Source organism: Salipiger sp. ABF4_146 (assembly GCF_056161345.1).
This window is the reverse complement of sequence record NZ_JBSWYX010000012.1, coordinates 57,672-168,512: the sequence shown is the minus strand read 5'-3', so window position 1 is coordinate 168,512 and position 110,841 is coordinate 57,672. Positions and strand designations below refer to the sequence as shown.

The 110,841-nt window shown below is 66.2% G+C and carries 104 protein-coding genes and 3 tRNA genes (2 of these 107 running past the window's edge); 61 read left to right on the top strand and 46 right to left on the bottom strand.

What is annotated here, in order from left to right:
- Positions 1 to 842: the 3' portion of an NAD(P)/FAD-dependent oxidoreductase gene (locus ACXAJT_RS18165; RefSeq protein WP_475237453.1), read on the top strand. The gene continues 475 nt to the left of window position 1, outside the view; 842 of the gene's 1,317 nt are visible here — the last part of the coding sequence; the start codon falls outside the window, past its left edge; it ends in the stop codon at positions 840 to 842.
- 85 nt (positions 843 to 927) lie between these two features.
- Here the strand turns inward: ACXAJT_RS18165 and ACXAJT_RS18160 are convergent, their stop codons facing one another.
- The 5 genes from ACXAJT_RS18160 to ACXAJT_RS18140 form a co-directional block, all read right to left on the bottom strand.
- Positions 928 to 1,437: a CarD family transcriptional regulator gene (locus tag ACXAJT_RS18160; protein ID WP_066105780.1), complete on the bottom strand. Its 510-nt coding sequence runs from the start codon at positions 1,435 to 1,437 to the stop codon at positions 928 to 930.
- Between the two features lie 307 nt (positions 1,438 to 1,744).
- Positions 1,745 to 2,083, bottom strand: a complete 339-nt coding sequence (fdxA, locus tag ACXAJT_RS18155) for a ferredoxin FdxA (protein ID WP_475237452.1) — start codon at positions 2,081 to 2,083, stop codon at positions 1,745 to 1,747.
- Between the two features lie 49 nt (positions 2,084 to 2,132).
- Positions 2,133 to 2,516 carry an RNA-binding S4 domain-containing protein gene (locus ACXAJT_RS18150; protein ID WP_475237451.1) on the bottom strand — a complete coding sequence of 128 codons (384 nt, stop codon included), beginning with the start codon at positions 2,514 to 2,516 and terminating at the stop codon, positions 2,133 to 2,135.
- 20 nt (positions 2,517 to 2,536) lie between these two features.
- Entirely contained in the window at positions 2,537 to 5,500 is a 2,964-nt protein-coding gene (locus ACXAJT_RS18145; RefSeq protein WP_475237450.1) for a helicase-related protein, read from the bottom strand.
- Between the two features lie 55 nt (positions 5,501 to 5,555).
- Complete coding sequence (locus ACXAJT_RS18140) at positions 5,556 to 6,173, bottom strand: tetratricopeptide repeat protein (protein ID WP_475237473.1); 618 nt, start codon at positions 6,171 to 6,173, stop codon at positions 5,556 to 5,558.
- A 71-nt stretch (positions 6,174 to 6,244) separates the two neighbouring features.
- Between ACXAJT_RS18140 and ACXAJT_RS18135 the strand changes: the two genes are divergently transcribed.
- The 7 genes from ACXAJT_RS18135 (at position 6,245) to ACXAJT_RS18105 (ending at position 15,058) form a co-directional block, all read left to right on the top strand.
- Positions 6,245 to 6,550 carry an SCP2 sterol-binding domain-containing protein gene (locus ACXAJT_RS18135; RefSeq protein WP_475237449.1) on the top strand — a complete coding sequence of 102 codons (306 nt, stop codon included), beginning with the start codon at positions 6,245 to 6,247 and terminating at the stop codon, positions 6,548 to 6,550.
- Complete coding sequence (locus ACXAJT_RS18130; protein ID WP_475237448.1) at positions 6,547 to 7,515, top strand: alpha/beta fold hydrolase; 969 nt, start codon at positions 6,547 to 6,549, stop codon at positions 7,513 to 7,515. Before ACXAJT_RS18135 ends, ACXAJT_RS18130 begins: the two co-directional genes overlap by 4 nt.
- Before the next feature lie 75 nt (positions 7,516 to 7,590).
- Positions 7,591 to 8,607 (top strand): ligase-associated DNA damage response exonuclease, encoded by a 1,017-nt coding sequence (locus tag ACXAJT_RS18125; protein ID WP_475237447.1) that lies wholly within the window; start codon positions 7,591 to 7,593, stop codon positions 8,605 to 8,607.
- Positions 8,604 to 10,196: an ATP-dependent DNA ligase gene (locus ACXAJT_RS18120; RefSeq protein ID WP_475237446.1), complete on the top strand. Its 1,593-nt coding sequence runs from the start codon at positions 8,604 to 8,606 to the stop codon at positions 10,194 to 10,196. The genes ACXAJT_RS18125 and ACXAJT_RS18120 overlap by 4 nt, the downstream gene beginning before the upstream one ends.
- 180 nt (positions 10,197 to 10,376) lie before the next feature.
- Positions 10,377 to 12,671: an Orn/Lys/Arg family decarboxylase gene (locus ACXAJT_RS18115; protein WP_475237445.1), complete on the top strand. Its 2,295-nt coding sequence runs from the start codon at positions 10,377 to 10,379 to the stop codon at positions 12,669 to 12,671.
- 167 nt (positions 12,672 to 12,838) lie between these two features.
- Complete coding sequence (locus ACXAJT_RS18110; protein WP_475237444.1) at positions 12,839 to 14,653, top strand: M3 family oligoendopeptidase; 1,815 nt, start codon at positions 12,839 to 12,841, stop codon at positions 14,651 to 14,653.
- Between the two features lie 90 nt (positions 14,654 to 14,743).
- On the top strand, positions 14,744 to 15,058 hold the full coding sequence (locus tag ACXAJT_RS18105; protein WP_475237443.1) for a hypothetical protein: 315 nt from the start codon (positions 14,744 to 14,746) through the stop codon (positions 15,056 to 15,058).
- On the opposite strand, the gene ACXAJT_RS18100 is transcribed toward ACXAJT_RS18105, so the two are convergent.
- Positions 15,051 to 15,320 carry a DksA/TraR family C4-type zinc finger protein gene (locus ACXAJT_RS18100; RefSeq protein ID WP_475237442.1) on the bottom strand — a complete coding sequence of 90 codons (270 nt, stop codon included), beginning with the start codon at positions 15,318 to 15,320 and terminating at the stop codon, positions 15,051 to 15,053. The two genes, ACXAJT_RS18105 and ACXAJT_RS18100, sit on opposite strands and share 8 nt — an antisense overlap.
- A 163-nt stretch (positions 15,321 to 15,483) precedes the next feature.
- On the opposite strand from ACXAJT_RS18100, the gene ACXAJT_RS18095 reads away from it, so the two are divergent.
- Positions 15,484 to 16,011 (top strand): glutathione peroxidase, encoded by a 528-nt coding sequence (locus tag ACXAJT_RS18095; RefSeq protein ID WP_475237441.1) that lies wholly within the window; start codon positions 15,484 to 15,486, stop codon positions 16,009 to 16,011.
- Positions 16,012 to 16,023: 12 nt separating this feature from the next.
- On the opposite strand, the gene ACXAJT_RS18090 is transcribed toward ACXAJT_RS18095, so the two are convergent.
- From ACXAJT_RS18090 to ACXAJT_RS18070, 5 genes are all read right to left on the bottom strand, one after another.
- A complete protein-coding gene (locus ACXAJT_RS18090; protein WP_475237440.1) occupies positions 16,024 to 16,275 on the bottom strand; it encodes an HP1242/YdcH family protein in 252 nt (83 codons plus the stop codon).
- Positions 16,276 to 16,373: 98 nt separating this feature from the next.
- The gene (locus tag ACXAJT_RS18085; RefSeq protein ID WP_475237439.1) at positions 16,374 to 17,066 is read right to left on the bottom strand and encodes a thermonuclease family protein; all 693 of its coding nucleotides are present in this window, start codon (positions 17,064 to 17,066) and stop codon (positions 16,374 to 16,376) included.
- A gap of 104 nt (positions 17,067 to 17,170) precedes the next feature.
- Positions 17,171 to 17,368: a hypothetical protein gene (locus ACXAJT_RS18080; RefSeq protein ID WP_475237438.1), complete on the bottom strand. Its 198-nt coding sequence runs from the start codon at positions 17,366 to 17,368 to the stop codon at positions 17,171 to 17,173.
- A 122-nt stretch (positions 17,369 to 17,490) separates the two neighbouring features.
- Positions 17,491 to 18,390: a DMT family transporter gene (locus ACXAJT_RS18075; RefSeq protein WP_475237437.1), complete on the bottom strand. Its 900-nt coding sequence runs from the start codon at positions 18,388 to 18,390 to the stop codon at positions 17,491 to 17,493.
- 43 nt (positions 18,391 to 18,433) lie between these two features.
- Positions 18,434 to 19,033, bottom strand: a complete 600-nt coding sequence (locus ACXAJT_RS18070; RefSeq protein ID WP_475237436.1) for a LysE/ArgO family amino acid transporter — start codon at positions 19,031 to 19,033, stop codon at positions 18,434 to 18,436.
- A gap of 92 nt (positions 19,034 to 19,125) precedes the next feature.
- On the opposite strand from ACXAJT_RS18070, the gene ACXAJT_RS18065 reads away from it, so the two are divergent.
- Positions 19,126 to 20,013: a LysR family transcriptional regulator ArgP gene (locus tag ACXAJT_RS18065; protein WP_475237435.1), complete on the top strand. Its 888-nt coding sequence runs from the start codon at positions 19,126 to 19,128 to the stop codon at positions 20,011 to 20,013.
- On the opposite strand, the gene ACXAJT_RS18060 is transcribed toward ACXAJT_RS18065, so the two are convergent.
- Both ACXAJT_RS18060 and ACXAJT_RS18055 read right to left on the bottom strand, forming a co-directional pair.
- Complete coding sequence (locus tag ACXAJT_RS18060; protein WP_475237434.1) at positions 19,992 to 21,266, bottom strand: MFS transporter; 1,275 nt, start codon at positions 21,264 to 21,266, stop codon at positions 19,992 to 19,994. The two genes, ACXAJT_RS18065 and ACXAJT_RS18060, sit on opposite strands and share 22 nt — an antisense overlap.
- Before the next feature lie 93 nt (positions 21,267 to 21,359).
- Positions 21,360 to 22,028 (bottom strand): DNA-3-methyladenine glycosylase I, encoded by a 669-nt coding sequence (locus ACXAJT_RS18055; protein ID WP_475237433.1) that lies wholly within the window; start codon positions 22,026 to 22,028, stop codon positions 21,360 to 21,362.
- A 349-nt stretch (positions 22,029 to 22,377) separates the two neighbouring features.
- Here ACXAJT_RS18055 and thrS point away from each other — a divergent pair, with 349 nt between their 5' ends.
- Positions 22,378 to 24,324 (top strand): threonine--tRNA ligase, encoded by a 1,947-nt coding sequence (gene thrS / locus ACXAJT_RS18050; RefSeq protein WP_475237432.1) that lies wholly within the window; start codon positions 22,378 to 22,380, stop codon positions 24,322 to 24,324.
- A 74-nt stretch (positions 24,325 to 24,398) separates the two neighbouring features.
- Here the strand turns inward: thrS and ACXAJT_RS18045 are convergent, their stop codons facing one another.
- Complete coding sequence (locus ACXAJT_RS18045) at positions 24,399 to 24,713, bottom strand: arsenate reductase family protein (RefSeq protein WP_475237431.1); 315 nt, start codon at positions 24,711 to 24,713, stop codon at positions 24,399 to 24,401.
- Positions 24,714 to 24,942: 229 nt separating this feature from the next.
- Here ACXAJT_RS18045 and ACXAJT_RS18040 point away from each other — a divergent pair, with 229 nt between their 5' ends.
- Entirely contained in the window at positions 24,943 to 25,149 is a 207-nt protein-coding gene (locus tag ACXAJT_RS18040; protein WP_008885598.1) for a cold-shock protein, read from the top strand.
- Positions 25,150 to 25,270: 121 nt separating this feature from the next.
- On the opposite strand, the gene ACXAJT_RS18035 is transcribed toward ACXAJT_RS18040, so the two are convergent.
- Entirely contained in the window at positions 25,271 to 26,176 is a 906-nt protein-coding gene (locus tag ACXAJT_RS18035) for a LysR family transcriptional regulator (protein ID WP_475237430.1), read from the bottom strand.
- Positions 26,177 to 26,273: 97 nt separating this feature from the next.
- Between ACXAJT_RS18035 and metF the strand changes: the two genes are divergently transcribed.
- The 4 genes from metF (at position 26,274) to ACXAJT_RS18015 (ending at position 30,993) form a co-directional block, all read left to right on the top strand.
- Positions 26,274 to 27,140, top strand: coding sequence for a methylenetetrahydrofolate reductase [NAD(P)H] (metF, locus tag ACXAJT_RS18030; protein ID WP_475237429.1), 867 nt, complete (start codon positions 26,274 to 26,276; stop codon positions 27,138 to 27,140).
- Between the two features lie 286 nt (positions 27,141 to 27,426).
- A complete protein-coding gene (locus ACXAJT_RS18025) occupies positions 27,427 to 28,191 on the top strand; it encodes an HAD-IIB family hydrolase (protein WP_475237428.1) in 765 nt (254 codons plus the stop codon).
- A 12-nt stretch (positions 28,192 to 28,203) separates the two neighbouring features.
- Complete coding sequence (locus tag ACXAJT_RS18020) at positions 28,204 to 29,424, top strand: glycosyltransferase family protein (protein ID WP_475237427.1); 1,221 nt, start codon at positions 28,204 to 28,206, stop codon at positions 29,422 to 29,424.
- Between the two features lie 183 nt (positions 29,425 to 29,607).
- On the top strand, positions 29,608 to 30,993 hold the full coding sequence (locus tag ACXAJT_RS18015) for a GntP family permease (RefSeq protein ID WP_475237426.1): 1,386 nt from the start codon (positions 29,608 to 29,610) through the stop codon (positions 30,991 to 30,993).
- 48 nt (positions 30,994 to 31,041) lie between these two features.
- Here ACXAJT_RS18015 and ACXAJT_RS18010 read toward each other — a convergent pair whose 3' ends face one another.
- Positions 31,042 to 31,668, bottom strand: coding sequence for a DedA family protein (locus ACXAJT_RS18010; protein WP_475237425.1), 627 nt, complete (start codon positions 31,666 to 31,668; stop codon positions 31,042 to 31,044).
- Positions 31,669 to 31,818: 150 nt separating this feature from the next.
- Positions 31,819 to 33,552, bottom strand: coding sequence for an alpha-amylase family glycosyl hydrolase (locus ACXAJT_RS18005; protein ID WP_475237424.1), 1,734 nt, complete (start codon positions 33,550 to 33,552; stop codon positions 31,819 to 31,821).
- Between the two features lie 401 nt (positions 33,553 to 33,953).
- Here ACXAJT_RS18005 and purU point away from each other — a divergent pair, with 401 nt between their 5' ends.
- Positions 33,954 to 34,841: a formyltetrahydrofolate deformylase gene (gene purU, locus ACXAJT_RS18000; protein ID WP_475237423.1), complete on the top strand. Its 888-nt coding sequence runs from the start codon at positions 33,954 to 33,956 to the stop codon at positions 34,839 to 34,841.
- 180 nt (positions 34,842 to 35,021) lie between these two features.
- On the opposite strand, the gene mfd is transcribed toward purU, so the two are convergent.
- Both mfd and ACXAJT_RS17990 read right to left on the bottom strand, forming a co-directional pair.
- On the bottom strand, positions 35,022 to 38,519 hold the full coding sequence (mfd, locus tag ACXAJT_RS17995) for a transcription-repair coupling factor (protein WP_475237422.1): 3,498 nt from the start codon (positions 38,517 to 38,519) through the stop codon (positions 35,022 to 35,024).
- 31 nt (positions 38,520 to 38,550) lie between these two features.
- Positions 38,551 to 39,075, bottom strand: coding sequence for a component of SufBCD complex (locus ACXAJT_RS17990; protein ID WP_475237421.1), 525 nt, complete (start codon positions 39,073 to 39,075; stop codon positions 38,551 to 38,553).
- A 215-nt stretch (positions 39,076 to 39,290) separates the two neighbouring features.
- Here ACXAJT_RS17990 and hemB point away from each other — a divergent pair, with 215 nt between their 5' ends.
- Positions 39,291 to 40,301 (top strand): porphobilinogen synthase, encoded by a 1,011-nt coding sequence (hemB, locus tag ACXAJT_RS17985; RefSeq protein WP_475237420.1) that lies wholly within the window; start codon positions 39,291 to 39,293, stop codon positions 40,299 to 40,301.
- Positions 40,302 to 40,442: 141 nt separating this feature from the next.
- Entirely contained in the window at positions 40,443 to 40,997 is a 555-nt protein-coding gene (locus ACXAJT_RS17980) for a lipid-binding SYLF domain-containing protein (RefSeq protein WP_475237419.1), read from the top strand.
- A 176-nt stretch (positions 40,998 to 41,173) separates the two neighbouring features.
- On the opposite strand, the gene ACXAJT_RS17975 is transcribed toward ACXAJT_RS17980, so the two are convergent.
- On the bottom strand, positions 41,174 to 41,443 hold the full coding sequence (locus ACXAJT_RS17975; RefSeq protein WP_475237418.1) for an usg protein: 270 nt from the start codon (positions 41,441 to 41,443) through the stop codon (positions 41,174 to 41,176).
- A 192-nt stretch (positions 41,444 to 41,635) separates the two neighbouring features.
- On the opposite strand from ACXAJT_RS17975, the gene gyrA reads away from it, so the two are divergent.
- Both gyrA and ACXAJT_RS17965 read left to right on the top strand, forming a co-directional pair.
- A complete protein-coding gene (gyrA, locus tag ACXAJT_RS17970; protein ID WP_475237417.1) occupies positions 41,636 to 44,413 on the top strand; it encodes a DNA gyrase subunit A in 2,778 nt (925 codons plus the stop codon).
- Positions 44,414 to 44,605: 192 nt separating this feature from the next.
- Positions 44,606 to 45,298, top strand: coding sequence for a M48 family metalloprotease (locus ACXAJT_RS17965; protein WP_475237416.1), 693 nt, complete (start codon positions 44,606 to 44,608; stop codon positions 45,296 to 45,298).
- Positions 45,299 to 45,353: 55 nt separating this feature from the next.
- Here ACXAJT_RS17965 and ACXAJT_RS17960 read toward each other — a convergent pair whose 3' ends face one another.
- The 4 genes from ACXAJT_RS17960 to ACXAJT_RS17945 all read right to left on the bottom strand — a co-directional run bounded on the left by ACXAJT_RS17960 (position 45,354) and on the right by ACXAJT_RS17945 (position 47,883).
- A complete protein-coding gene (locus ACXAJT_RS17960; RefSeq protein ID WP_475237415.1) occupies positions 45,354 to 45,917 on the bottom strand; it encodes a DoxX family membrane protein in 564 nt (187 codons plus the stop codon).
- Positions 45,914 to 46,648 carry an HvfC/BufC family peptide modification chaperone gene (locus ACXAJT_RS17955; protein WP_475237414.1) on the bottom strand — a complete coding sequence of 245 codons (735 nt, stop codon included), beginning with the start codon at positions 46,646 to 46,648 and terminating at the stop codon, positions 45,914 to 45,916. Before ACXAJT_RS17955 ends, ACXAJT_RS17960 begins: the two co-directional genes overlap by 4 nt.
- Entirely contained in the window at positions 46,645 to 47,502 is an 858-nt protein-coding gene (gene bufB / locus ACXAJT_RS17950; protein ID WP_475237413.1) for an MNIO family bufferin maturase, read from the bottom strand. Before bufB ends, ACXAJT_RS17955 begins: the two co-directional genes overlap by 4 nt.
- A gap of 75 nt (positions 47,503 to 47,577) precedes the next feature.
- A complete protein-coding gene (locus tag ACXAJT_RS17945) occupies positions 47,578 to 47,883 on the bottom strand; it encodes a BufA1 family periplasmic bufferin-type metallophore (RefSeq protein ID WP_475237412.1) in 306 nt (101 codons plus the stop codon).
- A gap of 190 nt (positions 47,884 to 48,073) precedes the next feature.
- Here ACXAJT_RS17945 and ACXAJT_RS17940 point away from each other — a divergent pair, with 190 nt between their 5' ends.
- From ACXAJT_RS17940 to ACXAJT_RS17925, 4 genes are all read left to right on the top strand, one after another.
- Positions 48,074 to 48,640: a sigma factor gene (locus ACXAJT_RS17940; protein ID WP_475237411.1), complete on the top strand. Its 567-nt coding sequence runs from the start codon at positions 48,074 to 48,076 to the stop codon at positions 48,638 to 48,640.
- A complete protein-coding gene (locus ACXAJT_RS17935; RefSeq protein ID WP_475237410.1) occupies positions 48,622 to 49,224 on the top strand; it encodes an NrsF family protein in 603 nt (200 codons plus the stop codon). The genes ACXAJT_RS17940 and ACXAJT_RS17935 overlap by 19 nt, the downstream gene beginning before the upstream one ends.
- A 256-nt stretch (positions 49,225 to 49,480) precedes the next feature.
- Positions 49,481 to 49,876 carry a hypothetical protein gene (locus ACXAJT_RS17930; protein ID WP_475237409.1) on the top strand — a complete coding sequence of 132 codons (396 nt, stop codon included), beginning with the start codon at positions 49,481 to 49,483 and terminating at the stop codon, positions 49,874 to 49,876.
- 141 nt (positions 49,877 to 50,017) lie between these two features.
- Positions 50,018 to 50,227 (top strand): hypothetical protein, encoded by a 210-nt coding sequence (locus ACXAJT_RS17925; protein ID WP_475237407.1) that lies wholly within the window; start codon positions 50,018 to 50,020, stop codon positions 50,225 to 50,227.
- Between the two features lie 226 nt (positions 50,228 to 50,453).
- On the opposite strand, the gene ACXAJT_RS17920 is transcribed toward ACXAJT_RS17925, so the two are convergent.
- Together ACXAJT_RS17920 and soxR are read right to left on the bottom strand one after the other, a co-directional pair.
- Positions 50,454 to 50,529 (bottom strand) — tRNA-Val (locus ACXAJT_RS17920).
- 34 nt (positions 50,530 to 50,563) lie between these two features.
- The gene (gene soxR, locus ACXAJT_RS17915) at positions 50,564 to 51,031 is read right to left on the bottom strand and encodes a redox-sensitive transcriptional activator SoxR (protein ID WP_475237405.1); all 468 of its coding nucleotides are present in this window, start codon (positions 51,029 to 51,031) and stop codon (positions 50,564 to 50,566) included.
- Between the two features lie 92 nt (positions 51,032 to 51,123).
- On the opposite strand from soxR, the gene ACXAJT_RS17910 reads away from it, so the two are divergent.
- Positions 51,124 to 51,339, top strand: coding sequence for a hypothetical protein (locus tag ACXAJT_RS17910; RefSeq protein ID WP_475237403.1), 216 nt, complete (start codon positions 51,124 to 51,126; stop codon positions 51,337 to 51,339).
- 65 nt (positions 51,340 to 51,404) lie between these two features.
- Here the strand turns inward: ACXAJT_RS17910 and ACXAJT_RS17905 are convergent.
- The 3 genes from ACXAJT_RS17905 to ACXAJT_RS17895 all read right to left on the bottom strand — a co-directional run bounded on the left by ACXAJT_RS17905 (position 51,405) and on the right by ACXAJT_RS17895 (position 55,568).
- Positions 51,405 to 51,479 (bottom strand) — tRNA-Val (locus tag ACXAJT_RS17905).
- 325 nt (positions 51,480 to 51,804) lie between these two features.
- Entirely contained in the window at positions 51,805 to 54,210 is a 2,406-nt protein-coding gene (lon, locus tag ACXAJT_RS17900; protein WP_475237402.1) for an endopeptidase La, read from the bottom strand.
- Between the two features lie 266 nt (positions 54,211 to 54,476).
- The gene (locus tag ACXAJT_RS17895) at positions 54,477 to 55,568 is read right to left on the bottom strand and encodes an alkene reductase (protein ID WP_475237401.1); all 1,092 of its coding nucleotides are present in this window, start codon (positions 55,566 to 55,568) and stop codon (positions 54,477 to 54,479) included.
- Between the two features lie 271 nt (positions 55,569 to 55,839).
- On the opposite strand from ACXAJT_RS17895, the gene ACXAJT_RS17890 reads away from it, so the two are divergent.
- The gene (locus ACXAJT_RS17890) at positions 55,840 to 56,736 is read left to right on the top strand and encodes a hypothetical protein (RefSeq protein WP_475237399.1); all 897 of its coding nucleotides are present in this window, start codon (positions 55,840 to 55,842) and stop codon (positions 56,734 to 56,736) included.
- Positions 56,729 to 56,908: a hypothetical protein gene (locus tag ACXAJT_RS17885; RefSeq protein ID WP_475237397.1), complete on the top strand. Its 180-nt coding sequence runs from the start codon at positions 56,729 to 56,731 to the stop codon at positions 56,906 to 56,908. Before ACXAJT_RS17890 ends, ACXAJT_RS17885 begins: the two co-directional genes overlap by 8 nt.
- A 6-nt stretch (positions 56,909 to 56,914) precedes the next feature.
- Here ACXAJT_RS17885 and tgt read toward each other — a convergent pair whose 3' ends face one another.
- Entirely contained in the window at positions 56,915 to 58,042 is a 1,128-nt protein-coding gene (gene tgt / locus ACXAJT_RS17880; protein WP_475237395.1) for a tRNA guanosine(34) transglycosylase Tgt, read from the bottom strand.
- A 190-nt stretch (positions 58,043 to 58,232) separates the two neighbouring features.
- Between tgt and ACXAJT_RS17875 the strand changes: the two genes are divergently transcribed.
- The gene (locus tag ACXAJT_RS17875) at positions 58,233 to 58,580 is read left to right on the top strand and encodes a hypothetical protein (protein ID WP_475237393.1); all 348 of its coding nucleotides are present in this window, start codon (positions 58,233 to 58,235) and stop codon (positions 58,578 to 58,580) included.
- Positions 58,581 to 58,610: 30 nt separating this feature from the next.
- Here ACXAJT_RS17875 and ACXAJT_RS17870 read toward each other — a convergent pair whose 3' ends face one another.
- Positions 58,611 to 59,753 carry a hypothetical protein gene (locus ACXAJT_RS17870; protein WP_475237392.1) on the bottom strand — a complete coding sequence of 381 codons (1,143 nt, stop codon included), beginning with the start codon at positions 59,751 to 59,753 and terminating at the stop codon, positions 58,611 to 58,613.
- A gap of 4 nt (positions 59,754 to 59,757) precedes the next feature.
- Positions 59,758 to 60,537 (bottom strand): SDR family oxidoreductase, encoded by a 780-nt coding sequence (locus tag ACXAJT_RS17865; RefSeq protein ID WP_475237391.1) that lies wholly within the window; start codon positions 60,535 to 60,537, stop codon positions 59,758 to 59,760.
- A 197-nt stretch (positions 60,538 to 60,734) separates the two neighbouring features.
- Between ACXAJT_RS17865 and ACXAJT_RS17860 the strand changes: the two genes are divergently transcribed.
- The gene (locus ACXAJT_RS17860; RefSeq protein ID WP_475237472.1) at positions 60,735 to 61,766 is read left to right on the top strand and encodes a Hint domain-containing protein; all 1,032 of its coding nucleotides are present in this window, start codon (positions 60,735 to 60,737) and stop codon (positions 61,764 to 61,766) included.
- A gap of 157 nt (positions 61,767 to 61,923) precedes the next feature.
- On the opposite strand, the gene ACXAJT_RS17855 is transcribed toward ACXAJT_RS17860, so the two are convergent.
- The gene (locus ACXAJT_RS17855; RefSeq protein WP_475237390.1) at positions 61,924 to 62,187 is read right to left on the bottom strand and encodes a DUF7218 family protein; all 264 of its coding nucleotides are present in this window, start codon (positions 62,185 to 62,187) and stop codon (positions 61,924 to 61,926) included.
- An 88-nt stretch (positions 62,188 to 62,275) separates the two neighbouring features.
- On the opposite strand from ACXAJT_RS17855, the gene ACXAJT_RS17850 reads away from it, so the two are divergent.
- From ACXAJT_RS17850 to ACXAJT_RS17830, 5 genes are all read left to right on the top strand, one after another.
- Positions 62,276 to 63,883, top strand: coding sequence for a peptide chain release factor 3 (locus tag ACXAJT_RS17850; protein ID WP_475237389.1), 1,608 nt, complete (start codon positions 62,276 to 62,278; stop codon positions 63,881 to 63,883).
- Positions 63,884 to 64,084: 201 nt separating this feature from the next.
- Complete coding sequence (locus ACXAJT_RS17845) at positions 64,085 to 64,537, top strand: N-acetyltransferase family protein (RefSeq protein ID WP_475237387.1); 453 nt, start codon at positions 64,085 to 64,087, stop codon at positions 64,535 to 64,537.
- 3 nt (positions 64,538 to 64,540) lie between these two features.
- The gene (locus ACXAJT_RS17840) at positions 64,541 to 65,917 is read left to right on the top strand and encodes a DUF2927 domain-containing protein (RefSeq protein WP_475237386.1); all 1,377 of its coding nucleotides are present in this window, start codon (positions 64,541 to 64,543) and stop codon (positions 65,915 to 65,917) included.
- Between the two features lie 9 nt (positions 65,918 to 65,926).
- The gene (locus tag ACXAJT_RS17835) at positions 65,927 to 66,094 is read left to right on the top strand and encodes an apolipoprotein acyltransferase (protein ID WP_475237384.1); all 168 of its coding nucleotides are present in this window, start codon (positions 65,927 to 65,929) and stop codon (positions 66,092 to 66,094) included.
- A 139-nt stretch (positions 66,095 to 66,233) separates the two neighbouring features.
- Positions 66,234 to 67,418 (top strand): vWA domain-containing protein, encoded by a 1,185-nt coding sequence (locus tag ACXAJT_RS17830; protein WP_475237383.1) that lies wholly within the window; start codon positions 66,234 to 66,236, stop codon positions 67,416 to 67,418.
- Here the strand turns inward: ACXAJT_RS17830 and ACXAJT_RS17825 are convergent.
- Complete coding sequence (locus ACXAJT_RS17825; protein WP_475237382.1) at positions 67,415 to 68,071, bottom strand: glutathione S-transferase family protein; 657 nt, start codon at positions 68,069 to 68,071, stop codon at positions 67,415 to 67,417. The genes ACXAJT_RS17830 and ACXAJT_RS17825 overlap by 4 nt on opposite strands.
- Positions 68,072 to 68,174: 103 nt before the next feature.
- Here ACXAJT_RS17825 and ACXAJT_RS17820 point away from each other — a divergent pair, with 103 nt between their 5' ends.
- From ACXAJT_RS17820 to ACXAJT_RS17800, 5 genes are all read left to right on the top strand, one after another.
- Positions 68,175 to 69,386 carry a polyhydroxyalkanoate depolymerase gene (locus ACXAJT_RS17820; protein ID WP_475237381.1) on the top strand — a complete coding sequence of 404 codons (1,212 nt, stop codon included), beginning with the start codon at positions 68,175 to 68,177 and terminating at the stop codon, positions 69,384 to 69,386.
- A 65-nt stretch (positions 69,387 to 69,451) separates the two neighbouring features.
- Positions 69,452 to 69,964 (top strand): GNAT family N-acetyltransferase, encoded by a 513-nt coding sequence (locus ACXAJT_RS17815; RefSeq protein ID WP_475237380.1) that lies wholly within the window; start codon positions 69,452 to 69,454, stop codon positions 69,962 to 69,964.
- A 104-nt stretch (positions 69,965 to 70,068) separates the two neighbouring features.
- A complete protein-coding gene (locus ACXAJT_RS17810) occupies positions 70,069 to 71,820 on the top strand; it encodes a glycosyltransferase family 2 protein (protein ID WP_475237379.1) in 1,752 nt (583 codons plus the stop codon).
- Positions 71,817 to 72,767: a glycosyltransferase family 2 protein gene (locus tag ACXAJT_RS17805; protein ID WP_475237378.1), complete on the top strand. Its 951-nt coding sequence runs from the start codon at positions 71,817 to 71,819 to the stop codon at positions 72,765 to 72,767. The genes ACXAJT_RS17810 and ACXAJT_RS17805 overlap by 4 nt, the downstream gene beginning before the upstream one ends.
- 60 nt (positions 72,768 to 72,827) lie before the next feature.
- Positions 72,828 to 73,730 carry an AEC family transporter gene (locus ACXAJT_RS17800; RefSeq protein ID WP_475237377.1) on the top strand — a complete coding sequence of 301 codons (903 nt, stop codon included), beginning with the start codon at positions 72,828 to 72,830 and terminating at the stop codon, positions 73,728 to 73,730.
- A 22-nt stretch (positions 73,731 to 73,752) separates the two neighbouring features.
- On the opposite strand, the gene ACXAJT_RS17795 is transcribed toward ACXAJT_RS17800, so the two are convergent.
- Positions 73,753 to 74,868, bottom strand: coding sequence for an ABC transporter ATP-binding protein (locus tag ACXAJT_RS17795; protein ID WP_475237376.1), 1,116 nt, complete (start codon positions 74,866 to 74,868; stop codon positions 73,753 to 73,755).
- A gap of 420 nt (positions 74,869 to 75,288) precedes the next feature.
- Here ACXAJT_RS17795 and ACXAJT_RS17790 point away from each other — a divergent pair, with 420 nt between their 5' ends.
- The 6 genes from ACXAJT_RS17790 to ACXAJT_RS17765 are packed head-to-tail and all read left to right on the top strand — an operon-like array spanning position 75,289 to position 81,419.
- Positions 75,289 to 78,144: a monovalent cation/H+ antiporter subunit A gene (locus ACXAJT_RS17790; protein ID WP_475237375.1), complete on the top strand. Its 2,856-nt coding sequence runs from the start codon at positions 75,289 to 75,291 to the stop codon at positions 78,142 to 78,144.
- Positions 78,145 to 78,147: 3 nt separating this feature from the next.
- A complete protein-coding gene (locus ACXAJT_RS17785) occupies positions 78,148 to 78,531 on the top strand; it encodes a Na+/H+ antiporter subunit C (RefSeq protein WP_475237374.1) in 384 nt (127 codons plus the stop codon).
- Entirely contained in the window at positions 78,528 to 80,267 is a 1,740-nt protein-coding gene (locus ACXAJT_RS17780) for a monovalent cation/H+ antiporter subunit D (RefSeq protein WP_475237373.1), read from the top strand. The genes ACXAJT_RS17785 and ACXAJT_RS17780 overlap by 4 nt, the downstream gene beginning before the upstream one ends.
- Positions 80,267 to 80,770 carry a Na+/H+ antiporter subunit E gene (locus ACXAJT_RS17775; RefSeq protein ID WP_475237372.1) on the top strand — a complete coding sequence of 168 codons (504 nt, stop codon included), beginning with the start codon at positions 80,267 to 80,269 and terminating at the stop codon, positions 80,768 to 80,770. Before ACXAJT_RS17780 ends, ACXAJT_RS17775 begins: the two co-directional genes overlap by 1 nt.
- Positions 80,767 to 81,039, top strand: a complete 273-nt coding sequence (locus tag ACXAJT_RS17770) for a K+/H+ antiporter subunit F (protein WP_203595389.1) — start codon at positions 80,767 to 80,769, stop codon at positions 81,037 to 81,039. Before ACXAJT_RS17775 ends, ACXAJT_RS17770 begins: the two co-directional genes overlap by 4 nt.
- The gene (locus ACXAJT_RS17765) at positions 81,036 to 81,419 is read left to right on the top strand and encodes a Na+/H+ antiporter subunit G (protein ID WP_475237370.1); all 384 of its coding nucleotides are present in this window, start codon (positions 81,036 to 81,038) and stop codon (positions 81,417 to 81,419) included. Before ACXAJT_RS17770 ends, ACXAJT_RS17765 begins: the two co-directional genes overlap by 4 nt.
- Before the next feature lie 98 nt (positions 81,420 to 81,517).
- On the opposite strand, the gene ACXAJT_RS17760 is transcribed toward ACXAJT_RS17765, so the two are convergent.
- Together ACXAJT_RS17760 and ACXAJT_RS17755 are read right to left on the bottom strand one after the other, a co-directional pair.
- A complete protein-coding gene (locus ACXAJT_RS17760; protein WP_475237369.1) occupies positions 81,518 to 82,066 on the bottom strand; it encodes an RSP_2648 family PIN domain-containing protein in 549 nt (182 codons plus the stop codon).
- Positions 82,063 to 83,259 carry an RSP_2647 family RNA methyltransferase gene (locus ACXAJT_RS17755; RefSeq protein WP_475237367.1) on the bottom strand — a complete coding sequence of 399 codons (1,197 nt, stop codon included), beginning with the start codon at positions 83,257 to 83,259 and terminating at the stop codon, positions 82,063 to 82,065. The genes ACXAJT_RS17760 and ACXAJT_RS17755 overlap by 4 nt, the downstream gene beginning before the upstream one ends.
- A 449-nt stretch (positions 83,260 to 83,708) precedes the next feature.
- On the opposite strand from ACXAJT_RS17755, the gene edd reads away from it, so the two are divergent.
- Together edd and eda are read left to right on the top strand one after the other, a co-directional pair.
- The gene (gene edd / locus ACXAJT_RS17750; RefSeq protein WP_475237366.1) at positions 83,709 to 85,514 is read left to right on the top strand and encodes a phosphogluconate dehydratase; all 1,806 of its coding nucleotides are present in this window, start codon (positions 83,709 to 83,711) and stop codon (positions 85,512 to 85,514) included.
- A 100-nt stretch (positions 85,515 to 85,614) separates the two neighbouring features.
- On the top strand, positions 85,615 to 86,256 hold the full coding sequence (eda, locus tag ACXAJT_RS17745) for a bifunctional 4-hydroxy-2-oxoglutarate aldolase/2-dehydro-3-deoxy-phosphogluconate aldolase (protein WP_475237364.1): 642 nt from the start codon (positions 85,615 to 85,617) through the stop codon (positions 86,254 to 86,256).
- 157 nt (positions 86,257 to 86,413) lie between these two features.
- On the opposite strand, the gene ACXAJT_RS17740 is transcribed toward eda, so the two are convergent.
- Together ACXAJT_RS17740 and ACXAJT_RS17735 are read right to left on the bottom strand one after the other, a co-directional pair.
- Complete coding sequence (locus ACXAJT_RS17740) at positions 86,414 to 86,674, bottom strand: hypothetical protein (RefSeq protein ID WP_475237362.1); 261 nt, start codon at positions 86,672 to 86,674, stop codon at positions 86,414 to 86,416.
- Positions 86,671 to 89,448: a [protein-PII] uridylyltransferase family protein gene (locus tag ACXAJT_RS17735; RefSeq protein ID WP_475237361.1), complete on the bottom strand. Its 2,778-nt coding sequence runs from the start codon at positions 89,446 to 89,448 to the stop codon at positions 86,671 to 86,673. Before ACXAJT_RS17735 ends, ACXAJT_RS17740 begins: the two co-directional genes overlap by 4 nt.
- Positions 89,449 to 89,575: 127 nt before the next feature.
- Between ACXAJT_RS17735 and ACXAJT_RS17730 the strand changes: the two genes are divergently transcribed.
- From ACXAJT_RS17730 to ACXAJT_RS17685, 10 genes are all read left to right on the top strand, one after another.
- Positions 89,576 to 90,043, top strand: a complete 468-nt coding sequence (locus ACXAJT_RS17730) for a YbaK/EbsC family protein (protein WP_475237360.1) — start codon at positions 89,576 to 89,578, stop codon at positions 90,041 to 90,043.
- Complete coding sequence (locus ACXAJT_RS17725) at positions 90,040 to 90,684, top strand: alpha/beta family hydrolase (RefSeq protein ID WP_475237359.1); 645 nt, start codon at positions 90,040 to 90,042, stop codon at positions 90,682 to 90,684. The genes ACXAJT_RS17730 and ACXAJT_RS17725 overlap by 4 nt, the downstream gene beginning before the upstream one ends.
- A 167-nt stretch (positions 90,685 to 90,851) precedes the next feature.
- On the top strand, positions 90,852 to 91,298 hold the full coding sequence (locus tag ACXAJT_RS17720) for a DUF2852 domain-containing protein (protein WP_475237358.1): 447 nt from the start codon (positions 90,852 to 90,854) through the stop codon (positions 91,296 to 91,298).
- A 126-nt stretch (positions 91,299 to 91,424) separates the two neighbouring features.
- Complete coding sequence (locus ACXAJT_RS17715) at positions 91,425 to 91,877, top strand: RDD family protein (RefSeq protein ID WP_475237356.1); 453 nt, start codon at positions 91,425 to 91,427, stop codon at positions 91,875 to 91,877.
- A 301-nt stretch (positions 91,878 to 92,178) separates the two neighbouring features.
- A complete protein-coding gene (gene lysM / locus ACXAJT_RS17710) occupies positions 92,179 to 92,613 on the top strand; it encodes a peptidoglycan-binding protein LysM (protein ID WP_475237354.1) in 435 nt (144 codons plus the stop codon).
- Between the two features lie 216 nt (positions 92,614 to 92,829).
- Positions 92,830 to 93,642, top strand: coding sequence for an arginyltransferase (locus ACXAJT_RS17705; protein WP_475237352.1), 813 nt, complete (start codon positions 92,830 to 92,832; stop codon positions 93,640 to 93,642).
- Between the two features lie 254 nt (positions 93,643 to 93,896).
- Positions 93,897 to 94,535, top strand: coding sequence for an ImuA family protein (locus tag ACXAJT_RS17700; RefSeq protein ID WP_475237351.1), 639 nt, complete (start codon positions 93,897 to 93,899; stop codon positions 94,533 to 94,535).
- Complete coding sequence (locus ACXAJT_RS17695; protein ID WP_475237350.1) at positions 94,474 to 96,012, top strand: Y-family DNA polymerase; 1,539 nt, start codon at positions 94,474 to 94,476, stop codon at positions 96,010 to 96,012. The genes ACXAJT_RS17700 and ACXAJT_RS17695 overlap by 62 nt, the downstream gene beginning before the upstream one ends.
- Positions 96,013 to 96,022: 10 nt before the next feature.
- On the top strand, positions 96,023 to 99,385 hold the full coding sequence (locus tag ACXAJT_RS17690; protein WP_475237348.1) for an error-prone DNA polymerase: 3,363 nt from the start codon (positions 96,023 to 96,025) through the stop codon (positions 99,383 to 99,385).
- 165 nt (positions 99,386 to 99,550) lie between these two features.
- Positions 99,551 to 100,195 carry a PAS domain-containing protein gene (locus tag ACXAJT_RS17685; RefSeq protein ID WP_475237346.1) on the top strand — a complete coding sequence of 215 codons (645 nt, stop codon included), beginning with the start codon at positions 99,551 to 99,553 and terminating at the stop codon, positions 100,193 to 100,195.
- Between the two features lie 97 nt (positions 100,196 to 100,292).
- On the opposite strand, the gene ACXAJT_RS17680 is transcribed toward ACXAJT_RS17685, so the two are convergent.
- Together ACXAJT_RS17680 and ACXAJT_RS17675 are read right to left on the bottom strand one after the other, a co-directional pair.
- On the bottom strand, positions 100,293 to 102,857 hold the full coding sequence (locus tag ACXAJT_RS17680) for an HWE histidine kinase domain-containing protein (RefSeq protein ID WP_475237344.1): 2,565 nt from the start codon (positions 102,855 to 102,857) through the stop codon (positions 100,293 to 100,295).
- Positions 102,854 to 103,423 (bottom strand): heme oxygenase-like domain-containing protein, encoded by a 570-nt coding sequence (locus tag ACXAJT_RS17675; RefSeq protein WP_475237343.1) that lies wholly within the window; start codon positions 103,421 to 103,423, stop codon positions 102,854 to 102,856. Before ACXAJT_RS17675 ends, ACXAJT_RS17680 begins: the two co-directional genes overlap by 4 nt.
- Before the next feature lie 294 nt (positions 103,424 to 103,717).
- On the opposite strand from ACXAJT_RS17675, the gene ACXAJT_RS17670 reads away from it, so the two are divergent.
- The 3 genes from ACXAJT_RS17670 to ACXAJT_RS17660 are packed head-to-tail and all read left to right on the top strand — an operon-like array spanning position 103,718 to position 106,053.
- Entirely contained in the window at positions 103,718 to 103,870 is a 153-nt protein-coding gene (locus ACXAJT_RS17670) for a hypothetical protein (RefSeq protein ID WP_475237341.1), read from the top strand.
- Between the two features lie 24 nt (positions 103,871 to 103,894).
- Positions 103,895 to 104,329: a hypothetical protein gene (locus ACXAJT_RS17665; protein ID WP_475237339.1), complete on the top strand. Its 435-nt coding sequence runs from the start codon at positions 103,895 to 103,897 to the stop codon at positions 104,327 to 104,329.
- The gene (locus ACXAJT_RS17660) at positions 104,311 to 106,053 is read left to right on the top strand and encodes a mechanosensitive ion channel domain-containing protein (protein WP_475237337.1); all 1,743 of its coding nucleotides are present in this window, start codon (positions 104,311 to 104,313) and stop codon (positions 106,051 to 106,053) included. Before ACXAJT_RS17665 ends, ACXAJT_RS17660 begins: the two co-directional genes overlap by 19 nt.
- A gap of 140 nt (positions 106,054 to 106,193) precedes the next feature.
- On the opposite strand, the gene ACXAJT_RS17655 is transcribed toward ACXAJT_RS17660, so the two are convergent.
- From ACXAJT_RS17655 to ACXAJT_RS17635, 5 genes are all read right to left on the bottom strand, one after another.
- A tRNA-Arg gene (locus ACXAJT_RS17655) sits at positions 106,194 to 106,270 on the bottom strand.
- A 222-nt stretch (positions 106,271 to 106,492) separates the two neighbouring features.
- Entirely contained in the window at positions 106,493 to 107,656 is a 1,164-nt protein-coding gene (locus ACXAJT_RS17650; RefSeq protein ID WP_475237335.1) for a M20 aminoacylase family protein, read from the bottom strand.
- 146 nt (positions 107,657 to 107,802) lie between these two features.
- Positions 107,803 to 109,152, bottom strand: coding sequence for an NAD(P)/FAD-dependent oxidoreductase (locus ACXAJT_RS17645; RefSeq protein ID WP_475237333.1), 1,350 nt, complete (start codon positions 109,150 to 109,152; stop codon positions 107,803 to 107,805).
- Positions 109,149 to 110,315 carry an acetylornithine deacetylase gene (gene argE / locus ACXAJT_RS17640; RefSeq protein ID WP_475237331.1) on the bottom strand — a complete coding sequence of 389 codons (1,167 nt, stop codon included), beginning with the start codon at positions 110,313 to 110,315 and terminating at the stop codon, positions 109,149 to 109,151. The genes ACXAJT_RS17645 and argE overlap by 4 nt, the downstream gene beginning before the upstream one ends.
- Before the next feature lie 116 nt (positions 110,316 to 110,431).
- On the bottom strand, positions 110,432 to 110,841 hold the end of the coding sequence (locus ACXAJT_RS17635) for an Hsp70 family protein (RefSeq protein ID WP_475237330.1). 892 nt of this gene lie beyond the right edge of the window; the window shows 410 of its 1,302 coding nt (coding positions 893–1,302); the start codon falls outside the window, past its right edge; its stop codon occupies positions 110,432 to 110,434.

Genomic DNA, 110,841 nt, shown 5'->3' with positions numbered 1-110,841 from the left:
TCCTGCGTTTCCAGACAGGTGCCCTGAGCACGCAGACCAACAAGCTGGAGCTGACCATTATCGGCGCCGGCGCCACCGGCGTCGAACTGGCCGCGGAATTGCGCGAGGCCGCGGGCCAGTTCGCCCGCAACGGCATCCACAAGGTGCGCCGCCCCGACGCCGTGACGATCCGTGTGCTCGAAGCCGCGCCGCGGGTGCTGGGTGCGCTGCCCGAAAATATCTCGATGAAAGTGGAACGGCACCTGCGCGAGTTGCACATCGACGTGCACTGCGGTGCCAAGGTGGCGCGGATCGAGCCGGGCGCCGTGCATCTGGCCGACGGCACCGAGTTCACCTCGAACATGACCGTCTGGGCCGCCGGTGTGCGTGCCCCCGAGGTGATCGGGCAGCTGCACGGGTTCGAGACCGGCGGCCTCGGGCGCCTCAAGGTGCGCCCCACCCTGCAGACACTCGCGGACGACACGATCTACGCGCTTGGCGACTGCGCCGATTGCCCTTGGCCCGCCAAGGAGACCTCGCTGCCGCCGCGCGCGCAGGTGGCGACGCAGCAGGCCGAGTTCATGGAGCGCCAGATCGCCGCACAGATGGCAGGCAAACCGTTGAAGCCCTTCTCCTACGCCGACCATGGCTCGCTGGTGGCGATCTCCAACGAGGGGGCCGTGGGCTCGCTGATGGGCAAGGCGATCGGCACGATCACCATCGAGGGCTGGCTGGCCCGCCGCGCCTATCGCTCGTTGCACTTCCTGCACCGCAAATCGGTGCTGGGCACATGGCGCGCCACGCTCAGTTCGCTGGTTGGCGGCGCCTCGAAGCGGATTCGCCCGAAGCTGAAACTGCACTGAGACACGCCACGGGGCAAACCACCAGCACAGCAGAAGGGCCGTCCCCGCGGGGACGGCCCTTTCAATTTTGGGAGAATGCGCCTTATCAGGCGGCGCGCAGCCCAAGCACCTCGTCGACCTGACGGGCGGCAGCCACCTCGTCGCCACCGCTGACAGCCGCGACTTCGCGGGTCAGGCGCTCGAGCGCGGCCTCATAAAGCTGACGCTCGGAGTAGCTCTGCTCGCGCTGGTCGTCGGCGCGGTGCAGGTCGCGCACCACTTCGGCGATGGCGATCAGGTCACCCGAGTTAATCTTCTGTTCGTATTCCTGAGCGCGGCGCGACCACATGGCGCGTTTCACCTTGGCCTTGCCCTTCAGGGTCTTCATCGCTTGGCTCACCACGTCGGGGGAGGACAGTGAACGCATGCCGATTTCGGTAGCCTTATGGGTGGGCACCCGCAGGGTCATCTTGTCCTTCTCGAAGGAGATCACAAACAGTTCCAGCTTGAGGCCGGCGATTTCCTGCTCCTCGATCGACATGATCTGACCCACGCCATGGGCGGGGTAGACCACGTAGTCGTTCGGGCGGAATTCGTTCTTCTTGGTCTTGGTCATCCAACAGCGTCCTTAGCAGCAAAACCTTGTGCACACGCGACAGAAAGGCGGACGGGATGCAGAGCATTCCGTTCGCCTGGTGTTAACGCGTCTCGCTTAACCCCCCGGGTGCAGACCGGCCCGGTCATGTGTGCATGGTTTCAACATGAGTGGCGCAGAATATAGCACAAAACGAACGTCTTTCCTAGGAGCGCCCGGCCCGGAAAGAAGTTTTTCTCTACCAATGCCTTACGGGGAAAACGCGCCCCCGTGTGCGGCTTTTGGCGTAGGGGGCACGAATCGCGCCCCGCGCCGAAGCCGATCCCGGTCAGTCGCCCTCGCCCGGCGCTTCCGAGAAATACTTGGTCATCTTGTCGGCCTCGCCGTCGCGCTCTTCGGCTTCGGGCAGCGGGTCCTTCTTGGTGATGATCACCGGCCAAAGCTCCGAGTACTTGCGGTTGAACTCCACCCATTTCTCCATGTCCGGCTCGGTGTCCGGACGGATCGCGTCAGCGGGGCATTCCGGCTCGCAGACGCCGCAGTCGATGCATTCATCGGGGTGGATCACCAGCGTATTCTCACCCTCGTAGAAACAGTCCACCGGGCAGACTTCGACGCAGTCGGTGTATTTGCAGGCGATACAATTTTCGGTGACGACGTAGGTCATTGCTGTCTCTCAAAGGCTGATGGGCGCTTAGCTAGACCAGCGCAGCGGATCATTCAAGCGTCCGCCCGCGATCAAGATCGAGTTTCCTGCGGTCACGCTTGGTGGGACGAGAATTGCCTTCGAGGCGCTTCACCGGTGGAACGTCGTCCTTCGATTTCGGCTGGGGCGGATCAAGGTCCTCGTAGAGCTGCTGCGCCTCGGGCGCCGGCCCCCGCCGCTCGCCAAGCGCCAACACCTTGATCACCCGCACCTGCCGCGCCTGAGAGAAGGTCAGCACATCCCCCGGCCCGACATTGAAGGCCGGTTTCGATACATTGGTCCCATTCACGCGAAGACCCGCCCCGATGGCCTTGGCCGACAGGCTCCGCGTCTTGAAGAAGCGGGCCTGCCAGAGCCATTTGTCGAGGCGGATCTTCTGAACCGGTTCGGTCACTGTGACGTGGCCCTAAGAGCTTAGGACTTGTCTTTGTTAAAGCCCATGAGCGCGGCCGCGAAGGGGTTGTCCGGATCAATCCGGTCCTTCTTCTCGGGGCGCGACTCAAAGGTCTTGGGCCCCTTGGGACCGCCTTTGCCGCCCTTCGGGCCGCCCTTGCCGCGCGGCTTGCCGCCGCCGCCCTTGGGTCCGCCCTTGCCACGTGCCTGACGGCCACCCTCGCGGGCGCCACCGTCGCGGGCACCCTGACGACCACCGCGACCGCGGTTGCCACCCCAGGTGAAGGTGTAGAACACTTCGGTCTCGGGGCCGGCCAGCGCCGCATCGGGGCTCTCGCCCGGCAGCACTTCGGTTTCCGACGCCTCGGGGATGTGATCGTCCGCTTCGACAGCTTCCGGCGTCTCCGGCGTTTCGGCGATCGGGGCGACGCCCTCGTCGTCGATGGCCTCGGAGCCAGTCACCACGTCCGCAGGTGCCGGTTCCGCAGTCGGATCGGCCAGCGCGGCGGGGGTCGCCTCTTCTTCCTGCGCGGCGTCGAACACCGGCTCGTCCTCGCCCGGCGTGCCGGTCGGTTCGGAGGTCTCGGTCAGCACCTTGTCAGCCGCCCGCACCTTGGTGCGCTCGCCCTTCTCGGCGCGGTAGCCGAGACCTTCCATCAGGTCGGCGAATTGCTCCAGCGTCATGCCGGTGATCGACAGCATGTCGGCCTTGGCCTCAAAGCCGCCGCGGCTGTCTTCGCTGCGCAGCATGTCGGCCAGACGCTCAAGCATGTCGATGCGGATCGCCCGCTCACCCGCCGGGCGGTAGCCCGACAGCGAATAATGCACCATCGGCACGTCGCGCATGTTGGGCACGGTCACCAGACCCGGCGGCGGCGCCTCGGGGAAGGTGTCCAGATCGCTCGACAGCGACCACAGCACCAGCCGCAGACGCGTCGGCGCGGGCTTGAGCAGCAGCGGCATGAAGATCGTGTACTGGCCGAACCGCACGCCATGCTTGCGCAGCGCGCCGCGGGCGTCCTGATCCAGTTGCTTGACCTCATCGGCCACTTGGCTGCGCGGGATGATGCCCATCGCCTCTATCAGGCGGAAGCCGAAGCCGCGCGCCAGACCGGTCAGCGTTTCGTCTTTTTGCAGGTTCACCAGCGGCTCGAAGAGCGCGGCGATCTTGCGGTCGATGAAATGCTGCAGACGGCGTTCCACTTTCTGCGCCACCTCGGGGCCCGCCTCGTCATCGACGAAGACCGAAACCCGCGGCTTCAGCGGGTCGTCGCCTTTCAGCAGCTTGCCGACCGCCTGCTCGCCCCACATCAGACCACCCTGTTCGGTGAAGTCGATCTCGGTATCGGGGGCATTGTAGAAGCGATCCGCCCGCAGGTGGAAATGCGGCGCCAGCGCCTGCAGCGACGCCGTCTTCAGCGTCTTGGCTTCCTGGCCCGTCGCGCCGGCATCCTGCCGGAACCGGAACCCCTCGAGCCGACCGACGAATTCGCCTTCGACGGTCACTTCTCCGTTGTCGTTCACCTCGGCCAAGAGGGCCTCCTTCTGCTTCAACCGCCGCAAGAGCACTGATGTGCGGCGATCAACAAATCTTTGAGTCAGACGCGCGTGCAGCGCATCGGACAGTGCGTCTTCTACCGCGCGGGTCGCCTCGCGCCAATGGCTTTCGTCATCCACCCAGCCTTTGCGTTGTGCCACGTAAGTCCATGTGCGAATGAATGCCAGCCGTTTCGACAACGCATCAATGTCGCCATCGGTTCGATCAATACGTTTCACCTGCCGCGCCATGAAATCGCGCGGAATGCTGCCACGCTCGTGCAGGTGCTGATAGATCACCTGCAGCATGGCCGCATGTTCATTATGACTGATCCCGCGGAAATCGGGAATACGGCAGACATCCCAAAGCAGCTTTACCGAGGCCGGGTCGGACGCGCGCGCGCGGACCTCTGCCTGAGAGTTGAGCGATTTCAGCGACATGAGGTCGTCTGCCTCGCGCGCTTTGATCAGGTTCTGATCCGGCGGCGCCTGTTCGAGCGAGTCGATCAGCGCCTCGGGCGAGCCGAATTTCAGCGAGGAATTCCGCCAGTTGAGCTTTTTCAGCGGGGTGAAGCTGTGGCTGGTGATCGCCTCCACCCACTCTTCGTCGATCTGCCCCGCATCGCCGGTGGTGCCGAACGAGCCATCGCGCATCCCCCTGCCCGCCCGACCGGCGATCTGCGCCAGTTCGTTCGGCTGCAACTCGCGCATGCGGCGCCCGTCGAACTTGCGCAGCGCCGAAAATGCCACGTGATCGACATCGAGGTTGAGCCCCATGCCGATGGCATCGGTGGCCACAAGATAATCGACATCGCCGTTCTGATAGAGATCGACCTGCGCGTTGCGCGTGCGCGGGCTGAGCGCGCCCATCACCACCGCGGCCCCGCCCTTGGTGCGGCGCAGAAGCTCGGCGATGGCGTAGACGTTGTCGACCGAAAAGCCGACGATGGCGCTGCGCGGCGGCATGCGGGAGATCTTGCGCGAGCCCGAGTAGAACAGCTGGCTCATGCGGTCGCGGCGCATGAACTCCACGCCCTTCACCAGTTGCGAGATCGGCCCGCGCATGGTGTCGGAGCCCAGAAACAGCGTCTCGTTCAGCCCGCGCATACGCAGCAGGCGGTCGGTGAACACATGGCCGCGCTCGGGGTCGGCGCAGAGCTGGATCTCGTCGATGGCGACGAAATCGCAGCCCATCCCCTCGGGCATCGCCTCAACCGTACAGATCCAGTATTGCGCGCGCGGGGGCACGATGCGCTCTTCGCCGGTGATCAGCGCCGCGACAGAGGGGCCGCGTGCGGCAACCACCTTGTCATAGACCTCACGCGCCAGCAGCCGCAGCGGAAGGCCGATCATGCCGGTCCTGTGCGCCAGCATCCGTTCGATGGCGTAGTGGGTCTTGCCTGTGTTGGTCGGGCCGAGGACGGCCGCGATCCGTGCGCGTTGGGCCATGAGAGGGGGGCCTTGTCTTTCGTCTTCAGCGAACCCGCTGGTCCGCCCGGAGCCTTCAGAGAGAAACGCCCTTTACCTGCGTCTCCAGCCGATCGATCGCCTCTGTGACAGTCTCGTCGTAAGGCCTCAGCTCCACTACCCGTGAATAGGCCCGATAGGCAAGATCAAGATCGCCCAGTTCCTCATGGATCGCGCCGACACCCTGCAGGGCACCAAAATGATTGGGATTGAGCGCCAGCGTATGTTCCAGCGCATCCATCGCAGGCCCGATGCGGCCATCGGCGTAATAAGCCAGCGCCAGCGTGCTCCAGCCTTCGGCGAAGGCGGGGGCGTGATCGGTCAGCGCCGTCAGATGGCCGATCGCCTTGTCCAGCTCGCCGACCTCCAGCGCATCGCGGCCACGCTTGAGCAGCAGATCCATCGCAGCTGAGCCGGATTTAGACCATTCGGCCCGCAGATCGCGCTCGGCACGGTCGGCAATTTCCGGGCTCGGTGCCTCGGCCAGTTCGGCCAGAAGCTCCGCCTCGCGGCTCTGCGACTCTTGCTGGGTCGGCGCCACGCTGTCTTCGGCGCTGCCTTGCGCCGCCTCCTGCCCGGATGCGAGACCGGGTAGGGAAAACGTGACTAGGGCCAGCGCAAGCGCCGTTCTAGGTTTGAATTCGCGCAACAGCATGCTCATAGAGTGAAGTGTAACCCAAGCCCGCTGGATTGCCAGCACAGGAATTCGTGAGGAGTGTCCGGATCATGAGCGAAACCGTCAAGGCAGCCGTCGCCGCGCTGAACGAGAAACTCGATGGCGAGGGATTCGCCGGAGTGGCGAAGTTCGTGATCGAAGGCAAAGGCGCGATCATCGTCGATGAGACCGGCGCCCGCGCCGCAATAGGCGCCAACGACCCGGACGCAGATGTCACGCTCACCGCCGACACCGAAACCTTCCGCGCCATTATCGACGGCGAGAAGAACCCGACCACCGCCTTTATGACCGGGGCGCTGCAGCTCGACGGTGACATGGGCGCGGCGATGCGGCTGGCCAAGACGCTGGCGGGATGAGCGCCGAGGTCCCCTTCCGCGCCGATCTGGCCGAGGGTCCCAAGGGGGCGCGTGCACTCTGGGTCCGCGCCGAAGACGGGCTGCGCCTGCGCCTTGCGCATTATCCCGGCCCCGAGCAGGCCGAGGGCACGGTTCTGCTGTTCCCCGGCCGTACCGAATACGTCGAGAAATACGGCCGCGTGGCGCTCGCCTTCGCGGCGCGCGGTCTGCACACGCTGACCATCGACTGGCGCGGTCAGGGGCTTGCCGACCGGATGCTCGAGGATGGGCGCACCGGCCATGTGCATCTGTTCGCCGATTACCAGCGCGACGTCGACGCCATGCTGGCTGCCGCGCGCGATCTTGGGCTGCCAGAGCCGTTCCATCTGCTTGGCCATTCCATGGGCGGCGCGATCGGCCTGCGGGCGCTGGTGCGCGGTCTTCCGGTCGCCGGAGCCGCCTTCACCGCGCCGATGTGGGGCATTCGCTTCTTCGGCCCGGTGCGGCAGGCGGCATGGGCGCTCAGCTGGTCCGGGGCGCGTTTCGGCATGGGGCATTTCTATGCCCCCTCCACCGGCCCCGGCAGCTATCTCACCCGCACGTCCTTTGCCGGCAACGTGCTGACCACCGACCGTGATGGCTGGGACTACATGCTGCGGCAGGTCACCGAGGTGCCGCAGTTGCAGCTTGGCGGCCCGTCTCTGCGCTGGCTGCACGAGGCGCTGGCCGAATGCCTTGCGCTGTCGCGGCTGCCCGCGCCGGAGGTGCCCTGCCTGACCTTCCTCGGCAGCAACGAGCGCGTGGTCGACGGCGCCCGCATCCGCAGCCGCATGGCGCGCTGGCCCGAGGGTCGGCTGGAGATGATTCAGGGCGGCGAACACGAGGTGCTGATGGAAGACGCGGTTACCCGTGAGCGCATCGTCTCGCAGCTTGCGGCGCATTTCCGGCAAGCCGCGCAGCAGGCCGGCGACCGGGTCCACGCCTGAGCGCAGCGCCGCCTGATCTGGCCGTGATCTGGCCCTGATCTGGCCCAAGCGCCGCACCGCGCTATCCTTCGGCGCATGACGGAACCGGTCCTCAGCTTCACCGAGCGCGGCATTTACTGCCCCGCGGCGGATATCTACATCGATCCATGGCGTCCCGTGCCCCGGGCGCTGATCACCCATGCCCATTCCGATCACGCGCGGCCCGGCCACGGCAGTTACCTCGCCACGCCGGTCACCGCCGCGATGATCCGGCACCGGCTGGGCGTCGACGTCGGCACGCTGAACTATGGCACGCCGCTGCGGATCGGCGGCGCCACCGTCAGCTTCCACCCCGCGGGCCACGTGCCCGGATCCGCACAGGTGCGCGTCGAAGTGGGCGGCGAGGTCTGGGTGGTGTCGGGCGACTACAAGCTCGAGCCCGACGGCCTCTGCGAGCCTTTCGAGCCGGTGCGCTGCCATGCCTTCATCACCGAATGCACCTTCGGCCTGCCGGTGTTCCGCTGGCAGCCGCAAGCCGAGATCGCCGCCGAGATCAACGCTTGGTGGCGCGGCAATCGCGCGGCGGGTCGCGCCTCGCTGCTGGGGGCCTACAGTCTGGGCAAGGCGCAGCGGCTGATCTCGATGCTCGACCCCGAGATCGGGCCGATCCTCACCCATGGCGCGGTGGAGGGCAGCAACGCCGTGTTGCGCGAGATCGGCGCTTTTGACCGCGACACCATTCCCGTGACGCCTGATTTTGACCGCAAGGCCTATCCCGCGCCGATGGTGGTGGCGCCCCCCTCGGCCTTCGGCACCGCATGGGCACGCAAGTTCGGTCCGGCGCAGACCGGCTTCGCCTCCGGCTGGATGCGGCTGCGCGGGGTGCGGCGGCGGCGCGGCGTGCAGCGCGGCTTCGTCATCTCCGATCACGCCGACTGGCCCGCGCTACTGCAGGCAATCAAGGACACCGGCGCAGAAAACATATATCCGACGCATGGTTACACGGATATCTTCGCACACTACTTACGCAGCGAAGGCTACAATGCCACCCCAGTGCCTACTGAGTTCGGCGGCGACGAAGACACCACAGAGACATCCGGAGACGCCGCATGAAGGACTTCGCGCGCCTCTTCACAAAACTCGACCAAACCACCAGAACTTCAGAGAAAACCGCGGCCCTGAGCAAATTCTTCCGCAGCGCGCCCGAGGCTGACCGACTGTGGGCCGTGGCGCTGTTTTCCGGGCGCCGTCCAAAGCGCGCGGTCACCACCACGCTGCTGCGCGAATGGGCTGCCGAGCGCGCCGGGATTCCGCTGTGGCTGTTCGAAGAGAGCTACCCCATCGTCGGCGATCTGGCCGAGACCATCGCGCTGATCCTGCCGCCCACCGAAGCACCCGAGGAGCGTGACCTTGCGCATTGGATTGGCGTGGTGAAAGGCCTGTCGGCGCTGGATGCGGACGCGCGCAAGGCTGCGGTGCGTGACGCGTGGCAGCATCTCGACGCGACGGAGCGTTTCTTGTTCAACAAGCTGATCACCGGCGGCTTTCGCATCGGCATCAGCCGCAAGCTGATGACCCGGGCACTGGCCGAGGCCACCGGCGTCGATGAGGCGGCGATGGCGCTGCGGCTGATGGGCAAGTGGCAGCCGGAAGACACAAGCTGGGCGCAACTCACCGCCGAGGAGGACGCGCGCGAGGACGAAAGCCGGCCCTACCCGTTCTGCCTCGCCTCGCCGCTCGAAGCCGATGCGGAGACGCTGGGCGACCCGGCGGACTGGCTGGCTGAATGGAAATGGGACGGCATCCGTGGCCAGCTCATCCTGCGCGGCGGGGTGCATCACCTCTGGTCGCGCGGCGAGGACCTGATCACCGACCGTTTCCCCGAATTCGCCCGCGCTCCGGATTTCCTGCCCCCCGGCACCGTGCTCGACGGTGAGATCCTCGCATGGAAGGAAGGCGCGCCGCTGCCCTTTGCACAGTTGCAGCCACGGATCGGGCGCAAGACCGTGCCGAAAAAGCTGCTCAGCGAGGCGCCCGTGCGCATGCTGGCCTATGACCTGCTGGAGCACGAGGGCGTGGACATCCGCGCCCTGCCCCTTTCGGAGCGCCGCGCCCGCCTCGAAACGCTGTTGTCCGACCTGCCGGAAGATGCCGCCGTGATGCCCTCGCCGCTGCTGTCGGACCGCGACTGGCCTGCGCTTGCCACGCGCCGCGAGACTGCCCGCGCGCATCGCTCGGAGGGGCTGATGCTGAAACACAAGGACTCGGCCTATCGCGACGGGCGCAAGCGCGGCGACTGGTGGAAGTGGAAACTCGACCCTCTTAGCGTGGATGCGGTGATGATCTATGCCCAGCAGGGCCATGGCCGCCGCGCCAATCTGTTCACCGACTTCACCTTCGCGGTGAAGGATGGCAACGGGCTCGTGCCATTCACCAAGGCCTACTCCGGCCTGACCGACGCCGAGTTCGACGAAATCACCCGCTGGGTGAAGCGCAACACCCAGCAACGCTTTGGCCCGGTGCGGCAGGTGACGCCGGAACTGGTCTTCGAGATCGCTTTCGAGGGCATTCAGGCCAGCCCGCGTCACAAATCCGGCATCGCGCTGCGCTTTCCGCGCATGGCGCGCTGGCGCCGCGACAAGCCGCTGGACGAGATCGACACGCTGGACGGGCTGAAATCGCTGCTGCAGGCCTATGGGTGAACCAGCGCCACCCCTGCCGGGCCTGCACAGGGCCCCTTGACGGGGGCGGGTTCAAAAGAAAGAAACATCCGATCATTATAGGGGCCTCGCAGCAGGCTCCGTCGACCCGCCCGGAACAGGGGCCCATGGCCTCGGCGACCGAAACCCTGCCCAACGAAAGACCCCCGGTTGGAGAAAAGAATGAAGTTCCGCTTCCCCATCGTGATCATCGACGAAGACTTCCGCTCCGAGAATTCCTCGGGCCTTGGCATTCGCGCGCTCGCCCAAGCCATCGAGGCAGAGGGCTTCGAGGTGCTCGGCGTCACCAGCTACGGCGACCTCTCGCAATTCGCGCAACAGCAGTCGCGCGCCAGTGCCTTCGTGCTGTCGATTGATGACGAGGAGTTCTCCCCCGGCCCCGAGCTCGACCCGGCGGTGCTCAACCTGCGCAACTTCATCGAAGAGCTGCGCTGGAAGAACGAGGACGTGCCGATCTACATCTACGGCGAGACCAAAACCTCGCGGCACCTGCCCAACGACATCCTGCGCGAGCTGCACGGCTTCATCCACATGTTCGAGGACACACCGGAGTTCGTCGCCAAGCACATCATCCGCGAGGCGCGCAGCTACCTCGAAGGCATCCAGCCACCGTTCTTCAAGGCGCTGCTCGATTACGCAGAGGATGGCTCCTACTCGTGGCACTGTCCCGGGCACTCCGGCGGCGTAGCCTTCCTGAAGTCCCCCATTGGCCAGATGTATCACCAGTTCTACGGCGAGAACATGCTGCGCGCCGACGTGTGCAACGCGGTCGAGGAACTAGGCCAGCTGCTCGACCACAACGGCGCCATCGGCGAGTCCGAGCGCAATGCCGCGCGCATCTTCAACGCCGATCACTGCTTTTTCGTGACCAATGGCACCTCGACCTCCAACAAGATGGTCTGGCACCACAGCGTGGCGCCGGGCGACGTGGTTGTGGTCGATCGCAACTGTCACAAGTCGATCCTGCACTCGATCATCATGACCGGGGCGATCCCGGTGTTCCTCAAGCCGACGCGCAACCATTGGGGCATCATCGGCCCGATCCAGCGCAGCGAGTTCGAGATCGACAGCATCAAGGCGAAGATCCGCAACAACCCGCTGCTCAAGGATGTGGACCCCGACACGGTCCAGCCGCGCATCCTGACGCTGACGCAATCGACCTACGACGGGGTTCTGTACAACACCGAAGAGATCAAGGGGCTGCTCGACGGCTACGTCGAGAACCTGCACTTCGACGAAGCGTGGCTGCCGCATGCCGCCTTCCACCCATTCTACGGCAGCTATCACTCCATGGGCCGAAAGCGCGCGCGCACCCGCAAATCGCTGACCTATGCGACCCAATCGGTGCACAAGCTGCTGGCGGGCATCAGCCAAGCCAGCCACGTGCTGGTGCAGGACAGCGAGGAGACCAAGCTTGACCGGCACCTGTTCAACGAAGCCTACCTGATGCACACCTCCACCAGTCCGCAGTACAGCATCATCGCGTCCTGCGACGTGGCGGCGGCGATGATGGAGCCGCCGGGCGGCACCGCGCTGGTCGAGGAAAGCATCGTCGAGGCGCTGGAATTCCGCCGCGCCATGCGCAAGGTCGACGAGGAATACGGCGCCGACGACTGGTGGTTTCAGGTCTGGGGGCCCGAGGATTTCGACCACAACAGCGACGGCATGGGCCGGACCCGCGACTGGGTGCTGAAGAAGACCGACGCCGAGGGCGTCGAGAGCAGCGGCACCGACAGCTGGCACGGCTTCGGCGACATGGCGCCGGGCTTCAACATGCTCGACCCGATCAAGGCGACGATCATCACGCCGGGCCTCGATCTCGACGGGCGCTTCGATGACTGGGGCATCCCCGCCTCGATCGTCACCAAATACCTCGCCGAGCATGGCGTGGTGGTGGAAAAGACCGGGCTCTACAGCTTCTTCATCATGTTCACCATCGGCATCACCAAGGGTCGCTGGAACACGCTGCTGACCGCGCTGCAGCAGTTCAAGGACGATTACGCCAAGAACCAGCCGATGTGGCGCTCGATGCCCGAGTTCTGCAAGAAGCACCGCCGGTATGAACGCATGGGGCTGAAGGATCTGTGCCAGCACGTGCACGCGCAATACGCGCAATACGATGTGGCGCGGCTGTCGACCGAGATCTACCTTTCCGACCTCGAACCGGCGATGAACCCCGGCGAAGCCTATGCCCATATCGCCCGCCGCACCACGCAGCGCGTGCCGATCGACGAGTTGGAAGGGCGGATCACCACCTCGCTGGTCACCCCCTACCCGCCGGGCATCCCGCTGCTGATCCCCGGCGAGGTATTCAACAAGCGCATCGTCGATTACCTGCGCTTCAACCGAGAGTTCGCCAGCGCCTGCCCCGGCTTTGAGACCGACATCCACGGGCTGGTGCAGGAGGTTATGCCGGACGGGTCGGTGGAGTATTTCGCCGATTGCGTCGCGCAATGATCTATGGCGCGCGGCACAGAGGGGCGCTGCCCCTCGGCGCTGCGCGCCTCACCCCGGGATATTTTTGTCTAGACGAAGCGGCAGAGCGCCCGGAGGCGCTTTGCCCTTGAACCTGCGGGGGCCGGGCTCTTACCTGTGTCCCAACCAAGAGAATAAGGAGAGACGCGATGACCGTTCGGCCCGTTTTTGATGCGCATGCTGCTGCCGGGGGTAAAGACCTCGGCGATCTGCCGGAATGGGATCTGACCGATCTCTACCCCGCGCCCGACGCGCCGGAGGTGAAGCGCGATCTGGACTGGCTGGAAGACGCCTGTTCGCGCTTTGCGCATGACTACGAGGGCAAGCTGGGCACGCTCGACGCCGCGGGCTTCCTCGAGATGATCCAGCGCCACGAGAAGATCGAAGCGGTGGCGGGGCGCATCATGTCCTTCGCGGGCCTGCGCTATTATCAGCTGACCATCGACGCCGAGCGCGCCAAGTTCCTGTCGGACTGTCAGGAGAAGATCACCCATTTCACCACGCCGCTGGTGTTCTTCACGCTCGAGCTGAACCGGCTCGACGATGACGTTCTCGACGGGCTATTTGCCGCCGATGCCGAGCTGGGCCGCTACAAGCCCGCCTTCGACCGCATCCGCGCGATGAAGCCGCACCAGCTGTCGGACGAAATGGAGCACTTCCTGCACGACATGGGTGTGGTCGGTGACGCATGGGAGCGGCTGTTCGACGAGACCATCGCCGGTCTCAGCTTCACCGTCGACGGCGAAGAGATGAGCATCGAGAGCACGCTCAACCTGCTGACCGAGCAGGACCGGTCCAAGCGCGAGGCCGCGGCGCGCGAACTGGCGCGGGTGTTTGGCCAGAACATCCGTACCTTCGCCCGCGTGCACAACACGCAGACCAAGGAAAAGGAGGTGATGGACCGCTGGCGCAAGATGCCCACCGCGCAGCACGCGCGTCACCTCGCCAACGACGTCGAGCCCGAGGTGGTCGAGGCGCTGCGCGATGCGGTTGTCGCTGCCTATCCACGGCTGTCGCACCGCTATTACGAGCTCAAGCGCAAGTGGCTGGGGCTCGACCGGATGCAGGTCTGGGACCGCAACGCGCCGCTGCCGATGGAGACCGACCGGATCGTCGGCTGGGACGAGGCCGAGACAACGGTGATGGAGGCTTATGCCGGTTTTGATCCGCGTATGGCCGAGATCGCCGAGCCGTTTTTCAAGAAGGGTTGGATCGACGCCGCCGCCAATCCCGGCAAGGCGCCGGGCGCTTTTGCCCACCCCACGGTGACCGACGCGCACCCCTACGTGCTGCTCAACTACCTGGGCAAGCCGCGCGACGTGATGACGCTGGCGCATGAACTGGGCCACGGCGTGCATCAGGTGCTGGCCGCCGGTCAGGGCGAAATGCTGGCCTCGACCCCGCTGACGCTGGCCGAGACCGCCTCGGTGTTTGGCGAAATGCTGACCTTCCGCCGCCTGCTCGATCAGGCCAAGGACAAGGCCGAGCGCAAGGTGCTGCTGGCCGGCAAGGTCGAGGACATGATCAACACGGTCGTGCGGCAGATCGCCTTTTATGACTTCGAGTGCAAACTGCACGCGGCGCGCCGCGGCGGCGAGCTGACGCCCGAGGATATCAACGCGCTGTGGATGTCGGTGCAGGCCGAGAGCCTTGGCGATGCCTTCGACTTCATGGACGGCTACGAGACCTTCTGGGCCTATATCCCGCACTTCGTGCACTCGCCGTTCTACGTCTATGCCTATGCCTTTGGCGACGGCTTGGTGAACGCGCTTTACGCCGAGTACGAGCAGAACCCCGAGGGCTTTCAGGACAAGTATTTCGAGATGCTGAAGGCGGGCGGTTCGAAACACCACAAGGCGCTGCTGGCGCCCTTCGGCCTCGACGCCACCGACCCCAAGTTCTGGGACAAAGGGCTGTCGATGATCGAGGGCTTCATCGACGAACTGGAAGCGATGGAAGACTGAACGCGTGGGGCGGGCGCCGAGGTGCCCGCCCCTTCTTATCGGCAATGACCGAGCCCTCGCGGTCACTGTCCCCCCGGAAGGATGCGCCTCATGACGTCGCGCGACGATGATCCTCACGGCACGGCGGGACACTCGTCCCGGTCGAAACGCAGCCTCAAGCGGCGGATGCAGCATTTTCTGGTGCATGTGCGGCGGCGTGTGCCGCCCGGCCTGCGGCTGGTGCTGGGCCTACTGCTGATCTGCGGCGGCATCTTGGGTTTCCTGCCGATCCTCGGGTTCTGGATGATCCCGCTGGGGTTTGCCGTGGCCATGCTGGACGTGATGCCGCTTTACCGGCGTGGATTGCGCCGCGGCGAAGCGCGCCGCGATGCCAAGGCCCGGCGCGACGACGACGATCTTACTTGAGCTGGCTGTCTTTCGAGCCGCGCCGGTTGATGCCGCTGCGCGCTTGATAGCTGCCGTCACGCTCCTGCTGGCATTCAATGCACAGTTTCACGCCCGGGATCGCGGTGCGGCGCTTTTCGGGGATCGGCTCTTCGCACTCGGCGCAATGGATCCGGCTTTCGCCCGTCGGCTGCCGCCGCGCCTGCATCCGCGCAAGCTCGTCCTTGATGCTGTCCTCGATCTGCTCTTGTACCGCTCCGTCGCGGCTCCAGCCTCCGGCCATGGCGTCACCTCCTGCAAAGAGAAGATAGGCGCCCCTCCGCCGTCCTCCAAACGATTTTCGGCAAATCCGCGGCGGCGCAGATCCGATCCGCCATCGCCTCCGTATTCATTTCATTGACTTCACGTGACCGAGACTATTTGTGAGCGCAAAGGAGATGTTCGAGATGCGTATTTTAGCCCTGGTGCTTGGCCTTATCGCGCTGCCCGCTGCGGCGCCGATCGCTCTGGCCTCCGAGACGACGGAATTTCAATCGATCGACGGCGGCACGCTCGACCTTGCGCAATGGCGCGGGCAGCCGGTGCTGGTGGTCAACACCGCGTCGCGCTGCGGCTTTGCCGGGCAATTCGACGGGCTGCAGGACCTTTATGACCGCTACCGCGCGCGCGGGCTGGTCGTCGTCGCCGTGCCCTCGGATGATTTCAAGCAGGAGCTGGACAGCGATGCAGCGGTGAAGGAGTACTGCGAACTGAACTTCGACATCGACCTGCCGATGACCACGATCACCCATGTCAAAGGCGAAGAGGCGCACCCGTTCTTTCGCCAGTTGGCAGAAGAGAACGGCTACGCCCCGTCGTGGAATTTCAACAAGGTCCTGATCGGCCCGGATGGCGAATATGTCGCGGGTTGGGGCAGCACCACGCTGCCCCTCTCGGCGCCGATCACCGGTCAGATCGAGCCGCTGCTCGACTGACCGAGCTTTCGCTCAAGCCTCTTCGGCGTCGGCCACGAGCAGCGCATAGATCTCGTCTTTCAGCGCCGCGCGGCGCTTGCGCAGATCGGCCTCGGCGAGCGTCTCCATCGGGGTGATGCCGCTTTCGGCCCCGTGCACCTCGCGGTTGACCTCATAATAGCGCTCGGCCAGCGTGGCGAAATGTCCGCCCTGCTGTTTCAGGACCGAGATGCGCTCGGCGAACTGCGGGAATTCTTCGGCGAGAGAATGCGGAACGTGGGACATGGGCCGGTGCCTCCTTTTCTTGTCTTCGCCCTGTTTTGGCACGTGGCAGCCCGGTTCACTTTGATGCGGATCAAGCTGCCCCAAGGTCACGGAAAAGGTCAGCGCCGCGCCGGGCGCCAGCCCGCTGCCTCGGCCTCGGCGGCCGAACAAAACCACCGCTCGCCCGCGCTTTCGTCGATCCGCGTCGGAGCGTAATGCTGCTGGCCGGGGCTGTGGTAGATGCGCGTGCCCTTCGACGAGATGTTGCCCTTTATCACGCAGCCCTCGGGCGCGTCTTCGAGCGCCGCCGCATTGGCGGCGCGGCGGCTCTCGGCCCGGTAGGCCGCCGGGCGCTGCACCTGCGCGCCATGCAGACCGACGCCGCGCACCGCCGCGCGTTTCTCGTCGAGATCATAGTCCATGGAATAGGCGCGATAGGCAAACAGCAGCCCGTCCGAGACCAGCGCCCGCGCCACATCCTCACCCTCCACGTGGCAGCGCGCCACGGCGCGACCGTAGCGATCTGTATCGAGGCGTTCGCAGCGGGCGCGCCGCCCCTCGTAGCGGGCGCGCACCTCGTCGCTGACCCAAGCGCCGCAGGCCCAGTCCGGCGCACCCTCTGCGCCGCAGGTCTGCCCCTGTTCCGGCGCGTCGACGCCGAACAGGCGGACGCGCACGTCGCCCACGTCGAAGGTATCGCCGTCTATCACGTGAACCGGGCCGGAGAAGCTGGATTGTGCCGCAAGCACAGGTGACGCAACGGCAAGACAAGAGGCCAAAGCGCTAACGAAGAGTGAACGGATACAGATCATCCGGCCAAAATCGCCGCGCGACGCGGGGAGTTCAACCGAATTTATTTACCTTCGTTAAGATACCGCTCAGGCGCCCTGCCCGTGCTCAGGCACCCTACCCGTGCTCAGGCGTCCAGCGTGCCCAGATGCCGGTTCTGCGGCAGGCGCGAGACCTCGACGCCGCGCGCGCTGCGGTGCAGCGCATAGCCGTAGCCTTTCACGCGAAAGCGCCACTCAGCTTCCGACAAGGACTTCTGCCGCTCACTCAGCAGAAAGGCGGTCACGGCGTCAAATTCTTCGGTCAGTCGATTTTCGGCAAACATGGATACACACCCAACAAAACTGTTTCTACAAAAGAAACCCTGTCGCCGGATTGGGGCCGAAATGCGATCTGCGCGAGGATTTTTCGTGATCTCGAAACGAACTGTTTCCCGTGCCGGTAAGGTCAGAACTTGGTATCGGGCCCCGACGGGGTGACGCGGCGCTTCAGCATCGCCTCGCGCAGAGTGATGAACAGCACCGAGCCGATGATCACCAGCCCGCCCGCGACCACGAAGGGATCGACCGGCTCGGCAAAGAACAGCGCGCCTATGGCGATCGACCAGACCAGTTGCAGGAAGGTAACCGGTTGGGTCACCGTCACCGGCGCGTTGGAGAAGGCCAGAACCATCGCGTAATGCCCGCCGGTGGCGAAGGCGGCGGTGGCAAAAAGGATCGCCAGATCGGTCCAGCTTGGCCAGACCCAGACCGCCAGAGCGAAGGGAAACAGCCCGATGGTCACCGAAATCGACAGCAGCGCCAGCGCCAACGCGGGTGATAGCTCGTCGGTGATGATCTTGGCGATCAGATAGGAGATGGCGAACATCATCGAGGTGCCGAGCATGGCGAAATGCCCCGGATCAAGCTCGCGGAAACCGGGGCGCAGGATCAGCAGCGCGCCGCCAAGCGCCGCGAGAATGGCCAGCATCCGCCGCAGCGCCAGCCGCTCGCCCAGCACGAAGACCGCCAGCACCGTCACGTAAATCGGGGTGAGGTAATTCATCGCCGTGACCTCGGCCAGCGGGATGCGCGACATGGCAAAGAACCAGCAGATCACTCCCAGCGTCTGGGCGCCGCCGCGCAGCGCCGACAGCCGCCACTGGCGCCCGGTCATCCGCAACTGGCCCAGCGAGCGCCAGAGCGGGATCAGGAAGACCAGACCCAGAAGGTAGCGCAGGAAGGCCGACTCCGCCGCAGGCACCCTGCCCTGCAGCAGTTTGACCGTCACCGTCACCGCCACAAAGCAAAGCCCCGTGACGACCATGAAGAGGATGCCCCGCACCGGGTTCGATTGCTTCGTGCTCATGCGCCTTTGGTAGCCCGCCCAGCGTCAGGCGCAAGAGCCCGCGCTATCCCAGCAGCAGCTTGAGGGCGATGGCCCACATGGTCAGCCCGATGACCAGATCGAGCACGCGCCATGCCGCGGGCCGGGCAAACACCGGCGCCAGCAGCCGCGCGCCAAAGCCCAACGCGAAGAAGAACACGAATGAGGCAGTCACCGCCCCCATCCCGAAGGCCAGCTTGTCGGCGTATTGCGCCGATACCGCACCGAGCAGCATCACCGTGTCGAGGTAGACATGCGGGTTGAGCCACGTCAGCGCGAGGCAGGTGATCACCGCGCGCCGCAGACTGCCCTTGCCCGCCGCCTGCTCGGTCCGCAAAGCCTCGCCGCCGCGCCACGCGGCGATCAGCGTGCGCGCGCCGTACCATGCAAGAAACGCCGCACCGAGCCAGCGCATGACCGCCTCCAGCCCCGGCAGTTTGGTCGTCAGCAGGCCGAACCCGGTGACGCCCGCGGCGATCAGCAGCGCATCCGAAAGCGCGCAGACCAGCACCACCGGCAGCACATGGTCCCGCCGCAGCCCCTGTCGCAGCACAAAGGCGTTCTGCGCGCCGATCGCCACGATAAGCGAAAGCCCAAGGGCAAAGCCCGCCGCTGCTGCCTGCATGAAAGGTCTCCGTCGTTCTGTTTGCAAGCGGGCTAGCATGTGGCGTCTCGGAAAGACTAGTTAAACAATTTTATCCTGATTAAGACTGGCTAATGACTTGCGATCCCTCTCAACTGGCCGCGCTCGAAGCGGTGCTGCGGCTTGGCAGTTTTGACGCCGCCGCGCGGCAGCTTTTGGTGACGCCCTCGGCGATCTCGCAGCGGATCAAGGCGCTGGAGGATCGCGCCGGCGTTGCGCTGGTGATCCGCGCCGCGCCCTGCACCGCCACGCCCGCCGGCGCGCGCCTTGCGCGGCACGCGTCGGAGGTTGCCCTGCTGGAGGCTGCGCTGGCCCGCGATCTCGGTCATGACGTGGCGCAGGCCTCTCCGCGCGCCCGGCTGCGGCTGGCTGTGAACGCCGACAGCCTTGGCACGTGGTTTCTGCCGGCGCTCGCCGGGATGGAGATGCTGTTCGAAATCGTCGTCGATGATCAGGCGTTTTCCGCAGATTGGCTGCGGCGCGGCGAGGTCTCTGCGGCGATCTGCGACCACGCGCGCCCGGTGCAGGGGTGCGATGCGCTGCCGCTGGGACGGATGCGCTATCTGGCCACCTGCTCGCCGGATTTTCAGACCCGCTATTTTTCGGAGGGCACGACGCCCGAGGCCTTCGCCCGCGCGCCGATGCTGCAATTCGATGGCAAGGACGCGCTGCAGCACGACTGGCTGCGCCGCGTCACCGGCAGCCCGCTGCTGCCACCGGCGCACCGCATTCCGTCCACGCAGGGCTTTGTCGAGGCGGCGCGCCTCGGGATCGGCTGGGGCCTGAACCCCGAGCCGCTGGCCGCCCCGCTGCTGGCGACCGGGGCGCTTGTCTCGCTTGCTCCTGAACACCCCGAAGAAGTGGCCCTGCACTGGCAGGTGAACCGGCTTGTCTCGAGCGCCTTGGCGCCGCTCACCCGCGCGGTGCGGGCGCAGGCGCGTCAGGCGCTCTTGTCGCCCTGAGCCGGTGTCTCGACCTCACGCAAGCCAAGCGCGATGATCCCGCCCAGCAGGCTGAGCGCGGCAAAGCCCGCCAGCGCCGCCACCGGACCCAGCACCGCAAGCCCGCCGCCAATGGCCCCGGTCAGCAACAGCAGCCCGCCGATCAGCGTGTTGGCCAGCGCGGCGTAGCTGGCGCGCCCGTCTTCCGGTGCCATGTCCACAAGGTAGGTCGAACGGCCCTGCCGCACCCCCTGATAGGAGATCAGCAGCGCAAAGAGCAGCGCTGGTGTCACCCAGACCGGCCCGGTCCAGCCCAGCATCGCCGCCACCACCGCCAGCGCCATGGCCGCCGCCCCGGCAACACCCGAAAGGATCAGCACCTTGCGCGACGAGCGATCGGCGAGCCGCCCCCAGACCCAGCTCGACACAAAGGCCGCCAGCGCCGAGGCCAGAACCATCGCGCCAAGCTTTTGCAGCGCGCCTTGGTGGTTCTCCAGCAGCACCAGATAGGGCGGCGCCAGCGAGGTGACGGTGAGCGCGCCGCGGCAGGCGATGAACCGGCGGAACTGCGGGTCTTCTTTCAGCGGTGTGAGGTCGATCGGCTCTGACTGGGTTTCGGGTTCGCTGTCGGTTTCCTCCAAAGTCGAGAAAAGGGCCGCGGCGGCGAGCCACAGCGCCGCCGCAATGCCGATCGCCACGGCCACGGGTGGCACGTCTTGCAGCAGGCCCGACATCAGAAGCAGCGCAAAGGCCACGACCCCCGCCGAGGCGACCGAGCCCGCGGTGCCGGTGATCGAACCACGGCGGGTCTTCGAGACGGTCTTGCCCAGCACGTCCTTGTAGCTGACCGACGCCGCGGCGCGCGAGAGCGCCAGCAGCCCCAGCAGCACGCACAGCGCGATCCCCGCCGCGACCCCTTGCAGCGTCAGCGCGACCACGACCATCGCCGCCGCCGCCAGCCCCTGCCCGACCGACCCCGCGACCCAGACCCATTTGCGCTGTTTCGAGCGTCGCACCACCCCCGCCAGCAACAGCTGTGGTAGCAGCGCTCCGGCCTCGCGGATCGGCACCAGCAGGCCGGTGATCGCCGCCGGCGCCCCCAGCGTCTGCGCCAGCCATGTGAGTACGAGCTTGGGATTGATCAGCCCGTCGGCGAGCTTGGTCATCGACAGCGAAGCGACATGACGCAGCCCGTTGCGGGCCTCGGAGGGCGGCGCGCCATCCTCGCCTTCGGTGAGGGTGTCGTAGATCCGCGTCTCGTCGAGTTGTGTCATACTATGTTTGCCTGCCGCTGTTGCCATGCCGGTGGGTCCGGCAGGTTAACGCCACAGCCGGTCGGCAGGTTCCCGCTGATCTGCGCGCCCGCCTCAACCTGCGCTGCGCGCCAGCACCCGGCTGATGGTGGTAAGCGGCAGCCCGCTCTGCTCGGCCCAGAGGTTGAACGCCCCCTGAACCGCAGCCATTGCCTTGCGCGAGGTCGGAGGCTTGTCGATCACCCCTTCGGCCACCAGCCGCGCCACCACGTCGCGGCTGAGCAGATAGCCGTCCTTGCCCATGGCCCGCAGCATATAGGCCCCAGTATTCCCGCCGAGCCGCGCGCCATTGCGCTTGAGCCAATCGAGCAGCGCGTCGAACTCGGGTGCCGGCCAATCCGCGATGCGCCGCGCAAAGCTGCCGTGCTCGGCGGCGGTGTCGAGAATGAATACGGCATTGTCGCGGATCGCGGTGATCTTCGGCCCGGAGCGGATCACTCGGCGGTCCGACAGGAGTGCATCCAGCGCCTCCCCCTCGATCATCGACACGCGCCCCGGCTCGAACCCATGGAAGGCCTCTTCGATGCCGGGCCATTTCGCGTCCACCACCTTCCAGCTGATCCCAGCCTGAAAGATGCCGCGCGCCATCGCCGCAAGGAAGCGCGCGTCAGGCTGCGCGGCGATCTCTTCGGGCGGCAGCGGCGCAGGGATGTCGGCAAGTGCCGCCGTGCGTCCGCCATGACGGTCCGCGGCAATGTCGAGGATCTCTTCGAATGTGCGCATGCCCGTGCTCCGTAGCTCGGGGCACAGCGTGGCGCATCGCGCCCCGCTTGCCCAGCCCTTGCCGTTTTTGGGCTGGCGGATCTGCTGGAGACTTCGCCTTCCATTCTTGCGGCGGCGCGGTCGCGCAGCCCCGCCCCCGGGTGGTGCGGGGGCGCAGCCGTTTCGCAAACATCGAGGGGTGAGGGGGCGCTGCCCCCGCCGCGGCTGCGCCGCGACTCCCCCGGCGTATTTGGAAAGAGAAGAAGGGCGCTGGCTTGACACCCCTATCTCCGAGCGCCACAAGGCGGCACGACACATAACCCGCAACCGGGCGTTCCGTGGGCGCCAGACCGACGAGGAGACTAGGCCGATGAGCCAGATTTCCCTGACATTTCCTGATGGTAACGCGCGCGAATTCGAGCAGGGCGTGACCCCTGCCGAGGTCGCTGCCGCCATCTCCAAGAGCCTTTCGAAGAAGGCCATCTCCGCCACCGTGAACGGCGCGCATTGGGACCTGCAATGGCCCATCGACGGCGACAGCACGATCGCGATCCACACGTTGCAGGACGAGGATCAGGCGCTCGAGTTGATCCGCCACGATCTGGCGCACGTCATGGCGCGCGCCGTGCAGGAGATCTGGCCCGACACCAAGGTCACCATCGGCCCGGTCACCGAGACCGGCTGGTTCTACGATTTCGACCGCGCCGAACCCTTCACCCCCGAAGACCTCGGACAGATCGAAGCGAAGATGAAAGAGATCATCAACGCCCGCGACGAAGTGAAAACCGAGATCTGGGATCGCGACCGCGCCCGCACGTTCTATGAGGACGGCGGCGAGCCCTACAAGGTGGAGCTTGTGGACCGTATCCCCGAGGGGGCGCCGATCCGCATGTACTGGCACGGCGAGTGGCAGGACCTCTGCCGCGGGCCGCACCTGCAGCACACCGGCCAGTTGCCATCGGATGCCTTCAAGCTGATGGGCGTCTCGGGCGCCTATTGGTTCGGCGACACCGATCGCCCGATGCTGCAGCGGATCACCGGCGTGGCCTTCCGCAACCGCGACGAGCTGAAGAAGTACCTCAACTTCCTTGAGGAAGCCGCGAAGCGCGATCACCGCAAGCTGGGCCGCGAGATGGACCTGTTCCACCTGCAGCCCGAAGCGCCGGGGCAGATCTTCTGGCACCCCAACGGCTGGAAAATCTACACCACGCTGCAGGATTACATGCGTCGCCGCCAAGAGCGCGACGGCTATGTCGAGGTGAACACGCCGCAGGTTGTGGACCGCAAGCTGTGGGAAGCGTCGGGCCACTGGGACAACTACCAAGAGAATATGTTCATCGTCGAAGTGGACGAGGAGCATGCCCGCGAGAAGGCCATCAACGCGCTGAAACCGATGAACTGCCCGTGCCACGTGCAGGTGTTCAATCAGGGCCTGAAGTCCTATCGCGACCTGCCGCTGCGCATGGCCGAGTTCGGCTCGTGCAACCGTTACGAGCCCTCGGGCGCGCTGCACGGCATCATGCGGGTGCGCGGCTTTACCCAAGACGACGCGCATATCTTCTGCACAGACGATGAGATCGAGGCGGAGACCAAGAAGTTCATCGAGTTCCTCGCCTCGATCTATTCCGATCTCGGCTTTGCGAACTGGACCATCAAGCTGTCGACCCGCCCTGAAAAGCGTATCGGCTCCGACGAGAGCTGGGACCGCACCGAGGCGGCGCTTGGCGATGCCTGCAAGGCCGCGGGGTACGATTTCGAGCTGCAGGAAGGCGAAGGCGCCTTCTACGGCCCGAAGCTGGAGTTCACCCTGACCGACGCGATCGGCCGGGACTGGCAGTGCGGCACGCTGCAGGTGGACCCCAACCTGCCCGAGCGACTGGACGCGACCTACATCGGTCAGGACGGCGAGAAGCATCGCCCGGTGATGCTGCACCGCGCCGTGCTGGGCTCGTTCGAGCGGTTCATCGGCATCCTGATCGAGGAACACGCAGGCAAGCTGCCGTTCTGGCTGGCACCGCGTCAGGTGGTGGTCGCTTCGATCACCTCGGAAGCCGATGACTACGTGCATGAGGTCGTCGCCGCGCTGCGCGATGCGGGCGTGCGGGCGGAGGCCGACACACGCAACGAGAAGATCAACTACAAAGTGCGCGAGCACTCGGTCGGCAAGGTGCCGGTGATCCTTGCCGTGGGGCACCGTGAGGTCGAGGAACGCACCGTCACCGTACGCCGCCTTGGCGAGAAGCAGACCAAGGTGCAGGCGCTCGACGAGCTGGTTGCGGCGCTGTCGCTTGAGGCCACGGCCCCCGACCTGCGCTGATCCCGCCAGCGCGCACCAGACATGAGAAAGCCCCGGGCCAGCGCCCGGGGCTTTTTGGTGCTGCGTCATCCGGATCAGGCGGCCAGCGCCGCCTGCACGTCCTTGGACCAGCCAAGATGCATGCTCTCGCCATCGACGATCAGCGGGCGTTTCATCAACGTCGGATGCTCGGCCAGAAGCTCCAGCGGCGGGCGTGCCCGCTCTGCCTCGTCCAGCCCGCGCCACGTGGTCGAGCGGGTGTTCAGCAGCTTGTCGCCAAAGCGCGCGAACGCGTCTTCCAGCACCGCGCCCGGCACGCCATCGGCGCGCACGTCCTTGAAATCGGCCTGCGGCAGCGCCTTAAGCGCCTTGCGGCAGGTGTCACAGGTCTTCAGACCATAGATCAGCATACGCCATCTCCTTCATCTTCCGGGGACAATTTATTGCTTAATGCCGCGGGTGCGAAGCGTTTCGCTTGATTTTTACAGGCACCGTGCAACTCTTGGGATGTGACTTTCGATGATCAGACTAGGACTGCCACGAACTTTACTGGGACAGGCAACCACTTCCTGAGAGGCGAATGTGACGGGGCGCCCGCATTACGGGCAGAAACAGGAAAGTTGGAAGGAGCACGGAGACATGCCGAGCGGCACCGTGAAATGGTTCAATACCACCAAAGGCTACGGCTTCATCGCACCTGAGGAAGGCGGCAAGGACGTATTCGTTCATATCTCTGCTGTTGAGCGTTCTGGGCTCACCGGCCTCGCCGACAATCAGAAAGTGAGCTACGAGCTCAAGGAAGGTCGCGACGGGCGCATGATGGCGTCTGACCTCAAAACACTTTAAAATCAGCATCTTGAGAAAATGACCCTCCCCCTTCTTGGGGTCGGGTCGCACAAGGCTTTGCCTGCGCGTCGGCCTGAATCGGGGTCCGGCGCGTCTTGCTGTTGCGCAGGCCTGCCCCGAGCTACTGGGTTTGCAGGCGTTTCGCCTCCTGCCCGGCCAGCCGGATCAGGTCTTGCATGAACGGCTTTTCAAGGTCCTCGGTGCGCGTCGCCGCATAGAGCCGGCGGGTGATCCCGGCTTCGGTCAGCGGGCGGGTGACGTAGTCGGAATTGTATTTCACCTCGCGCACCACCCAGTCCGGCAAAACCGAAACCCCGCGATTCGATGCAACCAATAGCAGAATCACCGCAGTGAGTTCCACTTGGCGAATCGCCGCCGGTTCCACCTTTGCCGGGCTCAGCAATTGCGAGAAGATATCCAGCCGCGAGCGCTCCACCGGATAGGTGATCAGCGTCTCGCCGCGAAAGTCCTGCGCCTCGATCCACGGCTTATCGGCCAACGGATGCTGCGACGAGGCGACAAAGACCGGGTGATATTCGAACAATGGGGTGAAGGTGACACCGGGCAGGTCTTCGGGGTCGGACGAGATCACCACGTCGACCTCTTCTTTCATCAGGGCGGGCAGCGCGTCGAAGGCAAGTCCGGGGCGAATGTCCACATCGACGTCGCCCCAGCTTTTGCGGAACGCCTCGAGCACGGGAAAAAGCCATTCGAAACAAGCATGACATTCGATCGCGATATGCAGCCGCCCGGCCGATCCCTTGCGCAACCCGTCAAACTCGGCCAGCGCCGCATCGACCTGCGGCAGCACCTGATCGGCCAAGCGCAACAGCCGCAGCCCCGCCGCCGAAAGCTTCATCGGCTTCGAGCGGCGCACGAAGAGCTCCACTCCGGCCTGATCCTCCAGACCCTTGATCTGGTGCGAGAGGGCAGATTGCGTTATGTTCAGCTGATCGGCGGCACGCGCGAGCCCCCCGGCCTCATGGATGGCCTTGATCGTGCGCAGGTGACGGAACTCGATGTGCATCCTCGCGTTCGCCTCATGTTGTTCTTGAGAAGTATGAGTTTGTCTCACGGACGCTCTTCTGTCACAAGGACCGAAATCCAAACTGGAGTCCCGGCCCATGACGCGCCCCGACATCTCTTTCGAATTCTTTCCGCCCCGCAACATCGAGGCGACCTTCCGCCTGTGGGACACTGTGCAGGCGCTGTCGCCTCTGGGCCCCCGGTTCATGTCGGTCACCTATGGCGCCGGTGGCACCACCCGCGAGCTGACCCGTGACGTCGTCGCCACGCTGCACAAGAACTCCGGCCAGCGCATCGCGGCGCATCTGACCTGCGTCGACGCCACCCGCGAAGAGACGCTGGCCATCGCGCGCCAGTTCCAAGAGGTCGGCGTGACAGACATCGTGGCGCTGCGCGGCGACCCGCCCAAAGGCTCCAACGGTTTTGCCCCGCACCCCGAGGGTTTCCGCTCGTCGGTCGAGTTGATCGAGGCGCTGCGCGAAGCGGGCGACTTCACCATCCGTGTCGGCGCCTACCCCGACAAGCACCCCGAGGCCCCCACCGCCACTTCGGACGTGGAATACCTCAAGCGCAAGTTCGACGCAGGCGCGTCTGAAGCGCTGACGCAGTTCTTCTTTGAGGCCGAGAGCTTCTTCCGCTTCCGCGACGAATGCGAGAAGGCCGGCATCGACAAGCCGATCGTGCCGGGCATCCTGCCGATCGAAAACTGGAAAGGCGCGCGCCGCTTCGCCGAGGCCACCGGCACCAAGATCCCCGCATGGGTGATCGAGGCCTTTGAAAAGGCCGAGCGCGACGGGCGGCAAGACCTGCTGGCCACGGCGATGTGCACCGAGCTTTGCAACGATCTGCTGGAAGGCGGCGTCGACAAGCTGCACTTCTACACGCTCAACCGTCCCGAGCTGACCCGCGACGTCTGCTACGCCCTTGGCGTGACGCCGGACAACAAGCTCGAGAACGTGGCCTGAGGGCATTTGCGAGCGCTGGCCCGTCCCGGCGGGCTGGCGCTTTTTCATCGTGGCACGGCGTTCGATTTTTCAAACGAACTTGGCCGAGATAAAGCGCGGACCTCACTCGACGGTGCGCCCCCCCTCGGGCCGGCGCTCGCCCGGCTCCGCCTCCTCATACTCCGTGTGGCCACTGCCTCTTTTTCCACCCAAGCCCCGCATCTTAGTCATTTCCTAGACGCGGGCCTGTTCCCTTCCCCGATGCCTTCGGCTTAACTCATCTCGGGGATAATAGAAGGAGCAGGGTTTGCGGCTGGCGGTTTTCACCGATCTCGACGGGACGCTGCTCGATCATGGCAGCTACTCCTACGCGGCGGCGCAGCCCGCGCTGGATGCGCTGAAGTCCCGTGGAATTCCGCTGATCCTCGCCTCCTCCAAGACCGCCGCCGAGATCGCGCCGCTGCATGCAGAGCTTGGCCTCGGCGACTGGCCCGCCATCGTCGAAAATGGCGCCGACCGGATCGCGCCCGGCGCCCTGCCTGAAGACGCGCCCGACTACGCAAAACTGCGCGCCGCGCTGGCAGGCCTGCCGGAGCATGCGCAGCACTTCCGGGGCTTCGGCGATATGGACGCCGCCGAGGTGGCGCGGGTCACCGGCCTGCCGCTTGATGGTGCCGCCCTCGCCCGCAAGCGCCGCTTCACGGAACCCGGCCTCTGGGCGGGCAGCGAAGATGAGCAGGATGCCTTCCTTGCCGCACTCGCAAAACAGGGCATCCACGCCCGCAAGGGCGGCCGCTTTCTGACCCTGTCGTTCGGCGGCACCAAGGCGCAGCAGATGGCGGGCATTCTGCGCGACCTCGGCTGCGACACGTCCATCGCGCTTGGCGATGCCCCCAACGACATCGAGATGATCGAGACCGCCGATCACGGCGTCATCATCCGCAATGACCACGGCAACGGCATCCCGCCCTTGCCGGGCGAGCGGACAGGACGCATCCGCCGCACGGCCCTGCCTGGCCCCGAAGGCTGGAACACCGCCATTCTTTCACTACTCGACGACCTCGGGCTCTAGGAGATCACCGCCATGGCCGACTTCCAGCAGAACGGCAATATCGCCCAGTTCCACAACCTGCGCTCGCGCCCCATCGAGGAGATGATCTACGAGCTTGAAACCTACGCGCAGAGCCGGAAGATCTCGCTGATCCTGCCCTCGCTCTACTCCGAACTGGAAGGCGACGCGCTGCCCAATATCCTGAGCGAGTTGAGCAAGGTCACCTACCTGCACCGCATCGTCATCGGCCTCGACCGCGCCGACGAGGCGCAATACCGCCACGCCCGCGAGTTCTTTTCGGTGCTGCCGCAGCAGACCACGGTGATCTGGAACGACAGCCCGCGGATGCTGCAGATCATGGGCCGGCTCGAGGCCCTTGGCCTTGCGCCGCAGGAGCCGGGCAAGGGCAAGAACGTCTGGGGCTGCATGGGCTATCTGATCTCCTGCGCCGACAGCGCCGTGATGGCGATCCACGATTGCGACATCGTCACCTACACGCGCGAACTGCTTGACCGGCTGGTTTATCCGGTGGCCAACCCGACCTTCAGCTATCAGCTGTCGAAGGGCTATTACCCGCGTGTGGGGGGCGGCAAGCTCAATGGCCGCGTCACCCGCCTGCTGGTCTCGCCGCTGCTGATCGCGCTGAAGCGCACCATCGGCGACCGCGACTACATCGACTACCTGCGCGCCTTCCGCTATCCGCTCTCGGGTGAAATGGCACTGCGCACCGGCCTGCTGCCGGACCTGCGCATCCCCTCGGACTGGGGGCTGGAGATCGGTGTATTGTCAGAGGCATGGCGCAACCTCGGCCCGCGTCAGGTCTGTCAGGTCGAGATCGCCGACATCTACGATCACAAGCATCAGGATCTGTCACAGGAAGACGCCGGCAAGGGCCTGTCGCGCATGTCGGTCGACATCTGCAAGGCGATCTTCCGCAAGCTTGCCGCCGACGGCACGGTGTTCACACCGCACGTCTTCCGCACGCTGAAGGCCACCTACTACCGCTCGGCGCTCGATCTGCTGGAGGCCTATTCCGCCGACGCCAAGATGAACGGCCTGTCGATCGACCGCCACGCCGAAGAGCGCAGCATCGAGATGTTCGGCGAAAACATCGTGCGCGCCGGACAGTTGTTCATCGAGAACCCGCAGGAGACGCCCTTCATCCCGACGTGGAACCGGGTGCATTCGGCGGATCCGACGCTTCTGGCGGATTTTCGCGCCGCGGTGGCCGCCGACGAGGCCGAATTCGGCTGACGGCCGCCGACCTCACGTCACAGTGATCACAGATCCCTTGCGACGTCGCGTCGGTCACCGGGGCGTCGCATTGACCTGCCCTAAGTCTCGTCCGAGTAGAGGATTTTTTAAAACCCTGCCCGCGCCGGACCTCCCATGCCGGTGCCTCCCCGCGGGGTGCTTCAAATCGAGAGGAGGAGAAGAATGGGTCTTATCGGGATTATTCTGTCGCTCGGCCTGCTGATGTATCTGGCCTACCGCGGCATCAACGTGCTGATCCTTGCACCGCTTCTGGCCATGCTGGCCGTGCTGATGTCGGGCGGGCTGCCGGTTCTGGCCACCTACACGCAGGTCTTTATGGAGTCGCTGGGCGGCTATGTGATCACCTACTTCCCGCTGTTCCTGCTTGGCGCGATCTTCGGCAAGGTCATGGCCGATGGCGGCGCCGCACGGACCATCGCCGAAAAGATCGTCGCATGGGTCGGCGGCGAGCGCGCCATTCTCGCGGTCGTTCTGGCCTGCGGTGTGCTGACCTTCGGCGGCGTGTCGCTTTTTGTCGTCGCCTTTGCGATCTACCCGATCGCCAACGCGCTGTTCCGCCGCGCCGACGTGCCCAAGCGCCTGCTGCCTGCCGCCATCGCACTTGGCTCGTTCACGTTCACCATGACCGCCTTCCCCGGCACCCCGGCAATCCAGAACGCCATCCCGATCCCGTTCTTCGGCACCAACGTCTTTGCGGCGCCGCTGCTCGGCACGCTGGCGGGGATCATCATGCTGGCGGGCGGGACGCTGTGGCTGAGCCGCCGCGCCAAGGCGGCGCAGGGCCGCGGCGAGGGCTACGGCACGCATGAGCGGACGGCGGCGGATTCCACCCTGCCCGAGGACGCCAGCCGCCCCGGCTTCGCCGCCGCCATCGCCCCGGTGATCGCGGTGATTGCGATCAACGCGCTGCTCACCTACCTCGTGTTCCCCAGTATGAGCGCCGACTACCTCGCCGATCCGCAATATGGCGAGACCTCGCTGTCGCGTGTCGCGGGCATCTGGGCGATCATCGTCTCGCTGGTCGTGTCGATCATCCTCGCGCTGGCCCTGAACTGGCGGCGCTTCGCGGATGTGAAAGAGACGGTGAACAACGGCACCATGGGCTCGCTGCTGCCGATCTTCAACACCGCCTCCGAGGTGGGCTACGGCGCGGTCATCGCCTCGCTGCCCGCCTTCGCGCTGATCCGCGATGCGGTGCTGGGGCTGTTCCCCGACAATCCCGTCGCCTCGCTGGCGGTCGCCGTCAACGTGCTGGCAGGCATCACCGGTTCGGCCTCGGGCGGCATGTCGATCGCGCTCAACGCGCTTGGCGAGCAGTTCGCGGCGATGGGCATGGATCAGGGCGTAAGCATGGGCCTGATGCACCGGGTGACGGCGCTGTCCTCGGGCGGCTTCGACGCACTGCCGCACAACGGCGCGGTGATTACCTTGCTGGCCATCACCGGCATGACCCACAAGAAAAGCTATGGCGATATCTTCATGGTCGCGGTGGCGATCCCGGTCTTCGCCACGATCACCGTGATCGTGCTGGGCTCGCTGGGTCTCTGAGCCATCTGCACCGCACCCAAAAAAAGGGGCGCTCCCGCGCCCCTTTTTTCATGCCTGGCTCTGCGCCGTTTTGCGCTTTTTCCGCAGCCCGTAGGTGGCCACGCGCCAAACGTAGAGACCAACGATCCCCGCCACCACCGCCGTCGACACCGGGTCCAGCCAACCGACCACCAGCCGGTATTGCGAGCCAAGCAGGAACCCAGCGCAGGCAAGAAAGGCGGTCCAGCTGACCGTGCCCACCGCCGAGAAGGCCATGAAGCTGCCCAGCGGCATCCGCGCGACCCCGGCGGGCACAGAGATGAAGGTACGCACCGTCGGGATCAGGCGCCCGATCAGCACCGCGCTGCCGCCGTGGCGCGCAAACCACTCGTTCGAGCGATCGAGGTCTTCGGGCAGGATGGTCAGCCAGCGCCCATGCCGCGCCGCAAGCCGCTTCAGCCGCCGCGTGCCCAGCTTGCGCCCGATCCAGTACCAGAACAGCGCCCCGGCCAGCGACCCGATCGAGCCCGCCACGATCACCCACAGAAGATGCTCGGTCCCGGCGGCGGCGTTGAAGCCGCCCAGCGGCATGATCAGCTCGGAGGGAATGGGCGGAAAGACATTCTCGAGAAACATCAGCACGCCGATGCCGAACGCCCCCACCGCGTCGATAAACCCCGAGATCCAGTCGAACATGCCGCCTCCAAATGTTTGCCGTCACAAACGCGCGGCGGTGCCCCAAAGTTCACCCGCGGCTTCGTCTAGACACAAATATCCCGGGGGAGTCCGCCAGCGGCGGACGGGGGCAGCGCCCCCTTCCCTGCGCGCCCCCTTCCCTGCGCGCCGCTAGCCCTGGTTCGAGATCCAGCGGCACTGATAGGGTGCCAGCGTCACCGGCCCGGCCTCGATGGTCTCGCCGGACAGCAGGTCGACCCAATGTTCGTCGGCGATGAGGTTGAGCCCCTCGTGCGGGATCACCACCTCTTCGTCGCTGCAATTGTGCAGCGCAAAGATCGACTGCGCCCGGTCCAGAGACTGCCGCCACAGGCCGAACACGCGCTCATCGAGGTTGAGCGTGAACTGCGTGGCATTGGGATGGAACCCCGCCTGCTCGGCGCGCAGCTTGAGCCGGTCGGACAGCATCTCCAGCACCTGCGCGTGGACCGTATCGGGATCGTCCAGCAGCGCGTTGAGCTGGCCGTAGTCCCAGCGGTGGCGGTTGATCGCCCGGTTCATGCCGCGCCGCTGCACCGCGTCGAGATCGTTCGGCGTGCCCAGCATCGAGTGAATGTAGAAGGCCGGAATGCCTTCCAGCGACATGACGATGGTCTGCGAGCAGAGGAACCGCGCAAGATGATGGGCATCCGCGCCTTTGTAAGTCCGGGCCATGGCGGCAAAGAAGGCGCAGTTTAGCTCGTAGACGCTTTCGCCCCCGCCCGGCAGCGACCGCATCGAGGCCAGCCCGCCCAGGTCCTTGGCGGTGTCGATGACCTTGCCGACCTCTTCGGGCGGCAGCAGCCCCTCGGCGGGGCGCATGCCGATGCCGTCATGGCTGGCGGTGAAGTTGAGATAGGCGCAGCCCAGCGGCGCCGGCGGCATCGCCCGCTGCCAGTCGTTGAGATATTTCGCCGTTCCCGCCATCATCGCGTGCAGCACCAGCGGTGGCAGCGGGAAGTTGTAGACCATATGCGCTTCGTTGCGATGTCCGAAGTACGAGAGGTTCTCGGCCTTGGGCACATTGGTCTCGGTCAGCAGGATGACGCTCTCGGTGGCGTAATCCATCAGCAGCCGCAGCAGGCGGATGACAGCGTGGGTCTGCGGCAAGTGGATGCAGTTGGTGCCGATCTCTTTCCAAAGAAAGGCCACCGCGTCGAGCCGGATGATCCGCACGCCATTGTCGATATGCAGGCGGATGATGCGCAGGATCTCCAGCAGCACCTCGGGGTTGCGGAAATCCAGATCGATCTGGTCGTGGCTGAAGGTGCACCAGACATGGCGCGTGCCCATCGCCGTCTCGACCTCCTGCAGCAGCGGCGTGGTGCGCGGGCGCACCACCATCGACACGTCATCCGACGGGTCGGCCTCGAAGAAGAACTTGTCGTAGGGTTTCTGCCCCTGCCGGTAGGCGTTGAACCACACCCCCTGCGACGAGACATGGTTGAGCACCAGATCCGACATCAGGTGAAACTCATCGCCGATGCGGGTGATGTCCACCCAGTCGCCCAGTTGCGGGTTCACCTTGCGATAGTCGGTCACCGCAAAGCCGTCGTCCGAGGTGAACGGGAAGAACGGCAGCACGTGCACGCCGTTGACCACGCCCTTCATGCGCGTGCGCAGGAAGTGGTTCATCAGGTCAAGCGGCTTGTGGCTGCCGTCGATCAGGCTGTCGCCATAGGTGATCAGCACCGCGTCCTTCTGCGACCACAGGTTATTACCCGGCTTGCGCGGCTGGCGGCGGCGGCCTTTCGTCTCGGGCCAGAAGGCATCGATGACCTGACTGGACAGGATGTCGGCGTTGAGATCGGGGTAGATGAAATGCAGAAGTTCTGAAAGGCGGGCGCTGAAGGAGGGTTCGGTCATGAAAACGGGTCTCGACGGGTCCGGGTTGGGAGGACCGGAAAGCCGGGGACGGCGCGGAATTCCGGGCACTTCCCCTTGGGTTAAGCCCTCCCTGCATATTTCACAAGCGGTTAGTCGGTAAACCCACTTCGCACACGCATGTTCTCAGGCCCCTGCCGCCTGCTCATTGAGCGCCGCTGTCCGATCGCCGCGGCGCGCCCGCGCTGCCGCAAGACACCCCGCCCGCCGGCACCGGCTGTTTCCGATTGCAGCCCTGTCGCATCTGCCAAGAAACATGTCGCCCCGGCACCGCGCCAGCGCAGTAACTTGCGCTTTGATGGCGCGGTATTCCGCTTGACCTCCCCCGACGCAGGCGGCAGCGACATCTCCAGACAGATCTTCGGGAAAGAAACGGATCGACCATGAGCTCCTCCTACGCCCTCACCGTGCAATGCCCCTCGACCCGCGGCATCGTCGCCGCCATCTCCGGCTTTCTGGCCGAGCAGGGCTGCAATATTACCGACAGCGCCCAGTTCGACGATCTGGCCACCGGCAACTTCTTCATGCGCGTCAGCTTCCGCAGCGAGACCGGCGCGGACATCGCCGCGCTCGAAGCGGCCTTCCCCGCCGTGGCCGAAAACTTCGACATGAATTTCGCCTTCCATGACGAGATGACGAAGATGAAGGTGGTGGTGATGGTCAGCCGTTTTGGCCATTGCCTCAACGACCTGCTCTACCGCTGCCGCATCGGCGCGCTGCCGGTCGAGATCGTCGCGGTGATCTCCAACCACATGGACTACCAGAAGGTGGTGGTGAACGCCGACATTCCCTTCCACTGCATCAAGGTCACCAAGGAGAACAAGCCGCAGGCCGAAGCGGCGATCATGCAGGTGGTCGAGGATGCAGGCGCCGAGCTGATCGTGCTGGCGCGCTACATGCAGATCCTCAGCGACGAGATGTGCCGCAAGATGTCGGGGCGGATCATCAACATCCACCACTCGTTCCTGCCCAGCTTCAAGGGCGCCAACCCCTACAAGCAGGCCTACCAGCGCGGCGTGAAGCTGATCGGCGCGACCTCGCATTACGTCACCGCCGATCTCGACGAAGGCCCGATCATCGAGCAGGACATCGTGCGTGTCACCCACGCGCAATCGCCCGAGGACTACGTCTCGCTGGGCCGCGACGTCGAGGCGCAGGTGCTGGCCCGCGCGATCCACGCCCATGCCCACCGCCGAGTGTTCATCAACGGCGACAAGACCGTGGTCTTCCCGGCCTCGCCGGGCAGCTACAGCTCCGAACGAATGGGCTGAGACGCGGCGCGTCTGCCAGATATCCCCGCCGGCGGCACGCTGCGGCCTGCCTCCGGCGGGGATATTTTCATCTAGACGAAGCGGCAGCGCCCCTCGCTTCGTCTAGACCCAAATATCCCGGGGGAGAGGCGCGCAGCGCCTCGGGGGCAGAGCCCCCTCTTCCTCGGGCCTTGGTCTTCCTCAGGCCTTCTTCGCCTTGCGCGGCTTCACGGTCCCCGCCTTCTCGGCAAGGTCGCGGGCGATGGCGAACGCGCCCTTGATCTTGTCGACGTCATTGGCCCAGTCGCGGCGCACGACGATCTTGTTGTCCTTGATCTTCGCCAGCCCATTCTGATCCTGAATGAACTGCACCAGCCCCTCGGGCTTGGCGAACTTGTCGTTGTGGAACTGGATCGTCGCGCCCTTCGGCCCGCCGTCGAGCTTGGAGATGCCGGCGCGCTTGCACATCGCCTTGATCCGCACCACCAGCATCAGCGTGTTGACCTCCTTCGGCAGCTTGCCGAACCGGTCGATCAGCTCGGCGGCGAAGCCCTCAAGCTCGACCTTGGTGGTCAGTTCCGACAGCCGCCGGTAGAGTCCAAGACGCACATCCAGATCGGGCACGTAGTCTTCGGGGATCAGCACCGGCACACCAAGGTTGATCTGCGGCGCCCACTGCCCGTCTTCGTCGGTCAGCCCCTCAAGCTCACCCGACTTGATCTTGGCGATCGCCTCTTCGAGCATCGACTGGTAAAGTTCATAGCCCACATCGCGCATCTGGCCCGATTGCTCATCGCCCAGAAGATTGCCGGCGCCGCGGATATCGAGGTCTTGGCTGGCCAGCGTGAACCCCGCCCCAAGCGTGTCGAGCGAGCCCAGAACCCGCAGGCGCTTTTCAGCGCTGTCGGTGAGCTTGGTGCGCGGCTTGGTGGTGAGATAGGCATAGGCGCGGGTCTTCGAGCGCCCCACCCGGCCGCGGATCTGGTAAAGCTGCGACAGCCCGAACATGTCGGCGCGGTGCACCACCATCGTGTTGGCGGTGGGAATGTCGAGGCCGCTCTCGACGATCGTGGTGGCCAGAAGCACGTCGAATTTGCCGTCGTAGAAGGCGTTCATCCGGTCGTCGAGCTCGCCCGCCGCCATCTGTCCATGCGCCACCACGAAGGAGACCTCGGGCACCTGTTCGCGCAGGAATTCCTCTATTTCGGGAAGATCCGAAATGCGCGGCACCACGAAGAAGCTCTGGCCGCCGCGGTAGTGCTCGCGTAGCAAAGCCTCGCGGATGGTCACCGGGTCGAACTCGGACACATAGGTGCGGATCGACAGCCGGTCCACCGGCGGCGTGCCGATGATCGACAGATCGCGCACGCCGGACAGGGAAAGTTGCAGCGTGCGCGGGATCGGCGTCGCCGTCAGCGTCAGCACGTGGATGTCCGAGCGCAACTGCTTCAGCCGTTCCTTGTGACCGACGCCGAAATGCTGCTCTTCGTCGATGATCAGCAGACCGAGGTTGTTGAAGCGGATGTTCTTCGACAGCAGCGCATGGGTGCCGACGGCGATGTCCACCGTGCCCTTGGCGATGCCGTCGCGGGTCTTTGCGGCCTCGCCCGAGGTGACGAAGCGCGACAGCGGCGCGACGTTGAGCGGGAAGCCCCGGAAGCGTTCGGCAAAGCTCTTGTAGTGCTGGCGGGCGAGCAGCGTGGTGGGGGCGATCACCGCCACCTGCACGCCGGACATGGCGGCGACGAAGGCGGCGCGCATCGCCACCTCGGTCTTGCCAAAGCCCACATCGCCGCAGATCAGCCGGTCCATCGGGGTGCCGCTGGTCATATCGCCCAGCACGTCCTCGATGGCGCCCAGTTGGTCGTCGGTCTCGGTGTAGGGGAAGCGCGCGCAGAAGCTTTCCCACGCGCCGGGCGGCGGGTCGATGATCGGCGCCTTGCGCAGCGCGCGCTCCGCCGCGACGCGGATGAGCTTGTCGGCCATCTCGCGGATGCGTTCCTTGAGACGGGCCTTTTTGGCTTGCCACGCGCCACCGCCGAGCTTGTCGAGCAGCCCCTCGTCATGGCCGTAGCGCGACAGCAGTTCGATGTTTTCCACCGGCAGGTAAAGCCGCGCGCCTTCCGCGTATTCCAGCAGCAGGCATTCATGCGCCGCGCCGGCGGCGGTGATCACCTCGAGCCCCTGATAGCGCCCGATGCCGAAATCCACGTGCACCACCAGATCGCCGGGGCTAAGCGATTGCGCCTCGGTGAGAAAGTTCTCGGCCTTGCGGCGCTTTTTCGGGGCGCGGATCAGCCGGTCGCCCAGCACGTCCTGTTCAGAGATCACGGTGATCTTCTGCCCGGCCTTGGGGTCGCCCCATGGCGCGACAAAGCCCTGCTCCAGTCCCCAGACCGCCAGATGCAGCCCGCGCTTGCCGATACGGGTGCCATCCATCACCGGGATCGCTTCGGCCAGACCTTCATCCTCGATCAGGCCGGTGAGACGCTCGCGCGCGCCCTCCGACCATGAGGCGATCAGCACCGGCCCCTCGGCGAGTTGTTTCTTCACGTGATCGGCCAGCGCGGAGAAGAGGCTGATGTTTTCCTGCTGGCGTTCGGGCGCGAAGCTGCGCCCGATGCGCCCGCCGGCGTCCACCACGCTTGGCCCGCTGGCGTGTGGCAGCGGGTTGAACTGCACCACGCGGCGCGCGCCGATGGCCGCGTCCCAACCCGGCTCGTCGAGATAAAGCAGCCCCGGCGGCACCGGCTTGTAGACCGAGTCGATGCGGCCCTTCTGCGTCATCGCGTGGCGGCGCGTCTCGTATTGATCGGTGATGCTCTCCCAGCGCGCCAGCCGCGCCGGGGTGATCTGATCATCCAGCAGCACCGGCGCGCCGGGCAGATAGTCGAACAGCGTCTCCAGCCGCTCGTGGAAAAACGGCAGCCAATGCTCCATGCCCTGCGTCTTGCGCCCGGCGCTGACCGCTTCGTAAAGCGGGTCGTCCGAGCCCGCCGCGCCAAACTCGATACGGTAATTCTGCCGGAACCGGGTGATCGCCGCCTCGTCGAGGATCACCTCCGAGACCGGCGCCAGTTCCACCACATCGAGCTTGTCGGTGGTGCGCTGGCTGACCGGATCGAAGCGCCGCGCGCCGTCGAGCACGTCGCCGAACAGATCGAGCCGCACCGGCCCGCCCTCGCCCGGCGGAAAGATGTCGATGATGCCGCCGCGGATCGCATAGTCGCCCGGCTCATGCACCGTGGGGGCGTTGGAAAAGCCCATGCGCACGAGGAAATTGCGCAGCGCCGCCTCGTCGACCCGTTCACCGACGCGCGCCGCGTACGCCGCCTCGCGCAGCACATCGCGCGCGGGGATGCGCTGCATCGCCGCCGACAGCGTGGTCAGCAGCACGTAGCGCTGCGGCATCCCATGCACCAGCCCTGCGAGGGTGGACATGCGGGTGGCGGAAATATCGGGGTTGGGCGACACCCGATCATAAGGCAGGCAATCCCAGCCGGGAAAGCTGACCACCGGCATGTCGGGCGCAAAGAAGGCCAAAGCCTCGCGCATGGCCGCAAGGCGCTTGTCGTCGCGGGCGATATGCAGCACGGGTCCGCCGGTCTTTTCGACCTCGGCGAGCACGAGCTTGGCGTCGAACCCCTCGGGCGCGCCGCCCATGGTGATACCGGCCATCTGGGTAAGTGACTGGGACATGCCGCTCAAATGGCGCGCCCACCGCCCCGCGTCAACCGAGAACGCCGTGTCCGAGGTTCTGATACATGCCCCACATGGCGGTGACGAAGATCGAGATCATGCCGATCACCTGTACCCAGAAGCGGTGCACCGTCAGCTTGCGCCACAGCGCCTCGCCGCTGAGCCGTCGGTTGCGGATGCGCTCGGCCGTGGCGATGCCCATCAGCCCGACGATCGACAGCGGGAAGCCCAGCAGGAACAGCGCCTGCGCAAATTCGATATCGTACCAGAAACCAAGGCTCGCCAGCGTTGCCAGCAGCGCCGCGCCAAGCCCGACCACCCAAAGTCCGGCTTCCTCGATGATGAACAGCCGGCGGTTCACGTTGATCCGCACCATGTCCTCGAGGTCCTGCGCCGCCTGCCCGCCGTGCCGGCGCGCGCGCCCCACCATGTCGAAGGGCACGCCGAGCACCCAGTGGCTGGTGGTCGACCATGTCACCGCAAGCGCAATCCAGAACCACAGGTTGGAGAACGACCGCAAGTCGATGGTTTCGGAGACGAGACCGGTCAAATCCACGGCGTATCCACTCTTTCAGTCGGGCCGGGGCTGGCCCATTCACCTCTTGCCGGCCCCGCCGGCACCCTGCCCCACACTGTCGGCACCGCTTGCGCGCGCCGCGGTCCTAGGCCGCGGTCGAGGTGCGGGCGACGCCCCTGCGGCAGCCCTTGTGACAGGCGTCTTTCCATGCCACCCAAGGGAAACCTTGACAAGGGATACGAAGGACACGCCCGATGAAACCCGTGATTGCCGCCTTTCCTGCCACACGTCTGCGCCGGCTGCGCAAATCCCCCGCGATCCGCGCATTGACCCAGCAGACGCAGCTGACACCCGGCGATTTCATCTGGCCGGTGTTCGTGCGCGAGGGCGAAGGCATCGAAGAGCCGATCGCCTCGATGCCCGGGGTCAGCCGCCTGTCGATCGACAAGGTGGTCGAGGCGGCACGCGAGGCAAAGGCCCTCGGCATCCCGGCGATCTGCCTGTTTCCCTACACCGACGCCTCAAAGAAGACCGAGGATTGCGCCGAGGCTTGGAACCCCGAGAACCTGTCGAACCGCGCCACCCGGGCAATCAAGGACGCGGTGCCGGATATCGCGGTGATGACCGATGTGGCGCTCGATCCCTACAACATCACCGGCCACGACGGCTTTTTCGAGAATGGCGAGATCGTCAACGACCGCACTGTCGAGGCGCTGGTGAAACAAGCGATGAGCCAGGCCCGCGCCGGCGCCGACATCATCGGCCCGTCGGACATGATGGACGGGCGCATCGGCGCGATCCGCTCCGAACTGGAAAGCGCGGGCTTCCACAACGTGCTGCTGCTGACCTATGCGGCGAAATACGCCTCCGGCTTCTACGGACCGTTCCGCGATGCGGTGGGCGCCTCCGGGGCGCTCAAGGGCGCTTTGGGCGGCGACAAGCAGACCTACCAGATGCAGCCGGGCAATTCCGATGAGGCGATGCGACTGATCGAGCGCGACCTGCTCGAAGGCGCCGATATGATCATGGTCAAGCCGGGCATGCCCTATCTCGACATCTGCCGCCGCGCCAAGGACATGTTCGGCGCGCCGACCTTCGCCTATCAGGTGTCGGGGGAATACGCGATGCTGGCCGGGGCCTTCGACAGCGGCTGGCTCGACCGCGACAAGGTGATGCTCGAAAGCCTGATCGCCTTCAAACGCGCCGGCTGCGACGGCGTGCTGACCTATTTCGCCCCTGCCGCGGCGCGGTTGCTCAACGGGTAGCGGCCTGCCGCCGCGGCTGCGCTTGATCTAGTGACAGGCCCGCGCCGCGCGCTTATACTTGCGCCAGACAACCGGCGGGACAGCCGGAGAGTGAGGCTTTGGCCGGATCACCGGCCGTCAGATCAACGAGGAACGAGCAGCATGAACAACACTCGACGGGGACTCCTTATGGGGCTCGGCGCCACCGGCCTTCTGGCCGCCTGCGGCAATGGCGTGGGCAGCAGCGGCGCGGCCACCATCGACGCGCGGGTCGACGCGACCCTCAGCCAGATGTTCGCGCAATACCCGGGCACCCGGAACCTGCAGGCGAAATCGTCCGGCATGCTGGTGATGCCGCTGGTCACCGAAGCCGGGCTCGGCCTTGGCGGCGCATATGGCCGCGGCGCGCTGCGGGTCAACGGCGCGACGGTGGATTACTACTCGGTGGTCAAGGGAACCGGCGGGCTGCAAATCGGCGCCCAGCAATACGCCCATGTGCTGTTCTTCATGACCGAGGAATCGCTCTCCAACTTCCGGCGCTCGCCGGGCTGGGCCGCGGGCGCCAACATCGAATACGCCATCCCCGAGGGCGGCGAGACGCTGGCGGCGGAGACCACCACCTCGCTGGCGCCGATCATCGCGGTGATCTTCGGCAAGTCGGGCCTGCACCTTGGCGCGACGCTGGAAGGCGTGAAATACACCCGCATCATCCCCTGACCGGCTCTGGGGGCTCTGGGGGCTCTGGGGCCGAACCTCTGAGGGGGCGCTGCCCCCTCTTCGCTGCGCGGCTTCACCCCCGGCGTATTTGAGAAGAGAAGAAGGGCCCGTGCGCGATGCCGGGCCCTTCTTCTCTTTAAAAATACGCACGCTTCGACCGTGCCGCCTGTGCCGCGTCAGTGGTAATGAAACTCGCCCACCACCTGCCGCCACTCGCCGCCGGACAGCATCTTGCGATGGGTGAACCGCACCGAATGCAGCGGGCCCTCGATCTCTTCCTGCCAGAACTCGATGAACTTGAATAGCCGCGGATGATCCGGCGCCAGATCGTACTCCTGCCAGACAAATGTGTTCAGCACGTTGTTATAATCGGGCATCCGGTAGAACATCTCGGCGGTGGTCAGCCCATACCCCTTCAGCATCAGTTCCGTGGCGCTTTGCTCCATTCGCTTTACCTCGCATGACAACCATGTAACAAGCGTGCCGCGAGCTCTCTTAGTTTTCAACGAAAACAGTGTGTTAGCCATCAGCCAAGGTGGCTGCCAGAAATCGGAAGCCGGCGCCATTGCGCCCAACACCTAGCATCTGATATAACTCTCTGTAACAACATATAGAGAAATCACGGACGGGCGAGCAACGTGAACGACACGCCGGAAACCCCTGAAAACGAAGACGAATCCCCGCGGCCCGAGCGTCCTTCCTACGGCGGGCCGGCGATCTCGATCATCGACGAGATGAAGTCGAGCTATCTCGACTACGCCATGAGCGTTATCGTCAGCCGCGCGATCCCCGATCTGCGCGACGGCCTAAAACCTGTGCATCGACGCATCCTCTACACGCTGTGGGAGAACGGGCAGACCAAGTCGAAACCCTACCGCAAATGCGCCACCGCGGTCGGCGACGTGATGGGCCGCTACCACCCGCACGGCGACTCGGCGGTCTATGACGCGCTGGTGCGCATGGCGCAGGACTTTTCGATGTCGCTGCCGCTGATCGACGGTCAGGGCAACTTCGGCTCGATGGACGGCGATCCGCCCGCCGCCTACCGTTACACCGAGGCGCGTCTGGACAAGACCGCCGAGGCCCTGCTCGAAGACATCGAAAAGGACACGGTCGATTTCGTTCCCAACTACGCCAACGAGCGCAACGAGCCCATCGTGCTGCCCGCGCGCTATCCCAACGTGCTGGTCAACGGCGCCGAGGGCATCGCGGTCGGCATGGCGACGCGCATCCCGCCGCACAACCTCGGCGAGGTGATCGATGCGACGCTGGCGCTGATCGAGAACCCCGATCTCAGCTCCGAGCAGCTGATCGACTACATTCCCGCCCCCGACTTCCCCACCGGCGGCGTGATCCTCGGCCGCTCGGGCGCGCGCAAGGCCTACCTCGAGGGCCGCGGCTCGGTGATCATCCGCGCCAAGACACGCATCGAAGAACTGCGCCGCGACCGCTACGCCATCGTCATCGACGAGATTCCCTATCAGGTGAACAAGGCGACGATGATCGAGCGCATCGCCGAATGCGTGCGTGAGAAAAAGATCGAAGGCATCAGCCACGTTCAGGACGAGAGCGACCGCTCGGGCGTGCGCGTGGTGGTGGAGCTCAAGCGCGACGCCACCGCCGAGGTGGTGCTTAACCAGCTCTACCGCTTCACCCCGATGCAGGTCAGCTTCGGCTGCAACATGCTGGCGCTGAACGGCGGCAAGCCCGAGCAGCTGACCCTGCGCGCCTTCCTCACCGCCTTCCTCGACTTCCGCGAGGACGTCATCGCCCGGCGCACCGCCTACCTGCTGCGCAAGGCGCGCGAGCGCAGCCACGTGCTCTGCGGTCTGGCTGTCGCGGTGGCCAACGTCGACGAGGTGGTTGCGACGATCCGCGCCTCCGCAGATGCTGCCGAGGCCCGCGAGAAACTGATGACCCGGCGCTGGCCTGCTGACGAGATCGCGCCGTTCATCCGTCTGATCGACGATCCGACGCACAAGATGAACGACGACGGCACCTATAACCTCAGCGAAACTCAGGCCCGCGCGATCCTTGAATTGCGCCTGCAGCGCCTCACTCAGCTGGGCGTGAAAGAGGTCACCGACGAGCTCGAAGAACTGGCCGGCAAGATCAAGGAATACCTCGAGATTCTGGGCAGCCGCGAGCGCATCCTCGAGATCATCTCGAATGAGATGATCTCGGTGAGAGACCAGTTCGCCGTACCCCGCCGCACCGAGATCGCCGATTGGGCCGGCGACATGGACGACGAGGACCTGATCGAGCGCGAAGACATGGTCGTGACGGTCACCCAATCGGGCTATATCAAGCGCACCCCGCTGGCCGATTTCCGCGCCCAGAAGCGCGGCGGCAAGGGGCTGTCGGGCGGCGGCCTGAAAGAAGACGACGTGGTCACGCAGCTGTTCGTGGCCAATACCCACACGCAGCTTCTGTTCTTCACCACCGAGGGCATGGCCTACAAGCTCAAGTGCTGGCGCCTGCCGCAGGGCGGCCGCACGTCCAAGGGCAAGGCCATCGTCAACATCCTGCCGATCCCGCAGGGCGTGTCGGTGGCGGCGATCATGCCTGTGGACCGCCCCGAGGAAGACTGGGACGATCTGCAGATCGTCTTTGCCACCAACAAGGGCTCGGTGCGCCGCAACCGCCTGTCGGACTTCACCAACGTCAAATCGAACGGCAAGATCGCCATGAAGTTCGAGGATGGCGAGGACATGCGCCTGATCAACGCGCGCATCTGCTCGGAAGACGACGATGTGATGCTGGTCACCGATTCTGGCCGCGCCATCCGTTTCCCGGTGCCGGACGTGCGGGTGTTCAACTCTCGCAACTCCACCGGGGTGCGCGGCGTGAAGCTCAACAATGGCGACGAGGTCGTCTCGATGTCGGTGATCCGGCACTTCGAGGCCACTTCGGATGAGCGTGCGTCCTACCTCAAGATGCGCCGCGCCATGGCCGGTATCGCCGATGAGGCCGACGCGTCGGAAGACGAAGAGGGCAACGCCGACAGCCTGCTGTCGCCAGAGCGCTACGCCGAGATGTCGGCGGCCGAGAACCTGCTGCTGACGATCACTGCCAAGGGCCTCGGCAAGCTGAGCTCGAGCCACGACTACCCGGTGCGCGGACGCGGCGGGCTTGGCGTCACCGCGTGGGAGAAAACCATGCGCGGCGGCGAGATTGTGGCCTCCTTCCCGGTCGAGATGGACGATCAGATCATGCTCGCCACGTCCACCGGGCAGTCGATCCGGGTGCCGGTGGACGGTATCTCGTTCCGCTCGCGCAATGCCGGCGGCGTGAAGGTGTTCAACACCCGCGCCGGCGAGGTTGTGGTTTCGGTGGCGTGGATCGCCGATCAGGGCGACGCGGACGAAGTGGTTGGCGAGGCCGAAGGCGGATCGGACGGCGACACCGACGCCTGATCCGCGCGCGATCTTCAGAACGACTCGACGTCCCGACCGCATTGCCCGGCCGGGACGTTTTCTTTTGTGGATTTGCGTCTCGTTGAACGCCGCGCCCAAGCTTCATTGTTCTGCAAATACGCACCCCGGGCTCGCCGCGTGTGACGGTGATGAGGGCTTGGCGCGCCCTGCCCGCATCCCCATATTGAAGGCATGTTCAAACTCATGCCGATCCTTCTGGCCATCGCCTATGCCGTCGTCGCTTACCATTTCTCGGCGTGGCGCACCGCCCGCGAGCTTGACGGACGCTCCACCGAACTGGCCGATCCCAAGCTCAAGGCGCTGACCGATCGCATGGCGGCGGCGCTCGACCTGCCGCGCATCCGGGTGAACATCTACGAGATTGCCCCGGTCAACGGGCTGGCCGCGCCGGACGGGCGGATCTTCATCACCCGCGGCTTCTACGACCGCTACAAAGCTGGCGAGGTCAGCGCAGAGGAACTGGCTTCGGTGATCGCCCATGAAATGGGCCATGTGGCTCTGGGCCATTCGCGGCGCCGTATGATCGACTTTTCGGGCCAGAACGCGATCCGCACGGCGCTGGTGATGGTCTTTGCCCGCTTCATTCCCGGCCTCGGGCCGCTGATCGCCAACGCCCTCACCTCGCTCTTGGCGGCACGGCTATCGCGCGGTGACGAATATGAGGCCGATGCCTATGCCGCCGCGCTGCTGCACAAGGCGGGGATCGGGATCGGCCCGCAGAAGTCTCTGTTCAGCAAGCTCGAGCGGCTGAGCGGCGGTGGCGGGCGCGGCATGCCTGCGTGGCTGCTGTCGCACCCCAAGACCTCGGAGCGGGTCGCCGCGCTGGAGAAGCTCGAGGCCCGTTGGGCAGCTGTCGAAGGCTGATCCGCCGCGCTGCCCTCGCGCGCTCGTTGGGTACACCTCGCCAAGCAAAGCAGCCTCAGCCGCGCAACCAGCGTCGGCGCAGCCAGCGGTCAAGTGACAGAAAGCCACCGCCGGTCAGGGTCAGCATCACGAACAACAGCGCCCAAAGCAGGCGCTGATCGAGGATCGGCGCATCCGGGTGGCGGTCGAAGAGCGCGCCGATGGCTGCCGTGTCGACGCCGTGGCCGATGATATCGGTGAGGCTCATTACCACGACAAAGCCGAGCATCCCCAAGGCGGCGAGGCGTGTCGCCAGACCAAGGATCAGCAGCAGCGGCAGGATGAGTTCCGCTGCCGTGCCCGCAGCGACCACAATATGCGCCATCGGGCCAAGCTGGCTGGCGTCGTAATTCACCGCCTCCATTGCGCGCGGGAAGATCTGCGCATAGCCGTTGAGCGACAGGCCGAAGCCATCGATCTTGGTCAGCGCTGAAGACCAGAAGAACCCGGCCAGCGTCGCGGCGAAGACCGCTCGACCGGCGAGGCCGAGAAGCGCCGGAGTGATGGCGGTGAGCGCCGCTTCGCCGCGCAACACGCGCGTCTTGAGGTCCGGCGCGTCGGAGGTGAGCACATGGGTCATGATCCGAGGTCTCCATCTGCGGCGAAGGCACCGGCGGCGAAGAGCCCGGCGAAGATCGCGGCGTGATCGGCGTCCGCGGGCAGCGCGGAGCCAAGGGGAGCGCCTTGGGCGAGCGCCGCCAGCGTTGCGGCGGTGCCTGCGGGCGCGGCGTGGGTGTGCACCGCCAGATGCGGTCTGCTGACCAGCACCTCGGCGGCGTTGCTGTGCGCCAGATCGGCGCGGCCTGCGTTGCGGGCCCAGATCGCCAGAGCCGGGGGCCGCGTCGTCACCAAACGCAGGGCCGGATGCAGCCGCAGGCAAAGCCCGGCCAACGCCTCGGGCGGGAGAGCGGCAAGCGCGTCTGGCGGAAGCGGGCTGCAATCGGCCGCTTGGCTTGCCTCGCGACGGGCCTGCTCGATCCGCGCCACATCGGGCAGATAGGGCAGCTTTGCCAGCGGCGGGAAACCGGCGATCCATTCGGGAAAGGCGACACCATAGATGGCCATGACCGGGCTGCGCGGCGGGTGTTCTTCGGCAAAGGTCCGCGCCATGGCGCGGAAATACGTCTCGCCGACCAACCGCTCGACCACCGGAAAGGCGGCGCCAAGCGCCTCGGTCAGCGCCACCGCCACGTTGTTGCGGTAGACATCGAACCGGCGCGTGGCGCCCGCGCCCGAAGGGTCGCGCAGCGCTGCCGGGCGCGGGCGCTGCGCCGACAGCAGCGCGCCAGCGAAATCTCCCTGCCCGCTCATGCCGCGCGCCGCCGCGCCATGACACGCATGGCACGCGCGGCCTCCGCCTCGAGGGTCGGGAAATCGGGCACGTCGTTGTCCCATTCGATCAGCGTCGGACGCGGCCCAATGCGCGCGATGAGGTCGGCGTAGAGCGCCCAGACGGGATCGGCCACTGGTGCACCATGGGTGTCGATGAGCAGCGGTGCGCCCTGCCCGTCGTCCTCTTCGGCGTAGCCCGCCAGATGGACCTCGCCGACCTCCTCGACCGGGTAGTCGGCCAGATAGGCGGGTGCCGACGTGCCGAGGTTGCTGGCCGAGATGAAGACGTTGTTGATGTCCAGAAGCAGACCGCAGCCGGTCCGCCGCGCCACAGCGGCAAGAAAGTCGGTCTCGCTCATGGTGCTTTCGGCAAACACCGCATAGCTCGACGGGTTCTCCAGCAACATGCGCAGCCCAAGGTGCTGCTGCACCTCGTCCACATGCGCCGCGACCCGCGCCAGCGTGGCCTCGGTATAGGGCAGCGGCAGCAGATCGCTGAAATAGGTGCCCTCATGGGTGGACCACGCAAGATGCTCGGAAAACTGCGCCGGGTTCACACGGTCGATGAGCTGGCGTAGCCGCGCCAGATGAGCCGTGTCGAGCGGACCCTCGCCGCCGATCGAAAGCCCGACGCCATGCACCGAGATCGGAAAGCGCGCGCGCAGATCGTCGAGCATGGCAAGGCGCGGACCGCCGTCGACCATGTAATTCTCGGCGTGCACCTCCAGCCAGTTCACCGCGCCGGGCTCGGCCAGATCGTCGAAGTGTTGAGACTTGAACCCGATGCCAGCGGTGTCGGGCAGCGTCTGCCGGGTGTCTTGGATCGTCTGCATGGACTCCTCCCTTGATGCGGGACTGGGGCGCGCGGCGGCACCGATCGGACCGCCGCGCGCATCGCGTCAGAACGCTCAGCCCTGCGGCAGGTCGCGCTCGAGCGGCTCGAGCGAGCCCATGCGGTCGCTGCCGTCGGCCATGGCGGGCAGTTCGATCTCGGCGCAGGTGCCCGCGGGCACCAGCGTCCATGCGTTGCCCTGATAATCCACCGAAGAGGTGCCGGCGCAGGTGGTGCCCGGCCCGGCAGCGCAGCCGTTCTCGCCTGCCATGGCAACGCCGTAGCATTTCTCCTGATCCTGCGCGTGGGCGGCGCCGGTCATTTGCGCGAGACCGGCGGCGACGGCACCGGCGAGGGCGAGATGTTTGCTGTGAATGGTCATGTCAGTCTCTCCGAAATTGGCTCGCAGACATCAGCGTCTGCACCGGGGTCTTCGGCACAGCGGGGGGATTTGTTACGCGGCTCGCGCATCCGTGATAAATTCGAAATATTCCGCAGGCGCTGTAACGCGGCGCCCCACGCGCCCGTATGCGCAGACAGATGCCCGAGCAGCAGGACCGGACCGGACGCCGATGACAGCCCCCGCACGCGGACAGGACGAAGAGATCGAGATGCTGATGCGCGCCGCGCTCGGCGGCGACCGCAAGGCCTATGCCGGCTGCCTGTCGCGTCTGGTGCCGCGGATGCGCGCCATGGCCGGCCGCGACCTGCCCGCCCAGCACGCGCATTTGGCCGAGGACGTCGTGCAGGAAGCGCTGCTGTCGATCCACCTCAAGCGCGGCAGTTGGGACCCGGCCCGGCCGCTGATGCCTTGGGTGCGGGTGATCGTGAAGCACAAGGCGATCGACGTGCTGCGCAAGACCCCAAAGGCGCCGCATGAACCGGTCGAGGATCATCCCGGCCTCGACGCGCCCGCTGTGGACCCGCTGGCCGGGCTGCATCTGGAACAGGCGCTGGCCCGGCTGCCGGCGCGCGATGCGGCACTGGTGCGCGAGCACGCGGTGAACGGTGTTGACGCCGCCACGCTGTCAAAGGATTTCGACCTCAGCCCCGGCGCGCTGCGCGTGGCACTGCACCGGGCCCTGAGACGACTGGCCGACGCGGCCAGGAAGGAGGAAGAATGGAAACCGATGAGCTGATCGCCGCGCTCAGCGCCGACGACGTGCCGGCCAAACGCCCGCGCCTGCTGTGGCGCGTGGCTTTCGGTGTGGCGCTGTCCATCGTGCTGATGCTGGTGTTCTGGGGCATGCGCCCGGGCTGGCCGGACGTGCTTCTGATGCTGCCGCTGCTGGTCAAACAGGGGCTGACCGTGGTTCTGGCCGGCCTTGCGTGGATCGCGCTGCGCCGCGGCGACCCCGAGGCGCAGGTTCCGCTCTGGCCGCTGGCGCTTCTGGCCGGGGCGAGCGTTGCCGGGTGGCTGCTGGCGGCGCTGTCTGGAGGCGATGTTCTGGGCCAGAGCCTGTGGCAGTGCCTGCTGTCGATTCCCGCGCTGGCCCTGCCCATCGCCATCGCCCTGTTCCGCGGTTTGCGCCACCGTGTCGAGCCTCGCCCGGCGCGCACCGGCCTGCTTGCGGGCCTGCTCGCGGGCGGTGCCGCAGCGGCGGTCTACGCGGTGCATTGCGACGAGGACAGCGCCGCATTCTTCCTGCTCTGGTACGGACTTGCCATCTCCGTCTGCGGCGTTGCGGGACGGCTGGCAGGGCAACGCTGGCTGGGCGTCTGAACCCGGCTAAAGCTACGGTTTTCCAGCATTGACACACGCTACCATCTATCCCGCGTTCTGGTTTTATGTTAAGGGTTGATATGGGGCACCTTTGCCGCCACACCATCCCCTTTGTCCGGCCAAGGCTCTGCCGGGCGGGCCTCTCGCCTCTACCGCCCAACGTTGTCTCCCATGCCCCTGCACGGCCCGATATTTCCGGGCCGAGTTGTTTGAATTCCATTTTCAGAGACGAATTCAGACCCCGAAAGGAAAAGCCATGAAGTCCCTTCTAGCCATTTCCGCCCTGACCCTCGCGCTTGGCGCAGGCAGCCCGGTGCTCGCACAGGATTCGCTGATCGACCAGTTGTCCGAATACGTGCCCGACTCGGTGATCTCGCTGCTCGACAGCAGTGAGCTTCTCGACGCCTTCGCCATGACCCGAAACAGCCAGAGCGATCGCAGGGCCACCACACGTGTCGAGTACCTGGCCACAAGCGGCGCGGTGCCGCGCACCTACTCGCGTCACCAGCTCAACTCGGTCGGCCGCTATCTGACCGACGCCGAGATGCAACGGATGTCAGCGCAGCACTTTGGCGACGCGCTGGCAATCATCGCCTCGAGCAAACCGGAGGTTCAGAAAGCGAGCATGATCCAGTCGCTGGCCAACCGCTAAGTTTTCAGCAGACGGGTCGCCGGCCCGGCCTGCGGATCAGCACCCAGCCACCGAGGGCCGCTGCGCGCAGCGGCCCTTTCACGTGGCCCCTCTTGCATCACGCGTTCGCCTCGGGCTTCATACGCCCATGAGGATGCCGAAATGACCGACCCGAGCCCGAAGCCACTGGCTTCAATCAGGCCTGCTGTGTTCAGACTGGCCCTTGTCGGCAGCGCGCTGCTGACACTGTCCGCCTGCGCCACCCGCCAGCCTACCGAAGCCGAGGTGCTTTCGGTCGCCTGCAGCGCCGGCATCGCCGAGGCCTGCGGATACCTCGCACGGGGTGTCTCTGTCAGTGGCACACCGCTCTGACAGACCGCGTCAGGTAAGCCTCGCGTCGCGCGCGAAGAACTGTTTTTGATCATAGTGGAGGCGGTGTCGCTGCTCATTGTCCCCGAGCTCAGGCCCATCTTTGCGATCGCGCCGCAATATTGAAAACGTTGCAGCGAGATGCGCGATCACTTGGGCGGACACGCGGGGCGACGAGCGATACACGTCCCTCAGGAAACCGTTCTACATCGTGATTTTAGGGGAGGAATGGTGGGTGATGAGAGACTCGAACTCCCGACATCTTCGGTGTAAACGAAGCGCTCTACCAACTGAGCTAATCACCCGTGAACGCTCCTTTAGCCAAGCTTTGAGCGGCTTTCAAGCCTCATCCTGCGTTAAGTTGTCGATCCACCTGCGCGGCCCCGGGCCTTCGCGGCTGCGGCGGTCGGACGGATTGTAGAGCGGGCAACTTTCCAGCGACAGGCAGCCGCACCCGATGCAACCGTCCAACTCGTCCCGCAGCTGTTCGAGCCGCCGGATCCGCGCATCGAGTCTCTCGCGCCACCCTTCCGAGACCCTTTGCCATTCAGCCTTGCCCACCCGCCGATCACGCGGCAGCGCGGCGAGCATCTCGCGCACCTCCGCCAGCGGAATGCCCATCTGCTGTGCCACGCGGATCACGGCAACGCGGCGCAGTTCGCGGCGATCATAGCGACGGTGGTTGGCCTCGGTGCGCCAGCTTTCTATCAGCCCCTCGGCCTCGTAGAAATGCAACGTCGAGACGGCCACGCCGGCGCGCTTTGCCAGTTCTCCGACGCTCAGATCGCGGGCAATAGGTTTGGGCATGGCGGCACTCCGGACCGAAAAGGGCTTGACCTCAAGTGGACTTGAGGAAGCATTTTCACAGGCGATCCGCGACTCTGCAAGGAGAGAGAAGAGTGACCGCCCAGACCCGCGCCCTGCGCGCCCCGCAAAAGCGCCGCACATGGCGCCCCACACGTCTGTCGCTGCCGGATATCTGGCGCCGCTGGCGGGCACGCCGCCGCGCAGCGCATCGCGCCGCGGCGCTGATGGCGAACCCATATCTGGCCCGCGACGTGGCTTTGTCCGAGCCGAGTCAGGCGCCGTTGCCGCCGCAGCGCTACCGGTCCTGACGTGTTGATCGGAAAAAGAAAAAGGCGCGCCTCGGGGGAACCGGACAGCGCGCCTTTGGGAAAAATGGTGGGTGATAAGAGATTTGAACTCCTGACATCTTCGATGTGAACGAAGCGCTCTACCACTGAGCTAATCACCCGGTAGGCGGGCTTTTACTGATATGGCCGGGGGGGCGCAAGTGGGATCAGAGCAAAAAATTCACAAATTTTGCATCTACCGCGGCGGGAGGTCGGTCGGCTGTCCTGAGGGCAGCCAGTGGGGGCGCTGCCCCCGACCGCTGCGCGGTCTCCCCCGGGATATTTGCGTCTAGACGAAGCGGCAGCCGGCCTGAAGAACGGGCCTGAAACACGGGCCTGAAACGTCGGTTTGGGATGCCGGACCTAGACGTCCGCATCTGACCGGCGCCGAACCAAAAAGAGGCGGACCCGAAGGTCCGCCTCTGGCATTTTGCTGTGAAAGGTCGGTCAGTGCGCCGTGGCGCCCGTGCCCTTCTCGTCCTTCGCGCGCAGGGCGGCGGCGGCCTCTTCGGCCTCCTCGTCCCACTCGATGGCCTCGGGCTTGCCGATGAGCGCCATCTCAAGCACCTCCGAGACGTGCTTGACCGGGATGATCTCTAGGCCCGTCTTCACGTTGTCCGGCAACTCGGCGAGATCCTTCTCGTTCTCTTCGGGGATGAACACCGTCTTGATGCCCCCCCGCAGAGCCGCGAGCAGCTTCTCTTTGAGGCCGCCGATCGGCATGGCGTTGCCGCGCAGGCTGACCTCGCCGGTCATGGCGATGTCCTTGCGCACCGGCAGGCCGGTCAGCACCGAGACGATCGAGGTGACCATCGCGAGGCCGGCCGAGGGGCCGTCCTTTGGCGTGGCGCCATCGGGCACGTGGACGTGGATGTCCATCTTGTCGAACTTCGGCGGCTTCACCCCGATCTGCGGCGAAATCGAGCGCACGTAGCTCGACGCCGCCTCGATCGACTCCTTCATCACGTCGCCAAGCTTACCGGTGGTCTTCATCCGGCCCTTGCCCGGCAGGCGCAGCGCCTCGATCTGCAGCAGATCGCCGCCGACCGACGTATAGGCCAGACCGGTGACCACACCCACTTGGTTCTCGTCCTCGGCAAGCCCGTAGCGGTGCTTCTGCACGCCAAGGAAATCGTCGAGGTTCTCGCGCGTGACTTCCACGTGCTTGGTCTCGCCCTTGACGATCTTGGTCACCGCCTTCCGCGCGATCTTCGCCACTTCGCGTTCGAGGTTCCGGACACCGGCCTCGCGCGTGTAGTAGCGCAGGATGTCGGTGAGCGCCTCGTCGGTGATGGTGAACTCGGTCTTCTTCAGGCCATGCGCCTTGATCTGCTTGTCAAGCAGGTGACGCTTGGTGATCTCGAGTTTCTCGTCCTCGGTGTAGCCCGCAAGCGGGATGATCTCCATCCGGTCGAGCAGCGGGCCGGGCATGTTGTACGAGTTCGAAGTCGTCACGAACATGACGTTCGACAGGTCGTACTCCACCTCGAGGTAGTGATCGACGAAGGTGCCGTTCTGTTCGGGGTCGAGCACCTCGAGCATCGCCGATGCGGGATCGCCACGGAAGTCCTGCCCCATCTTGTCGATCTCGTCGAGCAGGATGAGCGGGTTGGTGGTCTTCGCCTTCTTCAGCGCCTGGATGATCTTGCCCGGCATCGAGCCGATGTAGGTCCGGCGGTGGCCGCGGATCTCCGATTCATCGCGCACGCCGCCCAGCGAAATGCGGATGAACTCGCGCCCGGTGGCCTTGGCCATCGACTTGCCCAGCGAGGTCTTACCCACGCCCGGCGGACCGACGAGGCAGAGAATCGGGCCCTTCAGCTTTTGGCTGCGCGCCTGCACCGCAAGGTACTCGACGATGCGTTCCTTGACCTTGTCGAGGCTGTAGTGGTCGTGATCGAGGATATCCTGAGCGCGGCCGAGATCCTTTTTCACGCGGCTCTTCACGCCCCACGGGATCGACAGCATCCAGTCGAGGTAGTTGCGCACCACAGTGGCCTCTGCGGACATCGGGCTCATGTTGCGCAGCTTCTTGAGCTCGGCCTCGGCCTTTTCCTTGGCCTCTTTCGAGAGCTTGGTGGCCTCGATCTTCTCGGCCAGTTCGTTGATCTCGTTCTGGCCGTCCTCGCCGTCGCCGAGTTCCTTCTGAATGGCCTTCATCTGCTCATTCAGGTAGTACTCGCGCTGGGTCTTCTCCATCTGCGACTTGACGCGGGTCTTGATCTTTTTCTCGACCTGCAACACCGACAGCTCGCCCTGCATCAGGCCATAGACCTTCTCCAGACGCTCGCTCACCGGCAGCGTTTCCAGAAGCTCCTGCTTTTGCTCCACCTCGATGCCGAGATGGCCCGCGACGAGGTCGGCCAGCTTGGCCGGGTCGGTGGTTTCCGAAACCGCCGAGAGCGCCTCTTCGGGGATGTTCTTTTTCACCTTGGCGTAGCGTTCGAACTCTTCGCCGACGGTGCGCACCAGCGCGGTGATCGCGGCGGTGTCGCCCGGCATCTCGGACAGATACTCGGCCTTGGCTTCGAAGAAGCGGTCGTTTTCGACATATTCGGTGATCTTGACGCGCGCCTGCCCCTCGACGAGCACCTTGACGGTACCGTCGGGCAGCTTGAGCAGCTGCAGCACGTTGGCCAGAACGCCAGCGCGGTAGATGCCGTCGGAGTCGGGATCATCGACGGCGGGGTCGATCTGGGCGGCAAGCAGGATCTGCTTGTCGTCCGCCATCACCTCTTCCAGCGCGTGCACCGATTTCTCGCGCCCCACGAAGAGCGGCACGATCATATGCGGAAACACAACAATGTCCCGCAGCGGCAGCACCGGATAGGATGTGTTGAGAGGCTGTTGCATACGCATTCCTTGCTAGTGGCAGGACGGTCTGGCCCCGGATATCGGCGACCCTTGCCGTCCCCTGTCGGAGTATTCAGGTGGGGCGCGGGCGTTAACTTTTCAAGCGCGCGAAACCCGTTCTCACCAATGTGACGCTCCGCTGCGCCGGGCGCAAGCCGCCAAATCGTCAATGAGGAGAGAATGCGGGGGCGCCGCGCGAAAACCTTGCAACAGCCTTAACGGCAGCACTGGATACCAACCGCGCGGCGCCCCCTGTCACCGCCCGATCAGGCGGCGTCTTCCAGCGTCGGGTAGTCGGTGTAGCCTTCCTCCCCGCCCGCATAGAATGTGTTTTGGTCGCCTTCGTTGAGCGGCGCGTTCTTCTCGAGCCGCTTGACCAGGTCGGGGTTCGAAATGAACGGACGACCGAAAGCCACCAAATCGGCCTTGCCGCTGGCCACGGCGTCGATGGCCATTTGGCGGTCATAGCCGTTGTTGCCCATCCACACGCCGTCATAAAGCGCGTGCAGCGCTTCGAGGCTTTCGCCCTCGGCCAACTCGCGCGGGCCGCCGGTGGCGCCTTCGACCACGTGCAGATAGGCCAGATCGTAGGCGTTGAGCTTCTTCACCACGTATTCGAACAGCGGCTGCGGGTCGTCGTCGTCGATGCCGTTGGCCGGCGAGAACGGCGACAGGCGCAGGCCGGTGCGGTCGGCGCCGACCTCCTCGGTCACCGCGTCCAGCACTTCGAACAGGAAGCGCGCACGGTTCTCGATCGAGCCGCCGTAGGCGTCGTCACGCTGATTGGCGCCGGTCTTGAGGAACTGGTCGATCAGGTAGCCATTGGCACCGTGCACCTCGACACCGTCGAAGCCCGCCTCCATGGCCAGACGTGCGGCGTTGCGGAAATCAGCGGCGATGCCGGCAAGCTCATCGGCCTCCAGCGCGCGCGGCGTCGAGGTCTCTGCCGGGCCGTCGAGCGTGAAGGTCTTGCCACCGGCGGCGATCGCCGAGGGCGCCACGGGCGCCTGCCCGCCGGGCTGGATCGACGTATGGCTGATGCGCCCGACGTGCCAAAGCTGAATGACGATCTTGCCGCCTTCGGCATGCACGGCGTCGGTCACCTTCTTCCACGCGGCCACCTGACCTTCGGAGTAGATGCCCGGGGTCTTGATGTAGCCCTTGCCCTGCTGCGAGATCTGCGACGCTTCGGTGATGATCAGCCCGGCGCCGGCGCGCTGGCGATAGTATTCCACATGCAGATCGCCGACTTCGTCGGTGTCGTTGTCGGCACGGCTGCGGGTGAGCGGGGCCATCACCACGCGGTTGGCCATGTCGATGGCACCGGCGGTGAACGGGGTAAAGAGCGCCTCGGTCATGAAGTCTCTCCCTTGCTTGGGTCAAACGTGTTGCCAGCCCGGCGGGCCAACATGCGAAGCCAGACATAAGCGCCCGCCGCGCCGCGGCAACCGCGCAAGGCGATGTGCGGAAATGCACGGAACGCATGGCTGGCGTTGGAGGTACGTGAGCCCGTCATGGTAGCCATGTCGCTCTTTCACTTCGCGGATCGCATACTTCGTGATACAATTTAAAGTAGATTTAGCTTGTTAATTTTCGCCAAAAATTGAGTTCAGCTATTTGTCATTCGCCATGCGCCATAGTCTTATTGCCCTGCTGTTTCTGCTGCTCTTTATCGTTCTACCGCCAGAGGTTTACACCCCGCTACAGGTTGCCTCCGAACCTCCCCCGCCCGCCGCCGCGAGCGGACGCTTGCGCCCCTCGCCCGCGTTTCCGCCGCTCCAGAGGGCTGCGGAGGCGCCCCTCAACGCGGCTCCTGACCCAGCCTCGCGCCACGGCAACCGGCGCGCCCTGCACCACGCCTCGGCGCGGCTGCTGGCTGGCCCAGGCGATCTGTCGCCGGATGATTTCGGCGCCTACGGGGTGCTCGCCTTCGCCCGCGCCCCGCATGTCCCGACAGACAGCGCCGATCCCGAAGCCGCGCGCGCGGCCATCATCTGCGAAGCCTTCGTCTCGGCGCTGGCGCATCGCGCGGAGCGCCCTTGGCAAGCCGCCCCGCCGTCTGCCCGCGTGGTTGTGACGGTCTGGCCGATGCAGACCTCCGCCGCTGCCGAACGCGCCAGCGCCGCCCCGCCCGAAGGGATTTGTCCGATCGCCCTGCAACGCTACCGGATGGAAACCGCCGACCTCGCGATCCGCGCGGCCACCGGCAACGGGCAGCTTGGTCCGGCGCGGCGCGGGCCCTTCCTGATGGCATGGCAACCCGGCGCGGGCTTCGCCGATCCCGGCCGCCCGATCCTCTTTGACGATCTGTCGGATGTGACTGACGCAGAGACCGCCCGTGCGCGCCTCGCGCAGTGGGATCGGGACATCGCCAGAGAGAGCCGCTACAGCCAAATGCTGGCAGAGCGTCTGGGCCTGCTGTCCTATCTGCGGCTGCAACTGCGCAAATGGGCCGATGACCAAGGGGCCGATGCGCTGCGAGCGGTCAAGGCCACCCTGCGCCTTGGGACGGGCGACGATGCCTGAACTGGCAAAGGCCGCCCTTCCCTACGTCTTTCTCGCGCTCATCGCCGCGGCGGTGACCTCATGGGCCAACCCCATCACCGCTGCGGGCTGTCAGGCGCTGTTCAGCGCGTGCTTCGCAGCGCTGAGCGCGCTGTGGCTGCTTGTCCGCGCCCTCGCCTCCAGACGGCGATAACCGCCCTCAGAGCGGTGGGATATCGCCTTCCGCGCGCTGCGCATGAAAGCGCTCTTCGAACGCGGCGAACGTCCCGCTGGCGATGGCATCGCGCAGGCCCTGCATCAGTTCCTGGTAATAGTGCAGGTTGTGCCACGTCAGCAGCATGCCAGAGATCATCTCGCCAGCGCGGTAAACGTGGTGCAGATAGGCGCGTGAATAGCTGCGGCAGGCCGGGCAGCTGCAATGCTCGTCGAGCGGGCGCGGATCGTCCTGATGACGGGCGTTCTTGATGTTGACCATGCCGCGCCGCGTCCACGCCTGCCCGGTGCGCCCCGAGCGCGAGGGCAGCACGCAGTCCATCATGTCGATGCCGCGCTTCACCGCGCCGACGATGTCGTCGGGCTTGCCGACGCCCATCAGGTAGCGCGGCTTGTCCTCGGGCAACTGGCCCGGCGCGAAGTCGAGCACCTTGAACATCGCCTCCTGCCCTTCCCCCACGGCAAGGCCGCCCACGGCGTAACCGTCGAAGCCGATGGAGGTCAGCGCCTCGGCACTCTCGCCGCGCAGGTCTTCTTCGAGCCCGCCCTGCTGGATACCGAAAAGCATGTGCCCCGGCCGGTCGCCGAAGGCCTCGCGCGAGCGCTGCGCCCACCGCATCGACAGGCGCATGCTCTGCTCGATCCGCTTGCGGTCGGCGGGCAGCGCCGGGCATTCATCAAAGCACATGACGATATCAGAGCCGAGCAACCGCTGGATCTCCATCGAGCTTTCCGGCGAGAGCATGTGCTTGGAGCCGTCGATATGGCTCTTGAAGGTCACCCCCTCCTCGGTGAGCTTGCGCAACCCGGCAAGGCTCATCACCTGAAACCCGCCGGAATCGGTGAGGATCGGGCGTTCCCAGTTCATGAACTTGTGCAGCCCGCCCAGCCGCGCCACCCGCTCGGCGCCGGGGCGCAGCATCAGGTGGTAGGTGTTGCCAAGCAGGATGTCGGCGCCGGTCTCGCGCACGCTCTCGGGCAGCATCGCCTTGACGGTGGCTGCGGTGCCGACGGGCATGAAGGCAGGGGTGCGGATGTCGCCGCGCGGGGTGGAGATCACGCCCGTACGCGCCGCCCCATCCCGCCCGGAAAGGGTAAAGGAGGTCTGGCTCATGCAGTTCCTCTGCCCCAAAGCGCGCGATTTGCCAAGCGATTTGCCACGCCGTCCGCCAAAGCACGTCAACTCGCCGCGGCCAGCGCCAAGCGCCCTCACCCCGCCTGTAATTGCCTAAAACCCAATATTTGAAGAGAGGGTTCAGCTTTTCCGCGCAGCCTTGGGCCACCCCCACGCCAAGGAGCCATTCATGGAACCTTTGATGACCCATCACCATCTCAGCCGCGACAGATCCCGCCACGCCGCGTCCCGAACCGCTGGAGCTTCTCTCGCCCTCCCTCTTGCCGCGCTGCTCTGTGCCGCGCCCCTTGCACACGCCGACACGCCAACGCCGCCCCCAACCGGATACGAAGGCCGCTATTTCACGACGGCGGACGGCTGCACCTACTCACGCGCGCAGGCCTATGGCGACCATGCAAGCTGGCATTTGCTCCTGAACGCCTCGGTGCTGGGCTTTGCCGACGCGCACCCCGGCTGCGCCGCGATGCTCGCTACGCCTTTCCCCACCGGCCCCGACAGTTCCACAGCCGGATCCTGACCGTTCATGGGCAGTGCCCCTGCAAAAGCTCTATGCCTTTAGAAGATCGAAGGACACTTCCGCCACGTCGCGCCCATTGACCTGCAGGATCACCGCATGCGGACCGGGATGCAGCTGGAAGGTGGTTGCGTCGCCCTTCATACGGTGGCGCTTGGCCACCCGCAGCGCCTGACCCGGCTCCAGCGTCACTGACTTCAGCTTGAACACTTTCTCCGCATGACCCTTGGGCCGATGAAACCGCAGCCGGTAGTCGACCATCACGGCACCTCCCTCGGGCGCCTCGATCTCGGCGGCGATCTCCAATGTATCGCCAATGCGCAGACGGACCGGATCAAGCGAAAGCCGCGCCTGCACGGGCAGGTCCGCCCGGTATCCCAGCAGGGCCAGCGCCCGCGGCTCGCCGCGTTTGACCGCGGTGCGCAAGGCGTGGCGGGTGATCCAGTCAAACTCCTTGACCTCCTGCCGCCCCTCCGCCTGCCAGCTTTCCAGCCGATCAAGCACAGCGTCCGGCGCGATCTTCGACAGGTCGTTGAGATGATTGGCGACAGAGCGCGTTACAAAGCGCGTCTCGTCCCCATGCAGCGCATCAAGATAACGCAGCGGCACCTGCGGATCGAGCGCAATGCCCATCCCCCACGGCAGCTTGGGCCGCGTCCCTTCAGAAACCAGCCGTCGCACATGGTAATGCGGGTCCTCCACCCACATATCGAGCCGCGCCAGAACCTCATCGGGCCAACGATTCAGGAACGGCCGGATCGCGTATTCCATGGAAAAGCGCTGCGTGGCCGCATGCAGCAGATCAAGCGCACGTTCGGGATGGTCCATGCCGTGGCGTACCGCCAAGACCCCGGGCACGGCGTGAATGAAGCGCCCGAAATCATCGTCCCGCAACGTCGGGTCCAGCGGCGGCGGCAGCGCCGCCTCCGCCTGCTCGGCCATCTCGGGAAATCTCGGCGAAAGCTGCTCGGCCAGCGCCTCGGCAATCACCTCCAGCCGCGCATGCACGCCGAGACCGGCCAGCCGCGGCAACGCGGCCTCGACGAACCGCTCGCCCGAGAATCCCGGCAGCACGGCATAGTCGCGCGCCAGAACCTCCAGCGTGTCGCGGTTAAACAGCTGGTCGGCGAGCGAAAAGCCCGCACCGCCGCCCTGCCCGTCCGGTCCCCGTGCCATGCGCTCAGATCGTCGCCAGCGTCTCGCCGCCGTCCAGAACGATGTTCTGACCGACGATGAACCGCGCGTGCACCGAACACAAATAGGCGCACATGCGGCCAAAGTCCGCCGCCTGACCATATTCTCGCGTGGGGATGCCCGCCGCGCGCTCTGCGCTCACCTCGGCGATTGGCCGCCCGCTGCGCTCGGCATCATGGCTGTCCATCTGCTTGATGCGGTCGGTCTCATGCACGCCCGGCAGCAGGTTGTTGATCGTCACGCCCTTGTCCGCCACCTGCCGCGAAGTCCCCGCGACAAAGCCGGTGAGCCCGGCGCGCGCCGAGTTCGACAGGCCCAGTTGCAGGATCGGCGCCTTGACCGACCGCGAGGTGATATTGACCACCCGGCCCCAGCCGCGCTCCATCATCCCCGGAATCAGCGCCTGCATCAGCGCAATCGGTGTCAGCATGTTGCCATCCAGCGCCTTGACGAAGTCGGTCCGATCCCAATCGCTCCAGATGCCCGGCGGCGGCCCACCCGCATTGGTCACCAGAATGTCAGCGCCGCGGGCCAGTTCCAGCACCTGCGCGCGCCCATCTTCCGAGACGATGTCGGCGGCGGCGGTGACAACCTGCACACCATAGGTGCTGCGAATGTCCTCAGCCGCCTGCTCCAAGGCCTCGGACCCGCGCGCGTTCATCACGAGGTTGCAGCCCGCCTCGGCCAGCGCCTCGGCGCAGCCGCGCCCCAGCCCCTTGGACGAGGCGCAGACCAGCGCCGTCTTGCCCGAAATCCCCAGATCCATCTCGCTCTCCTCTTCGCGTCCGCCGGCAAAACGCCGGGCTCGGGGCCATATGATGACACATTCCCTTGGCATACAATGGGGTGTAGGCTCCGACCTCGCCAGCAACGCACCATGTGCGCGCCCGGCGGTGAGCGGCCCGCGCGAGGTCACAGATTTGTACGGTCGCGCATGTAACGTAGAGACGAGTGGTGGCACAGGTGACGGCACAGGCCCCTTTCCAAACAGAGCCCGCCCGCGCGGCGCATAGCGTGACGGTCTACCGCGGCACGCAGTTTCGCGTGATCAGCGGCGCCAACCTCGGCGACGGGCTGAGCTTTGCCGACGAGTTGCAGCCCGACGATGTCTACGCCCTCTCGCCAAGCGCCCGCCCGACCCGGCTGGCGCTGCTGCCCGCCGCCGCCTCACCCTTTCGCATTGCGCCCGACAGCGGAACCGGCACGCCCGGCGCCGATCTGCATCTCGACAGCTGCGTGACCCTGATGTGCAGCGACGGCGCGATCACCGAGGCGATCATTCTGGTGGAAACCGATGCCGAGGGGCTGGTGGCCGATCTCTTCCTGATGCCGCTCGCCCCGATGCAGCCGCGCAAGGATTACGCGCTGGTGGGCATTTCGACGCAAGAGGCGCTGGCGAAATTCGCCCAGGCCGCCTGCGTCTCGTTCACCCGCGGCACGCTGATCACCATGGCCTCGGGCGCGCAGCGCCCGATCGAGGACCTGAACCTGGGCGATCGCGTGCTGACCCGCGACGACGGCCCGCAGGAAATTCGCTGGATCGGCCATCAGGTGGTCCGTGCCAGCGGCGCCTTCGCCCCGATCCTGATCCGTGCCGGGGCGCTCAACAACGCGCGGGACCTGCTGGTGAGCCCCGACCACCGGCTGTTCATCTACCAGCGCCGCGACCGGCTCGGCGCGGGCCGCGCCGAACTTCTGGTCCGCGCCCGCCACCTGCTCAACGGCGACAGCATCATACGGCAGCAGGGCGGCTTCGTGGAGTACTACCAGATGCTGTTCGACCACCATCAGATCATCTACGCCGAAGGCATCGCCGCCGAGTCGATGCTGGTCGACACCAGAACCCGCGCGGCGCTGCCGGCAGAGCTGTCACCGCAGCTTGGCGCCCTGCTCCCCCGGCACCGCGCCTCGGATCAGCCCGAGATCGAGGTGCAGGAGGTGATGCTGCAAAGGCCCGACGCCGCGGAGCTGCTGCGCCGCTCTTCGGTAGGGTGAGACGCGGGCACTTGTGCGGGCGCCACCGCGCAATGGGGGGCGCTGCCCCCGTCCGCTGACGCGGCCTCCCCCAGGATATTTGGGTCTAGACGAAGCAGGCGGGCGCTTCTTCTCTTTCCAAATACGCGCGTCCGAGGTTGCAGCCAGAGCCGCGGCCTCAATGCGCGCGCAGCGCCTCGATCAGCTCGTCCTTGCTCATCTGCGACCGGCCATCGATGCCGATCTGCTGCGCCCGCGCGTAAAGATCGTCTTTGGTCCACGCCTCATAGGGCGGCGCCTTGCCACCTTTCTTAGAGGGCTGCATGTCGGGGTTGGCCTTGGCGTTGGCGATACGCGCCGCCTTTTCCTTGGAATGCCCTTCGTCACGCAGATCGGCGTAGAGCTTGTCGTCCTTGATCGAGGGGCCGTGGTCACGGGTCATGGCGGGTCTCCTTTCAACCTTTCAACCCGGCGGCACAGCGCGCGGTTCCCCATAGACAAAACCGCCGCCCGCACCTATACGCCCGCTCATGCTGGACACCGCTTCGAACCGCCCCGCCCTGCCGCCCGAGATCGCGCGGCGCCGCACCTTCGCGATCATCTCGCACCCGGATGCGGGCAAGACCACGCTGACCGAGAAGTTCCTGCTTTTCGGCGGGGCGATCCAGATGGCCGGGCAGGTCCGCGCCAAGGGCGAGGCGCGGCGCACGCGCTCGGACTTCATGAAGATGGAGCAGGACCGCGGCATCTCGGTCTCCGCCTCGGCGATGTCGTTCGAATATGGCAACTTCCGCTACAACCTCGTCGACACGCCCGGCCACTCGGACTTTTCCGAAGACACCTACCGCACGCTGACGGCGGTGGATGCGGCGATCATGGTGATCGACGGCGCAAAGGGCGTGGAAAGCCAGACCCGCAAGCTCTTTGAAGTCTGTCGTCTGCGCGACCTGCCGATCTTGACCTTCTGCAACAAGATGGACCGCGAGGCGCGCGACACCTTCGAGATCATCGACGAGATCCAGGAAAACCTCGCCATCGACGTGACGCCTGCCAGCTGGCCGATCGGCATGGGCCGCGATTTCCTCGGCTGCTACGACATGATCCACGACCGGCTGGAACTGATGGATCGCGCCGACCGCAACCGTGTGGCGGAATCGATCAAGCTGTCGGGGCTCGACGATCCCAAGCTGGCCGAGCACATCCCCGCCGGGCTGCTCGAACAACTGCGCGAAGAGGTCGAGATGGCGCGCGAGCTTCTGCCTGCGCTCGACCCGCAATCGGTGCTCGAAGGTCATATGACCCCGATCTGGTTCGGCTCGGCGATCAACTCCTTCGGCGTGAAGGAACTGATGGACGGCATCGGCGAACTGGCGCCCGAGCCGCAGCCGACCTCGGCCGCGCCGCGGCAGATCGCCCCTGACGAGAAGAAGGTCGCCGGCTTCGTATTCAAGGTGCAGGCCAACATGGATCCCAAGCACCGCGACCGTGTCGCCTTCGTGCGGCTGTCGTCGGGGCATTTCTCGCGCGGGATGAAGCTCACCCATGTGCGCACCAAGAAGCCCATGTCGATCTCAAACCCCGTGCTGTTCCTTGCCGCCGACCGCGAACTGGCGGAAGAGGCCTGGGCGGGCGACATCATCGGCATTCCCAACCACGGCCAGCTGCGCATCGGCGACACGCTGACCGAGGGCGAGGCGCTGAAGGTCACGGGCATTCCGTCCTTCGCGCCGGAGCTGCTGCAAAGCGTGCGCGCGGGCGATCCGCTGAAGGCAAAGCACCTCGAGAAGGCGCTGTTCCAGTTCGCCGAAGAAGGCGCAGCGAAGGTGTTCAAGCCGTCGATCGGTTCGGGCTACATCGTCGGCGTCGTCGGCGCGCTGCAGTTCGAGGTGCTGGGGGCGCGGATCGAGCAGGAGTATTCGCTGCCCGTGCGCTTCGAGGCGTCGCAGTTCACCTCGGCGCGCTGGGTGCATGGCGAGAAGGCGGCGGTCGACAAATTCGTCAACGCCAACAAGCAGCACATCGCCGAGGACAATGACGGCGACATCGTCTATCTGACGCGCATGCAATGGGACATCGACCGGGTCGAACGCGACTATCCGGGGGTTACCCTTTCGGCCACCAAGGAAATGATGGTCTGAAGCGACAGCGCCCGCCTGTTGCATCGCTGCACAGGACAAGTCACTGACCTTGCGTCACTTTATCTGATCCAGCGTCGCGAAATCACATTTTCGCGGCGCCGCTGTCTTTCCGGGACACCTCGGCGCCGCGCCGCGCTATACTGGCGCGAGCAGAGGGCGCGAAGCTCCGAACATACAACGACAAAAGACGACCGAGGCAGCATGTCCCAGAACAGCGTGATCATCCGGCCGCTCGAGGCTGGCGACGAAGCCGCGTGGCGCGCGCTTTGGACCGGGTATCTCAGCTTCTACGAGACTTCCGTCGCCGAAGAGGTTTATGTCAGCACCTTGGCGCGACTACTTGGAGACGATCCGCAGGACTTCAGCTGCCTCGTCGCCGAGAGCGACGGTACGTTGGTGGGGCTGGTGCATTTTTTGTTTCACCGGCATTGCTGGCGCATTGAGAACGTGTGCTACCTGCAAGACCTCTATGCCGCGCCCGAAGCGCGCGGCACGGGCGTCGGTCGGGCTCTGATCGAAGCGGTCTATGCCGCCGCCGACGCCGCTGGCGCCCCCTCGGTCTACTGGCTGACGCAGGAATTCAATCACACCGCTCGGCAGCTTTATGACCGGATCGGCACCGAGACGCCCTTCATCAAGTATCAGCGGCCCTGAGAGATGCGGCGGCGCGGGATCTTCGTGCTGGCCGTCGGGCTGCTGCTTGGCTCTTGCGCGCCGAGCGGCCCCGAGGCCGCGCGGCGGGGCGCCGCCGCGCCTGAAACGCCGCTTGCCAAGCCGCCGCTGGAAGCCCGCTTCGGCGCGCCGCATCCGCAGCCACCGCAGGCGGCCAACGCGCAGATTGCCCGCGATGTGCTCGACCTTGCCTTCGCGCTGGAATCGGGCAAGGCGCTGCCGGTCTTCACCCGGTTCGAAACGCCCGTGACACTGCGCGTGGCGGGCGATGCGCCGCCCAGCCTCGATGCCGATCTTGCGCGCCTGCTGCGACGGCTGCGCGAAGAGGCCGGGATCGACATTTCCCGGACCGACGCCGCCGAGGCCAATCTCACCCTTGTGCCGGTCTCCCGCGAGACGATCCGCCTCGAACTGCCGCAGGCCGCCTGTTTCGTCATCCCCGGGGTCAGCTCTTTGGCCGAGTACAGGCAGGCCCGCCGCGCCGGGCGCACCAGCTGGGTCGACGTGCGCACACGCGAGACCGCTGCCGTCTTCCTGCCTGCCGACGCCGCACCGCAGGAGTTGCGCGATTGCCTGCACGAAGAGATCGCGCAGGCGCTGGGGCCGCTCAACGATCTCTACCGGCTGGGCGAAAGCGTGTTCAACGACGACAACGTGCACACGGTGCTTTCGGGCTACGACATGTTGGTGCTGCGGGTGTTCTACGACCCCGCCCTGCGCTCGGGGATGCGCCGCGCCGAGGTGGCGCAGGCGCTGCCGGCGATCCTGGCCCGGCTCAATCCACGCGGCGAAGCCCTGCCCGACCGTCATCTCACCGCGACGCCGCGGCCGTGGGTGGAGGCGATCCAGACTGCGCTGAGCACCGGCGCGCCGATGCCCCGGCGCCGCGCCGCCGCCGAAGAGGCGCTGCGCCTCGCGCGCGGCGAAGGCTGGCGCGACCACCGGCTTGGCTTTGCGCATTTCGTGCTGGGGCGGCTGCTGCAGGGCAGCGCGCCGGAGGCCGCGACAGCAGAGTTCGAGGCGGCGCGGCGTATTTTCTACGCCCTGCCCGATGCGCGGCTGCAAGAGGCCTATGTCGACGCGCAGCTTGCCGCGCTGGCGCTGCGCGCGGGCGACGCGGCGCGCACGCTGGCGCTGGTCACGCCGCAAGAGCAGACCGCGACCCGCTATGAGAATGCCGCGCTTTTGGCGACGCTGAAAATGCTGCGCGCCGAGGCGCTGCAGATGACAGGCCACGCCGCGGAGGCCGAGCAGCTGCGGCTGGACTCTCTGGGATGGGCGCGCTACGGCTTCGGCCCGGATTGGGCGGCAGAGGCCAAGCTGCGAGAGATCGCCGCGCTCAATCCGATGAACGGGAGTTGAGGACAGCGCATGATCGTGATCGCCGGAGCCCTGCTGGGCGCCATCATCGGCGGGCTGACGGCCCGGCGCCGCAAAGGCAACAAGGCCGACATCGCGCAGTTCATCGCGGTCTACGCCATCGCCTTCGGGCTGATCGGGCTGGTTCTGACCATCGCGGTGGAAAAGCTGGCGTTCTGAGGGCCGGCCCGGCGCCTTAAAGGGGGCGCTGCCCCCTCTTCGCTGCGCGAATTCACCCCGGCGTATTTTCGAAGAGAAGAAGCAGACGCGGGTTGAGAGGCCCGGCCCGGCACGGCATCATTGCGCGTGGAGGTGGCAGATGTTCCTGCGATTTTTCGAGACCCTGAGAGCGGCGCAGGTGCCGGTCTCGCTGCGCGAGTTCCTGAGCTTTCTCGAGGCGCTGAAGGCCGGGCTGGCGCGCTACGACGTGGAGGGGTTCTACTACCTCGCCCGCACCGCGCTGGTGAAGGACGAGCGCCATATCGACCGCTTCGACCGTGCCTTTTCGGAAGCGTTCAAGGGGCTCGAGGCGATCTCTTTCGAGCAGGTTCTGGAGGCGGTGGACCTGCCCGCGGACTGGCTGCAGACGATGGCCGAGAAGCACCTCAGCCCGGAGGAGAAAGCCGAGATCGAGGCGGCGGGCGGCTTCGATAAGCTGATGGAGACGCTGAAAGCGCGCCTGCGCGAACAACAAGAGCGCCACGAGGGCGGCAGCAAATGGATCGGCACCGCCGGCACCTCGCCCTTTGGCGCCAATGGCTACAACCCCGAAGGCGTGCGCATCGGTCAGGACAAGAGCCGCCACCAGCGGGCGGTGAAGGTCTGGGACAAGCGCGACTTTCGCAACCTCGACGATCAGGTCGAACTGGGCACGCGCAACATCAAGGTGGCGCTGAAACGCCTGCGGGCCTGGGCCCGCGACGGCGCCGCGGACGAGCTTGACCTTGACGGCACCATCCGCGCCACCGCCGAGCACGGCTATCTTGACGTCAAGACCCGCCCCGAGCGGCGCAACGCGGTGAAGGTGCTGCTGCTGCTCGACGCGGGTGGGTCGATGGACCCGCATGTGAAGGTGGTGGAAGAGCTATTCTCGGCGGCGCGGGCCGAGTTCAAACACCTTGAACACTACTACTTTCACAACTGCCTCTACGAAGGCCTCTGGCGCGACAACCGCCGCCGCTGGGACGCGCAGACGCCCACGTGGGAGGTGCTCAACACCTATGGGCCCGACTACAAGTGCATCTTCGTGGGCGATGCGTCGATGAGCCCCTATGAGATCGCGGTGCCCGGCGGCGCCAATGAGCATTGGAACAAGGAGGCGGGGGAGGTCTGGCTGCGCCGCGCCCGGGCGCAATGGCCCGATCACCTGTGGATCAACCCGGTGCCGGAAAAACACTGGCGCTACACCCAGTCGATCGCGATGATCCGCGAGATCTTCGAAGACCGTATGGTGCCTATGACGCTGGAAGGCATCGCCCGTGGCACCCGCGCGTTGGCGCGTTAGAACTCCACCTCAAGCTCGACGATCTCGTCAGGCTCGGCCAGCGCCCCTGCGGTCCATTCGCGCATCGGCGCCCAGGTCAGGATGGTCTCGACATAAGCCTCGAGCGTCGGATCGAGCGCCACCGAATAGGTGCGGAAACGGGTGCAGACCGGGGCGTACATGGCGTCGGCGACCGACGGGCGCGCGCCGAACAGGAACGGCCCGCCGTAGGTGTCGAGGCATTCGTGCCAGATCAGCTTGATCCGCTCGACGTCGGGCCGCGCGCCGGAAAAGATCTTGAAGCTTTGATGCCGCGCCTTGAGGTTCATCGGCAGCGCTGAGCGCAGGTTGTAGAAGCCCGAGTGCATCTCGCCCGAGATCGAGCGGCAATGCGAGCGCGCCACGATGTCATCGGGATAGAGCCCGGCGTCGGGCAGGATCTCGTTGAGGTACTGGGCAATGGCCAGCGTGTCCCAGACCTGCACCTCGCCGTGCACCAGCCGCGGCACCAGCACCGTGGGCGAAAGCAGCAGCAGTTCCTGCCGCGCGGTGGCGTCCGAGGTGTCGACCATCTCTTCGGTGAACTCCAGCCCCGCCATGCGGCACAGCAGCCAGCCGCGCAGCGACCACGAGGAATAGTTTTTCGATGAAATGGTGAGCGTTGCCTGCCCCATGCGTCTTCCTCCCGCTGTCACTCGCGCCAAGACCACAGTTTGTTGTCGCATCCGGCGCGCGGACCTGGCTAGCGTTTTTGCGAGGCAGCGAGGGGAAATCGACGTGCTCTACGCAGGCTACCAGGGACTTGATGATTTTATCGCCCCTTTTCGCATGGCGGCGCTGCACGGGCTGAGTTTCATGCCGCGGCTCGACGGGCCTTTCGGGCATCTGTCGCGGCACAATGCCGCCATGCTGGAAATGATCAGTCGCTTTCGGCTGAGCCATGAGCGTCCCGCCTTCGGCATCAGCACCGTGCGTGACGGCAATCGAGAGGTGCCGGTGCGCGAGGACGTGGCGCTTGATCTGCCGTTCGGCCAGTTGCTGCATTTCCGCAAGGAGATCGACACACCGCGCCCCAAGGTCTTGGTCACCGCGCCGCTTTCGGGGCATTTCGCCACGCTGCTGGCGGGCACGGTGAAAGTGCTGCTGCGCGACCATGACGTCTATATCACCGACTGGAAGAACGCCCGCGACGTGCCGACCTCGGCCGGAGCCTTCGGGGTGGAGGATTACGTCGCCTATGTGATCCGCTTTCTCGAAGAGATCGGCCCGGGCGCGCATCTCCTCGGCGTGTGCCAGCCCTGCGTGCAGGCGCTGGCCGCCGTCGCGGTGATGTCGGAAGACCGCAACCCCGCGACGCCGCTGTCGATGACCCTGATGGCCGGGCCGGTGGACGTGCGCGAAAGCCCCACCACAGTGAACGCACTGGCAGACGAGAAACCGCTGGAGTGGTTCGAGCGCAACGTGATCGCCACGGTGCCGCTGCGCTATGCCGGGGGCGGTCGGCGGGTCTATCCCGGCTTTGTGCAACTGACCGCCTTCATGGCGATGAACATGGACCGCCACCGCCAACAGCACAAACGGCTCTACGACCACCTCGCCGCCGGAGAGACCGAGCAGGCGCGCAAGGTGAAGGAGTTCTACGACGAGTATTTCGCCGTTCTGGACCTGACGGAAGAGTTTTACATCGAAACCATCGACCGGGTTTTCCAAAAGGCCGACCTTGCGACCGGAGAGTTCACCTATCGCGGCCGCAAGGTCGATCCGAGCAAGATACGCCACACCGCGCTGCTGACCGTCGAAGGCGGGCGCGATGACATCTGCGGGCTGGGCCAGACTTCGGCAGCGCATGATCTGTGCACCTCTCTGCGCCCGCATCTGAAACGCCACCACCTGCAGGCCAACGTCGGCCATTACGGCGTGTTCAACGGTCGGAAATGGGAGAACGAGATCTACCCTGTGGTGCGCAATATGATCCTCGCCATGGAATGAGGCCGCTTGCCGCGCGCGCGGCTCTGCGGCACTCTCTTTGCCCTATCGCTTTGGGAGAGATCGGCGTGCAGATCCGCAAGGCAAAGCAGGAAGAGGCCGCGGCGATCGGCGCGCTTTTGGCGCGCTCTTATCCGGCGTTGATGCGGCAAAGCTATGCGCCCGAAGTGCTGGCCATCGCCCTGCCCCTGATGATCCGGCCCAACGCGGCGCTGATCGCCTCGGGGCGCTTCTATGTGGCCGAGGCGGACGGCGCAATCCAAGGTTGCGGCGGCTGGAGCTTCGAGACGCCGGGATCCGGCGCGCTGGCCCCGGGTCTGATCCACGCACGCCATTTCGCCGTTGATCCGCAACGTGGCGGGCTGGGCATCGGTCGGGCGCTCTTTGAACGCGCCGCGCAGGCAGCCATGGTGGACGGGGCATCGCGCGTGCAGGCCTTCGCCAGCCTGAACGCCGAAGCCTTCTACCGCCGGATGGGTCTGCGCCGCCTTGCCCTGCGCAGCCTGCCCATGTCTGCGGACGTCAGCTTCCCCATTGCCCATATGGAAGGCCCGCTGCCTCCGCCGCCCGGCGGCAGGTGAGCCGCCCGCCGCAGCGTGGCCGAAAGGCGACGCGGGACCGAGATGCGCGCCTGCCCTCCGTCCGGCAATTGCGTGCGCGGCCGCTTGGCGGCAGTCTCGCGCCCATGAGCGCAGACAAGACCCCCAGCTATCCCGGCGGAATCGCGGCCATTCTCACGCAGATGGAGGGCCGCCGCGACCCCATCGACTACGCCGCAGGTGAGGCGCTGCCACCCTATGACACGCCGCTTGAAGCGCTGGCCGGGCAGATCGTCGGCGACCCCGATAACGACCCGTCCGAAGCACCGCCCTTCCGCTCGTCCTACCACCGCAAGCGCCATGCGCTGCGCAGTGAACTGACGGGCCGCTCCGAGCTGGTGTTTCTCAACGCCCTGCTGATCGCGCATCTGCGCAAGCGCAGCTTTCCGGAACACGCTCCGGCGCTGTTCCAAAGGCTCTGGGCCGAGCAGGGCGCGGCGCTGCTGGCTCAGCTTGATCCGCGCTGGCTGGTGTCCTCGGTCACCACGTTCGGCGACCATGGGCTCACCCTTGTGCAGCGCTCGGTCGGGCTGGCGCTGACGGCGCTGTTTGGCACGATGAAGCTTTATGAATCCGAGCGGCTCTATTCCGGGCTCGCGGCTGACCGGCCCTTCGCGCTGGACGGCAAGCAGCGCGGACCGCTGCCGCTGGAAATGGACGGCTACTCGCTCTCGGGCGGCGGGCTCGACGTGAACCTTATCGGGCGCCTGTGGATGGAGGCCGAAGAGGACCCGGTCATCCGCCCGCTGGCACATCACCTGCTGGACATGCTGATCGCAGATGACCGCACCGTGTTCCGACGGCTGCGCACCATGCGTCAACGGCAGGCACGGCGCCGGGCGGCAGAGCCAAAAGGCGACGCGGCGGGCAATATCGCCCCGGTGCCCGAAAGCCACCGCCACCTGACACCCGATACGCTGCGCTGGGGACTGACCTCGACCGTCCGCGCACCGCTGCGCGACATCGCCCGCTTTGCCGCCCATCACATCGAACTGGGCGCGCAGCTTCTGCACATCTATCTTGATGAGCCCGACACCGAGGCCGCCACCCTTCTGACCCGCCATCCGGCGGTGCGTGTCGTGCAGTGCGACGCCGCCTATTGGGCGCAGACCGGCCGCCCCCGGCCCGAGGCGCACCAGCAACGGCAGGCCTACAACGCCACGCAAAGCCTGCGCGCCGGGCTTGGGCTGCATTGGCTGGGGCATGTGGACGTGGACGAGTTCCTGCTGCCGACGCGTCCGATCTCCGAGTTGCTGAGCGAGGCGCCCATGGGCGCAGCCTTCGCCCGCATCGCCCCGGCAGAGGCGCTGGCCCCGGCAACCGGCTTGCCGCAGCGGTTCAAGACCACGCACAAACACGTCGGGCAGCCGAAATCGGTGCTGCAGGACATCTATCCCACCTTCGGCGCGCATCTCTACGGCGGTTTCCTCTCGCACAGCTCGGGCAAGGTCTTCGCGCGCACTGGGATCGAGGACACGAGGCTGGGCATCCACACGCTGAAATACCGCGGCGAAGAGGCCAGCAACCGCCACCGCTTGGCAGATGTCTGGCTGGGGCATCTGCACGCGCCGTCGTGGCAGCACTTCCGCGGGCATCTCGAGTTCCGCCGCAGTCATGGCTCGTATCGGCGCAGCTCGGACCGGCCCGAGATGGGACAGGCGGAGTTGATCCAGTTCCTGCTTGATGAGGACGGCGAGCCCGGTCTGCGCGCGCTGTTCGACGAGGTCTGCGCCGATACGCCGGGTCTGCGCGCCCGGCTGGCGGAACACGGCATGCTGATCGAGCAAAGCTTCGATCCCGACGCCGCTGTCACCCGCGTTTTCGGAGACCTGCCGTGATCCGTTGGGGCACGGTCACCACCACCAACGCCGCGCTGCCACGCATCCTCGACTTCGCCGCATGGCATCTCGAACTGGGTGCGCACCGGCTGTACATTTACCTTGATGCCGCCGATGCGCAGGCCGAGGCGGTGCTTTCAGCCCATCCCAAGCTGCGCGTCTTCACCACCGACGCCGCGTGGTGGCAAAAGCGCGGCAAGCGCCCCGACACGCATCAGGTCCGCCAGTGCCGCAACGCCCGGCACGCCAACAACCGCAAGCCCGAGACCGACTGGCTGGCGCATGTGGACGTGGACGAGTTCCTGCTGCCCGCACGCCCGCTCTCAGCACAACTGGCCGACCTGCCCGACGACTGCCTCTGCGCCCGCGTGCGCCCGGTCGAAGCGCTGGCGCCCGGCCCCGATGCCGATCCCGCTGAGACGCTGTTCAAGGCCTTTCACCTCGATCAGCGGGCGCGCCAGCGCGCCGCCGAAGACTGTTTCCCCACATGGGGCCGGCATCTGTCGGGCGGCTTTCTCAGTCACGTCGCGGGCAAGCTGTTCTTCCGCACCGGCACACGAGGGCTCGATATCCGCATCCACAACGTCGTGCTGGACGCGCAGATGAACCCCGGCGAGCGTGCGCTCGCCGAAACCGAGCTGGGCCATTTCCATGCCGGAGACTGGGCGCATTTCCTTGCGGCCTACCGCTTTCGGCTGGCGCGCGGGTCCTACCGGGCCGACCTGAAGCCGCAAGTGCGCCGCGACGGCGCGATGAGCCTGCACGAACTTTTCGCGATGATCGAGGAGACCGGAGGCGAACAGGCGCTGCGCGCCTTCTACGACGAGGTCTGCACCGCCACGCCCGGGCTGACCGCGCGGCTGGACAGTCACGGGCTGCTGCGCCGCCATGCGATGGACCTGCCCGCGCTGCGGGCACGGCATTTTCCCGACGCCATGCCAACCTGAGGGCGTCTTGACCCGGCGCGCCGGGGCTGATCCAACCTTGGTGTACCAAAGCCGGACCCCATGCTTACCGTCCTGACCCATGACATCCTGCCCGTCTTCGCGCTGCTCGCCCTCGGATTCGCGCTGGGGCGGCGGCAGGTGTTCACCCGGCAGGACGCCGCGTCGGCCAACCGCATCGCGCTGATGGTGCTGCAGCCGGGGCTGATCTTTCCGCTGATCGCCACCGTTCCCTTCGCCGACTTCAACCTGCCCGCGCTGCTGACCTACGGCGCCTGCGAGGCCGCGGCCTTTGCCGCCTGCTATCTGCTCGCCCGGCGGATCTTCGGCTGCGCGGCGCTGGAGGCATGGCTGCTGGCGATGACCGTGATCTTCGTCAATTCGCTGCTTTACATCCGCCCGATCTCGCTGCTGATCTACGGCGAAAGCAGCGCCCTGCCAGTGACCGCCGTGGTCGCGTGGGACACCGCCATTGCCTTCGCCTTCTTCATCATCAGTTCCGACCTCATCGCCCGCCCCTCGGCGGGGCCGCTGCCCGCGATCAAGCGGCTGTCGGTGAACCCCACGCTGATCGCCATCGTGCTGGGCGTCGCGGTCAACCTCTCCGGCCTGCCCCTGCCCGAGCCGATCCGCACCGCCTGCGACTTTGCCGGCGCCGGCACCGCGCCGCTGGTGCTCTTCGCGCTTGGGCTGCTGCTCTCGGGGCAAAGCCTGAAGCCATCGGCAGTGGTGGTGAGCTATGCCGCGCTGAAGCTGGTCGGGTTCCCGTTGCTGGTGGCTTTGGCCCTGTGGCTGGCGGGGGTGAGCGGGCAATGGCAGGCGCAGTTCACCCTGCTCGCCGCCGGCCCGTCGGGCGCCATGGCCTTTGCGCTGGCCTTGCTGCACGGCACCCGCACCGACCGTATCGCGGCGGTGACGATCTGGACCAGCGCGCTGTCACTGCTGTCGCTCGCAGCGCTGGCCTGAGCGCAATCGGCAGGAGCCGCGCTCAGTCGTCGGAGGCGAAGACGAAGCAGCGGTCGCGCCGCACGGTGAGCCACAGCGGCGTGCCGGGCTTCGGCAGGAAGACGTTGGGCACCGTGGCCTTGATCATCCCGCCGTCGAAATCCATGCGGAATTCGACAAGGCTTTCCGAACCCATGAAGCGCGCCCGCTCCACAACGCCGCGCGCCGGGGTGCCGGCCATCTGCGTCGGGTTCGGCCCGCGTCCGCCGCGATCAAAGTCGATGCCCACGTGCTGCGGGCGGAAGACAATATCCACCTCTTCGCCGTCGGGCACCCCCGGCGCAAGGAAGGGGCCGAAGGGCGTATCTGCCAGCGCCCCCTGAACTTTGCCGCGCAGGGTGTTGATATCACTGAAGAAGGCGACTGCCGCCTTATCCGCCGGGGCGTTGTAGATATTGTAGGGCGCGCCGCGCTGAACAATCTTGCCGTCGCGCATCAGGGCGATCTCGTCAGCCATGCGCATGGCTTCTTCCGGCTCATGCGTGACCAGCAGAACCGAGGCGCCTTCTTCCTTCAGAAGCGCCAGTGTCTCGTCGCGGATGCCATCGCGCAGACGGTTGTCGAGCCCCGAAAAAGGCTCGTCCATCAGCATGATGCTCGGCTTCGGTGCCAGTGCCCGGGCCAGCGCCACGCGCTGCTGTTCGCCACCCGACAACTGGTGCGGATATTCGTCGATGAAATGCCCCAAGCCGACTCGATCGAGCAATTCCTCCGCCCGCGCCCGCTTGGCGCTGCCCGCGCCCTTGAGGCCAAAGGCGACGTTCTCGCCGACCGACAGATGCGGAAACAGCGCGAAGTCCTGAAACATCAGACCGATGGCGCGGCGTTCGGGCGGGATGCGGAACACCGTGTCGCACACCAAGGTGCCGTCGACGTGGATCGAGCCGCTGTCCTGCATGTCGACGCCCGCGATCATCCGCAGCGTCGTCGATTTGCCGCAGCCCGACGGCCCCAGCAGACAGGTCACATTGCCCGGCTCGATGCTGAGCGAGACGTCGTCGACCACCGCGCGCCCCTCGAAACGCCGGATGAGATTTCGGACCTCCAGACGGGGTTGCGCCACTGCTGCCTGCCTCGCGTTGTTCCTGATGAAATGCATCGGGGATTGAGCTTATCAGCCGAAGTAGCAGCCCCCAGAGCAGCGCACAAGGCGAAGGGCCCCCACGCCAACCCGGCGCGCCGCCGGTTTTCGCCCTGCCGACAAGTCATTCGGTCGCAAGACAGAAACCGCGGCAAATCACCACCGGAGTCGGCGCCCGCAACCCTGCGTCAAATACGCACACCGAAAAGACAACCAAAAGATGCATCACGAAAACATCACATCGCCTCACGGGGCACACGGGCATAGTAACTGCCGGTAACAATCGCAATAGCTGGGTGGACGAATTAATCCTGACATTACCGTTAGAATTCGGCTAACTTTTCTAAAATTCACGTCAGCGTAGCCGTTTTCGGGTTGTGATACCGTGTGAAATCGGCTGCCTTCTCTCGACGCCGCCAACGACGATCAGGGAGTTTCATGTCACTATTTATCATCGCGCTCCTGCCCTTCCTCGGAGCCCTGCTTCCGGGTTTGATGATTCAGGCAGGCCGACGTGCGTGCGGGATGGCGACACTTTTCGTCACCCTCGCCGCGCTGCTCGGCCTCATCACCCATCTGCCCGCCGTCTGGGCCGGAGAGACGGTCACCGCCTCGGTCGACTGGCTGCCGGCCATCGGGCTGAACGTGACGCTGTTCCTTGACGGGCTCGGCATGATGTTCGCCGCGCTGATCCTCGGGATCGGTGCGCTGGTGATCATCTACGCCCGTTACTATCTGACGCGCGATGACAATATGGGCGAGTTCTACACCTACCTCCTGCTCTTTCAGGGCGCGATGGTGGGCATCGTCCTGTCGAACAACATCCTGCTTTTGCTGGTCTTCTGGGAGCTGACCTCGCTGTCGTCCTTCCTGCTGATCGGGTTTTGGAAACACCTGCCCGAAGGCCGTCAGGGCGCGCGCATGGCGCTGACCGTGACCGGCATGGGCGGTCTGGCGATGATCGGTGGCATGCTGCTGCTGGGCTCGGCGGCGGGCTCTTACGAGATCACCGAGATCATCGCCAACCGCGACGCCATTCAGGCCTCGCCGTACTACGTTCCTGCGCTGCTGCTGATCCTGCTGGGGTGCTTCACCAAATCGGCGCAGTTCCCCTTCCACTTCTGGCTGCCGCACGCCATGGCCGCGCCGACGCCGGTGTCGTCCTACCTGCACTCGGCAACCATGGTGAAAGCGGGCATCTTCCTGATGGCCCGCCTCTGGCCGGCGCTCGCGGGGACCGAGGAATGGTTCTGGATCGTCACCACGGCAGGACTGCTGACCATGGTCATCGGCGCGGTGATCGGCCTGTTCAAACATGACCTCAAGGCGCTGCTGGCCTTCTCGACGGTGTCGCACCTTGGCTTGATCACCATGCTGCTGGGCACTGGCACGTCGTATGGCGCCATGGCGGCGGTGTTCCACATCCTCAACCACGCGGCGTTCAAGTGCTCGCTGTTCATGACCGCAGGCATTGTCGACCACGAGGCGCACACCCGCGACATCCGGCGCTTGGGCGGGCTGCGGCACCTGATGCCGGTGACCGCCACGATTGCCATCGTCGGCGCCTTGGCCATGGCGGGCATCCCGCTGTTCAACGGCTTTCTGTCGAAGGAGATGTTCCTCGAGGAAGCCTCGCACACAGTGCTGTTCGGCTCTGACTGGCTGGTGCCGGTGCTGGCGACGCTGGGCGCGGTGTTCTCGGCGGCCTACAGTTTCCGCTTCATCGCGCACGCCTTCATGGGCAAAACCCGCGACGACTACCCCCACACACCGCATGATCCGAACTTCGGCATGTGGGGGCCGCCCGCCTTCCTCGGGCTGATCGTGGTCACCGTGGGCTGCCTGCCCTTCCTTGCAGAGCCGGTGGTGAAACGCGTCACCGCCGCCGTCATCGGCATCGAGGGCGACGTCCCCGGCGCGCATCTGGCCTTGTGGCACGGCGTCACCCCGGCGCTGATCATGTCGATCATCGCAACCGTCGGCGGCCTGATCCTGCTGGCGCTGTTCACCCCGCTGCTGAAGGCGTGGGACGCCGCGCCGCGCCCCGAAGCGAAAACCATTTTCGACGCGCTGATCGCCGCCTGCGCCCGCGGCGCAGAGCGTCTCACCTCCGGGCTGCACAACGGCAGCTTCTCGCGCTATGCGGCGATCTTCACCGTCACTGTTCTGGCCGCTGCCGCGCACGCGTGGTTCACCGGCTCGACCGGCGAGATGACCCGCGAGATGCTGCCCATCCAGCCGCTGCCGCTGGCGGGCTGGATCCTCATCGTAAGCGCCACCACGTCCATCGTGCTCTTCCATCGCAACCGTCTGGTCGCGCTGATCCTGATGGGTGTGATCGGCACCATGGTGTCGATCGCCTTCAACTACCTTTCGGCCCCCGACCTCGCGCTGACGCAGATCTCCGTCGAGGTGGTGACGATCATCCTTCTGCTGCTGGCGCTGAACTTCCTGCCCAACACCACGCCGATCGAGTCCAGCACCGCCAAACGGCTGCGCGACGGCGCTCTTGCGGTGATCGGCGGGCTCGGTACGGCTGGCCTGACCTATGCTATCCTGCGCCGTGATTTCCCGATGGGCACGATCTCGGACTACATGCTCGAGAACTCCTACGCCGGGGGCGGCGGCACCAACGTGGTGAACGTGATCCTCGTCGACTTCCGTGGCTTTGATACCTTCGGCGAGATCATCGTGCTCGGCATCGCCGCGCTGGTGATCTACGCGGTGACCGAGGCGCTGCTTTCGGGCCCGGTCCGAGCCCGCCTGCTCAACCGCGTGCCGGACCAGCCGCAAGCTGGCGACGCTCACCCGCTGATGATGGTGGTGGTCACCCGGCTGCTGCTGCCAGTGCTGCTGATGGTCGGCATCTACATCTTCCTGCGCGGCCATAACGAGCCCGGCGGCGGCTTCGTATCCGGCCTCGTGGTGTCGATCGCGGTGGTGATGCAATACATGGCCTCGGGCTTTTCGTGGGCCAACGACCGCCAGCGCTACCCCTACCACGGGGTGATCGGCGCCGGTGTGCTGATCGCCGGGGTGACCGGCATCGGCGCCTGGCTCTTTGGCGAGCCGTTCCTCACCTCCACCTTCGGCTACGTAAAGCTGCCGGGGCTGGAAGAGTTCGAGCTGGCTTCGGCCATGGCCTTCGATCTGGGGGTGTTCCTGTCGGTGGTCGGCGCCGTAATGCTGTCGCTCGAGAGCTTCTCGCGCCTCGCCCGCCGCTCGGACACCGAAATCAGCGAGCACGCGATGGACATCGATCCCTCGCGCGACACCGAAGCCGGGGAGGCCTGAGCCATGGAGTTTCTCATCTCGACCACAATCGGCGTGCTCACCGCGGCGGGGATCTATCTGGTGATGCGCCTGCGCACCTTCCCGGTGATCCTCGGCACCTCGCTGCTGACCTACGCCGTGAACATGTTCCTCTTCGCCTCGGGCCGTCTGGTGATCAACCAGCCCCCGATCCTGCGCGACGACGTGACAAACTACACTGACCCGCTGCCGCAGGCGCTGGTGCTGACCGCGATCGTGATCTCTTTCGGGATGACCGCCGTCGTGGTGATGATCGCCCTCGCCTCCTACCTGAACGCCGACGACGACCATGTGGACGAGGCGCAGGCGCTAGCCAGCGAACGCCGCGCCGGAGAAGACCCGGCCGACGAGAAGGAGTCCCGCGCATGATGCACTGGATTATCGCCCCCGTGGTGCTGCCGGCCATGATGGCCGCCACCATCGTTCTTGCCGCCCGGTTCCACGAAAGCCTGCAGCGGGTGTTCTCGCTGGCCTCGCTGGTGGCGATCCTCGCCGTGTCGATCGGGCTCTACATGCAAGCCGCGGACGACACGATCACCATCTATCAGTTGGGCCACTGGCAGGCGCCTTTCGGCATCGTGCTGGTCGCCGACCGGCTGTCGACCACCATGGTGCTGCTGACCGCGGTGCTGGCGCTGCCGGTGCTGATCTACGCCATCGGCTCTGGCTGGGACCGGCGCGGGCAGCATTTCCACGCGCTCTTCCAGTTCCAGATCATGGGCATCATGGGCGCCTTCCTGACCGGCGATGCCTTCAACCTCTTCGTTTTCTTCGAAGTGCTGCTGATCGCCTCCTACGGGCTGATGATCCACGCCGGTGGCGCGCGCCGCACCCGGTCTGGTGTGCAGTACATGCTCTACAACCTGCTGGGATCGACGCTGTTTCTCTTTGCGCTCGGCACGCTCTATTCGCAGGCCGGCACGCTGAACCTCGCCGATCTGGCGCAGCGCGTGCAGCAGATGGACCCGGAAAACTCCGCCGGTCTGCGCGTCGCCGCTGTGCTGCTGCTGCTGGTGTTCGCGGTGAAGGCCGCGCTGCTGCCGCTGCACTTCTGGCTGCCTTCGAGCTATGCCGACGCCCCCGCCCCGGTCGCCGCGCTGTTCGCCATCATGACCAAGGTCGGCGCCTACAGCATCATCCGCTTCTACACGATGGTCTTCCCGCCCACGCTGCCACTGATGCAGGGCGCGCATGAGGAGTGGCTGCTGCCGCTGGCGCTGATCACCCTGTTCATCGGCATGGTCGGCGTGCTGGGCACGCGCGAGATCGGACGGCTTGTGGCCTTCTCGGTGATCGGCTCGATGGGCATGCTGCTGGCCTCGGTGGCGCAGTTCACCCCCGAGGGCATCTCGGCCGCGCTCTACTATGCGCTGCACTCGACGCTGGCGACGGCGGCGCTGTTCCTGATCGTTGACGTGGTGCGTGCGCGCCGCGGCAGCGTCGCGGGCGCTGTCGAAGAGACCCTGCCCATGGCTGGCGGTGCGCTGGTCGCCGGGCTGTTCTTTATCGCCTCGATCGCCATGGCCGGGCTGCCGCCGCTGTCGGGCTTTCTGGGCAAGCTGCTGATCCTCGAAGCGGCGCAGCAAGGCGCGCTGACGTGGTGGGTCTGGACCGCGGTGCTGGGCTCGTCGCTGATCGCCGTGGTCGGTTTCTCCCGCGCTGGCTCGACGATCTTCTGGAAATCGCATCAGGTCGCCGCCGAGCATTCCGGCACCGCCGATGATCCCGAAGACCAGCAAGGCGCGCGCGAGGTGCATGACCCCGCAGACGATCACACCCCTGTGCCGATGATCGGTATCGGTCTGCTGGTTGCACTGCTGGTGGCGCTTACCGTGTTCTCTGGCCCCGTGACGCGGCAACTGGACGCCACCGCTCAGCAGCTTTTCGCACCGCAGCCCTATATCTCCAACGTGCTGGACACGCCGGGCAAAGAGATCAAGGCACATGGCGATGGGCACGGTGAGGAGCACGGAGACGACGCATCGCATGGCGAGGAAGAGGGAGAGCATCTGCCCGCCGACGAAGCCCATGAAGACGCGCCGCACGACGGCGAGGCGCTGCACGGCGAAGATGCCGACACCGCCGCTACGGACGGAGGACACTGATGGCCACCCGCTACATCCGCAGGCTCTTTCCGCATCCGCTGCTGTCGGTGGCGCTGGTCATCGTCTGGGTGCTGCTGTCCAACGACCCTTCGGTCAACAGCCTCGTTTTCGGGATCATCCTAGGCGTGCTGCTGCCCTTCGCCACCGCCGCCTACTGGCCCGACCGCCCGCAGGTGACCCGCCCGTGGCGGCTGATTCCCTATGGGCTCATCGTCGCGTGGGACATCATCACTGCCAATATCACCGTGGCGCTGATCGTGCTGTTCAAGCCCAACGACAAGATCCACTCCAAATGGGTCAGCATCCCGCTCGACGTGCGTACCCCCGAGGCGATCACCGCGCTTGCCGGAACCATCACGCTGACCCCCGGCACCGTCTCGGTCGATCTGTCGAACGAGGGCCACGCGCTGCTGGTGCATGCGCTGCACGCAGACGACCCCGACAAGGTCGCGCGCAAGATCAAGCAGCGCTATGAACGCCGCCTGAAGGAGATTTTCGAATGATCGTCACCTACGCGCTCATCTTCGCCTTCGTCGCGGTCAGCCTGTCGCTGCTGCTGACGATGATCCGCCTGATCAAAGGGCCGCACATCGGCGACCGCATTCTCGCGCTCGACACGCTGTCGATCAACGCGGTGGCGCTGATCATCCTCGTCGGCATCGCCGGCGCCACACAGATTTACTTCGAGGCGGCGCTGATCATCGCCATGGTTGGTTTCGTATCGACCGTGGCGGTCGCCCGCTTTGTTCTGAGGGGAGACATCATCGAATGACCCATGGCCTCATCGACATCGCCATCGCCGTCGCGCTGGTCATCGGCGGGCTGTTCACGCTGGTGGGCTCGATCGGCCTGCTGAAGCTGCGCGCCCCCATGGCCCGGCTGCATGCCCCCACCAAGGCCTCGACGCTGGGCGTTGGCTCGATCCTGCTTGCCTCGGTGCTCTTTGCCTTCGCCTCGGACGCGCCGTCCTACCACGAGCTTCTGATCATCGCCTTCCTGTTCATGACGGCACCGGTTTCGGCCTATTTCATCTCGAAGGTGCACATCCACCTGAAGCACCAGCGCGACCCGCTGCCGACACCGGCGCGCGACCGGCTCTGGGCCACGATGGCCAAGCGCGAGGAAGACACCCCGAGCCTGCCCGAAGAATGATCCCCGCGCCTGCCGCCGGAGACGAAAACGACAAAGGCGCCGGTCCGAGGCATCGGACCGGCGCCTTTGATTTGGGTTGGATGGCCGCAGCCCCGAGGTTAGCCCGCCATCTCCAAAGCCTTGCCAAGCCGGGGCAACCGCGCTTTTTTCAGCAGCCCGCGCATTGTCCAATCTTCGCCCGACAGCCGCCGCGCCTCGGCCAGAACCGCTTCGCAGGCGTCCCGCACCTTGCCGGGGTTGGCCTCGAACAGACCGCGTAAGAACCCGTCGGCGTCGACCCGGCTGAGCCCTTCTTCGGCCAGAATTCCGCGCGGGAAATCCTTGGCGTTCTCGGTGACGATCACGTCGGCGCTGCCAGAGATGGCAGCGGCCAGCACGTGCAGATCCGCCGGATCAGGCAGCCACAGACGGTCTTCCATTGCCGGCTGATAGCGCACCTCGGACCGCGGCCACGCCGCGCGCAGCTGCGCGATCTCGCCCCGCGCCTGCACCTCGCCCATCGGCCCCAGCTTGCGCGCCGCGCGCGCCCACTCTTCAAGGATGCGCGCCGACCACAGCGGCTGGTAGAGCCCCTGCGCTGCCACGCTCAGAAGCACCTCGCGCATCACCGTCGGGTAGATGACGCAGGTGTCGAGGAGCACCTTCACAGGCGGAACACCAACGCCTTCAGGTAGCCCGACTCCGCCAGCTGCGGCAGAAGCGGATGGTCCGGCCCGGCAAAGCCGGTGTGCAGCAGTTGCGCCCGGCGTCCGGCCCGGCCGATCCCCCGCAGGCAGGCGCCGGTGAAGCTCGACAGATCGGCGGCGTGCGAGCACGAGCAGAGCACCAGATAGCCGCCCTCGTCGACCAGCGGGGCCGACAACCGCGCGACCTTCTCATAGGCGCGCAGCCCGGCTTCCAGAGCGGGCTTGGCGGGGGCAAAGGCGGGCGGATCGCAGACCACGAGGCCAAAGCGCGCACCCTCGGTTCCCAGCGCCTCGAGCGTGTCGAAGGCATCGCCCTGCCGGGTGGCGAACCGGTCTGCCGCGCCCATGCGCTTGGCACCGTCCTCGGCCAGCGCCAGGGCCGAGGCCGAGCCATCCACCGACAGTGCGCTTGCCGCGCCGCCTGCCAGCGCCGCCAGCGCAAAGCCGCCGACATGAGAGAAAACGTCGAGCATCTTCTGCCCGCTGGCCAATCGCGCCGCAAAACCGTGGTTCGGGCGCTGGTCGTAGAACAGGCCGGTCTTTTGCCCGCCGGTGAGGTCGGCCATGTAGGTTGCCCCGTTCATCTCCACCGGCAGCGGTGCCTCGGGCGCCTGCCCCAATAGCACCGCGTCCTGATCGTCGAGCCCTTCGAGCTGGCGACCCCGGCCCCCGGCGTTCTTGAGGATGTTCTTCACCCCGGCGACCTCGGCCAGCGCCTCGGTCAGCTGCGGCAGCAGCAGCTCGGCCCATGCGGCATTGGGCTGGATCACGGCGGTGTCGCCAAACCGGTCGATGATGACGCCGGGCAGCCCGTCGGCCTCGGCATGCACCAGACGATAGTACGGCGCTGCGAAAAGCCGCTCACGCATCTCCAGCGCGCGGGTCAGCTTGGCGGCAAGCCATGCCTTGTCGATCTGCGCCTCGGGATCGCGGTCGAGCATCCGGCAGGTGATCTTCGAGTCCGGCGTCAGCCCGACAAGGCCCAGCGGCTTGCGCTCGTTGTCTTCAAGCAGCGCGACGGTGCCCGCCGGCAGCTTCTTGGTGCGGCGGTCGAGAACCATCTCGTTGGAATACACCCAAGGATAGCCACGGCGCAGCGCCTGCGGCTTGGTTTTGGGAAGGAGGCGGACGGTGGGGATATCGGGGGTGCTCATGACGCCCCTTTAGCGATGCGCGCAGGACTTGGGAAGCGTCTTCGCAGGCGCACAGGACCAATGGCGCAGATCGCAGCTTTCGACCGCACCGTCCAAGCGCACCGTCGAACTGCACCGTCTCATCCCCCCGCCGTGTCGACCGCCCGGCGCGCCACCTTTCGGTTCCGGCAATGCAATCACGAAACCTGCGGCCTACTGTGCACATAAAGCGGGCCAGCATCTCCCCAATCCACGCTCGCAGCCCCCTGAAGCAGCCCCCTGAAACCGATCGCCCGACGTGCGCACAGCGGCACGTCACCCTGCCCCATTTTTTTGCGCACGCCGTCACACGCTGCCGCGCATTCTGTCACGCGTCGCCCTTGCACCTTTACTGATAGCGCTAACCGGGTTACATCCTCCTCAATGACGCCAGACCGGGGCCGCCCGGACAGCGAAAGGATTTCCCTCTCATGTCGCTCAACGCCACCATCGCCAAGGTCACCAAAGAGATCGAGGACCGCTCGGAAACTCTCCGCGCCACCTATCTCGACCGTATGCGCCGCGCCGCCGAGGAAGGCCCGCGCCGCGCCCACCTCACCTGTGGCAACCAGGCCCACGCCTATGCCGCCACGGGGCAGGATCAGGACGCGCTGGCCAAGGGCCACGCGCCGAACCTCGGTATCGTCACCGCCTATAACGACATGCTCTCGGCGCATCAGCCCTACGAGCGTTACCCCGAACTGCTGCGCGCCGCCGCGCGCTCGGTCGGCGGCACGGCGCAGGTGGCGGGCGGGGTTCCAGCAATGTGCGACGGGGTCACCCAAGGACAGGTTGGCATGGAACTCTCGCTGTTCTCGCGCGATGTCATCGCGCTGGCCTCGGGCGTTGCGCTGTCGCACAACACCTATGACGCCGCTGTCTACCTCGGCGTCTGCGACAAGATCGTGCCCGGCCTTGTCATCGCCGCCGCCACCTTCGGCTACATCCCCGGCCTCTTCCTGCCCGCCGGTCCGATGACCTCGGGCCTGCCGAACGACGAGAAAGCCCGCGTCCGCCAGCAGTACGCCACCGGCGAGGTCGGCCGCGACAAGCTGATGGAAGCCGAGATGAAAAGCTACCATGGCCCCGGCACCTGCACCTTCTACGGCACCGCCAACTCCAACCAGATGCTGATGGAGTTCATGGGTCTGCACCTGCCGGGCAGCTCCTTCATCAACCCCAACACCCCTCTGCGCGACGCGCTGACCGAGGCCGGGGCCAAGCGCGCCCTGTCGATTACCGCGCTCGGCAACGAGTACCGCCCGGTCTGCGACGTGCTGGATGCCAAGGCCTTCGTCAACGGCATCGTCGGCCTCATGGCCACCGGCGGGTCGACCAACCTCGTGCTGCACCTGCCCGCCATGGCGCGCGCTGCGGGCGTGGCGCTGGAACTGTCGGATTTCGATCAGATCTCGCAGGCGGTGCCGCTGATGGCCAAGGTCTACCCAAACGGGCTGGCCGACGTGAACCACTTCCACGCCGCAGGCGGGCTGCAGTACATGATCGGCGAGCTCTTGGATGCCGGTCTCATGCACGAGGACGTCAAGACCGTCGCCGGCGACGGCATGAGCCTCTACACACAGGAGCCCAAACTCAAGGACGGCGCCATCGTCTACGAAGACGCGCCGCGCGACAGCCAGAACGACAAGATCCTGCGCCCCGCCTCCGACCCGTTCCAGAAGTCCGGCGGGCTCAAGCAGATGATCGGCAACCTCGGCCATGGCATCATGAAAATCTCGGCGGTCAAACCCGAGCACCATATTGTCGAGGCGCCGGTGCGCATTTTCCACGATCAGGCACAGGTCAAGGACGCCTTCAAGGCCGGCGAGTTCACCTCCGACACCATCGTCGTGGTGCGTTTTCAGGGGCCGAAGTCGAACGGCATGCCCGAGCTGCACAGCCTGACGCCGACGCTGGCGGTGCTGCAAGACCGCGGCCTGAAGGTGGCGCTGGTGACCGACGGGCGCATGTCCGGCGCGTCGGGCAAGGTGCCCTCGGCGATCCATGTCTGCCCCGAAGCCGCCGACGGCGGCCCGCTCGCCAAGCTGCGCGACGGCGACATCGTGCGGCTCGACGCGGGCGCCGGCACGCTGCAATGCCTGACCGAAGGGTTCGACGATCGCGAGAACGCCACGGCGGACCTCACGGGCAACGGCCACGGCGTCGGACGCGAGCTCTTCGAGGCCTTCCGCCAGAACGTCGGGCTGGCCTCCAACGGCGCGGCGGTGGTCGTCTGACCTCCGTCCTGCCAGGCGCCCCTTGCGCTTTCACCGTTCTGAAAATACGCAGTTCGCGACCCTTCCCGGTCGCTCCCGAAACAATACAAAGGCCCCGCCCATGACTCCCCAGGACGCCAGCCGCTCCAACGAAGCCCTCTGCAAGCTCGCCCCGGTGATCCCGGTGCTGGTGATCGACGACGTCGCCCACGCCCGCCCGCTGGCCGAGGCGCTGGTGGCAGGTGGCCTGCCGGTGCTCGAGGTGACGCTGCGCACGCCGGTGGCGCTGGACGCGATCCGCGAGATGGCGAAGGTCGAGGGCGGTGTGGTCGGCGCGGGCACGCTGCTGACCCCCGAGGACGTGAAAGCCGCGGTCGCGGCAGGCGCGAAATTCGGCGTATCGCCGGGCGCGACGGACAAACTCCTCGACGCTTGCGAAGCCGCGGACCTGCCGCTGCTGCCCGGCGCCGCCACCGCCTCCGAGGCCATGGCGTTGCTCGAACGCGGCTACACGGTGCAGAAATTCTTCCCCGCCGAGGCCAACGGCGGCGCCCCCGCCCTCAAGGCCATCGGCGCGCCGATCCCGCAGGTCAGCTTCTGCCCCACCGGCGGCGTCAGCACGAAGAACGTCGGCGACTATCTCTCGCTGCCGAACGTGCTGTGCTGCGGCGGTTCGTGGGTCGCTCCGAAAGACCTGATGAAAGCCGGAAACTGGGACGGCATCGTGGCGCTTGCCAAGGAGGCGGCGGCGCTGCCGCGCTGATCTCAGCAAGAAAAGGGGGCGCGGCCCCCTCGGCCTGCGGCCTCACCCCCGGCGTATTTGAAAAGAGAAGAAGAAGGCAGGGCGCGACGGTCCTGCCTTCTTCTCTTTAAAAATACGCGCGCCGCAGGCGCTCACGGCGCAGCCGTGACCCGGCACCTCAGTTCCGCCGCGCGGCCCGACCGCCACGACGCCGTGGCCCCGACGTCGCGCCCAGCCCCTCTTCGAGCACGGTCGTCATAGGATGGCCCGGCCTGCCGTGACGCAGGAGCAGAGCTTGCAACGCGGATTGCGTGTTGCCGTCATCGGGCAGGGACAGCGCCCAATCGAGAAAAATCGATCGGCATTCTTCGACGGTGATACCGTCGATCCGGTAGGCTTCGGCGATCAGCGCCTTGGGGTCGAACGCATCGCCTTTCATGGCGCCGGCTCCGGCAGCGCCGCATTGATGATCTGCGCCGCGCGCCCGGTCATTTCGGTGAGTTTCTCGCGCAGCGCCTCCGGCCCCTCTACCCCGGCAAGGCCGGTCAGGAAGGTGCAGCCGCCCACGCCCAACTCTTCGGGGTCGAGCGCGCCCTCGGTGATCAGCCGCGCGCCGATCTGCAGGCTCCAGCACAGACGGTAGGTGGCGGCAAGGTGATCGGCGTCCGCGCGGCCGAGCCAGCCTTCCTGCGCCGCGGCCGCCAGCCCGCGCGCGGTGCGGCGCGGGGCTTTGCCCGACAGCAGCGCGCCCGCCTGCCCGACCAGTTCGATGTCCTGCATCCGCCCCTGCCCCAGCTTGGGATCCCACGCGTTGCCACCGCCCTTGGCCGAAGCGATGCGCGCGCGCATTTTCGCAAGTTCCCCCAGCACGTGTTCCTGATCCTGCGGACCGGCCAGAAGCTCGCGCCGCCGCGCCTCGACCTCCGCTGCCAGATCGCCCGGTCCGGCCACCACCCGCGCGCGGGTCAGCGCCAGATGCTCCCACACCCACGCGCTCTCGCGCTGGTACTCGGTGAAGGCGGTGAGCGAGGTGGCCACCGGGCCTTGGTTGCCCGACGGACGCAGGCGCATGTCGATCTCGTAGAGCTTGCCCTCCGCCATCGGCGCCGACATGGCAGTGATCAGCGCCTGCGTCAGCCGTGCGTAATAGGTGCGCGCGGCCAGCGGGCGCGGGCCGTCCGAGGCTTCCACCCCGTCCGCGTCGTAGATCACGATGAGATCAAGATCGGACCGCGCGTGCAGACGCCCGGCCCCGAGACTGCCCATGCCGACCACCACCGCGCCGCGGCCCGGCGCGGGCCCATGCTTGCGGGCGAAGTCTTCCTGCACCGCCGGGAACAGCGCCGCCAGCACCGCCTCGGCCAGTTCCGCATAGTGCTGACCGGCCTCCTGCGGCTCTGACAGGCCGCGCAGCAGGTGCACGCCGATGCGGAAATGGCCCTCGCGCTGCCAGCGCCGCGCCAGATCGAGGCGGCGCTCATAATCGTCTTCGAGCGCCAGCCGCTCGCTTAGGTCGGCCGCCATCGCCGCCGCTCCCGGCCATGGTGCAAAGAAATCGCCGCCGATCACCGCGTCAAACACATGCGCGTTGCGCGACAGGTGCCGCGCCAGATCGGGCGAGACCGAGACGATGTCGACCAGCAGATCGACCAGTTGCGGGTTGGCTTCGAACAGCGAGAACAGCTGCACCCCCGCCGGCAGGCCGGCAAGGAAGCCGTCGAAGGCGGTCAGCGCCTCTTCCGGTTTGGCGGCGCGCCCCAGTCGGCTGAGAATCTCGGGCCGCAGCCGCCCGAAGATCTCCACCGCCCGCCCCGAGCGCAGCGCCGGGTAGCTGGGCCAGCGCGCGACTAGCGGGCTTTCCTCCAGCGCCGAGGGCACCGCGGGTTCGCTGCGGCTTTCCGGCGCGAAGAAGCCTTCGGTCAGCTCGTGCACCTCTTCCAGTCGCGCCCGGAGATCGGACTGCATCTCGGCAAGATCGCGCCCGGCCAGCGCCGCCAGCCGCTCGAAGCCTTCCTCGCCGACGGGCAGCGCATGGGTCTGCGCGTCCTGCACCATCTGGATGCGGTGCTCGGTCTCGCGGTGGGCGCGGTAATGAGCGGTGAGCGTATCGGCCACCTCCGGCGGCACCCAGCCCTTCTCGGCCAGCACCCGCAGCCCCGGCACCGTGCCACGCACCCGCAGGTCCGGATCGCGCCCGCCAGCGATGATCTGCCGGGTCTGGGTAAAGAACTCAATCTCGCGGATGCCGCCCCGGCCCAACTTCATATTATGCCCCGGCAAGGTGATCGCTCCCGACAGCCCCTTGGCCTCGCGATAGCGCAGGCGCATGTCGTGGGCGTCCTTGATGGCGGCGAAATCGAGGTGCTTGCGCCACACGAAGGGGCGCAGCGCTTCCAGAAAGCGCGCGCCGGCCTCCGGATCACCCGCGCAGGGCCGCGCCTTGATCCACGCGGCGCGCTCCCACGCCCGGCCAAGGCTTTCGTAGTAACGCTCGGCGGCCTCCATAGCCATGCACACAGGGGTGACCGCGGGATCGGGACGCAGCCGAAGGTCGGTGCGGAACACATAGCCCTCGCCGGTAAGATCGTTCAGCGTCGCGCTCATACGCTTGGTGGCGCGAATGAAAGAGGCGCGCGCCTCGTGATAGTCGTCGCGGCTATAGCGGCTTTCGTCGAACAGGCAGATAAGGTCGATGTCGGAACTGTAGTTGAGTTCGCCCGCCCCCATCTTGCCCATGGCGAAGACCACCATGCCGCCGGCGGTGGCGATATCGGCTTCGGTGGCGCCGGGCAGCTTGCCGCGTTTGACCTCGCGCCCGATGGCTTCGCCCAAGGCGATCTGCACCGCCAGATCGGCAAAGTCGGTGAGCGTGCCGGTAACCTGCTCGAGCGGCCAGACGCCGCCGAGATCGGCCAGCCCCGACAGCAGCGCCACGCGCCGCTTGGCTTGCCGCAAGGGCACGCCGGGGTCACCCTCGATGGCACGCAGCTCTGACCAGAGCGTCGCGAGCGTGTCCTGGGGGGTGTCGAGCGCGCCTTCGAGCCAGTTCGCCTCCTTGCGGATCAACCCGCCCAGATAGGGGCTAGAGCCGCCGGTGCCCCGGATCAGCTCGGCGATCTGCCCCTTGGCCCAAGGCGTGGCGGCCAGCGCCTCGTCTCCAAGGTCGGGCTCGAACGGGCGCGGCAGGCGGGTGATGGCATCTTCGAAACTCATGGCCGCAGATGGCCATGAGTGGCGCCATTGTGCAATCCCATGTGAAAATCGGTGGCTTGCCGCGCCGCGGTACCCGGCGTTATGCCTTTTGCCGAACACGACCCTCGCGATGAGACAGGAGACGGACATGAGCAAGAGCCTCAAACGGGTGCGCGCGGCGCTGGACGAGGCAAGTCTGCCGGTGGACATCGTCGAGGTGGAAAAGGCCCGCACCGCGCAGGAGGCCGCCGAGGCCGTGGGCTGCGACCTCGATCAGATCGCCAAGTCGATCATCTTCCGTGCCGAGGACAGCGGGGATGCGGTGCTCTTTCTCACCGCAGGCGGCAATCGCGTTTGCGGCGACAAGGCCTCGGAGGTTGCGGGCGAGCCGCTCGGCAAGGCTGATGCGGCGCTGATCCGCGGGCAGACCGGCTTTGCCATCGGCGGGGTCTCTCCGGTTGGCCATCTCAATCAGATCCGCGCGTGGATCGACCCGCGCCTGCTGGAGTTTCCGAAGGTCTGGGCGGCAGCGGGCACGCCGCGGCACCTGTTTGCGATCGACGCGCATGTGCTGCCCGGCCTGACCGGCGCGGTGCCCGCGCGCTTCACCGAGTGAGCGACGCAATTGAGTTCCTGATCGACGGCAGCCAAACAGCGCCCGCCACCGTGCTTCTGGCGCATGGCGCGGGGGCCGCGATGGACAGCGATTTCATGAACACGATGGCGGCACTGCTGGCGGCGCAGGGGCGGCGTGTGGCGCGCTTTGAGTTCGGCTATATGGCGCAGCGGCGCGCTGGCGGTTCGAAGCGTCCGCCGCCGAAAGTGGCGCTTCTGCAAGAGGAGTATCGCGCTGCGGTACAGGCGCTGGCCTGCAAGGGGCCGTTGATCATTGGCGGCAAATCGATGGGCGGCCGTGTCGCCAGCCTGATCGCAGATGATCTGCGCTCCGATGGTGAGATCGCCGGGCTGCTGTGCCTCGGTTACCCGTTCCACCCCACCGGCAAGCCCGAGAAACTGCGTACCGAGCATCTCGCCGCGCTACGCACACCCACGCTGATTTGCCAAGGCACGCGGGATCCTTTTGGCACGCGAGAAGAAGTGGCGGGCTATGGTCTCTCGGACAGCATCGCCCTGCACTGGCTCGAGGATGGCGACCATGACCTCAAGCCGCGCAAACGGCTGTCGGGGCTGAGCCATGACGACAATCTGCAGAACGCGGCGGCAGCGATTGTAGCTTGGACCTCGCGGCTCGGGTGATCGGGCGGGCGGCAGAGCGTTCGGTGCCACAGGAAATCCTCCTCTCCTCACGCAGTTCGAAAAAATGTAAAAGCCTTTCACATCACCCCTTGAAGGTAACGGGTCGAATACCGATCTGTTGTAATGTGAAAAGCATTCACATCACCCGAACCGAAAGGAAACGACCCATGACCGCCGCCTCGCAGCACTACACGCAGCCCGCCAACCCCGGCTGGCTCAGACGTGCCGAGTTCTGGCTCGACCAGCGGGGCAAACCCGCGTGGATCGTCGCCATGATCCTCGGTTTCATGATTTTCTGGCCCATCGGCCTCGCCCTTCTGGCCTATATGATCTGGAGCAAACGCATGTTCGGAAAGTCCTGCCGCAACCGCCGCTCGGAGCGTCACGCCGCCTTCCAGCACGGGTTCAACGCCATGCGTCCCAGCGGCAACGCCGCCTTCGACGCCTATAAGGCCGACACGCTGCGCCGTCTCGAGGACGAGCAAAAGAGCTTTGAGGACTTCCTGCAGCGTCTGCGCGAAGCCCGCGACAAGGCCGAGTTCGACCAGTTCATGGACGAACGGTCGCGCATCGCCCGCGAAGAGCGCGAAAAGGGCGAAACCGAAGAGGCCTGATCCCGCGCCTCTGCCGCACGAGACACGCACCATGGCCCCGATCCGGGGCCATGGTCTGGACAGCGCCCCGCGCCGCCCCCACCTTTGACACGCGCCCGCGCCAGCAACCCCGAACGAGAGAGACAGATGTATTCCGACGCGACCTATTCGCAGCTACCCGACCCGGTGCACCAACGCGCCTTCTACGAGAGCGTCGCGCTCAAACGCGGCATGGCTTGGGTCATCGACACGATGATCGTGGCCGTGTTGGTGTTCATCGCGCTTCTGTTCACCGCCTTTCTGGGGCTGTTCGTGTTCTTCGCCATCTGGATGGTGATCAGCTTCGGCTACCGCGTGGCGACACTGGCCAACGGCTCGGCGACATGGGGAATGCGGCTGATGGCCATCGAGTTCCGCGACTGGCAGGGCCACCGCTTTGGTCTGCCGCAGGCGCTTCTGCACACGCTGGGCTATACGGTCTCGGTGTCGATCGCACCGCTGCAGATCGTCTCGATCGTCTGCATGCTGGCCACCGAGCGCGGTCAGGGCCTGACCGACCTCGCCCTTGGCACCGTCGCGCTGAACCGCCGCGCGATGTGATCGCAGGTGGTCGAAACCCGGCCATCCAAGACAGCCTCACCGCCCTCGCGCCCGACCGCGAGGGCGGTTTTCTTTTGGCGCAAGGCACCTGCGCGGAAACGAGCCGAGGGTCCGCGCGGTGTGGCGCCCTGCGTGACCGCAAATTTCCCTTTGAAAACAATGTGGCGGAGCCAACGTCCAGTCATCGCATCCGCCTTGCGCCCCGTCACACGCCAAAGACGTAATCTTCCAGTGGCCTGACCGCAAAAGCTGCGGCAAACTGCGCGCATTCAGTGCACTTTATTCCCCGGGAGATTTGATCATGGGACTTTTCAGCTTTCTCAAAGGCAAAGGCAAAAAGCTCGACTCCGATGCCGCCCCGGAAACCCCGCCCGCCGAGGCGTCGCTGGCCAAGGAACTCGACGGTCTCGGGCTCGACACCAGCGGTGTCGAGATCAAGGTCGAGCCGGAGACCGCCAAGGTGAAGATCACCGGTCAGCCGAAGGATCAGGAAACCCGCGAGAAGATGATCCTCGCGGTGGGCAATATCGAGGGCGTGGCCGAGGTTGAAGACGAGGCCGAAGGACCCGCACCCAACTTTCACACCGTCGAGAGCGGCGACAACCTGTGGAAGATCGCCGAAAAGACCCTCGGCGACGGATCCCGCTATCCCGAGATCTTCGAGGCCAACAAGCCGATGCTCTCGGACCCCGACGAGATCTATCCCGGGCAGGTGCTACGCATTCCCGCCGCCTGAGCACGCGCCGTCCCAACCGCAGCCTGTGCCCTCCGGGGGGGCGACCGGGAGGAAGCGGAACACCGAAACGGGCGCGCCCACGCAGCCGGCTCTGGCGATCTTTCGCGCTTTGCGCATAGCAAGATCGTGAAACCCGCGGCGAGCGGGTTACGCAGGGTTGGCGGCTGCGATTTTCGTTGTTACCTTTTCTTCTCAATCAGCCCGGACGGTCCCGAAATGCGCCATTCGCTGCCCCTCGCGCCGCAATTCTACGTTACGGCGCCGCAACCCTGCCCCTATCTGCCGGGCCGGATGGAGCGAAAGCTCTTTACCGCGCTGCAGGGGGACAGCGCGGAGAAGCTCAACGACAGCCTCTCCAAGCAGGGCTTTCGCCGCTCGCAGAACGTGCTCTATCGCCCGTCATGCTCGGAATGCTCGGCCTGCCTCTCGGCGCGGATCGACGTGCGCCGCTTTGCGCCGTCGAAAAGCCAGCGCCGGTCGCTGAAGCGCAACGCCAACCTGCATCGCCGCGCCTCGAGCCCTTGGGCCACGGAAGATCAGTTCGACCTGTTCCGCCGCTACCTGGATGCGCGCCACGCCGATGGCGGCATGGCCGACATGGACATCTTCGAGTTTGCCGCGATGATCGAAGAGACGCCGATCCGCAGCCGCGTGGTGGAATACACCGATGGCGAGCGCGGCGATCTTGCCGCCGTATGCCTGACCGATGTGCTCGATGATGGGCTGTCGATGGTCTATTCCTTCTACGACCCCGAACTGCCCAAGGCTGGGCTCGGGACGTGGATGATCCTCGATCATATCGACATCGCGCGTGAGGCCGGGCTGCCCTATGTCTACTTGGGCTACTGGGTGCCCGGCTCGCCGAAGATGGGCTACAAGGCGCAGTTCTCGGCGCTGGAGATCTACCGCCGCGGCCGCTGGGAGCCGATGCGCAGCGACGATGATTACGCCTCCGAGACCCATCCGCTGAGCACCGATCCGATCGCCGAGCAGGTGGCCAATATCTCTCTGCCCGACAGCCGGGGCTGAGCCCGGCTGCGGTCTGGGATCGCGGCGCGATCCTGCCTCCGGCGGGGATATTTTGCCAAGAGGACGCCTAGGGCGCACCGCTGCGACGCGGGTCCAGTTTGCCTTGGCGTGTCAGGGGGCGCTGCCCCCTCGTCGCTGCGCGCCTCACCCCCGGCGTATTTTCAAAGAGAAGAAGGCGATGGCATGCGCCCGGTCCTTCTTCTCTTTCTAAATACGCAATACAGCACGCTTCCCATGGCGCAAATGTTCTGGCAATGTTCCTGAACATCCCGCACCCCGACTCTGCTGCCACAGGTCCGATCATGCGCCCCTTGCCCGCCAGCGCGCCTCTTGCCGAGGCCGATCCGCTCGCCCTTTGCCCCGCACGGGTGCATGAGGCCGAAGGGCGTGCGCGGCGCGGGTTTGCGCTGTTTCAGGCCGCCCGCCATGCAGGGCCGCTGATCTGGATCACCCCGCAGCATGCGCCGCAGGTCCCGCTGCTGCGTGGTCTGCCCGAAGGGGTCGGCGCGCGGCTGCATCTTGTCCGCACACAAAGCGAGGCGGACCTGCTCTGGACCACCGAGGAAGCGCTGCGCTGCACCGCCGTGGGGCTGGTGGTGGCCGAGCCCGGAGACCTGCTGTCACTCACCGCCGGACGCCGCCTGCAACTGGCCGCCGAGGCCGGGCGGACCACCGGGCTGATGCTGATCCAGAGCGGTCAGGGCAGCAATGCCGCCGAGACACGCTGGGCCTGCGAACAACTGCCCGCACCCGCGCTGGACTCGACTCTGCACGGCTGGGAACTTATAAAGAACAAAAAGGGAACATTAAGACTCTGGACCGTAGACTGGCATGGCGAAACGGCTGCTTTCCATCTGGTTTCCGCGGCTGGCCAGCGACATCAGCCTGCGTAGACGGCCCGTTGAAGGGCCCTTTGCCCTGACCCTGCGGTCGGGCAATGCCGATCACCTGCATTGCGTCTCGCCCAGCGCGCAGGCGCAGGGGCTGGCACGCGGCATGGCGCTGGCCGATGCGCGGGCGCTCTGCCCCGATCTGGCCACCCGCCCCGCCGATCTGGCGCGCGAGGCGGCAGCGCTGGCCAGCCTGCACCGCTGGGCCGGGCGCTACGCGCCGCTGGTGGCGCGCGACGGAGCCGACGGGCTGATCGCCGATGTCACCGGCGTGCCGCATCTCTTCGGCGGCGAGGCGGCGCTGCGCTCCGATCTGCATGGCCGGCTGGCACGGGTTGGACTGGCCGCGCAGAGCGCCATCGCCGGCAGCCGCGGCGGCGCCTTCGCCCTCGCCCGCCACGGCGGTGGCATCCTGCCCGAGGGCGCGCTCGCCGAGGGGTTGGGCAGGCTGCCGGTCTCGGCGCTGCGCATCGACCATGACACCGCCGAGACGCTGGCCCGCGTCGGGCTGGGGCGCATCGCCGATCTCATCCCGCTGCCCCGCGCGCCGCTGGCCAAACGCTTTGGCCCGGCGCTGGTGATGCGGCTCGATCAGGCGCTCGGCACCCGCTCCGAGCCGGTGGATGCCGCGCCCGAGCCGCCGCATTTCGGCGTCCGCATGACCCTGCCCGATCCCATCGGTTTGCAGGAGGACGTAATGGCCGGTCTGACCCGCCTGCTGGACCGGCTCTGCGAAAAGCTCGGCACGCATCAGCACGGCGCGCGCCGCCTGCTGCTGGAGCTGCACCGGGTCGACCGCGAGACGGCGCAGGTCCGCGTCGGCCTCGCCCGCCCGATGCGCGATCCCGCCCGCATCGCGGCGCTGTTCGAAAGGGGCGTGGGCGAGGTGGAGGCCGGTTTCGGCATCGACGCCATGCGGCTTTGCGCCGAGGTCACCGAGCAGTTGCCGCCCGAACAGCTTGGGCCCGGTAAAATTGGGCCTGGCAAAACTCCGGGCGGCCCGCAACCGCGCAGCGAGGATGCGCTGGCCGATCTCCTCTCGCGGCTCGGCAACCGGCTTGGCTTTGCGCAGGTGCAGCGCCTGTTGCCGGCGCAGAGCGATATCCCCGAGCGTAGCTATCTGCTTGCCCCCGCCGCCTATTCCGAGGCCGAGGAGGCCCCACCGCGGCGCGGCCCGCCACGACCGCTGCTGCTGTTCCCGCCCGAGATGGTCACCGGCGCGCGCGGCGCGCAGCCCGGCCACCCCCCGGCGCAATTCCGCTGGCGCAATATGCGGTTTTCCACGCTGCGCGCCACGGGGCCGGAACGCATCGCGCCCGAATGGTGGTTCGACGATCCGGCGTGGCGCTCGGGCATCCGCGATTACTGGCGTATCGAAACCCGCGAGGGCCCGCGGCTGTGGCTGTTTCACACGCCGCAGGTGGCGGGCTGGGAGGCCGGCGGCGCGCAGGACTGGTTCGTGCAGGGGGAGTTTGCATGAGGAATGTTTCATGACCCCCTATGCCGAGCTATGCGTGACCAGCAACTTCACCTTCCTCACCGGCGCCTCGCACCCCGAAGAACTGGTGACCCGCGCCGCTGAACTGGGGCTTGAGGCGATCGCTATCACCGACCGCAACTCGGTGGCTGGCGTGGTGCGCGCCTTCTCGGCGCTGAAGGAACTGGAGCGCCTGCGCGGCGAGGCGCTGGAAGCGGCGCAGGCCGAAGCGCGCGAGGCCCCGGCGATCCGCTCACAGTCGCTGACCGACCCGTCGAGCCGCCAGCGCGTGGCGCAGACCGCCCCCGGACCCGCACCGATGCTCGCCCCCGAGCGCCCGCTGCCGCGGCTCATCGCCGGGTCGCGGCTTGTGCTGACCGACAGCGCGCTGCACTGGCTGGCCCTGCCCTGTGACCTCGCCGCATGGGCGCGGCTGACGCGGCTTTTGTCTCTGGGAAAGCGGCGTGCCGAGAAAGGGGAGTGTCACCTCACCCGCGCCGACCTGCATGCCGCCTGCGAAGGCATGATCCTCATCGCCCTGCCGCCCGATCCGCTGGAGCCCGACAGCCGGCGGCTTGACCCTGAACTGCGCGAGATGCTGCGGCGCTGCCCGGGCCGCGCCTATATCGGCGCCGCCCCGGTCTACGACGGGCGCGACCAGATACGGCTCGACCACCTTGCCCGGCTGTCGCAGCAGACCGGCCTGCCGCTGGTGGCGGTTGGGGATGTGCTGATGCACCGCTCGGCCCGGCGCCCGCTGGCGGATGTGCTGACCTGTCTGCGCGAGGGCTGCACCATCGACAATATCGGCATGCGGCGGCTGACCAACGGCGAGCGGCGGCTGAAGTCCGGCGACGAGATCGCCCGGCTCTTCCACCGCTACCCCGCCGCCCTGCGCCGCACCGTGGAAATCGCGGGCCGCTGCGCCTTCCGCCTCGACGAGTTGCGCTACCAGTATCCCGACGAAGCGCTGAACGGCGAGCCGGCGCAGGACCGGCTGGAACGGCTGGCGCGCGAAGGGCTGCACTGGCGCTATCCCGACGGGCCACCGCCGAAGATCGTGCACCGGGTGGAAAAGGAACTGCGGCTGATCGGTGAGATGGGCTATGCGCCCTACTTCTTGACGGTGCATGACATCGTCGCCTTCGCCCGCTCGCGCGGCATCCTGTGTCAGGGGCGCGGCTCGGCGGCGAACTCGGTGGTGTGCTACCTGCTTGGCGTCACAGAGGTGCCGCCCGAGAGCATCACGCTGATCTTCGAGCGCTTCATCTCGAAGGAGCGCGGCGAGCCGCCCGACATCGATGTGGATTTCGAGCACGAGCGCCGCGAGGAGGTGATCCAGTGGATCTACGCGCGATATGGCCGCGAGCGCGCCGGGCTCACCGCCACGGTGATCCACTTCCGCTCGCGCGCCGCGATCCGCGAGGTCGGCAAGGTGATGGGGCTGAGCCAAGACGTGATCGCAAGGCTCTCGGGGCAGATCTGGGGCTGGTCGTCGAGCGCCCCGGACGAGGACCGGATGCGCGACGCGGGCATTGATCCCACCGACGACCGGGTGCTGATGACCGCCAAGCTGATCGAAGAGATCATCGGCTTTCCGCGGCATCTGTCGCAGCATGTCGGCGGCTTCGTCATCACCCACGGGCGACTCGACGAGCTCTGCCCGATCGAGAACGCGGCGATGGACGACCGCACGGTGATCGAGTGGGACAAGGATGACATCGACGCGCTGGGGCTTTTGAAGGTCGACATCCTTGCGCTGGGAATGCTGACCTGCATCCGCAAGGCCTTTGGCCTGCTGGTTGAGCACCGGGGCCAGCATCTGACGCTGGCCAATGTCCCGAGCGAGGATGGAACGGTCTACGACATGCTCTGCCGGGCCGATGCCATCGGGGTGTTTCAGGTGGAAAGCCGGGCGCAGTTGAACTTCCTGCCGCGAATGCTGCCGCGGCGGTTCTACGATCTGGTCTGCGAGGTGGCCATCGTGCGCCCCGGCCCGATTCAGGGCGGCATGGTGCATCCTTTCATCAACCGCCGTCAGGGCAAGGAGCCCATCGAAGATCTTGGTCCGGCGATGATGGAGGTGCTGGGCCGTACCTATGGCGTGCCGCTGTTTCAGGAACAGGCGATGCAGATCGCCGTGGTCGCCGCCGGGTTCACCCCCGCCGAGGCCGACCGGCTGCGCCGCAGCCTTGCCACCTTCAAGCGCATGGGCACCATCGGGGCATTCCGCGACCGCTTCGTTTCCGGGATGCTGGCACGCGGCTACGACGGCGCCTTCGCCGAGCGCTGCTTTGCCCAGATCGAGGGCTTCGGCAGCTACGGCTTTCCCGAAAGCCACGCCGCCAGCTTCGCCCGGCTGGTCTATATCTCGGCATGGCTGAAGAAGCATCATCAGGCGATCTTCACCTGCGCGCTGCTCAACGCCCAGCCCATGGGGTTTTACGCCCCCGCCCAACTGGTGCGCGACGCACGCGAGCATGGCGTCGAGGTGCGGCCGGTTTCGGTGAACCATTCGGACTGGGACAACACGCTCGAGCCGCGCCCCGATGGAAGCCTCGCCCTGCGGCTGGGGTTTCGCCAGATCAAGGGGCTGCGCGAAGAGGATGCGGCATGGATCGTCGCGGCGCGCGGCAATGGCTATCCCGACGTGGAAAGCCTGTGGCGCCGCGCCGGGGTGAAGCCCGCGGCGCTGGAGCGGCTGGCCGAGGGCGACGGTTTTGCCGCCATCGGCCTCACCCGGCGCGATGCGCTCTGGGCCGCCAAGGCGTTGCGCGCGCCCAAGCCGCTGCCGCTCTTTGGCGAGGATGGCGAAGGCGTCGCCGAGCCCGACGTGGTGCTGCCCGCCATGACGCTGGGACAGGAGGTGGTCGAGGATTACCTCTCGCTGCGCCTGTCCCTGCGCGCCCACCCGATGGAACTGCTGCGTCCGCGCCTGCCCGAGAGCCTGCCGCACGAGCGCTTCGGCACCGTCCCGCACCGCCATCGGGTCACCGCCACCGGGCTGGTGATCACCCGCCAGCGTCCCGGCACGGCCTCGGGGGTGATCTTCCTGACGCTGGAGGATGAGACCGGCACCGCCAACGTTGTGGTCTGGACAAAGATCTACGAGACCTTCCGCAAGGCGGTGATCGCGGGCCGCCTGTTGCGCGTCACTGGTCGGCTCGAGCGCGAGGGCGTGGTGACGCATCTGATCGCCGAGCATGTCGAGGACCTGTCGCCCCTGCTGTCGGAACTGGGCGGGCCGCTGGCCATCGGCGCTTCAATCGAGAGCAACGACGGCCGCGCCGACGAAGCCCGCAGGCCGGTCGGCGGCAGCGCCCGGCACCCAAGGGACCAAGCCAAGAAACTGTTTCCAAGCAGGGACTTTCACTGAAACCTTCGCCGAAGCCGGATCCTGGCGCGGGGGTCGTTCACGCACATGCCCCGGGCCGAGAAAATGCCCGGACGTGACGTTACAAGCATTGCGCGATTGGTATGCCAGCAGGTATGTTACCAATCGATTAACGGCTCCGTGCCCTTTATTCCCGGACCCTCTTCAATGATTCTCGCAGATAGCAGCCTCGAAGCTTCCGCCCTGTCCGCCGCAATGGGCTACCTTGCTCAGCGCAGTACCGTCTGCGCCAAGGTCCTCGACCGCGAGGGCAAGGTCATGGCGATCAACAAACGCGGGCTTGAATTGCTGAACGTCGACGCCGAAGCGGTCTGCGGGCAGGTCTGGACAAGCTTCTGGAAAGGCACCGAGCGCGAGAAGGCCGAGGCCACGGTGCGCAGCGCCTTCGACGGCAAACCTTCCAGTTTCATCGGTGTCTTCGCCGGAGCCGAGGCCGCAGACACCCTCTGGGAAGTCGAGATCGTGCCGCTGGACTGGCAGGACGGCAAGGTCAGCCGCGTGCTGGCGCTTTCGTCGCTGATGTCCGGCAAGGCCGCAGACGGCAAGACCAACGGTCGTGACTTTGAGGACCGGCAAATGCTGACCTCGCTCAGCGAGTTGTTCCACACGCTCAGCAACCTGACCGCGGTGACCACAAGCGCCGCCAATATCCTGCGCCGCGGCGTCGACACCGACCGCGCTGAAACCCTTGCCGACGCGCTGACCGAGGCGGGCGAAAAGGCCGCCGCCGCGGTGGATAGCCTGCGCGCGCAGATCGGGACGGACAAGGAAAACGAGGGCAAGGCGGCCTGACGGCCCCTGCCCTCGCCCCCCTGCCCTCACAAGCCTCTTTCCTCGCCCGCCTCTTTTCTACGTCAGACCCTCAGCACGCCGCTTGCGGGCGCCCCGCTCACGTGGCCAGTCGCGAGACCGCTTTCGTCAGCGTTTCGATGGTGAACGGCTTGCTGGTCATCGGCGCCTTGGGAAAGCGCGACAGCCAGTCCGACTGCCCCGTATAGCCGCTGGCCAGCACGAAGGGCACGCCGCGCGCCGCCAGCATCTCGGCCACCGGCAGACTGGTTTCCGACCCGAGGTTCACGTCCAGCACCGCCACCTGAATCGGATGCGCGTCGATGATCCGCATGGCCTCGGCGACCGAAGAGGCGGTGTGCACCGTTTCGGCACCGAGATCCGACAGGATATCGGCGGCGTCCATGGCGATGATCATGTTGTCCTCGACCACAAGCGCCACGCCAGAAATGCCGTCCTCGCTGATCGCCGGCGCTTCGGGCTCTGGTTCAGCCGCGACCGGCGCCGGGTCCGGCGCGTCTGTGATATAGCGTTCGGGCAGCAAGAACTCGGCGCGCAGGCCGGTGACCTCGAAATGCACCTCCGCCTTGCCGCGCAGTTCGAAGGGAATGGATTTCTCGATGATCGTGGTGCCGAAACCGCGCCGTTCCGGCGCGCGCACAGCCGGGCCACCGCTTTCCGCCCACGCGATGCGCTGCAGCCCGTCGGGCAACCGCTCCAGCGTCACCTCGACCCGGCCCGACGGCACCGACAGCGCGCCGTATTTGACCGAGTTGGTGACAAGCTCGTGCAGCACCAGCGCCATGGTCGCGAATGCCTCGGGGGCCAGCAGCACAGGGCGCCCGGTGATCGACACCCGGTGCTCTTCGCCAGCGATGTAAGCGCCCAGCTCGACCTTCAGAAGCTCGCGCAGAGCGACGGGCTTCCATTCCGTCGAGGTCAATTGGTCGTGCGCCTGCGCCAAAGCGTGGATGCGCCCGTCGACAGCGGCGGTGAACTCTTCGATCGTCTGGGCAGACCGCCGCGACTGGCCGACCAGCGAGCGGATCAGCCCCAGCACGTTGCGCACCCGGTGGTTGAGCTCGGCGATCAGCAGTTCCTGTTGATCCTGCGCGCGCTTGCGCTCGGCATTGACCTCGTCCGACAGTTTCAGCACCACTTCAAGCAGCGTCACACGGATCGCCTCGGCCGCCTTGAGCGCGGTCTGAGACCACGTCTCGCTGCGCCCGGCCACGTCCTGCTTCCATGTCTCGAAGCTTTTGCGCGGAGTCAGGCGCGCGCCCAGCGGGCCAACTTCGACCGGCTTGTTGGGGTTGCCCGCCCAATTCACCTGCCGCATCACTTCCGAGCGGAAGAGCACGATGTAATCACGCGGCGTGCGCGACACCGGAATGGCGAGAATGCCCGCGCAGTCGGGCAACAGGCTGTCCATCGACGGCAATCGCGCCGAGAGGCAATCGGTGGCATAGACGCGGCTTGCAGCGGCGGTGTTGAGGAATCGCGCGATGGTCTGGAACTGCTCTTTCGAGGGGGCCGTGCCTTGCGTCGCGTACTCACCATCGGAATAGAGCGCGATCCCGTCGAAGGGGATCACCTTGCCGATCTCGCGCGCGATGTTCGGGAAGCTGGCGGCCAGCCCCTCGCCCGAACTGACCTGCATCATCAGCCGGTCGTGCAGCCGTTGCGCCCGGCCCACCGTATCGCTGGTGGCCTTGGCTTCCTGCCGTTCAAGCTCGTATGCAAAGAACTGCGCCAGCAGTTCCACCGCGGTGCGGCGCTCATAATCCACATGCAGCGGCGCGCGGTGATGGCAGGCGAACAGGCCCCAAAGCTCACCGCGGATGATGATCGACACCGACATCGAGGCGCGCACATTCATGTTGCGCAGATACTCCAGATGGACCGGCGAGACCGCCCGCGACACGGCCAGAGACAGATCGAGCGGCCGCCCCTCTGGGCTCTGCTGCGGCATGATCGGTGAGACCTCGTCATCGACATCCGCAATGAGCCGCAGCAAGCTGCGCTTGTAGAGCGCCCGCGCCTGCCGGGGGATATCGGAAGCGGGGAAATGCAGCCCCATATAGGTTTCCGGATCCGCACCGTCCTTGGCCTCGGCGATCACCGTGCCGTCGCCTTCGGGACCGAACTGATAGACCATGACCCGGTCGAACCCCGTCAGCGTCCGCAGTTGCTGCGCGGCCTCTTCAGAGGCGCTCACCAGATCCTTTTGCGCCGAGACCCGGCGCAGCATCGGCGTGACCAGCGCAAGCTCATCCTCTTCGGAATCGCGCACCTTCGGCTCGAACTCGAAGATGAAGCTGGGCCCGGACTGATGCGCGCTGACGTCGAACAGACGACCGTCTTCGAACACATCCATCGAAAAGACCCGCGCCACCGCGTTTTCGTGGCTGGTGCCGCCCAGCTTCTCCCGCAGCTTGGCCACCGTGGCGCGCGGCAGCGCCTCGGTGAGGCTGATGCCGGGCAGGCTCTCGGCCTCGATCCCCAGCAAGGCACCGGTGTTCTGCGAGGCATGCTGCACGATCCAGTCGGCAGAAATAGCGATGAGCGCACCAAAAGACTGAACGTTGCCCAGCAGATGGATTGGCTCACGGTCGCAGTTGGTCAGATCGACAGGCGTGTCGGTCGAGATGAAAGAATCGTTCATGTTGCTCCGGCGGTCGGCGCGGTCAGCACGTTGCGCGCCTCGTGTTCGAAAATGGAAAAGGCGCGAATGGCATCGCGCAGCACGCGCTGCGCCTCGGAGCAGCGGGCCGGCTGCGCCGAAAGCCGCTGGCAGAACGCCCGCCACGCGCCGCGCGCGGGCGCCAGGGCGAAATAGCCGCGCTCAGGCGGTTCCGGCATGGCCCGGCGCAGCATCGTCGCGCCCAACTGCGAGCCGAGCAGCAGATAGGCCACCGCATCCGAATGCAGCGGCAGGTCCCGCCCGGGACCCGACCGGTTGAGAGGCCCGTCCAGATCATCCTCAAGCGCGCGCAGCGTGGCGATCAGCGCATCGCTGGCTTCGGCGGCATGCCAACGGCAGGCTTCGCCAAGACGCGAGAAGCCACGCCTCTGCACTTCGCAGAAGGCACGGCGCGCCTGCATGTCCGTCAGATCAAGCTGAGAGAGATGCGCATCGAGGCGGGCGTGAGGGGCGGATGTGGCATTGCGCAACGCATCCCTAAGATTGCTGTCCCGGATCGCGTCCGGATCGTCGAGGAAGTCCTTCACCCTGTCTGCCCTGTCCCTGCGTGTCTTGTTCTTTGAGGCCGGGTCTTCAACGCCCGCCATAGCGCTTCGGTTCCCGCGGAACAGCATTTTTTTCAATGACGCGATTGCGCGCCCGCCTCTCTGGCCACGGCGGCGCGTCATCCTAGCTGCCCATTGGCGTCTGGCACCTTGGCCTTCACCACGCCGTGACCGGTCTTCGGTGTCATCTCCCTCGCGAATGCCGCAGGGACGCCCCCGTGACTATTGGTAATCGAACGTGGTGATATGACAGTTCTAAGATCCGGGATCGCAGCTTTGCTGATCCTCGCCGCCATGGCATTCAGCGCCCTTTCCCCGACGCGTACCGCGGCCCAGAATGCCGACGCGCAAGCCGCCCCCTCTTCCGATACAAGCGACACAGCGCCGAGCAAGCTCGATCTGCTGCTTGAGGTCATCGAAGACGACTAAAGCCGTGAAGCGCTGATCGCCGAGTTGCGCGCCGCACAGCAAGACGCCTCGGCCAATGCTGGCGACCAGATCGTCGAGACGCTCGCCGGCGAGGAGGCCGCCCCCGCCGAGACCCTTTCGTTCAGCCGCCGCATTGCCCTGATCACACAGGAAACCGCCGAGGGCATCGCCGCCAGCGCAGAGGCCGCGCTGGCCCAGCTTGCGCTCGCGCCGCGGGTCTTCGACGGGCTTGACGGCAGCGAAGCGGGCGTGCTGTTGGACGCACTCAAGGAACTGGCGCTGATCATCGTCGCGACGGTGGCGGTGTTCCTGCTGCTGCGCCGCACGGGCAAGGCGCTATATGCGCGCATGGGCGCCTCGGCACGCGAGGCGGGTGTGTTGCGCACCGCAATGCTGTTTGTCGCCTCGGCGCTGATCGATGTGGCGATCGTGATCATCGCATGGCCGTCGGCTATCTGATCGCCACGCTGCTGCTGGGCAACTTCGGGCAGATCGGCATCCGCCAAACGCTTTACCTCAATGCCTTCCTACTGGTCGAACTGTCGAAAGTCTTGGTCCGGCTCGCGCTATCGCCCTCGGCCCGCAACCTGCGACCGCTGCCGGTCTCGGACGCCGCGGCGCAATACCTCGGCAGCCGGCTCAACTTCATGGTCGGTCTGGTCGGCTACGGCCAGCTGCTGATCGTGCCGATCATCAACGCCAATGTCTCGCTCGCAGCCGGGCGTGCGACCTCGGCGCTGATCGCGGTGATCGTCGTCGGGCTGGCGATCTGGCTGGTGCTGCGCAACCGCCGTGCGGTGGCCGACTGGCTGCTTCGGGGCGGCCAGTCCGAGGCCGAGCACGCTCAGGAGATGCGCCTTGCCGAAGCGGCCGAGAGCGCCGAGGCCCCCACGTCCGCAGCCCCCGACGAGTTCCCCATGGGCGACAGCGCGACAAAGCCAAAGAAGAAACGCGGCGCCTTCACCTTCCTCGTGCAGCACTGGCACTGGCCGGCGCTGCTCTATCTTCTGACCATGCTGGTGCTGGTGCTGGTGCAACCGGGCGACGCCGCCTTCCGCTCGCTGCTGAACTCGGGACAGGTGCTGCTGGTAGCGCTGCTGGGCATGGTGCTTTCGGGCGTGCTGACGCGTGTCATGGTGCGCGGCGTGCAACTGCCCGACACTCTGACCGCGCGACTGCCGCTGCTGGAAAAGCGCCTCAACACCTTCGTGCCGAAAGCGCTGTTCGTGCTGCGTCTCGCGATCTTCGTGCTGGTGGTGGTCTTCGCGCTCAACGCGATCAGCCTGATCGACCTGCGCGGCTGGCTGGCCAGCCAGATCGGCCTACAACTGACCTCGACGCTGTTCTCGGTGGCGGCGGTGCTGCTGGTGGCTTTCGCGGTCTGGGTGGCGCTGACCTCTTGGGTCGACTACCGGCTCAACCCCGAGTTCGGCTCGGTCGCCACAGCGCGCGAGCGCACCCTGCTGACCCTGCTGCGCAATGCCGCGACCATCGCGCTGATCGTCATCACGCTGATGTTCGTGCTCTCCGAGATCGGCCTCGACATCGCGCCGCTGCTGGCCTCGGCCGGGGTGCTCGGCCTCGCCATCGGTTTTGGCGCGCAGAAAATGGTGCAGGACATCATCACCGGCATTTTTATCCAGCTTGAGAACGCAATGAACGTCGGCGATGTGGTCACGCTTGGCAGCACCACCGGCGTGGTCGAGCGGTTGACCATCCGCTCGGTCAGCCTGCGCGACCTGAGCGGGGCGTTCCACGTGATCCCCTTCTCCTCGGTCGACATGGTAACCAACTTCGTGCGCGATTTCGGCTATTTCGTCTGCGACATGGGCGTCGCCTATCGCGAGAACATCGCCGAAGTGATACAGGCCATGCTCGACGCCTTCGAGCAGCTGCGCGCCGACCCCGATCAGGCCGCCTCGATCCTAGATGATCTGGAGTGGTTCGGGATAAACGCCTTCGGCGACAGCGCCGTGGTGGTCCGGGCGCGGATCAAATGCGTACCGGGCACGCAATGGGGCGTGGGCCGCGCCTATAACGGCGTGCTGAAGGAGGTCTTCGACGCGCGGGGCATCGAGATCCCCTTCCCGCATCAGACGCTTTATCTCGGCGAATCCAAAAGCGGCGAGACCCAGCCGTTCCGCATCCGCATGGAACGGGCGGCAGAGGGAGGCAGCGCCTAAACTCGCAAACCAAAACCGAAAAGCCGCGCTGCCCACAGCGCGGCTTTTTTCCATACCCACCCCAATACACAGGCGTGTAACGGCCCGGCGACGCCACGCGCCGCGAAACTCTGAGAACGTCAGTGCTGTGAAAGAGTGGGTGGCGCACCCGAAAGGATTCGAACCTTTGGCCTCTGCCTTCGGAGGGCAGCGCTCTATCCAGCTGAGCTACGGGTGCCTGTGGCGGGTCTTAGAACAAAGCAGGAGCCTCCGCAATCGCAAATCCTTTTCGCAGAGAAATCTACCTGCCGTGTCGCCGCTTGGCCCGAAAATACCCGACGCCGATCCGCCGACAGGCCCCTCTAAGAGCTTCTTCTCTTTGAAAATACGCCGGGGGTGAATTGGCCGCAGGCCAAGAGGGGGCAGCGCCCCCTCACGCACGACGACCCGACAGAAAACTTTACGCCGCCGGCATACGGCGCTCGACGATCTCGGCCCACCACGAACAGCCCGCAGGGATCGCTTCGTCGTTGAAATTGTACTGCGGGTGGTGCACCGCAGCGGTGTCGCCGTTGCCGAGGAGGATGTAGGCCCCCGGGCGTTCCTCGAGCATGAAGGCGAAGTCTTCGCCGCCCATCACCAGCGGCGCAGCGGCGCAGTCGCCCGCGACCGCGCGCGCCACATCGGCGGCGAACTCGGTCTGCTCTTCGGAGTTCACCATCACCGGATAGTTGCGCGTGTACTCCATCTCTGCCGTGCAGCCGAGCGCCGTGGCCATACCTGTGCAGATCTCGCTGATCCGGGTTTCGGCAAGGTCGCGGTTCTCCGGCGCCAGCGTGCGCACGGTGCCGCGCAGCGTCACCCGCTGCGGGATCACGTTGAACGCGGTCGAAGAGGTCTCGAAGCTGGTCACCGAGACGACGATCTGACTCACCGGGTCGGCGTTGCGGCTGGCAATCGTCTGCAGCGCCGTGACGATCTGCGCCGAGGCCACCGTGGGGTCGATGGTCTCATGCGGCTTGGCGGCGTGGCCGCCCTTGCCCTCGACCGTCACCTCGAAAACGTCTGTCGCCGCAAAGAAAGCGCCAGGGCGGATGGCGAACTGGCCCACCGGCACGCCGGGCCAGTTGTGCATACCATAGACCTCTTGGATGCCCCAGCGCGCCATCATGCCATCGTCGCACATCTCCTTGCCGCCGCCGCCGCCCTCTTCTGCGGGCTGAAAGATCACCACCACGGTGCCGTCAAAATGACGCGTCTCGGCAAGATATTTCGCCGCGCCAAGCAGCATTGCCGTGTGCCCGTCGTGGCCGCAGGCATGCATCGCACCGGGGGTCTTGGAGGCGTAGTCCAGCCCGGTGTCCTCGAGGATCGGCAGCGCGTCCATGTCGGCGCGCAGACCGATCACCTTGCCCGAGCCGCTGGCCTTGCCCTTGATCACCCCGACAACGCCGGTGCGACCGATACCCTCCACCACCTCGTCGCAGCCGAAGGCCTGTAGCTTTTCCGCCACCAGCGCCGAGGTGCGATGGGTGTCGAACAGCAGTTCGGGGTTTTCGTGCAGGTCACGGCGCCACGCGGTGATCTCGGGCTGTAGTTCGGCGAAACGGTTCTTGACGGGCATAACGGGGGTCCCTGATGTTTGATCATATTTTGCGCGAAGCCTGCCACCGGTGCCAAGGCGTGGCAAGCGGCGGCGCCGCGTGACCCAAGGGCAGACACAGGCAAATGCCAGAGCAGAGGGCGCCATCGCCGCGCGCGCGCAGGCCCCTAGAGGTTCGGCCCCGGCACCAGCTTGCTGCCATCGGAGAACCGCGACAGGCGGAAGCGCGACAGATCATGGCCCGGCTCCCTGCCCTGCGCCATATCTGCGATCACCCGGCCAAAGCCGGGCCCGATGCCAAATCCATGGCCGCACATCCCCGTCGCCACGATCAGCCCCGGAATGTCCGCCACATGATCGGCCACCGGCACCACATCCGGCATCACATCGATCATCCCCGCCCAGCTGGCCTGCAGGGGCACGTCGCCCATCTCGGGGAAATGCTGCGCGAACTGGCTGCGCGTCGCGGCGACCTTGCCGGCGTTGGGCTCGGGCGAGAGGATGCGCATGCGTTCGAACGGCGTCTCTTCGTCGTCGCGCCAGCTGCGCGCTGTGCCCCAGGCATCTGGATAGCCCGCCGGGGCCTTGGCCCGGAAATGCACGTCGAAACTGCCCTGCCGCGCCAGCGTCAGATAGGGCCGCATGTGGCGCACCGCGTCGGGGCCGAGGAACAGTTCCGAAAACGCCGAAGGCGCCAGCGTGTAACCGCCATCGGCGCGCGGTCGGAAGGCCAGCACGTCATCCACAGCCGCGGTGTTCACCAGCTGCGGCAGCGGCGCGGTGGCCATCGCGGTGGAGCGCACCGACAGCTGCGGGATGGTCACGCCGTGGCGTTTGAGGAACAGCCCCGACCACGCGCCGCCCGACAACACCGCACGGTCGCAGCGGACAGTTCCCGCCTCTGTCACCACCCCGGTGACCTTGCCGCCACTGCGCTCGAGCCCGCGCACCGCGCAGCGCTCGCGCACGATCACCCCTTCAAGAGCCGCCAGCCGCGCCAGTTCCGGCACCGCCTGCCAGGGCTCGCCCTTCATGTCGGTGGGCGTGTGCAGCATGCCGACCCAAGGGCAGTCCGTCGCGCCAAGCTGCGCCTTGGTCTGCTCCGCATCCAGAAGCTCGGAACTGACACCCAGCGGTTTTGCCTGTTCGAGCCAGTCCGCGAAGCGTTCCATCTCGGCCTTGCTCTTGGCCAGATAGCCGACGCCCACGGTGCGCGTGCCCAGCCGCCCTTCGCAAAGCCCGTCCAGGTCCTGCCACAGCCGCTGCGCCTCAAGCGCAATGGGAATCTCGGCCATGTCGCGGCCCTGCACGCGGATCCACCCCCAGTTGCGCGAGCTTTGCTCAGCGGCGATGCGGCCCTTTTCCAACAGCGCGACCTTCAGCCCGGCGCGATTGGCAAACAGCGCCGCGCAGGTGCCGATGACGCCGCCACCGATGACCACAAGGTCCACCGTTTCGGGCAGCGCGCCCTGATGCTCGACCGGGCCCTCGTCGCGGAACGGAAAGACAAGGCTCATGCCAGACGCTCCAGCAGCGTCTCCATGAAGGCCTGCCCGGCCTGAAGCTGCGAGACGGCAATGGACTCATTCGGCTGATGCGCGATGCCGATGTCGCCCGGCCCGCAAACCACCACGTCGTAGCCGCCGTTCTGGAAATGGCTGGCCTCGGTGCCGTAGCTGACGTGGCGTTTGGCGTTGTCGCCGGTGATCTGGCGCACCAGTTCCTCGGCACGGTTGTGCTCGGTGGGCGCAAAGGGCGGCAGGTTGAAGGACTCCTTGACCTCGATCCACGCCTCGGGCCGCACCGCCTGCATCTGCGCGGTCAGCTCGGCCACTTTGTCCTTCAGCCGGCTCACCCAATACTCAGGGTCCTCGCCCGGCACCACGCGGAAGCCGAGCGGGAACCAACAGTCCTTGGCGGTGATGTTCTGCGCCGTGCCGCCGCGGATCTGGCCAACGTGGACGTTGGTGTGCGGCGGGGTGAACAGCTGCGCCACCGGGCCCGGCTCCGCCGCGGCGCATTCGGCGTTCAGCGCGTTGCACCAGTCGATCAGCTTGGCGCCCCACATGATCGCCGAGACGCCGGTTTCGAGGATTGAACTGTGCACCTCGACGCCGTGCACATGCACGTCGAAACTGCGCCCGCCCTTATGACCGGTCACCGGCTTCAGCATGGTCGGCTCGCCGACGATCACCGCGCGGGCCTTGGGCACCACACCCTGCATCGCCTCGACCAGATCGATCGCGCCCTCACAGCCGATCTCCTCGTCGTAGCTGAACGCAAGCTGCAGCGGCCTACGCACGCCCCGGTGCTTGGCCTCGACCAGCGCCCAGATCGCCAGCGCGTCAAAGGCCTTCATATCGGTGGAGCCACGCCCGTAAAGCCGCCCCTCGCGCTCGGTCAGCACCCAAGGGTCGCTGTCCCACGCCTGCCCCTCTACCGGCACCACATCGGTATGCCCCGACAGCACCACGCCGCCCTCGGCCTGCGGCCCCACATGGGCGAAAAGCGCCGCCTTCAGGTCGGGCTCGGAAGGTTTGGCGTGGCGGTGGCTGTCGATGCCATGGCTGGCGAGATAGTCTTCGGTCCAGCCAATGAGGTCGAGATTGCTGCCGCTGCTGACAGTGGGAAAGGAGACGAGCTTTTCCAGCAGCTCACGCGGCGATAGGCGGGGGGTCATGGGGCGTCCTTGGTCTGTCTTCCGCGCCGACCTAATCGCGCCTCGGCGCCAGCCACAAGCCCCCACGGGGCATTCGCCGCCCGCAGACTCTGGGCCGCCCTATATCCACGCAGCGCTCAGCGGCGCGCGACGCCGCGTCCCGCCGCCGCCCACGCCAGCCCATCAACGACGGCGGTAAAGGCCTCCGAGCGGCGCTGCGTGGCCCCCGGGCAGACCGCCCGCGCCTCGTCGCCCACCAGCGCCATCAGGCTCGAGCCGCCCACCAGCACCACGTTGTCCACCTGCGCCGGCGAGACCTGCGCCAGCATCAGGGTCTGGTAGATGGCCATGCGCAGCGCCTCGCGCATCTCGGAAAGCGCCGCGTTGAGCGATCCGGGCGTGACGCGCGCCGCCAGCCCCGGCGCGATCATCCCCATGGCGATCTCGGCCCCGGCGCCGGAGTTGGCGTCGATCTTGCCACGCTCGACCGCAAAGGCCAGCTCGTGGCCAAGCTCGTCCGCGATCACCGTCTTCAGCCGCTGCATCC

What these genes read in the sequence shown, in the direction of transcription:
- ACXAJT_RS17830 (WP_475237383.1), top strand. Translation starts at nt 66,234, where the DNA reads ATGTTCCTGCGATTTTTCGAGACCCTGAGAGCGGCGCAGGTGCCGGTC.
- ACXAJT_RS17730 (WP_475237360.1), top strand. Translation starts at nt 89,576, where the DNA reads ATGAGCAAGAGCCTCAAACGGGTGCGCGCGGCGCTGGACGAGGCAAGT.
- ACXAJT_RS17680 (WP_475237344.1), bottom strand. Translation starts at nt 102,857, where the DNA reads ATGAACGATTCTTTCATCTCGACCGACACGCCTGTCGATCTGACCAAC.
- ACXAJT_RS17790 (WP_475237375.1), top strand. Translation starts at nt 75,289, where the DNA reads ATGTCACTATTTATCATCGCGCTCCTGCCCTTCCTCGGAGCCCTGCTT.
- ACXAJT_RS17810 (WP_475237379.1), top strand. Translation starts at nt 70,069, where the DNA reads ATGAGCGCAGACAAGACCCCCAGCTATCCCGGCGGAATCGCGGCCATT.
- ACXAJT_RS17695 (WP_475237350.1), top strand. Translation starts at nt 94,474, where the DNA reads ATGGCGAAACGGCTGCTTTCCATCTGGTTTCCGCGGCTGGCCAGCGAC.
- ACXAJT_RS17775 (WP_475237372.1), top strand. Translation starts at nt 80,267, where the DNA reads ATGGCCACCCGCTACATCCGCAGGCTCTTTCCGCATCCGCTGCTGTCG.
- ACXAJT_RS18100 (WP_475237442.1), bottom strand. Translation starts at nt 15,320, where the DNA reads ATGGCCGGAGGCTGGAGCCGCGACGGAGCGGTACAAGAGCAGATCGAG.
- ACXAJT_RS18015 (WP_475237426.1), top strand. Translation starts at nt 29,608, where the DNA reads ATGGGTCTTATCGGGATTATTCTGTCGCTCGGCCTGCTGATGTATCTG.
- ACXAJT_RS17755 (WP_475237367.1), bottom strand. Translation starts at nt 83,259, where the DNA reads ATGAGCACCCCCGATATCCCCACCGTCCGCCTCCTTCCCAAAACCAAG.
- ACXAJT_RS17785 (WP_475237374.1), top strand. Translation starts at nt 78,148, where the DNA reads ATGGAGTTTCTCATCTCGACCACAATCGGCGTGCTCACCGCGGCGGGG.
- ACXAJT_RS17690 (WP_475237348.1), top strand. Translation starts at nt 96,023, where the DNA reads ATGACCCCCTATGCCGAGCTATGCGTGACCAGCAACTTCACCTTCCTC.
- ACXAJT_RS18010 (WP_475237425.1), bottom strand. Translation starts at nt 31,668, where the DNA reads ATGTTCGACTGGATCTCGGGGTTTATCGACGCGGTGGGGGCGTTCGGC.
- ACXAJT_RS17955 (WP_475237414.1), bottom strand. Translation starts at nt 46,648, where the DNA reads ATGAGCGGGCAGGGAGATTTCGCTGGCGCGCTGCTGTCGGCGCAGCGC.
- ACXAJT_RS17650 (WP_475237335.1), bottom strand. Translation starts at nt 107,656, where the DNA reads ATGCCCGTCAAGAACCGTTTCGCCGAACTACAGCCCGAGATCACCGCG.
- soxR (WP_475237405.1), bottom strand. Translation starts at nt 51,031, where the DNA reads ATGCCCAAACCTATTGCCCGCGATCTGAGCGTCGGAGAACTGGCAAAG.
- ACXAJT_RS18045 (WP_475237431.1), bottom strand. Translation starts at nt 24,713, where the DNA reads ATGCTGATCTATGGTCTGAAGACCTGTGACACCTGCCGCAAGGCGCTT.
- metF (WP_475237429.1), top strand. Translation starts at nt 26,274, where the DNA reads ATGACGCGCCCCGACATCTCTTTCGAATTCTTTCCGCCCCGCAACATC.
- tgt (WP_475237395.1), bottom strand. Translation starts at nt 58,042, where the DNA reads ATGAGCCAGACCTCCTTTACCCTTTCCGGGCGGGATGGGGCGGCGCGT.
- purU (WP_475237423.1), top strand. Translation starts at nt 33,954, where the DNA reads ATGAGCTCCTCCTACGCCCTCACCGTGCAATGCCCCTCGACCCGCGGC.
- ACXAJT_RS18135 (WP_475237449.1), top strand. Translation starts at nt 6,245, where the DNA reads ATGAGCGAAACCGTCAAGGCAGCCGTCGCCGCGCTGAACGAGAAACTC.
- edd (WP_475237366.1), top strand. Translation starts at nt 83,709, where the DNA reads ATGTCGCTCAACGCCACCATCGCCAAGGTCACCAAAGAGATCGAGGAC.
- ACXAJT_RS18110 (WP_475237444.1), top strand. Translation starts at nt 12,839, where the DNA reads ATGACCGTTCGGCCCGTTTTTGATGCGCATGCTGCTGCCGGGGGTAAA.
- ACXAJT_RS17720 (WP_475237358.1), top strand. Translation starts at nt 90,852, where the DNA reads ATGACCGCCGCCTCGCAGCACTACACGCAGCCCGCCAACCCCGGCTGG.
- ACXAJT_RS17705 (WP_475237352.1), top strand. Translation starts at nt 92,830, where the DNA reads ATGCGCCATTCGCTGCCCCTCGCGCCGCAATTCTACGTTACGGCGCCG.
- ACXAJT_RS18060 (WP_475237434.1), bottom strand. Translation starts at nt 21,266, where the DNA reads ATGACACAACTCGACGAGACGCGGATCTACGACACCCTCACCGAAGGC.
- bufB (WP_475237413.1), bottom strand. Translation starts at nt 47,502, where the DNA reads ATGCAGACGATCCAAGACACCCGGCAGACGCTGCCCGACACCGCTGGC.
- ACXAJT_RS18125 (WP_475237447.1), top strand. Translation starts at nt 7,591, where the DNA reads ATGACGGAACCGGTCCTCAGCTTCACCGAGCGCGGCATTTACTGCCCC.
- ACXAJT_RS18120 (WP_475237446.1), top strand. Translation starts at nt 8,604, where the DNA reads ATGAAGGACTTCGCGCGCCTCTTCACAAAACTCGACCAAACCACCAGA.
- ACXAJT_RS18115 (WP_475237445.1), top strand. Translation starts at nt 10,377, where the DNA reads ATGAAGTTCCGCTTCCCCATCGTGATCATCGACGAAGACTTCCGCTCC.
- ACXAJT_RS17825 (WP_475237382.1), bottom strand. Translation starts at nt 68,071, where the DNA reads ATGGGGCAGGCAACGCTCACCATTTCATCGAAAAACTATTCCTCGTGG.
- ACXAJT_RS17850 (WP_475237389.1), top strand. Translation starts at nt 62,276, where the DNA reads ATGCTGGACACCGCTTCGAACCGCCCCGCCCTGCCGCCCGAGATCGCG.
- ACXAJT_RS18085 (WP_475237439.1), bottom strand. Translation starts at nt 17,066, where the DNA reads ATGATCTGTATCCGTTCACTCTTCGTTAGCGCTTTGGCCTCTTGTCTT.
- ACXAJT_RS17855 (WP_475237390.1), bottom strand. Translation starts at nt 62,187, where the DNA reads ATGACCCGTGACCACGGCCCCTCGATCAAGGACGACAAGCTCTACGCC.
- ACXAJT_RS17765 (WP_475237370.1), top strand. Translation starts at nt 81,036, where the DNA reads ATGACCCATGGCCTCATCGACATCGCCATCGCCGTCGCGCTGGTCATC.
- ACXAJT_RS17940 (WP_475237411.1), top strand. Translation starts at nt 48,074, where the DNA reads ATGACAGCCCCCGCACGCGGACAGGACGAAGAGATCGAGATGCTGATG.
- ACXAJT_RS17835 (WP_475237384.1), top strand. Translation starts at nt 65,927, where the DNA reads ATGATCGTGATCGCCGGAGCCCTGCTGGGCGCCATCATCGGCGGGCTG.
- ACXAJT_RS17800 (WP_475237377.1), top strand. Translation starts at nt 72,828, where the DNA reads ATGCTTACCGTCCTGACCCATGACATCCTGCCCGTCTTCGCGCTGCTC.
- ACXAJT_RS18020 (WP_475237427.1), top strand. Translation starts at nt 28,204, where the DNA reads ATGGCCGACTTCCAGCAGAACGGCAATATCGCCCAGTTCCACAACCTG.
- ACXAJT_RS18055 (WP_475237433.1), bottom strand. Translation starts at nt 22,028, where the DNA reads ATGCGCACATTCGAAGAGATCCTCGACATTGCCGCGGACCGTCATGGC.
- eda (WP_475237364.1), top strand. Translation starts at nt 85,615, where the DNA reads ATGACTCCCCAGGACGCCAGCCGCTCCAACGAAGCCCTCTGCAAGCTC.
- ACXAJT_RS18070 (WP_475237436.1), bottom strand. Translation starts at nt 19,033, where the DNA reads ATGCAGGCAGCAGCGGCGGGCTTTGCCCTTGGGCTTTCGCTTATCGTG.
- ACXAJT_RS18095 (WP_475237441.1), top strand. Translation starts at nt 15,484, where the DNA reads ATGCGTATTTTAGCCCTGGTGCTTGGCCTTATCGCGCTGCCCGCTGCG.
- ACXAJT_RS18075 (WP_475237437.1), bottom strand. Translation starts at nt 18,390, where the DNA reads ATGAGCACGAAGCAATCGAACCCGGTGCGGGGCATCCTCTTCATGGTC.
- ACXAJT_RS17700 (WP_475237351.1), top strand. Translation starts at nt 93,897, where the DNA reads ATGTTCCTGAACATCCCGCACCCCGACTCTGCTGCCACAGGTCCGATC.
- ACXAJT_RS17795 (WP_475237376.1), bottom strand. Translation starts at nt 74,868, where the DNA reads ATGCATTTCATCAGGAACAACGCGAGGCAGGCAGCAGTGGCGCAACCC.
- ACXAJT_RS18065 (WP_475237435.1), top strand. Translation starts at nt 19,126, where the DNA reads ATGACTTGCGATCCCTCTCAACTGGCCGCGCTCGAAGCGGTGCTGCGG.
- fdxA (WP_475237452.1), bottom strand. Translation starts at nt 2,083, where the DNA reads ATGACCTACGTCGTCACCGAAAATTGTATCGCCTGCAAATACACCGAC.
- ACXAJT_RS17895 (WP_475237401.1), bottom strand. Translation starts at nt 55,568, where the DNA reads ATGACCGAGGCGCTCTTTACCCCGTTCACCGCCGGTGCCATCGACATG.
- ACXAJT_RS18035 (WP_475237430.1), bottom strand. Translation starts at nt 26,176, where the DNA reads ATGCACATCGAGTTCCGTCACCTGCGCACGATCAAGGCCATCCATGAG.
- thrS (WP_475237432.1), top strand. Translation starts at nt 22,378, where the DNA reads ATGAGCCAGATTTCCCTGACATTTCCTGATGGTAACGCGCGCGAATTC.
- ACXAJT_RS17780 (WP_475237373.1), top strand. Translation starts at nt 78,528, where the DNA reads ATGATGCACTGGATTATCGCCCCCGTGGTGCTGCCGGCCATGATGGCC.
- ACXAJT_RS18130 (WP_475237448.1), top strand. Translation starts at nt 6,547, where the DNA reads ATGAGCGCCGAGGTCCCCTTCCGCGCCGATCTGGCCGAGGGTCCCAAG.
- ACXAJT_RS17965 (WP_475237416.1), top strand. Translation starts at nt 44,606, where the DNA reads ATGTTCAAACTCATGCCGATCCTTCTGGCCATCGCCTATGCCGTCGTC.
- ACXAJT_RS17645 (WP_475237333.1), bottom strand. Translation starts at nt 109,152, where the DNA reads ATGAGCCTTGTCTTTCCGTTCCGCGACGAGGGCCCGGTCGAGCATCAG.
- ACXAJT_RS17945 (WP_475237412.1), bottom strand. Translation starts at nt 47,883, where the DNA reads ATGACCATTCACAGCAAACATCTCGCCCTCGCCGGTGCCGTCGCCGCC.
- ACXAJT_RS17660 (WP_475237337.1), top strand. Translation starts at nt 104,311, where the DNA reads ATGGCCGTCGGCTATCTGATCGCCACGCTGCTGCTGGGCAACTTCGGG.
- ACXAJT_RS18040 (WP_008885598.1), top strand. Translation starts at nt 24,943, where the DNA reads ATGCCGAGCGGCACCGTGAAATGGTTCAATACCACCAAAGGCTACGGC.
- ACXAJT_RS17840 (WP_475237386.1), top strand. Translation starts at nt 64,541, where the DNA reads ATGCGGCGGCGCGGGATCTTCGTGCTGGCCGTCGGGCTGCTGCTTGGC.
- ACXAJT_RS17980 (WP_475237419.1), top strand. Translation starts at nt 40,443, where the DNA reads ATGAACAACACTCGACGGGGACTCCTTATGGGGCTCGGCGCCACCGGC.
- ACXAJT_RS17715 (WP_475237356.1), top strand. Translation starts at nt 91,425, where the DNA reads ATGTATTCCGACGCGACCTATTCGCAGCTACCCGACCCGGTGCACCAA.
- ACXAJT_RS17925 (WP_475237407.1), top strand. Translation starts at nt 50,018, where the DNA reads ATGACCGACCCGAGCCCGAAGCCACTGGCTTCAATCAGGCCTGCTGTG.
- ACXAJT_RS17870 (WP_475237392.1), bottom strand. Translation starts at nt 59,753, where the DNA reads ATGGCACGGGGACCGGACGGGCAGGGCGGCGGTGCGGGCTTTTCGCTC.
- ACXAJT_RS17930 (WP_475237409.1), top strand. Translation starts at nt 49,481, where the DNA reads ATGAAGTCCCTTCTAGCCATTTCCGCCCTGACCCTCGCGCTTGGCGCA.
- ACXAJT_RS18160 (WP_066105780.1), bottom strand. Translation starts at nt 1,437, where the DNA reads ATGACCAAGACCAAGAAGAACGAATTCCGCCCGAACGACTACGTGGTC.
- ACXAJT_RS18105 (WP_475237443.1), top strand. Translation starts at nt 14,744, where the DNA reads ATGACGTCGCGCGACGATGATCCTCACGGCACGGCGGGACACTCGTCC.
- lon (WP_475237402.1), bottom strand. Translation starts at nt 54,210, where the DNA reads ATGCAACAGCCTCTCAACACATCCTATCCGGTGCTGCCGCTGCGGGAC.
- ACXAJT_RS17875 (WP_475237393.1), top strand. Translation starts at nt 58,233, where the DNA reads ATGGAACCTTTGATGACCCATCACCATCTCAGCCGCGACAGATCCCGC.
- ACXAJT_RS17975 (WP_475237418.1), bottom strand. Translation starts at nt 41,443, where the DNA reads ATGGAGCAAAGCGCCACGGAACTGATGCTGAAGGGGTATGGGCTGACC.
- lysM (WP_475237354.1), top strand. Translation starts at nt 92,179, where the DNA reads ATGGGACTTTTCAGCTTTCTCAAAGGCAAAGGCAAAAAGCTCGACTCC.
- ACXAJT_RS17685 (WP_475237346.1), top strand. Translation starts at nt 99,551, where the DNA reads ATGATTCTCGCAGATAGCAGCCTCGAAGCTTCCGCCCTGTCCGCCGCA.
- ACXAJT_RS18090 (WP_475237440.1), bottom strand. Translation starts at nt 16,275, where the DNA reads ATGTCCCACGTTCCGCATTCTCTCGCCGAAGAATTCCCGCAGTTCGCC.
- ACXAJT_RS17885 (WP_475237397.1), top strand. Translation starts at nt 56,729, where the DNA reads ATGCCTGAACTGGCAAAGGCCGCCCTTCCCTACGTCTTTCTCGCGCTC.
- ACXAJT_RS18005 (WP_475237424.1), bottom strand. Translation starts at nt 33,552, where the DNA reads ATGACCGAACCCTCCTTCAGCGCCCGCCTTTCAGAACTTCTGCATTTC.
- ACXAJT_RS17890 (WP_475237399.1), top strand. Translation starts at nt 55,840, where the DNA reads ATGCGCCATAGTCTTATTGCCCTGCTGTTTCTGCTGCTCTTTATCGTT.
- ACXAJT_RS17935 (WP_475237410.1), top strand. Translation starts at nt 48,622, where the DNA reads ATGGAAACCGATGAGCTGATCGCCGCGCTCAGCGCCGACGACGTGCCG.
- ACXAJT_RS17770 (WP_203595389.1), top strand. Translation starts at nt 80,767, where the DNA reads ATGATCGTCACCTACGCGCTCATCTTCGCCTTCGTCGCGGTCAGCCTG.
- mfd (WP_475237422.1), bottom strand. Translation starts at nt 38,519, where the DNA reads ATGTCCCAGTCACTTACCCAGATGGCCGGTATCACCATGGGCGGCGCG.
- ACXAJT_RS18080 (WP_475237438.1), bottom strand. Translation starts at nt 17,368, where the DNA reads ATGTTTGCCGAAAATCGACTGACCGAAGAATTTGACGCCGTGACCGCC.
- ACXAJT_RS18145 (WP_475237450.1), bottom strand. Translation starts at nt 5,500, where the DNA reads ATGGCCCAACGCGCACGGATCGCGGCCGTCCTCGGCCCGACCAACACA.
- argE (WP_475237331.1), bottom strand. Translation starts at nt 110,315, where the DNA reads ATGACCCCCCGCCTATCGCCGCGTGAGCTGCTGGAAAAGCTCGTCTCC.
- ACXAJT_RS17740 (WP_475237362.1), bottom strand. Translation starts at nt 86,674, where the DNA reads ATGAAAGGCGATGCGTTCGACCCCAAGGCGCTGATCGCCGAAGCCTAC.
- ACXAJT_RS17845 (WP_475237387.1), top strand. Translation starts at nt 64,085, where the DNA reads ATGTCCCAGAACAGCGTGATCATCCGGCCGCTCGAGGCTGGCGACGAA.
- ACXAJT_RS17960 (WP_475237415.1), bottom strand. Translation starts at nt 45,917, where the DNA reads ATGACCCATGTGCTCACCTCCGACGCGCCGGACCTCAAGACGCGCGTG.
- ACXAJT_RS17735 (WP_475237361.1), bottom strand. Translation starts at nt 89,448, where the DNA reads ATGAGTTTCGAAGATGCCATCACCCGCCTGCCGCGCCCGTTCGAGCCC.
- ACXAJT_RS18140 (WP_475237473.1), bottom strand. Translation starts at nt 6,173, where the DNA reads ATGCTGTTGCGCGAATTCAAACCTAGAACGGCGCTTGCGCTGGCCCTA.
- ACXAJT_RS17865 (WP_475237391.1), bottom strand. Translation starts at nt 60,537, where the DNA reads ATGGATCTGGGGATTTCGGGCAAGACGGCGCTGGTCTGCGCCTCGTCC.
- hemB (WP_475237420.1), top strand. Translation starts at nt 39,291, where the DNA reads ATGAAACCCGTGATTGCCGCCTTTCCTGCCACACGTCTGCGCCGGCTG.